Raw genomic sequence first — 111,843 nt, forward strand, 5'->3', positions numbered from 1 at the left:
GGCGGCCAGCAGCAAGCCGATCGACGGCGCGGCGGCGGCGAGCAGCAGCGCGAGAACGAGCGCCGCCGCCTTGTAGAGAATCACGCGGCGGCGGTCGAACCGGTCGCCGAGCGGCGCGAGCAACAGGATGCCGAGCGCGTAGCCGAGTTGCGTGAGCGTCGGCACCAGGCCCACGACGCGCGCCGAGGCGCCTGTGTCCGCGCTCAGCACGCCGAGCATCGGCTGACTGTAATAGAGGGGGGCGACGGAGAAAGCCGCGCCGGCGGCCAGCAGCAGCACCAGTTGCGGGGGAAGCGCCGGGGTTTCGGCGGGTATCGCGACTTCCGCGGCGACCGTTGCATCCGTATCGTGCATGGTAGACATCGAACGTATTCCTTTGATTTACTGACTGGTCAAGAGTGTGCTTGTTGACGCCACATAACGGTAGTAGCACGCTCCGAACATTTGCTATACGCTCGACGTATGACCAAACCACGCCCCTCCCCGCCGCTCGGCGGCGGCTTCGCAACGTCCGCGGCCGGCGATCGTCTCCAATTGATGGAGACCTTCGTGCGTATCGTGGAGGCCGGCAGTCTGTCGGCGGCTGCCGCCCAATTGAACGCGACACAGCCGACCATCAGCCGCCGTCTCCAGGCGCTCGAGCAATCGCTCGGCGTGCGGCTCTTGCAACGCACCACGCACGTGATGCGTCTCACCGTGGACGGCGAGCGCTGCTTCGAACGCGCCAAGGAGCTGCTCGCGAACTGGGCGTCGTTCGAAGCGGATGTGCGCGGCGCGCAGGAGGAACCGGAAGGCACGCTGCGCATCACGGCGCCGCATGCGTTCGGCCAGGAGCAGTTCGTCGTGCCGTTGGCCGACTTTCTGCACCGGTATCCGCGCGTCTCGGTGGAGTGGCTGCTGCGCGACGACATCCGCGACTTCATCGCCTCCGGGATCGATTGCGCGATCCTGGCAGGCGAACCGGCCGACCCGGGCGTCGTCGCGATCAAAATCGCGGCGGTGCCGCGCATCGTCATCGCCTCGCCGTTGCTCTTCGAGGGCACGGGCGTGCCGCAACACGCCGCCGAGCTCGCCGACTTCCCATGGCTCGCCTTGCGCACGTACTACCGCAACGAAGTGAAGCTGACGCATGAAGCGACGGGGGAAGTCGTGCGCTTCCCGATCCGTCCGCGCGTCAGCACCGACAATCTCTACGCGCTGCGAAGCTCCGCGCGTCTTGGGCTCGGTATCGGCATCGGCTCATCGTGGCTGCTGCACGACGATCTCGCGCAAGGCAAGCTGCTGCATCTCGTGCCGGATTGGCGGGCTCCGCCGCTGCCGCTTTACCTGACCTATCCTCACGCGCAGTTCTATCCGTCGCGGCTGGTGCGCTTCGTCGAGATGATGCGCGAGGTCGTGCCGGGCATCGTCGAGGGATGACGAAGGGACGCTTGCCGCGAGGATTGGGTCGCGGCAATCGGAGGGTCTACTCGGCGAGTTCGACGCCCTTCAGCTCGGGGATCAGGAACAGCGTCGCGATCATATCGAGCCCATAGAGGCCCGCGAGCAGCGCGATGGCGAATGGGAACGAATAGCGGCTTGCCAGCGAGCCGACCACGACCGGCCCGAAACCGCCGACCGCCCGCCCCAGATTCCACAGCACGTTCTGCGCGGTGGCGCGCGCGGCGGTCGGATAGCCTTCGGACATCAGCGTGCCATAGCCGCCCACCATGCCGTTGACGAACACGCCCATCAGCGCGCCGGCCCACAGCATGGCGGCTGGCGACGACAGATGCGCGTACGCCACCACCATCACGACCGCGCCGACTTGATAGAGCAAGAAGGTCGGCTTGCGGCCGATGCGATCGGCGAGCTGCCCGAACACCCAGATGCCGGCCATCATCCCGACGACAGTCGCCGCCGTCCACAAGCCTGACTTCGTGAGCGAAAAGCCCATCTGCTTCGAGAGAAACGTCGGCAGCCAGATCATGATCCCGTAGTAGCCGAAGTTCTGGACCGAGCACAGGATCACGATGCCGAGGCTCGTGCGCGCCGTGCGAGCATCGGCGACCAGCAGCTTGAACGCGTTGGCGCGCTTTTCCGGGGACTTCGCGCGACGCACGAACGCCTCGGGCTCATGCAGCCGGTTGCGCATCACCCAGGCGACCAGCGCCGGCAGCACGCCGACGAGGAACATGCCGCGCCAGCCGATATGGAGCAGTAGCAGCGGCGTCAGCAGCGCCGCCAGCAGCACGCCGCCCTGCCAGCCGAGCGCGACATAGGACGACACGCGCGCGCGCTTGCTCGCGGGCCACGCTTCCGCCGCGAGCGCCATGCCGATGCCGAACTCGCCGCCAAGCCCGATGCCGGCGATCGTGCGGTAGGCGAGCAGGTCCCAGAATCCGCGCGCAAATGCGCACATCCCCGTGAAGATCGCGAACAGCAGGATGGTCCAAGTCAGCACGCGCACGCGGCCGAAGCGGTCGGCGAGCGCGCCGAAGATGAGGCCGCCCGCGACCGCACCGATCAGCGTCCAGGTGACGAGCGCGCCGCCCTGCCCACTCGTCAGCTGCAAGCCGGCCGTAATGGCCGGCAACATGAATCCGAGGATGAGCAGGTCGAAGCCGTCCATCGCGTAGCCGATGGCGGAACCGGCGAGCGCTTTCCAGGCGTAGCCGCTGACCTGCTCGGAGCGCGGCGAGCCTGCCGTGCCGACTGTCGAAGAATCCATGTCCGCTTCCGTGCCGTTGGTTTTGAAGACTGGCGGCATTCTACGGAAATCAATATAGACCGACAGAAGCGGTGTCTTAGGGCACGGCAATTCCCGGTCGCGAATAATGCGCTCGATATAAAGCGCCCGATCAGGGCGTCCAGCGATAAACGGTGATGCTGGTGCCCTTGACGTTGTTCTTCGTCACGACGTACTCGCCATTCGATTGAAGGTAGGCCCGGAGGCCGTACATCGAATCCATGGCGCTGCTGGCGTCCACGACGCTGCTGTTGGTGTTGGTCAGCGTGGCGTCGAGGTGGCCTGTGGCGAGGTTGAAGGCGTCGACGTCCGGCAGGGCTTGCCCGCCGCTGCTGAACCAGTAGCTGACGAAGAGGTAGTTGCCGGCTGCGTCGATCGACTTGGCGTTGGCGTGGGGAAGCGTGATCACCGGATTGGGCGCGGTGGTGTTGCCCGCGCTCCAGCCGTGATACACCTCGATCCGCGTGCCGATCGACGTCCAGTCCGTGCTCCCGGCGATGCCCTGCGCGAGAATCATCGTGTCGCTGTCCGCGAGGTAGACGATGCGCGTCAGCGGCTGGATGCTCGCGGGAACGCGGATCGGGATGCCAGGTCCCCATGACGGCTTGCCGCTCGCGTCGAAGCCGGTCAGCGGGTAGTGGTAGATGTAACCGGTCCTGTCCAGGCCGGCCCACACGCCGCCTTTGCTATCGATGCTGAATCCGCTCGTGACCCGCAGGGTCGTATTGAACGCGGCGCCCGGAATCGATCCATCCGGAATGGCGATGTAGCCGTTCGCTGCGTTGAAGTGGAAGAAGTAGAAGACCGGCGGGTTCTGGCCGGACGCCACGAGGATCCGGTTCGCGCCAACGGAGACAAGTTGTCCGAAGTGCTCGTCGCGCTGGGTATCGCTCATGTCGATGCGCGGGTCCGACGGGTAGGTGAACGGATCGACGGTGTTCGCGACGAAGGTGCCTCCCGCGCTGCCGGTATAGAGGTTGGTGCCGCCATAGAACAACGCGCCATCGGTGACCGGGTCCGGAGCGGCGACGCCCTCGAAGTTGAGGGACTGAAGCGTCCAGCTCAGTTTGCCGTTGTGGTCGTACTTGTGAATGTCGGTGCCGCCGTTGCGGCCGAGGTCCCAACTGCCGCCCCACGGGTTGTTGAGCACGTAGAGATTGCCGGCGGTGTCCTTGCCGATGCCGGCGACGCGCGTGAAGCGCTTCGCGCCGACCTGACCTTTGATTCCCGTCGTGGTGTCGAGATAACCGCCCGGAATGCCGAATGTACCGGCCAGCGCCGGCGTGCCCGAGAGCTTGTAGAGCTTGATGTTCATGTCGGGGCCTTCGTCCCCGGCCATCAGTTGCCCCGACGACGCATCGAAATAGAGCGCCGAAGGTTGCGAGCCGCTGGGCATCTGGATGGTGTTCAGCAGCGCGCCGGTTGGACTGAACTCGTCGATCGCGCCCGCGCTCTTGCGTGCGACCCAAACGTTGCCTGCGCTATCCACGGCGAGGGCCCCCGGCCCTGCGACGTTTATGTCCCGCTGCCAGACACCGTCGGTGGTGTAGATCCGGACGCGATTGCCGTAGAAGTCGCTCGCATAGAGGAGCGAGCCCGCGGTGGCGAGTCCGGTGATGACGTCGACCAGCGGCTGGTTGGTCGACGCGCTGACCTGAATGAAAAGATCGCGCGCCTTGGTGGTGCGGTTGTATCGTCCCACCGCGCCGCTTCCGTTCGCGTTGTTGGATTGCAGCGCCACGAAAATCGAAGTGGCGTTGCCGGTAATCGCGCTGCCCTGAAACTCGTTGTGAATGCCGATGGAGCCGACGCTGTGGTGGTTCTGATAGATCGCGACGCCGCCCTCGTACTCGTCCCAGTTGGAGGCCGTATAGATGACGCCTTCGGGCGCGACCCACATGGAACGCGCGACGTTGCCCACGTGAGCGGCGAGCGTGCCGTAGGTGTTCGCCAGCCAGTCGGTGGTGTTTTGCGCATGGCAAGCCGGTGCAATCGTGGCGAGCGCTGCGATCGCAACGACGGGGAGTGCGGCGTGAAATCGTTTTTTTACGGCCATGACGAATGCTCTCCTGATGGTAGGGATTCATTCGTCCGACCTTATGCGGCCCGTTGCGCCTTTGCAAGCTCGCCGCGACGTTGCAGGCGGAATGCTTCGGGTGCGTTGCCGCGGGTTCGGTCGAGTCAAAACCGACTCCTGAAATCGGATTAAATCCGTACCGGAAACCATCAAGCAATCCGTACCGGTACTGTACCGGCATCGATCGATACACTAGCTCAACTGTGTAATCGACCGGACTTCCCGCCATGCCACTCGACCTCCTGAGCGCCCTGCCCGCCGGCATCCTGTTCGCGCTCGTCACGACGATCACGCCCGGCCCCAACAACACGATGCTGCTCGCCTCGGGCGTCAACTTCGGCTTTCGCCGCACGCTGCCGCATATCTGCGGAATCAGCGCGGGGGTGGCGGTGTTGATGCTGTCGGTCGGCTATGGCCTCGGCGAAGCGTTTCGTCTGTTCCCGGCGCTGTACACGGTGATGGAAACCGCGAGCGTGCTCTATCTGCTGTACCTCGCTTGGAAAATCGGCTCATCGGATCAAGTGCAAGTGAAGAAGGGCGATCCGCGTCCGATGACGTTCTTTCAAGCCGTCGCATTCCAATGGATCAACCCGAAAGCCTGGATGATGGTGCTCACCGCCGGGACCACGCTGCACCTCTCGAGCGACTTCGGCTTCAACGCGATCTTGATGGCGGCCGTGTTCATCGTGATCGGCTTTCCGAGCATCAGCCTGTGGGCAGCCGGCGGCCAAGCGCTGCGGCGTTTCCTGTCGAACCGGAAGCGGCTGCGCACGTTCAACATCACGATGGCGGTCCTGTTGGTGCTGTCGCTGTATCCGGTCGTCGCGCATTTCATCGCTTAACCGGGTAGCGAGCGGGGTGCTCCATAATCGTGGCATCGCCACGTTCGGAGGAGCCCCCGGACATGAATCTCCATCGCCTCGACCTGGTTTCGCTTTCGCTCTTCACGCTCGTCGTCCGCAGCGGAAGCATCAGCAAAGGCGCCGAGCTTGCGCATCTCGCGGTCGGGGCCGCGAGCAAGCGCATCGCCGATCTCGAAGCCGCCGTCGGCACCGAACTGTTCGAGCGCCATTCCCGAGGCATCACGCTGACCGCAGCCGGCGACGCCCTGCAGCGTCACGCCCAGCGCATCCTGAACGACGTCGACCAGCTCTCCGCCGATCTTTCCGATTACGCGGCGGGCGTCGTCGGCGTGGTGCGGCTGTGGGCGAACACGTCGGCGATCACGCAATTCCTGCCGGCCGAGATTGCCGCTTTCACGGCGGCGAATCCTGAAATCCGCATCGAGCTCGAAGAACAGAACAGCGAACAGGTCGCGCTGGCCGTCGTCGACGGGCAGGCCGATTTCGGCATCCTCGCCGACCAGATGCCGACGCTCGGCTTACAGACCACGTTCTACCGCCGCGATCAGCTCGTGCTGGTCGTGCCGAACTCCCATCCTTTGGCCCGCCGCAAGTCGATTTCCTTCGATGAAGCGCTGGACTTCGATTTCGTCAGCCTCTCGCGCGATACGTCGCTCGCCAAGCGTCTGCAACTGGCGACCGATGCTTCCGGCAAGCGCCTGAAATTGCGCATCCAGGTGCGCAGCTTCGACGCGATGTGCCTGATGGTCGCCGCGGGTCTCGGCATCGCGGTGCTGCCGGATGCGGCCGTGCGTCCGCATGTGCGCTCGATGGGCTTGCACAAGATCGCTTTGTCAGATGATTGGGCCGAGCGCCAGTTGCTCATTTGCGCGCGCGATCTCGGCGCGCTGCCCAAACCCGCGCGCTTGCTCGTCAACCATCTGATCGGCGCGGCGCCGGATACCACGAAGGCGGCCTGAGCCGCGTCTCCATCGTCTGGATCGCCGCACAGCAGCTTTCGCGTTTTGCGAAAGCTGGTTCTCCCACTGCCGCATTCCGCGCGCACGGGCTCGCGCGCAGAATCGTTTCCATGACATCGCGCCTCGCTCATTTCACTGACGCAGGCGCCTATGGAGACACCACCATGAGCGGCCAATCCCCCTTCCCCGCGTCGCCTGCCGCGCTCAAAGGCGTGCGCGTGATCGAAATGGGCCAGCTGATCGCGGGCCCCTTCGCCGGCAAGACGCTCGGCGATTTCGGCGCCGACGTCATCAAGATCGAGCCGCCCGGCTCCGGCGATCCGCTGCGCAACTGGCGCTTGATGAAGGAAGGCACCTCGGTCTGGTGGCAAGTCCAGTCGCGCAACAAGCGCTCGGTCGCGCTCGATCTTCGCAGCGCGGAAGGGCAAGACATCGCCCGCCAGCTGATCGCCGAGGCCGACGTCCTCATCGAAAACTTCCGCCCCGGCACGCTCGAAAGCTGGGGCATGAGCTACGAGCAACTGTCGGCGCTGAACCCGCGGCTCATCATGCTGCGCATCTCCGGCTACGGTCAGACCGGCCCCTATCGCGACCTGCCGGGCTTCGGCTCGATCGGCGAAGCGATGGGCGGGCTGCGGCACCTCACGGGCGAGCCCGGCCGCGTGCCCGTGCGTTGCGGCATCTCGATCGGCGACACGCTCGCCGCGCTGCACGGCGTGATCGGCGTGCTCACCGCGCTCTATCACCGCGACGCGAACGGCGGCAAAGGGCAAGTCATCGACGTCGCGCTTCACGAAGCCGTATTCAACGTGATGGAAAGCCTGATCCCCGAATACAGCGCGTTCGGCGCGGTGCGCGAAGCGGCCGGCAGCGCGCTGCCCGGCATCGCGCCGTCCAACGCCTACCGCTGCGCCGACGGCTACGTGCTGATCGCGGGCAACGGCGACAGCATCTTCAAGCGCTTGATGACGGCGATCGGCCGAGCCGATCTCGCCGCCGACCCGGCGCTCGCGAACAACGCGGGACGTGTCGTTCGCGTCGACGAGCTGGACCGGGCGATCGAACGCTGGAGCGTCGAACGATCCGTGAAGGACGTGCTCGCCGCGCTGTCGGACGCGGGCGTGCCCGCCGGCAAGATCTACACCGCCAAGGACATCGCCGAAGACCCGCACTACCGCGAGCGCGACATGATCCTTCGGCAAACCACGCGCGACGGCTACGAGGTCGACGTGCCGGGCGTCGTGCCGAAACTGATGTCGACGCCGGGCTCGATCCGCTCGTCGGCGCCGAAGCTCGGCGACGACACCACCGACGTGCTGCGCGAGATGGGTCTAACCGACGCGCGCATTGCCGAACTGCGAGAAAAAGGAGCGATTGCATGAGCACGAATGTCTGGAACGGAGAGCACCGCCGCATCCATATGCAAGAGGTCGGCACGCGCGATGGTCTGCAAGCCGAATGCGCGTTCGTCGACACGCAGGACAAGATCGCGCTCGTGAACGCGCTGTCGGATTCGGGCGTGGCCAAGATCGAAGTGACCGCGTTCGTGTCGCCGCAAGCTATCCCCGCGCTGCGCGACGCCGAGATCGTGATGCGCGAGATCGAGCGCAAAGCAGGCGTCGTCTATACGGCGCTCGTGCCTAACGTGCGCGGCGCCGAGCGCGCAATCGAAGCGCACGCGGACGAGCTGAACCTCGTGATGTCCGCGAGCGAAAGCCACAACCTCGCGAACCTGCGCATGACGCAAGACCAGTCGCTCGGCGCGCTCAAGCAAGTGTCGAGCCTCGCGCGCGATGCGAAGCTGCCCGTCAACATCTCGCTGTCTTGTGCGTTCGGCTGCCCGATGGAGGGTGACATGTCGGAGGCCACCGTGCTGCACTGGTCGCAGCGCCTCATCGAAGAAGCGGGCGCGCGCGGCATCACGCTTTGCGATACGACCGGCATGGCCTATCCGAGCCAAGTCGCACGGCTCACGGCGATGTTCATCGCGCGCTGGCCGGACACCGAATTGACGCTGCATTTCCACAATACGCGCGGCATGGGTCTCGCCAACGTGCTGGCCGCGATCGACGCGGGCGCGAATCGCTTCGACGCGTCGCTTGGCGGAATCGGCGGCTGTCCGTATGCGCCGGGCGCGAGCGGCAATGTCTGCAGCGAAGAGATCGTGCATGCGCTCGAATGCATGGGCTACGACACCGGCGTCGATCTCGCCGCGCTCATCGCGGTGTCGAAGCGCTTGCCGGCGTTGATCGGCCACGAGACGCCGAGCCAGATCGTCAAGGCGGGACGACGGCTCGATCTGCATCCGCTGCCCAAGGACTTCGCGGCGATTCGCGAGCGGGCTTTGCAACGCGACTCGGCTTCGGCAGAAACGCGAGGTTAAGCGCAAGATATAGCGCTATCAAATCGGGCGCCTGATTCGCAGACGATGAAAAATCGCTAAGGCCAGCCGACCACCGCACAGGAGACAGCAACATGCAAGAAACCCACATCGCGCAACCACCCAAAGCGCACTGGTACGACGGCCTCACGCCCACTCACTGGCGCGTGCTGCGCGGCAGCTTCCTCGGCTGGATTTTCGACGGCTTCGAAGCGCTCGCGCTCGTCGTCGTGCTCGCGCCGATGCTCAAGTCTGTGCTCACGCCCGCGCAAGCGCTGTCGACGCCCGTCTATGCGGGCGGCGTGATCGGCATCACGCTGCTCGGCTGGGGCGTCGGCGGTCTCGTCGGCGGCATCCTAGCGGACTATGTCGGCCGCAAACGCATGATGCTGTGGTCGGTGTTCCTCTATGCCATGTTCTCCGGGCTGACCGCGTTTTCCGGCTCGTTCTTCGTGCTGTGCTCGCTGCGCTTTCTGACGGGCCTCGCGATGGGCAGCGAATGGAGCACAGGCGTCGCGCTCGTTTCGGAAACGTGGCCCGAGCATGCTCGCGCCAAAGGCGCAGGCTTTCTGCAATCGGGATTCGGCTGGGGGACGCTGCTTGCGGCTGTCGTCTGGTATGCGCTGTCGTCGACGCACCCGCTGGGCTCCGAGACGTGGCGCCTGATGTTCGTCGCAGGCGCGTTGCCCGCATTGTTCGTGCTTTACCTGCGGCGCGGCTTGAGCGAATCAGAGAAGTGGCAACAGGCCGTCAAGGAGAAACGCTGGAGCGCGACGGCCAACGCGAGCGGCCGTGCTGCCGCTAAAGCAAGCAACGCAGATAAGCGCCCCTTCACGCTCACGCAATTGTTCAGCGAGCGCGAAGCGCTGCGCCGCACGCTGCTGACGATGCTCCTGTCGGTCATTTCGACCACGGGCTGGTGGGCCATTTCGAGCTGGCTGCCGACGTTCACGGTCTCGCTGGCGAAAGCAACGGGCGCCGCCGACGCCCTCGCGTGGGGTTCGCGCATTTCGATCGTCTACACCGTGGGCGCGATCGTCGCGTATCTGGCGGCGGGCTTCATCGTCGATTCGATCGGCCGGCGCGCGTTCCTGTGCATGACGTTCGTCGGCTCGCTCGTCACGACGATCATCACGTACCATTACACGGCGACGCTGAGCGGAATGCTGATCATCGCGCCGATCAACGGGTTCTTCACGCTCGGCTGCGCGTATGCGTGGATGGCGATCTATCCGTGCGAGCTGTTTACGCCGACGGTGCGCTCAACCGCGATCAGCTTCGTGTTCAACGCGGCGCGTTTGATCGCTTGGGTGTTTCCGATTCTGTCGGGGTCGATGATCAAGACGTTCGGCGGGGTGTCGCATGCCGCGCTGATCATGAGCTCGTGTTATGTGCTCGGGATCTTGATTCCGTGGTTCTTGCCGGAGACGCGCGGCAAGGGGATGCCGGAGTGAGCACCGGGCGGCCGGAAGCGATGCGTCAGACAACCGGCCGCACGAACCGCCACACGGCCAAGCCGTGCGGCGCGCACTATCGGGACATCAGTACCACTGACCGTAGCGGCGGATGTAGAGCGTCTTGACCGCCTGGGTCAGCAGCATGTATCCGACCATGGTCGCGACGAGCCACGGGAAGTAGCTAAGATCGAGCGGAATAAAGCCGAGTGCGCTTGCGAGCGGCGAGAAAGGCAGCCAGCAGGCCAGCAGAATCGCGACCGAGGTCGACAGCAGCACCGGCAGCGCCGCCGTGCTCTGCAAGAACGGAATCTTGCCCGTGCGCAGCATATGAACCACGAGCGTCTGCGACACGAGACCTTCGATGAACCAGCCGGAATTCATGATCGACTGACCGCCGCCGTTCAGGTGATAAGCCGCTCCCGCGCCGAACACGAACCACATCAGCGCATAGGTCGTCATGTCGAACACCGACGACGTCGGTCCGAGCCAGATCATGAAGCGCTTGATATTGCCCGCCTCCCACTTGCGAGGCCGCTTCAGGAAGTCGGGGTCCATCTTGTCCCACGGCAGGAACATCTGCGAGAGGTCGTAGATCAGGTTCTGGATCAGCAATTGCGTCGCCAGCATCGGCTCCCACGGCAGCAAGGCCGAAGCGACGAGCACCGAAAACACGTTGCCGAAGTTCGAACTGGCGGTCATGTTCAAGTACTTGAGGATGTTGCCGAACGTTTCGCGTCCCTTGATGACGCCTTCTTCGAGCACCATCAGGCTCTTTTCGAGCAGGATGATGTCGGCGGTCTCCTTCGCGATGTCAGCGCCGGTATCGACCGAGATGCCGACGTCCGCGTCCCGCAGGGCCGGGGCATCATTGATGCCGTCGCCAAGGAAGCCGACCGTATGTCCGTTCGCCTGCAAGGCCTTCACGACGCGCGCCTTTTGCATGGGCGTCAGCTTCGCGAAAATGGTCGTCCGCTCGACCGCCTCGACCAGTTGAGCATCGTCCATCGCATCGATCTCGCGCCCGAGCAGCGGCTCGTTCACCGCGAGTCCCACGTCGCGGCAGACTTTAGCCGTGACGATCGGGTTGTCGCCCGTCAACACCTTCACCGAGACGCCATACTCCTGCAATGCCCGAATCGCGGGCGCGGCGGAATCCTTGGGCGGATCGAGGAACGTCAGGAAGCCGCGCACCACGAGGTCCGCTTCATCGGTGGTCTTGTATTGCGATTTCGCCTGGGCACAGGCAATGTCCCGCGTGGCGACCACCAGGACGCGATAGCCCTCTTCGTTGTATTCCTCGGCGCGGGCCAGCAGCGCCTGGCGCTCCGGCGCGAGCAGCTCTCGTACGGTGTCGCCCTCCTGGATCCACTTCGACACGGCGAGCATTTCCTCCACCGCGCCCTTCGACACCATCATGTGGCTTCCATCGGCCCCTTCGACCACGACGGACAGCCGCCGGCGCACGAAGTCGAACGGCAGTTCGTCGACCTTGATGTAGAGCGCGGGCTTGGCGCGCTCGCCGAGCGCATTGGCATGATTGACGACCGCAATGTCGATCAGGTTCTTTTGCCCACTCTGGTGGAAGCTGTTCAGCCAGGCCAACTGCAGGATGCGTTCGTCCTTGTTGCCGTGAATGTCGAGGTGATGCTCCAGGATGATCTTGTCCTGCGTCAGCGTACCCGTCTTGTCGGTGCAGAGCACGTCCATCGCCCCGAAATTCTGCACGGAGTTCAGCCGCTTCACGACGACCTTGCGGCGCGCCATCGCGACCGCCCCCTTCGCGAGGTTGGCCGAGACGATCATCGGCAGCATCTCCGGCGTCAAGCCGACTGCCACGGCCAGCGAAAACGTCACGGCCGACATCCAGTCTCCCTTCAGAAGACCGTTGATGAGAAACACGATCGGCACCATCACCAGCATGAAGCGGATCAGCAGCCATGAAACACTGTTCACGCCCTTGTCAAAGCTGGTTTCGATGCGCTTGTGACTGACGACGCTCTGCGCCAGCGAACCGAAGTACGTGTTGGCGCCGGTGGCGACCACCACGGCTTTCGCGGTGCCGCTCACGACGTTGGTGCCCATGAAGCAGATATTCGGCAGATCCAGCATGTCCGCTTGCCGGCTGACACTGGCGCTCGCCGACTTCTCCATGACCGCGCCCAGCGTGTCGTACTTTTCGACCGGCAGCGCTTCGCCAGTCAGCACGGCTTGACTGATGAAGAGGTCGCGCGACTCGAGCAGGCGAATGTCGGCCGGAATCATGTCGCCGACCTGCAGCCAGACGATGTCGCCGACCACCACCTCGCTCATCGCGATTTCCAGTTTCTCCGGATGCGCCGCTTGCGTGGCGCGGCGAATCACGGTCGCCGTGGTGCGCACCATCGACTTGAGCTTTTCCGCCGCCTTGTTCGAGCGGTATTCCTGAACGAAGCGCAGCAGCGCGCTGACCGTCACCATGGTGAGAAGGATGGTGACGCCGGTCCAGTCGCGCTCGTCCGGGGCTGCCGTGTACACGTCGGTGATGAAGGAAATCACGGCAAGGCCGAGCAGCACCATCACAAACGGGTTCTTGAAGGCCTGCAGCAACTGGGTCATCGCGTGCGGCGGCTTGTCGTGCGCCACTTCGTTCGGACCGTCCAGGTGCAGGCGCTCCAGCGCGTCCGCCATGATCAGCCCGTCGGGCGAGCTTTTCATGCGCCGCAGCGTGGATTTGACGGAGTTGCAGGCTTCGCTGGCGACATCCGTCGAATGCGTGGATTCTGAAGCCGTCGACATGGACAGAAGTCCTTTCTGCTTATGCCTGGACTTGTATTGATTCGGTGGTGTTTGATGTGACATATCTGGCTACCTCGGGACAACACCATGCGAAGCGCGGCGGCGGGCTTTTCCCCATGCGGCGTACCGGCGCTTGCATGACGCGATCATTCATCGACAAATCAATTAGGACAATTGATTTTCTTGAGCTACGTAAAGGACAAGGTTCACTGTCGGGCACGGTTTCTCCTTCCCGTGCGCGATGCACGAGCGTGTCGAGTCAGCGCGAGCCGGACCAAGCGGCTTGCGCGGACGAAATGGCATCGCTGAACGCGACAAGGGTCGCGCGGGCAAGCGCAATGAAGCGCGCCAACGTGACGATGAATGAGATGCGCGAGGGGGTACTGCGAGAACGGCTTAGGTGCGCACCGGCTGCCTGCTGGCAGGACGGCGGCTGAGAAGCAGTAGCGACGTCCCGCCTGTTAGGCGGTCAAGTTGTTCAAAGGTCGACTACTGCTGGAGTCCATGGCATAGGCCAAATTACGAAAACGTGCGGATAGTAAACAGTCTGCAAGATTAGTGTCAAGAACAATCTCTTCGTAGAACGATTTGTCTTCCCGCATCAAACGATGCTCCGCACGAAGCTCCACAATGCGTCGTCAGTCGAATACGGCACGTTGAAGCGGAACCACTCGCTTGGCGCATCGTCGGGCCTGAAGTACGAGCCCGGCGCGAGCCAGATGCCGTCGCTAAGCGCCGCCCTCACCACTTCGCCCGCGCGTTCCGCTTCGATCGGCAGCCGCGCCCACAGGAACAGCCCCGCGCGCGGCCGATGAAACACCTCGAGCCCGAGCGCATCCATCCGCTCCTCGACGGCGAGGTGCGCTTCCTTGAGCTTCTCGCTGACCGTCTCGACATGCCGCGCGTAGCGCCCTTCGACCATCACCTTGTCGACGATGCGCTCGATCGTCTCCGACGACGTCAGCCCCACCGCCATCTTCGTGCGCGCCAGTTCGCGCAGCACGTCGCGCTCCGCGACGACATAGCCGCTTCGCAAGCCCGGCGTGATCGTCTTCGAAAACCCGCCCACGTACAGCACGCGCCGCAAGCCTTCCATCGCGGCGAGCATCGGCGCGCCGGGCGGCGCAAGCTCGCGGCTCACGTCGTCTTCGATGACCCACAGCCGGTGCCGCTCCGCGATCTGCAGCAGCCGGAACGCCGAGGCCATGGTGAACGTCGCGCCGGTCGGGTTTTGCAGCGTCGTGTTCACGAAGATCGCTTTCGGCCGGTGTTCGGTCACGAGCGCCTCCAGCGCGTCGGCGTCGATGCCGCTTGGCGTGCGCGGCACGCCGTGCACGACGAGCCCCGCGAGCTTCAGGATCTGCAGCAGGTTGCAATAGCCCGGGTCTTCGACGATCACCGCATCGCCCGCGCGCAAGAGCGTCCGCACGATCAGGTCGAGCGCCTGGGTCGCGCCCTGCGTGAGCAGCACGTTCGAAACGTCGACGGGCAGGCCGTGGCGGTCCAGTTGCTCCGCGATGCGCTCGCGCAGCGGCGCGAATCCGTACGGATGCCCGTAGTCGGCAAGCCGCGCCGCCGGCACGCGCGCGAGCGCGCGCAGCGCGTGATGCAGGCCGCCCTCGTTGATCCACTCGTTGGGCAGCGTCCCGCAGCCGGCTTTGATCGGCATCGAATGGTCGGCGAACACGTCGGATAGCAGCCAGGTCGCCGTCAGGCTCGGCGGCTGCCAGTCGAGCACCGCGGCGCGCGCCGCCGGCCCGCGTGCCGCGACCCGGTAGCCGGAGCCGCGCCGCGCCACGACGAGCCCCATCGAAACCAGACGGTTGTACGCCTCGGTCACGGTGAACGTGCTCAAGGCATGGGTCTGGGCAAGCTGCCGCACCGACGGCAGCAGCGCGCCCGCCCGCAGCGACTGCCCTTCGATCGCTTGCTCGAAGCCGCGCACGAGCTGCTCGACGAGCGTCGGCGCCTGGCTTCGGTCACGCTCCAGATTCAATTCGACCATGCTGTGAAACTCGCTTTCGACCAATACAGTTGACGGCAACTTACCAGCACAGTTAGCAGATCAGTCCACCAACTGTTTATGCCGCCATTAAACAGCGGACGCTAGAGTTTCGCTACCACTTCAATGAGAAACGGAGATCTCCCATGACATCGCGCCCCGTCATCGACGACCTGTCGAACTTCTGGATGCCGTTCACCGCGAACCGCCAATTCAAGGCGGCGCCGCGCCTCTTGGAATCGGCGAAAGGCATGTACTACCGCTCGACCGACGGCCGCGAAATCCTCGACGCCTGCGCGGGCCTGTGGTGCGTGAACGCCGGTCACTGCCGCGACGAGATCGTCGCCGCCGTGCAGCAGCAACTGAGCACGCTCGACTTCGCGCCGACCTTCCAGATGGGCCACCCGCTCGCCTTCGAAGCCGCGACCAAAGTGGCCGAGCTGATGCCCGAAGGGCTCGACCGCATCTTCTTCACGAACTCGGGTTCGGAATCGGTCGACACCGCTTTGAAAATCGCCCTCGCCTACCATCGCGCGCGCGGCGAAGCGCAGCGCACGCGGCTGATCGGGCGCGAGCGCGGCTATCACGGCGTCGGCTTCGGCGGGATCTCGGTCGGCGGCATCTCGCCGAATCGCAAGACGTTCTCGGGTTCGCTGCTCGGCAATGTCGATCATCTGCCGCACACGCATGACCTCGAACATAACGCGTACTCGAAAGGTCAGCCCGCATGGGGCGCGCATCTCGCCGACGAACTCGAGCGCATCGTCACGCTGCACGACGCGTCGACGATCGCCGCCGTCATCGTCGAGCCGGTCGCGGGCTCGACCGGCGTGCTGATTCCGCCGCAAGGCTATCTGCAGAAGCTGCGCGAGATCTGCACGAAGCACGGCATTCTCTTGATCTTCGACGAAGTCATCACGGGCTTTGGCCGGCTCGGCAAGGCGACGGCGAGCGAGTATTTCGGCGTGACGCCGGACCTCATCACGATGGCCAAGGCGATCAACAACGCGGCGATTCCGATGGGCGCGGTCGCGGCCCACCGCAACGTGCACGACACGGTCGTGAACAGCGGCGCAGCCAGCGCGATCGAGCTGTTCCATGGCTACACCTATTCGGCGCATCCGGCGGCGACCGCAGCCGCTGTTGCGACGCTCGATCTCTATCGCAAGGAAGCGCTCTTCGAGCGCGCAGCCAGCCTCGCACCGGCGTTCGAAACAGCAGCGCATGCGCTGCGCGGCGCGCCGCACGTGAAGGACGTGCGCAACCTCGGTTTGGTGGCGGGCATCGAGCTGGAATCGCGAGATGGTGCGCCGGGCGCGCGTGCCTACGAAGCGTTCGTCAAGTGCTTCGAAGCTGGCGTGCTCGTGCGCTACACGGGCGACATTCTTGCGTTCTCGCCGCCGCTGATCGTCGACGAAGAACAGATCGCGCGCATCTTCGGCACTGTGAGGGACGTGCTGGCGACCGTGAAGTGACGTAAAAAAAGCGGCACGCGGACAGTCATGCCGCGTGCCGCTCGATCGCTTTTGCTACACGCGGGCTACCAACAGCACCCGCGCACGGTACTTCAAATCGCCACCTCCGGCGGCGCACGCCGGAATCCGCGCGTCACCCACCCCAGATACGCCAGCCCCGCGACGAACCAGATCGCCCCCAGCACGAGCGCATCTTTGTCGAGACTGCACAGCAGCCAGATATCGGTAATCGCGCCGAGCAACGGAAACACCAACCCGCCGATCACCCCAAACCCGCGCGTCTTGTCGTCGCGGAGGAAGTACTGCCGCATCACGCACAGGTTCACGGCCGTGAAGGCGAGGAATGCGCCGAAGTTGATGAACGAGGTCGACGTCGCCACGTCGAGCTTCAACGCCAGCAAGCCCACGACCCCTGCTATCGCGATGTTGATCGCGGGCGTCTGAAAGCGCGGATGAATGAAGCCGAAGATGCCTTTGGGCAGCACTTCGTCACGTCCCATCGCATAGAGCAAGCGCCCGACGCTCGCCTGCGCCGAGATGCCCGACGCGAACTGCGCGAGAATCAGCCCCGCCAGGAACACCGACACAAACATATCGCCGCCGACTTTCTTCGCGATCTCGAACGCGGCCGAATCCGGGTCCTTGAACACAGCGCCGGGATGCGCAAGCTGCAGCGTGTAGGCCGCGATGACGAAGATCGCGCCGCCGACCAAAGCGATCAGCACGATCGCGCGCGGTATCGTCTTCTCGGGGGCAATGGTTTCCTCGGTCAACGTCGAGACGGCGTCGAAGCCGAGATACGAGTAAGCGGCGATCGCCGCGCCCGTCATCGTCGCCGAGAGCGGCACGTGCGGCTTGAAGAACGGCTCCGCCGAGAGGAGGCCGCCCGGGCTGGCCGCGGCCTGCGCATAGTGGCAGCACAGCACGACGAACAGCGCGACGATCACGAGTTGCACGATCATCAGCACGATGTTGAAGCGGTTCGCGAGTTCGATGCCGAGAATATTGAGCCCGCTCGTCAACACGATGAACGCGACGATCCATATCCACGCCGGCACGTGCGGAAACGCGGCGCCGAGATACGCGGCGCCGATCAGCCAGATCACCATCGGCAGGAAAAAGTAGTCGAGCAGCGTCGCCCAGCCGATCATGAAGCCGAGGTGCGGATTGAACGTCTTACGCGTGTACGTATAGGCGGAACCGGCCACGGGGAACATCCGCGCCAGCTTGCCGTAGCTGAGCGCCGTGAAGACGATCGCCACGAGCGCGATCAAATACGCGAGCGCGGCCGTGTCGTGGCTTGCGCCGGCGAGCACGCCGTAGGTGCCGTAGACGATCAGCGGCGCCATATAAGCCAGCCCGAACAGCAGGACCGACGGCAAGCCGAGCGTGCGCTTCAGCCGGGTCTCGTGCGCGGCCGCGGGGCGCGGGGTCGATAATGCACTCATAGGGGTGTCTCCAGATTGTGTTGTGCAATGGCGTCAAGGAACGCGCGCGAGCGCAGGCAACGCCTGCGTGAGCGGCGTTGCTTCGTGTCGTGCGCAATGGATTAAACGAGCGGGCGCGTCAGCGCTTTCGCGAGTCGCTGACGTGGATCATTCAGGGCGACTGAATCACGGAAAACCGGCCGCCTTGTGCATCGCTCTCGGTTGCAAGCTTCAAGCCGATGCGAGCGTCATGCAGATAGCTGTAGTGTTCGCGGCTCGCGGCGAGCAGCGTTTCGTCGAGATTCGCGAGCAGCACGGTGTCTTTTGCCGGCGCTTCGCAAATCACGTCGCCGAACGGGCTCACGAGCGCCGATTCGCCGGGGAACGTCAGCCCTTCGTCTCCGCTGCCGATCCGGTTCACGAGCGCGGCAAACATCTGGTTCTCCATCGCGCGCGCGACGATCGCGCGGCGATGCACGGGGCCGAACGGGTCCATGTTGCCGTTCGTGACGATCAGAAGATCGGCGCCGAGCGCGGCAACGGCGCGCGCGGTCTCCGGAAATTCGATGTCGTAGCAGATCAGAAAGCCGACCGTCATACCCTTGAATTCGCAGACGGCAAAACGGTCGCCGGGCTCGAACACGCCGACATCCGATGCCCATAGGTGCGTCTTGCGATAACGCAGCGCGATGTCGCCGCGCTCGTCGATCAGCACGGTCGTGTTGTAGAAGCGGTTCGCGTCTCGCTCGGCGAGACCCACGGCAACCGCCACGCCCGCCTCGCGCGCCGCATTGCGCACGGCGGTCAGCGACGGGCCATCGAGCGGCTCGGCGATGTCGCGCACATTCGTGCGGGTCGGGAACCCCGTGAGCGTCGCTTCGGGAAACACGACGACGTCGGTGCCGGCGCGCCGCTTGGCGATGACTTCCAGCACGCGCGCGAGGTTGGGGGCCACAGCGCCGTCGACAAGCGGAATCTGCGCGAGTTCAAGTTGCATCGATGTTTCTCCGGTAAGGCTGAATCGGCGTTCTCGACGGTGCGGGGCCAGATCTTGGTGAGCACAGCCGAGAACGTGGGGGCTATTATCACCACGTTATTTTTGGCGTGAAATTACCCACCTGGGTTACCCCGACCGGAGCTCGAATGGAACTCGATTGGCAAGATATGGCGTTCCATCACCATATCGCCACCTTGATCGACGCGCTCGACGGCGCTGAATTCTGGACACGCCTTACACGCGTGCTCGAGCGCTTCGTCGCTTTCGACAACTGGGTCGCGCTGCTGTTCTCGCGCGATCGCGCGCCGCTCGTCTGCGCGGAATCGCCCACGCCGGACGGCACCGTCGACCACTTGTTTCAAGCCTATCTGGCCGCGATGTATCAGCTCGACCCGTTCTATATCGCTGCTTGCGAGCGGAACGTGTCGGGGCTCGTCACGCTGGCTTCGGTCGCGCCCGACAACTTCCGCATGACCGACTACTACCAGCGCTACTTCAAGAACAACATCGTCGGCGATGAAGTGCAGTTCAATTACGCGATCGATGCGGGTCATACGCTCGTGTTTTCAATCGGCGCGACACGCCGCTACAGCGAGCGCGATCTCGCCTCGCTCGCGCTGTTCGCGCCGTGGGTGGTCGCGCTGATGCGGCAGCGCTTGCCCTATGAAACGTTCGCGGGCGCGAGCGATGAAGCCATCCATGCGGCCGCCGCCGATGCCGGCGTCAAGCCGGAAGAGGCGGGCTTTGCCGAACACTTCGCGCGCGTCGCGCAACAAAGCGGACGCACGCCGTTGACGGCGCGCGAAGGGGAAGTGGTGAGGCTCAGCCTGAGCGGCTTCTCGACACGCGCCATTGCGGAGAAACTCGAAATCTCATTCGAGACCGTGCGCGCGCACAAGAAGCATGTGTACGCGAAGCTTGGCGTGAATTCGCAATCGGAGTTGTTTGCGCTCTTTTACGAGCCGGGACAGAAGGGGGCCGGCGCCTGATCACCTTACAGCTTGCATTCATCAGCGCAAAGAGATCGACCGAGTCGTCGGTATTCGCACGCATTGTTGAGCGCATTAACCACGTGCGACATTAAGGGGCTGTATGGAGACCGCCAAATAACCGATCGCTACCGATAACCAAGAGGCAACAATGTCCCACCAGAAGTCGGCTGAAATAGCTGCGCGGTTCGACCGCCTGCCCCCCTCACGCACCGTCTGGACGATGGTGATCCTGATCTCGCTGGGCGGGGTATTCGAGTTCTACGATCTGTTCTTTACCGGCTACGTGGCGCCCGGCATGGTCGAATCGGGACTCTTCAAGCCCGAGTCTCTCGGCATCTTCGAATCGCTCGCCGGGCTCTCAGTGGCGGGTTTCGGCACCTTCGTGTTCTCGACGTTCGCGGGGCTGTGGATCGGCGCGCTGATCTTCGGTTCGGTCGCCGACCGCTTCGGGCGACGCTTCATCTTCACGTGGTCGCTCGTCTGGTACATGGTCTGCACGATCATCATGGCGTTCCAGACCACCGGCGAGTGGATCAACATCTGGCGCATCATCGCGGGCATCGGCATCGGCGTCGAGCTCGTCACGATCGATTCCTACATCTCCGAGCTGATTCCGAGCGCCGAGCGCGGCCGCGCCTACGCCGCGAATCAGTTCATCACGTTCTCCGTGGTGCCGGTGATCGCGTTCCTCGCATGGGCGCTGAAAGGCACGCATCCGTTCGGCCTCGAGTATTGGCGCGTGGTGATCCTGATCGGCTCGGTCGGCGCGCTCGCCGTGTGGATCATCCGCCGCAAGGTGCCGGAAAGCCCGCGCTGGCTCGCGCGTCACGGCCGTGTCGAGGAAGCCGAGCGCATCATCGCGGATATCGAAGCGCGCGTCGCCAAGGAAAAAGGCATCGCGCTGCCGCCGCTCGGGCAAATCGCCGAGGAAAAGGCAGGCCGCGGTTCGTACGCCGAGATCTTCGGTCCGCTGTATTTGAAGCGCACGATCATTCTGTCGATCTTCAACATGGCGCAAGTGATCGGCTTCTACGGCTTTGCCGCCTGGGTGCCGACGCTCTTGATCCATCGCGGCATCCATGTGACGGCGAGCCTCGGCTACGCGTTCGTCATTGCCATCGCGAACCCGTTCGGCCCGCTGATCGGCATGTGGTTCGCCGACAAGGTCGAGCGCAAGACGCAAATCTGCACCGCGCTCGCCGTGATGGGCATCGTGATCGCGCTCTTCTCGCAAGCCTCCGACCCGGCGATTCTGATCATCCTCGGCGTGCTGTTCACGCTCGCGTCGAACATCATGTCGTACGCGTATCACGGCTATCAAGCCGAGCTGTATCCGACGCGCGTGCGCGCCCGCGCAGTGGGTTTCGTCTACTCGTGGAGCCGGATTGCCGCGGCGTTCGCGGGCCTCGCGATCGGCATTCTGCTGCACGGCTATGGCGTGCCGGGGGTGGCGGTGTTCATCGCGGCGTCGATGGTGGTCGCGATCTGCATGATTCTGCTCGGGCCGTCCACGCGCGGACGTTCGCTCGAGTCGATCAATCATTGATGGGAATTCGGTGACGGGCCTGTGACAATCGTCTGGCGTTTCGCACCCGCCACAACGTGCGTAACGCCAGTGATCGGCGTAGGCTTGAAGGCAGCGCCGCTGTCGCGCTAGATCGCGCGGCCGGTGCTGACTGCGTTGCATGGGGGACACCGATGAAAACGCCCATCAGAACCGGCACCCATATCGAAGGCATTCACTGGGTGGCCGAATACTCGGAGACGGAGCACGAGATTCGCGTGCTGCGTGAAGGATTCGAGGTCGGCGTCTATAGCGCGCCGCCGACACTGTTCGGCGACGAAGCCAATGCGGGCTCGAAAAGCTGCGCCGACCATCGCGCCGCGGAAGCCGCCATTCGCGCGTTCCTGATGCGGTTTGTTGCCGATCACGACGCGGAGGAATAGGAGGGGCCGAGGCCCCTCTTTTGCTTGACGCTTATCGACGCTTATCGGCGCCGACTTACTTGGCTTCAGCCTGACCGCTTGCGTCTTCCTCGCGGAAAATCTTGTCCGCCAAGTGAAACGCCGAATTCGCCGCCGGCACGCCGCAGTAGATCGCCGTCTGCATCAGCACTTCCTTGATCTCGTCACGCGTCACGCCATTGTTCTTTGCCGCGCGCAAATGCAGCGCCAGTTCTTCGCCGCGGTTCAGCGCCACCATCATCGCAATCGTCAGCAAACTGCGCGTATGGCGCGGCAAGCCTTCGCGCGTCCAAATCTCGCCCCACGCATAGCGCGAAATGAAATTCTGGAACTCCGTCGTCAGCTCCGTGCGGTTCGCGAGCGAACGCTCGACGTGCGCGTCGCCTAGCACCGCGCGGCGCACCTTCATCCCGGCTTCATAGCGGTCTTCGTCGTTCATTACTGCCCCGTCAGGAATTCGAGCACGGCCGGCGTATATTCGCCGGCTCGTTCGATATTGGAAATGTGGAAAGCGTCCAATTCAACGTAGCGCGCGCCGGGAATGCCGCTCGCGAGCGCGCGGCCTTGCTCGGCGGTTGTCGAGACGTCGTGCGTGCCGGTGATCACGAGCGACGGCACCTTGATGCCCGCGAGTTCGGCGCGCAGATCGGCAGCGTCGATGGCCTCGCAATTCGACGCGTAGCCTTCGTTGTTCGTGTGCACGAACACGTCGCGGATCTGAGCGAAGACGAGCGGCTCGCTCTCGATGAACTTGGCGCTGAACCAGCGCGGCAGAACCGCATCCGCAATCGCGAGCATGCCCTCTTCGCGCGCCCGCTTCGCACGCGGCACCCAGACTTCCGGCGAACCGATGCGCGCCGCCGTATTCGATAGCACGACGCGATTCAAGCGCTGAGGATGCCGCGCGGCAAGCGCGATACCCGTCAGGCCGCCCATCGAAATGCCGCAGAAATTCGCGCGCTCGATCTTGAGCGCATCGAGCAGGCCGATCACGTCGCCGGTCAATTGCTCGATCGTGTACGGGCCCTTGGGCGCATCGGAATGACCGTGGCCACGCGTGTCGTAGCGCAGCACGCGGAAGTGCTTCGAGAACGCCTCGACTTGCGCGGTCCACATCGACAGATCCGCGCCGAGCGAATTCGACAGCACGAGCCACGGCGCGTCGGCGTTCTGAGCGCCATCGACCCGATAGTGAAGGTTGATGCCATTGACGGCGGCGAAGGGCATTGCGATTACTCCTGGTCGGTTGCGGTGGCGTGCAGCGAAAGCACGGCGTCGACGTACGCATGCGCCTGCCCGACGTACTGCGCCGGGTCGAGCAGCTGCTGCAAGCGTGCGAGGGGAAGATGGGTGGTGACGGCAGCGTCGGCGGCGAGGACGTCGAAGAGCGTTCGGCGCGTTTGCACGGCGGTCTTCGACGCGTGCTCGACGAGCTTGTGCGCGTCGAGCCGGCCGATCTTGTCGCCGAGCGCGAGCATCACTGACTCGCCGAGAATGAGTCCGTGCGTGACATCGAGATTGGCCGCGAGCCGCTCGACATCGACATTGAGGCCGGCCACGATCTGCGCGGTCTGCGCGAGCGCGCCGCCTGCGAGGCGCGCGAGATCGGGCAGGGCGTCCCACTCGGCCTGCCAGCCGCCGAGCGCGCGCTCGTGCTCCTGGACCATGCCCGCGAGCACGGTCGCGACGAGCCCGGGGGCGCGCGCCGCCGCGGTGAGCACCGCCGCGCAGCCGACCGGATTGCGCTTGTGCGGCATCGTCGACGAGCCGCCCTTGCCGGGCGCGGTGGGCTCCGCGAGCTCGCCGATTTCGGTCTGCATCTGCAGCGAGATATCGCGTGCGATCTTGCCGAGCGTGCCGATCAACATGCCGAACAGCGATGCCGTTTCGGCAATCCGGTCGCGCTGCGTGTGCCATGGCACGGCGGGCAGCGCGACGCCCAGCTCAAGCGCCAGCGACGCGGCGACGGCGGGCGCCGCCTCGCGCAAGCTCGCGAGCGTGCCGGCCGCGCCGCCGAATTGCAGCACGAGCACGCGCGCGCGCAATTCGGCGAGGCGCGCGCGGTGCCGCAACAGGGCGTCGAGCCACTGAGCGAACTTGAGGCCGAGCGTCATCGGCAGCGCCTGCTGCAGCCACGTGCGGCCGATCAGCGGCGTCGCGCGATGTCGCTTGGCAAGCGTGGCGAGCGCATCGCAGGTGGCGCGCAGATCGGCGTCGAGCAGCGCGAAGGCGTCGCGCAGTTGCAGCACGGTGGCCGTATCGATGATGTCCTGGCTCGTCGCGCCCCAGTGGACGAATTTCGACGCTTCGCCATCGATATCCTTCACGCGCGCCGTGAGCTGCTTGACGAGCGGAATCGCGAGATTGCCGCCAAGCGCCGCGTCGCGCGTCAACGCGTCGGCATCGAGCGTCTCGGCGTGACACGCGCTTTCGATCGCGGCGACCGCCGTCTGCGGAATCACGCCATGCGCCGCCGACGCGCGCGCCAGCGCCGCTTCGACATCGAGCATCCGCTGTAGCGTGGCGCGCGGCGACCACACGTCGTTCATCGGCTGCGTTCCGCAGATGAGGCTGGTGAGGCGTGCGCTGGCTTCGAGCATGGAATGGATGGAGATTGAAAACCGCGCCTTGCTGGCAAAGGCGAAAAACGAGCGGCGCGCGAGACTCGTGCGTTGCCATTGTCTCGCGAAGCCGCTTTGTTGGTATGCGCAAGTATGCGCGGCCGGCTTAGGCCCGGCCAGGTTAGGCCCGGCCTGCCTGGTATCAGGCCGAAGCCGCGGCGTGCGTCGCGTCGATGAGCGCGATGCCCGTCAGCTTCTGCAATTCGTCGAACGAGATGTCGGAGAAGATCTCGCGCACGGCGAGGCCTTCCTTGGTCACGTCGATCATCGCGAGATCGGTGTAGATGCGGTCGACGCAGCCGACGCCCGTCACCGGATACGAGCACTCGGCGACAAGCTTGCTTTCGCCCTGCTTCGTCAGGTGCTCCATCATCACGTACACCTGTTTCGCGCCGATCGCGAGATCCATCGCGCCGCCGACGGCCGGAATCGCATCGGGCGCACCCGTGTGCCAGTTCGCGAGATCGCCATTGGCGGAGACCTGGAACGCGCCGAGCACGCAGAAGTCCAGATGACCGCCGCGCATCATCGCGAACGAATCGGAGTGGTGGAAGTACGCGCCGCCCGTGAGCAGCGTCACGTGCTGCTTGCCGGCGTTGATCAGCTCGTCGTCTTCTTCGCCGGGCGCAGGCGCGGGGCCCATGCCGAGCAAGCCGTTTTCGCTGTGCAGGAAGATTTCGCGGTCGGCGGCGAGGTGATTCGCCACCAGCGTCGGCACGCCGATGCCGAGGTTCACGTAAGCGCCTTCAGGGATGTCCTGCGCGACACGCTTGGCCATTTCATCGCGGGTCAGTCGTTTCATCTTTCAGTCTCCTCAGCGCTTAAGCCGCTTGCTCGGCATGTTCGTCACGATGCACAGTCTGCGGCACTGCCACCACGCGCTGCACGAAGATGCCCGGCGTGACGATCACTTCCGGATCGAGTGCGCCAAGCGGCACGACTTCCGACACCTGGACGATCGCCGTCTTGGCGGCGCTCGCCATGATCGGGCCGAAGTTGCGCGCCGTCTTGCGATAGACGAGATTGCCCCAGCGGTCGCCCTTGTACGCCTTGATCAGCGCGAAGTCGGCATGGAGCGGCGCTTCGAGCACGTAATGCTTGCCGTCGATCAGACGCGTTTCCTTGCCCTCGGCGAGCTTCGTGCCGTAGCCGGTCGGCGTGAAAAAGCCGCCGATGCCTGCGCCCGCCGCGCGGATGCGCTCCGCGAGGTTGCCCTGCGGCACGAGTTCCAATTCGATCTCGCCCGCGCGATAGAGCGCGTCGAACACGTAGGAATCGGTCTGGCGCGGAAACGAGCAGATGATCTTGCGCACGCGCTTGGTCTTGAGCAGCGCGGCCAGGCCCACGTCGCCGTTGCCCGCGTTGTTGTTCACGATGGTCAGATCGCGCGCGCCCTGCTCGATCAGGGCGTCGATCAGCTCGGACGGCATCCCGGCCGTGCCGAAGCCGCCGATCATGATCGTCGCTCCGTCGTGGATGTCGGCCACCGCCGACTGGAGGGATTCGAAAATCTTGTTAACCATGCTGTCTCCTGTGTCGAGCAGAGTTAGCGCTTTAGGGCCTACTCTGGTCCCATGCAAAGCTGTACGTTTGTTCGTATTTCGAACATAGATTCGATTAGCGAACGTTCCAACGCATCATAGAGGCGGGGCGAACCGGTTGTCAAGGCGTCGCGATGCGACGGCACACGCGCAAAAAGCTCAAGGAAACCGCGCCCGCAGCCAATCGAGCTTGGTGGGAGGCAGGCTCATCCTGCCTTCATAGCCGTCGTCGTCGCCATGACCGTAATTCAGTTTCCCGGGGTCGGTCGTAACCAGGCGGTCATCCCAGAAAGTACCTGTTAAGGAGAAATCGAAAAAGCGCTCCGCCAGTAATTCGCCAGTCGCGGCAGAAAATAGCTGTAACCGGGTTCTTTGGTCAAAAGTCGGGGCCAATGAATTGACTTCGCATAGGCTTATTTCGTAGCGCCTTCCGCCATCTTCGAAGACGTTGCCGCCCATTGTCTCGGTCATCATGGCGGTGTACCTCTCGCAATAGCGAGGGCCGGAGTTCCACCACAGGTTCCAAAGGTTGAACACTAGTGCGACAATGCCGATCCGCAATGCCACGGTTGCGGACAATTTCAACGCGCGGTATACGCGGCCTGATGCCGAGTCGGCGAATACATAAGCCCAACTGCGTAGCAAGCAGATTGCGATGAAGGTGAACTTCATTGAGCGCCAGAGGAATTCTGGTACGAACATGCTGTCCAGCAGTGATCTCCGAAGGTCCGGGTCCGGCATGTTCCGATACGAATAGGAATCGCAGACAGCTTGAACCACCCATGCCGACATGATCAGAAACATGATGGTGTATTTCAACTGCGGCCGCCTGATGGATTGGGCTAAATTGGACATTCTGGCAGCTCCACAATAATCGGCTTTTCTAGTCGAATAAATTTTTTGTCTGAGTAAATTAGGAAATCACCGCCTTGCTGGTGTTTTTGCTGCCAAGCTCGGAAATCTCGATTGCGAATTGGGTAATAGACGCTACGCTCTGACAACGGTTTTTCGGTATAAACCGGGTTGTCGGTGCCATCCCATTGGTGGGGGCGTATTTGCGGCTGCGGTCCAAATTCCTTCTCCACATAATCTCCGGCCAACGATGCCGCCAGCCACAGCATGTCATACCTATTCCAATGTCCAAGATACTGTGAATAGCCATCACCACCGTCCGTAAAAGAGTAATTGTCCTTGGCGTAGACATAGATGTGCGTGATGTGTACGGTTCGACGAATGTAATAGCGCAGGTCAAGGTTTTCACGGCGCCGGTAGATTTGGCTTTCGACCCGTGCCACACCTACGGCGGCATAGAAATAGAAGTTGCCTAGCGCCGCGGAAATGTCGCGTGCAAATACGGAGCGCCAAACATGCACCTTGCTTAGTTGAAATTGAAACCGTGCGTGCAACTGCTCGATATCGTCCCCGCACAATGCCCGAGTATGTAGCCAACCGCTTTTCATACCCGTTTGATCGAAAAACCGCTGCAGCAAGCCCGGCCCCTTGCCAGGCTTGCCTTTGAGTTCCTGCATGGCCCCAGGGCTGTAGACCGCACTCCCGCTTAATTCGGTGTACTGCTCCTTTATAAACCGATACTGCAACAGCCACTCCATTTTCACGCTCTCCGTATCCACCATGCTTTTCGGATACGGTTGGCCGAATTGATTGATGCCATGGCTTTCATCGTGTTTGGTCCGCGAATAATTAAGCTGACCGGCAAACCAGCGGCGCATCAATTTCGCGGAGATTTTCAGCCCAAGTGCATCCATTGCACGGGGAATGTCTTGAATGTCAAACGGTGGCACGGTAGGTGCAGGCGGCGCGGGGGGCTTCGGCGCCGCCTGCACCTTGGGCACGGGCGGAGGCGGCCGGGTACGCACCCAATCGATGAAATCGAGAATGTCCGTCACCATTTTCACCATGCCATCGGTCTGAACCCGTGGCGTGGTCTTCACGGGCGGCGCGGACGGGGGTGGCGGGGCATGGATCAGCTTAGGCGGCGGCCGGTCCTGCTTTAAGCAAACGTCCTCGATCCAGACCGGCATGCAGCCTAGCCCGCCTTCACGTAATTGCCAGAGCGGCCTGAATGAGCCACCCAGCTTGTAGTACGGCAATGGGTCGCGTGTATTGTCCAATGCTTGTCTCCTCTCGTGAACACACGAGAGGAGATCGTAAGCACGTCGAAATCAACATGCCATGCGACACCACGCCTCTACGCCGCGAACGGCAGCCCCACATAGTTCTCCGCCAGCGCCTGCGCAGCCGCGTGCGAGCTCGTCACGTACTTCAGCTCCGACATCTTCATGCGATTGCCGAACGGCGTGTCATCGCTAGAGGGGTGCAGCATGTTGGTCATGAAATACGAAAAGTGCTCGGAGCGCCAAATGCGTTCAAGGCAGGTCTGCGAATAGGCGTCGAGCAAATCGGTGCGCGCGTCGCGATAGCGCGCCGCCAGCGCCTGCGACAGCACCCGCACGTCGGCCACCGCGAGATTCATCCCCTTCGCGCCGGTGGGCGGCACGATGTGCGCGGCGTCGCCCGCGAGGAAGAGACGCCCGTATTGCATCGGCTCGGTGACGAAGCTGCGCATCGGCGTCACGCTCTTTTGCGTAATGCGCCCCTCGTTCGGCAACCATCCACTCGTATTCTCGAAGCGCGTGCGCAGTTCCGCCCAGACGCGCTCGTCGGACCATTGCGCCAAGTCTTCGTCGGGCTGGCATTGCAGGTAAAGGCGCGTGACGCTCGGCGAGCGCATGCTGAAGAGCGCAAAGCCGCGCTCGTGATGCGCGTAGACGAGCTCGTCCTTGGACGGCGCCGCATCCGCGAGAATGCCGAGCCACGCGAACGGATAGACACGCTCGTAGGTGCGCAGCACGTCGGCCGGGATCGACGCGCGCGAGATGCCGTGAAAACCATCGCAGCCGGCCACGTAGTCGCAATCGATCCGCTGCTCCACGCCGCGATGCTTGAACGTGACATGCGGCGCGCCGCTTTGCAGATCGTGCAGCGACACATCTTCCACGTCGAAATAGAGCTTCTGTTCATGCTCGATCGCAGCAGCAATCAGATCGCGCACGACTTCATGCTGGCTATAGACGGTGATCGAGCGGCCGCCCGTGAGCGCCGTCATGTCGATTCGGTGCAGTTCGCGCCCGAACAGCAGCTCGATACCGTGATGCACGAGCCCCTCGCGCTGCATCCGCGCGCCGAGCCCGGCCTCGTTGAGCGTATCGACCGTGCTCTGCTCGAGCACGCCGGCGCGGATACGGTTCTCGCAATACTCGCGCGAACGCGCCTCGACGATCACCGAATCGATGCCTTGCAAGCGAAGCAGATGGGAAAGAAGCAGGCCGGCAGGCCCTGCGCCGATGATGGCGACTTGTGTGCGCATGTTCGTCTCCAGAACAATGGTTCGATTAGTGAAACGATTGTCGGCGCTTTCCCCAATATGCGGCAACGCGATTATGCAGATACGTTGTATACGGATTTGAGATAAAGGTAGGACAAGATGCCGATGCAAGAACTCGACTTGAACCTGATCCCGTACCTGGTCGCGATGGAGGACACGCGCAACGTAAGCCGCGCCGCCGAGCTGCTCGGCGTGAGCCAGCCGCGCGTGTCGACGGCGCTCGGCCGGTTGCGCGACTATTTCGCCGATCCGCTCTTCGTGCGCACGTCGCGCGGCATGGAGCCGACGCCGCGCGCACTCGCGCTCATTCCCGCGGCGCGCGAGGCGCTCGGGCACATCGAGCGCGGCGTGCTCGACGCCCAGCAGTTCGACCCGGCCACGACGACCCGCACGTTCTCGATCGCGCTCTCCGACGTCGGCGAGATCGTGTTCCTGCCGCGCCTCTTGCAGCTCTTCGCGAAACGCGCGCCGCATGCGAACCTGCGCTCGGTTTCATTGCCGCCCGCGCATGTCGAACGCGGGCTCGAATCCGGCGACGTGGACCTCGCGATTGGCTACTTCCCTGACCTCTCAGGGAGCAACTTCTTCCAGCAACGGCTGTTCACGCACCGCTTCATCTGCTTGATGAGAAGCAGCCACCCGCTGGCGGGCGCGCCGCTCACGCTCGACCAGTTCCTCGCGTGCGGACACGCCGTCGTGCGAGCCGAAGGGCGCAGCCAGGAAGTGCTCGAAAAGTTTCTGGAGAAAAAGCGCATCCGCCGCCGCGCGGTGCTCGAGACGCCGCACTTCATGAGCCTGCCCTTCATCCTCGCCCGCACCGATTTGATCGCGACCGTGCCGCACGCGATCGGCTTTGCCTATGTCGCCGAGCATGCGTCGATCACGCTCGTCGAGCCGCCTTTGCCGCTGCCGCATTTCGATCTCAAGCAGCATTGGCATCGCAAGTATCACAACGATCCGCGGATGTCGTGGCTGCGCGGCGTGGTCACCGAACTGTTCAACGATGCTGCCGACGAATGGCCTAAGTAACGACTGAAGTCAGCGGCACAAAACGAACGTGGCACACCCCGGGCAGCACCCCGAAAAACATGGAACAATGCAGAACACATGACGGATAGCGACTGCCCGGCCGCTTCGAAGTGGCACAAGTGACGCAAGCGGCACATTAGGAGCCAAGGATGTCGAAGGAATCTCGAGAAAAGAAAAACCACGGCGACGCTTTGAACCGGCCGACGCGCGAAGAAGCGGAAGCCGCGGTCCGCGTGCTGCTGCGCTGGGCCGGCGACGATCCCACACGCGAAGGCTTGCTCGAAACCCCGGCGCGCGTCGCGCGCGCGTATGAAGAGTTTTTCTCGGGCTATCAGCAAGACCCGCGCGAGATCCTCGCGCGCACCTTCTCCGAGGTCGACGGTTACGACGAAATGATCGTGCTGAAAGACATCCGCTTCGAAAGCTATTGCGAGCACCACATGGTGCCGATCATCGGCCGCGCGCACGTCGCGTATCTGCCGGAGCATCGCGTCGTCGGCATTTCGAAACTCGCGCGGCTCGTCGACGCGTTCGCGAAGCGTCTGCAGATCCAGGAGAAGATGACCGCGCAGATCGCCGATACGTTGAACGAGATCCTGCAGCCGAAGGGCGTCGGCGTGATCCTCGAGGCGGCGCATCAATGCATGTCGACGCGCGGCGTGCACAAGCCCGGCGTCGAGATGGTCACGTCGCGGATGCTCGGCACCTTCCGCACGGACCCGTCGACGCGGCGCGAATTTCTGTCGATCGTCTCGAACAGCACGGCGTACAACGTGCCGAATACCTGAGCGGCATTGATCGCGTTCGTGCGCGCATCGATGATCCCGCCCGTCTTCAGGAACGAACTCAGATGCGTATTGAGCGTCGCGCCCACAGCCCCGTCTTCGAATTGAACAGCGACGATAGCGTGTCGGGGTTGTTGGAGAGCGCGACCGTGAGCGCGCTGTCGTCGATCATTACGTAATTACTACAAGAATATTTCTATCCTTACAGACCTGTCCACAGAGGTATTGGGATCTTACGGGGCGCTCTTGGGGGCGACGCGGCAGGGAAAGCGCGGGTAAGGACGTACGCTGGCCTGCGGTGCGCGGACCTCGTAGCTGACGGGTGGGGAGCGAGAAAACAGCCGCAAATCGGAAACGCCGAGCGAAAACGCAGACGTTCGATCGCGGCCGGAGTGCAGACGGTCAATCCGGCGTCAGGCGGGACTCAAGCGGACTTCAAGCGGGATTCAAGATTTGGCTTCGTCGCGGCGATCGCCTTCGCGGATCTTGCCTTGCGACACGCTGCTGCCCGGCGGCACGCTATGCGTGAGCCAGACGTTGCCGCCGATCACCGAGCCCCGTCCGATCGTCACGCGCCCGAGGATCGTCGCACCCGCATAGATCACGACGTCGTCCTCGACCACCGGGTGCCGCGCATTGCCCTTGACGAGCGCACCGTCGCCATCGGCCGGGAAACTCTTCGCGCCGAGCGTCACCGCCTGATAGAGACGCACACGCTCGCCAATGATCGCCGTCTCGCCGATCACGACACCCGTGCCATGGTCGATGAAAAAGCTCGGGCCGATCTGCGCGCCGGGGTGGATGTCGATGCCAGTCGCCGAGTGCGCGATCTCGTTGATGAAACGCGCGAGCAACGGCACGCCGAGACGATGCAACGCATGCGCGAGCCGATGATGCATCATCGCCAACACGCCGGGATAGCACAGCAGGATCTCGGTGATGTGTTGCGCAGCAGGATCGCCCGCAAACGCGGCCTGGATGTCGCTCACGAGCAGCGCGCGAATCTGCGGCAGCTGCGCGCCGAAATCGCGGGCGATCGTGAATGCCTTCGTTTTCAGTTCGTCGTTTGGCGTCTCAGCGTGCTCGGGCAGAAAGCGCAGCGCGCGCCGGATCTGTTCGGCGAGCAGCCGCAGCGTGCTTTCGAGCGTGGTCCCGACGTAGTAGTCGACGCTTTCGTCGGTCAGATCAGGCGCACCGTAATGCGTCGGGAACAGCGCGGCGCGCAGGCCGGTGACGATGCCGCAGATCGCGTCGCGTGACGGCAATTCGCGAATGCCGCGCGGATGGCGCGTGCGATGCAGTTCTTCGCGCGAAGCGCGCAGTTCGGCGACGATGTGCTCAAGACCCCAGTTGTGGGACTGCGAATTCGACATGATGATGCGGTAGCCGTCGATATCGGCTGATGAGTGAAGTGTCCGCAAAGATTACCGCTTTTTCGCCGCCTTCGCGCAAGGCGGTAACGGACACCTCGTCAAACTCGGGGACGACGCGTGTTGCGCGCGCCCTCCCGATGTCGAGGCAATCAGATCGTCACGCTGCTCGCGTCGATCCAGCGCACGGCCCACTCGCGCGCGTGCGCAATCGCGGAGGCTTCATCGGTAAAGCGCAGCTCATTCGGAAAGAAACGATTGGCAACGAGTTCTCCGTCACTTGAACGGGAGATCACGACATACGGTTGGTAGGTGCCGTCGCCCGAGCGCGCCGGCGCGCAATTCAACAAGTAGCCGCGATGTGTGAATGCAGCATCGAAATGCATGAGTCACCTGCCCTGAGTGCCCTGCGTGGTTTATTCGAGTTGTACGCACAATTGGCGAGTTCGCCTCTGGTTTGAACGGCACGCGTGACGAACGTTTAATGATGGCGTGCAAGCTCTGAGGAAAGGATCATACTCTGTAGGAAGTGCGTGTTCTACGAAAAAAAATCGGACGCTAACCCTCCTTTACGGTTCCAGTGCGCGACCCTCATGTCTGAGCGGCGGAACGGCTTTTGCAGCGCTTTCATTGATTCTTTCTTTATGGGGATCATCATGAACGCGAAAATCGACAACCCGATGGTCTCGCGCGAATCCGACCGCGCGGCCGACGAGCCTGTATATCAACCTGGGCCGCTGGGCATGACGAGCCGGCGTCCGCACAGCATCGATATGAATAACGACGGCTCGCTCGACAGCACCGTCGATACCGACGGCAAGTATCGCGAAGCGGCGCGGCTCGCGAACGGCCAACCGATTTCGCCGGACGAACTGACGTGCAGCGACGCGACGCTCGACAACAACGTGCCGGAAGCCAAGGACGGCCTGGCCGGATTCGACAGCCGTGTTGGGTGCAGCAAGGTGCTGCTTGCGCTCAAGCCCGGTTACGACGTCGTCGACCGGGGCGTGCAGCTCACCCAAATTCCTTACCTGAAGATGCACGGCAAGATGCGCCGCGCTATCAACGATATCGATTGGGTATGGGAGTTGCAGCACACGCGCGCCACGCGACTCATCGAGATTTGCCCCTCGAAGCCGCATTGAGTTGAGTGTTTGAGGACTCGCCCATGAAGATCGTCGTCATCGGAGCCAGCGGCACGCTCGGACGCGCCGTTGCGGCCGAACTCAAGATCCGCCATCAAGTGATCGAAGTCGGCGCGACGCACGGCGATCATCACGTCGACGTGACGAACTTGCCGAGCGTCGAGCGGCTTTTTCACGAAATCGGCAAAGTCGACGCCGTGGTGACAGCCATCGGTAAAACGCACTTCGGTCCGTTTCACGAGATGACGGCCGATCAGTTTTGGATCGGCCTGCGCGACAAGCTCATGGGGCAAGTGAACGTGGTGCTCGCCGCGCAGCATCACGTGAGCGATGGCGGCTCGTTCACGCTGACGAGCGGCATTCTGGCCGACGAGCCGATACATGAAGGCGTCAATGCGACGACTGTCAATTTCGCAATCGAAGGGTTCGTGCGCGGCGCGGCGATCGAATTGCCGCGCGGGATTCGGATCAACACGGTGAGCCCGACGGTGCTCGAAGAATCGATGAGCGTGTACGGGCCGTATTTCCGTGGCTTCGAGCCCGTCACGGCGCAGCGTGCGGCGCTTGCGTATTGCCGCAGCGTGGAAGGCGCGCAGACGGGGCGCGTGTATCGCGTGGGGTATTAGGCTGCGCTATTCCGCTGTGACGCGGCAGAACCGATACGGCGCGCGCGAGCCGCCGATAAAAGCGTCGCGAATCGAGCACGACGACGGATCGAGTTGCACGCGATAGTTGTGCAGGATTTCGACGGTGTGTTCCATCAACGCGTTGTCTTGCGCCACGATCGATTGCTGATCCGACGTGCGCTGAGCCAGTTCGCAGTGCCTGCCATCCGGCGTCGCTGCAACGGTCGGGACCACCATCGCGTGCATGTGCAAGCGGTCGACTAGACGCGTAGCAAACGAACATATGCCTGCGCTTTGCAGAACGCCTAGGCCCGCAAGGCGATCATTTATCCGCTCGAGGCTCCTGGCTCGCCAGTTGTCCACGAACGGGACCAGCGCATAGGTCGGACCGCCACGCGCGTCGATGATCTGGCGCACACGCGCTGCATATCCGCTGCCCTCGGGAAAGCTGCCCGCCACGGACACGAACGTAATCGACGGAGGAAAAGCAGGTACGACCCACCCATACGCAGGCCGTTGATCCACGACTAGCACGGTGGAATGAATCGGATCATCGAAGTGCGGCACATCGACTTTGAACGCCCTGTTTGCCCAAGGTTCGTGACCCCACGTTTCCACACCGCCGAATACAGCTACGGCCGTCGCGGCGCAGATCACATAAGACGCCCAGCGACGCGCGGACGCCTCGGACAATACGCGATGCAACAGCAGCCATATCGCAAGCGGCGTTAGAACTTCAATCGCGACGATATAGCGGAAAATGCTGAACAGTTTCATCCAGACGACGAAGCCGATCGCGATGCACGCAAGCACGTAGACGCCAGGCGAGCGGCTCGGCGCCGAGCATTCTGCCCCACCCCGTCGCCCCATGGAGACCAACGCGTTGATCGCCCACCAAGCAAACAATACGTAGACGGCAGGCCACACGATCTGATGCAGCCGAACCTGTCCGGCGCGAAGCGAATTCAGCGAAATCACGAACGGCCAGAGCAGCGCCTCGCGCAGGCTCTTCGGCAACCAACTCGTATCGGCAACGCCACCCGCGCTTGCAAGCGGATTCGGAAACACCGAGCCAAATTGCGGAAAGAGTGGATTGCCGAACGTGTGCCACATCGTCCAGAACCAGTAGCCGCCCGTGATCGCAATGCCGAGCAGCACGCCCACACCGAACACGAAGGCGATCCGAATGCGTGTCCACAGCGATGCCGAGACCACGCAAAGACTCGCGCAAAGCGCGACGGCATACACCGCGTTGGTGAGCTTGAGCCCCGCACCGGCGCCGACGAGCACGCCGGCAACCGCCATCGCGCGAACGGCCCGCGACGACCCCACGCCAAGCTCCCCCCAATGCCGCACGACGGTCAGCATCGAAGCAAGGACCAATAGCGCGGTCGTATCGTCGCCCATCGAGTTGCCGAGGCCCGACAGAAAATTGACGGTCAGCACGCCGGCCGCGGCGAGAAGCAAAGGCACTCGATAGCGGTCTTCGTCCCGCAACTCGCTGCATGCCGCCTTCGCAATGCCGAGCAACAGCACGAACGTCAGACCGTGCACAACGCCCATGACGAAGCCCACTAACGGCGCGGGCCAGTATGTCGTCATCAGGTAGTACGGAACATCGAGTACCGGATTGAAATACGACTGCATGCCCGCCGGCGCCAGATCGACCCCGACCTTGCCGTTGAGCAGTGCGAACGCGTTGTAACGGTGGTAGTTGCCAAGGTCCCAGTTACTGTCTTGGCCAAGCCACAACGAGATCAAGCCAAACAACACAGGCACCACGATGCTCGCGCGACGATGCAGCTTCGCAGCGTTCCAATCGATCGATCTCATCCAGGCAGCAACTTTCGACATCTAAAAGAAACCTCGTGATGCAGGGTTGTTTAGTGAACGCCGCGCGTTTGCGTGGCTTAGCGATGTCGAAACACCCAGAACTTGGCGGACAGGAAATTCACGCCAAGACCGGCGACCGATCCCACGGCGACCGCTAAGAGCGGCAGGAAGCGCATCGGGTGAAGCAGGAAGACCGTGGCCGAATAGGCGGCATAGTTCACGGCTCCGCCGCCCGACATGGCGAGCAGATACTGCCACCACTCTTTCCAGAGCGAGGGACGGCGCGCCGTGGTTACCGCTTCGACATTTGCCCGAGGCGTAAATGTGTAGTGCCGATTGATTTGCCAAGTCGCGAACACGGCGCACAGGAATGACACGACGCGGCCGGCGTAATAACCAAGGCCAAGCGCGAGCATCAGATACAGGACGCCCGCGTCGACGAGAAAACCCGCCACTCCCGCGATGCCAAAACGTACGAGCTGCTTGCGCATGTCAGCAGGCGGGCGTGTCTGCGCCCGGCGCCGGGATGCCGAGATACGTCAACCGCTTGGCCTCTGCGCGGCCACGCGTGACGGTGTCGAGAATCAAGCCGCACGTGAGCAGCATGGCCCCGAGCAGCATGAGCGCGGCACACAGCAACGCCGTGGGAAGGCGCGGCACCGTTCCGGTTTGCACATAAGTTGCGGCAAGCGGCAACGCAAGCAGAATCGAACTCAGCGCACACACGAAAAAGCCTAGCGAGAAAAACATCAGCGGCTTTTCCAGCTTGAACAGCTTGAGGATGGTCAGCAAGATGCGCAGGCCATCACGGTAGGTATTGAGCTTGCTCTCCGAGCCGTCCGGCCGCGACTTGTACTGCGTTTGAACCTCGGCGACCGGCATGCGCAACTCGAGTGCGTGCACGGTCAACTCCGTTTCCGTTTCGAATCCGCTGGCGTGTGCCGGGAACGACTTCACATAACGGCGCGAGAAGACGCGATAACCCGACAGCATGTCCTTGAACGTTCGGCCGAAAATCCGGGCGACACATTGCGTCAGCAAGACGTTGCCGAATCGATGGCCTAGCCGATACGCCGCTTGCTCATCGGTCACACGGGAACCGACGACCATATCGAGCCCGTCTTCCTGAAGCCGGCGCACGAGATCGGGGGAAGCGGCGGCGTCGTACGTGTCGTCGCCGTCGACCAGCACGTAGACGTCGGCTTCGACGTCCGCGAACATCCGGCGAATCACCTCGCCCTTGCCCTGCAACGGAACCCGGCGCACGGTGGCGCCAGCGGCTTGGGCGAGCGCAACGGTGTCGTCCGACGAGTTGTTATCGAAGACATAGACGCTGGCCTCCGGAAGCGCCTTCCGGAAATCGCGGACCACGGCGCCAACCGTCGCGGCCTCGTTGTAACAGGGCACGAGTACCGCGACCCGTTGCGGGGGAATGCCGCGCGAAACTGTCATGAATTCGTAACTTTTAAATAGGCAGTAAAGCCAGACAAGGCCAGATAGAGCGTACCCATCTCAAAAAATGTCGCAAAAAAAAAGCGCCTTGTCATGGCGGCAAAACGCGCAGTGGAGAGCTTCCGGCACTAGCCGGCCCCGGCCTCCACTGGCCGCCGCATCCTAAAGGCCACGCGTGGCGCTGTCAACTTTGGCCCCTGCCGCTTCAGCTCACCCCCAAACCCGCTCAAACACCGCCCGGGCAAGCGGTATCACATGCTCTCCGCCCAGCATCCCGAACAGCCCGACGAGCGCGACTGTCGGCGGCGCCGGGGATTTCACGCCGAACACACTGTAAATCACGCCGACGAGCAAACCGAGCGCCAGCGAGATTAGATAAGGTTTCATCGCAGGCGCCCCTTACATGTTGATGACGACGCGTCCCGCGGTACCCGCTGCCACCGCTTCATACGCAGCGCGCGCCTCGCTCAGCGGATAGCGCTGCGCGATCACCGGCGCCGTCAGCTTGCCGCTGTCGAAACCGTCGGCGAGCGCCGTCATCAAGCGCGCCGATTCGGCAACACCAAGCTTCGCGCTGTCCGCGCCGAAAAGCTGCGTTTCGTTGTGATAGAAGTCGATCAGGTCGAATTCGACACGGCGCTTGCCCGTCGCGCTGATTTCCACGACGCGGCCGCGGCGCTTGGCGAGCTTCAACGCCGTCTCGAACGTGACGCCGCCGACCGCGTCGAACACCACATCCGCGCCGCCGCCCGTGAGCGCCTGGACGCGCTCGACAGCCGAGTCGTCGAGCAGCACGAATTCGTCCATCAGTTGCGCCGCGGGCGAGCCTTCCGCGGGCCGCTCGCGCGCCACACCGATCACGCGCGCGCCGCGCGCCTTGGCAATCTGCGTGACCGCGCCGCCCACCCCGCCGCTCACGCCAATCACAGCGATCGTTTCGCCGGCGGCCAGCTGCGCGTAGTCGACCGTACCGAGCCAGCCGACGACGAAGTTCACGCCGATCGCGGACGCTTCGTCGTGGCTGAGCTTCGCCGGCTTGCGCGAGAGCGCCACGACGGGAATCTCGATGAACTCGGCGTGCGTGCCGTCGCGTGTGAAGCCGATATCGCCGCCCGTCCCCCAGACCTCGGCGCCGAGCCACTCGGCAGGCCCCTCGACGACCACGCCGCTGAAATCGCGTCCGGGAATGCGCGGCAGCGTCGTATGGTGGAAATGGCCCGACACGTTCTTGACGTCGCTCGGATTGACCGACGCGCTCACGATCCGCACGATCGCGGAATCGCCGCCGCGCACCGGCGTCGGGACATCGACGGTTTCGAGGACTTCGGGATGGCCGAACGACTTGACTTGAATCGCTTTCATGACGAAACGCTCCTAGTGGGGGGTTGGCTGCCGAACGCAGCGCATGACCGAAGTCTAGGTGTCCGACATCCCGGTGTGCTGACAAGTGCTTTCGAATTCCGGACAGAGTTCGCGCAAGGGCGGTTGGCTATTCGTCGAGCGGATCGGCGAGATCCGCGGGACCGTCGGCTTCGGCGCCCGCAACCTTGAGCGTCTGATGCGGATAAAACTCAGTGGGCGGCGCACCGAGTTCGCGTCGAAACATATCGCTGAAGCTGCTCGGCAGATAGCCGAGCGAACGCGCGACGCTGCTGACCGAGCGCCCTTCCGCCAGACGCGATACCGCGACCGCCAGTTGAACCTGCCGCCGCCATTCGGCGAAGCCGACACCCAGCTCGCGCGTGAAGAGTCGCGCGAGCGTGCGCACGCTCGCGCCGACGGACTCGGCATGCTGCTCGAAACTGATGTCGATCGACGGATTGTCGATCACGGCGCGGCAGAGCGATTCGAGACGCCGGTCCGACGCGCTGGGCAGGGCAATCCGCAGCGAATAGCGCGTCGCATGCTCGAGTTCGAGAACCACCATTCGATACGCGGCGTCGAGATAAGCCCGATCGCGTTCGCCTTCATGCTCGGCAATCGTCGTGATCAGCTCTCTTAGCAGCCCGTTGATCTCGAACACGTCGCACTGCCGGCTCAGATGCCGCACAAATGGCGCGCGCAGATAGACGTTGCGCATCTCGACGGCGCTCATCATCCGGATCGAGTGCACAGTGCCCGCCGGCAGCCAGACGGCGCGCTGCGGCGGCACGACCAGCGCCTCCTGGCCGACCTCCACCCACATCACGCCCGCGACGGCGTACAGCACCTGGGCCCAATCGTGCGAATGCGGCTCGACGCGGTGCCCACGCGGATAGCGGCGTGCGAGCGCGCGTCCCTGTCCCGGGGCATCGTGAAGATCGGGGGGCGCAGCTTTGGGCATGATGGTTCGGTCGTTGACGGACAGCTTTCGGTGCAGCCGCGCGCGCTAGCGCAGTCGATGAAACATCATGCGCCAAATAGTTCGGCGCAAAGATGACGGCCCTCGTCGGTCAGGCCGGCGCTGCCGGTGCCGTCGTCGGCGATGGCCATCTCGACCAGGCCCGCCGCCTCCAGCTGCACGAGCAGCCGGCGCAGCGTGCTCATCGGCAGAGCGGAGCGCTTGCTCAGCTTGGCGAGCGACCACGCCTTCGCCGGCGCTGCCTGCGAGGCTTCGTGCAATTGCATCAGCAGCGCGGCGATGGCGGGGTCGAGGCCGCCTTCGTCGTCACCGTTTTCGTTATCGCTGCCGTTGCCGCTTTCGCTATCGAGCACGCCGCTCACCCGCCCTTTACGCCTTGCGTGTTCACATACAACGAATAGAGCCCGTGGCTTGCCGCCATGAAGAGACGATTGCGGTGGCGGCCGCCGAAGCAGACGTTGGCGCAGCGCTCCGGCAGCGCGATATGGCCGATCGCCTCGCCTTGCGGCGTAAAGATTCGCACGCCATCGAGCTCGTCGGTCCCCATGCCCCAGCCGCACCACAGGTTGCCGTGGACGTCCACGCGAAAGCCGTCCGGCGTCCCGGGACCGGCGTCGATCAGCACGCGGCCCTTCTCGATCGACGCGCCGTCCGCGCCAACGTCGTACGCGCGGATCTTGCGCGGTTCGCCGCGCGATTCGACGATGTACAGAATCGATTCGTCCGGCGAAAACGCAAGACCGTTGGGGCCCGCGAGATCGTCGACGACGACGGACAGCTCGCCCGTCTGCCCATCGATGCGATAGACGGCGGAAATCAGTTCGGACTCCTGCTGCTCGCCCTCGTAGAAGCTGTCGATGCCGAAGGTCGGGTCGCTGAACCAGATCGAGCCGTCAGACTTCACGATCACGTCGTTCGGCGAATTCAAGCGCTTGCCCTGGTAGCGGTCGGCGAGCACGGTGATCGAGCCGTCGTATTCGGTGCGCGTCACGCGCCGCGTCAAGTGCTCGCAGGTCACGAGCCGGCCCTCGCGGTCGCGCGTATTGCCGTTGGCGTTATTCGACGGCTTGCGATACTCGCTGACAGCTCCCGTCGCTTCATCCCAGCGCAGCATCCGGTTGTTCGGAATGTCGCTCCACAGCACATAGCGCCCGTCGCCGAACCACACCGGCCCTTCGGACCAGCGCGCGCCCTGATACAAGCACTCGACCGAAGCCGATGCGATGTGCAGCGCGCTAAAGCGCGGGTCGAGCACCCGGACGGCGGGGTCCGGATAGCGGCGGGAGTTGTCTGTCATGAGATGGCCTCTCGTTGATCGCAGGCGTCGATCTTCGCATGACGGCGAGCCGGCGTCGAACGACGGGGCGACCCAACGGGCCGGGTCAAATGAAATGACCTCGCGCTTGCAGTCAATATGAAAATCATTTTCATTTAATCCGCGATTATTGCGTCCGCTCTCCTTTATTAATCTTCCGGTCGAACGAAATCCTCAGACCAGCCATTTAATCTTTTCGAGAAACGGCCGCTATACGCAATCAACCGGCAAATTAGCCGCTCGAAAACTGGCAGTCATTATGTACAAGCGCATTTTCGTCGCCATCGACGACAGCAAACCTTCCCGACGCGCGTTCGACACCGCGCTCGATCTGGCGAAGTCGAACCGGGCCACGCTGCGCGCGTTCCACGCGCTCAAAGACTCCGCGATCGGCTACCAGGTGCCGAGCTACGACCCTTCGGTTCTGCGCGAAAAGCTCACGGAAGAAGGCGCCGTTCTCGCCCAAGAGTTCTCGCAGGCGATCCGCGAGGCGGGCGTCGACGGCGAGGTCGTCACAGGCCCGGCATCGACCATCGAAGACGTCGCCGTGCGCGTCCTGCAGGCCGCCACCGCGTTCGACGCCGATGTGCTCGTGATGGGCACACACGGACGCCGCGGCGTCCACCGGTTGATCATGGGCAGCGTCGCCGAGCGCTGCCTGCGTCAATCTGCCTTACCCGTGCTTTTGATTCCGTCCGCAGCCCCGCCCCGCTCAGTCGAATAAGTGCTCGCACCCTATATACGCGATGCGCTTTTTATGTCATGACACCGCGCAAGTATTCGTATCGGTCTAACGCGGCGTTATGTCGCTAAATGGACAGGGTTTGAGGTGGGACAATAACTTCATCGTAATTAGACATTGTTTCCACCGATCATGCTGACTCCTACCATCGCCCCCTTACGCAATCCGAGCAACCCGAATATTCCCGTCGACACAGTCGTTCCGGGTAACCGCGCGGCTACCCGCGCCACCCCCCCGGCAATGCGCCAAAACGCCAATTGCTCGAGCTGCGCGATGCGCCATTTGTGCATGCCGCAGGGTCTCTCGGCCGACGAAATGCCGAAGCTCGAAGCGCTCATCTGCACCGCGCAAACCGTCAAGCGCGGCTCCACGCTGTACCGTTCGGGCGAGGCGTTCAGCAATCTGTACGCGGTCCGCTCGGGCTCCCTGAAAACCGTCCTCACGCACCGCGACGGCCGCGAGCAGGTCACCGGCATCCACCTCGCCGGCGAAGCGCTCGGTCTCGACGGCATCAGCGACGACACGCACACCTGCAACGCGATCGCGCTGGAAGACAGCTCGGTCTGCATCATTCCTTACGACGCCCTGAAAGCCCTGTGCCGCGAAACCGGCGCGATGCAGCACCGCCTGCACAAGCTGATGGGCGAGCAAATCGTGCGCGAAACGTCGCAGATGATGCTGCTCGGCTCGCTGAACGCCGAAGAGCGCGTGGCCACGTTCCTGCTCGACGTCTCGGAGCGCCACGCGAAGCGCGGCTATTCGCCGAGCGAATTCCATCTGCGCATGACGCGCGAGGAAATGGGCAGCTATCTCGGCATGACGCTCGAAACCGTGAGCCGTATGCTGTCGCGCTTCCAAAAGCGCGGGATCATCGAAATGGAAGGCAAGCTGATCCGTATCGCCGATTTCACCGCACTGCGCAGCATGTAGATCCATTTGCTACAGTTGACCCGTTTGATTCGACCCACTCGACAAACGGATCGACCATGGCAACTCGCAAAAAGCACGGCATTCGCGTCGGCATCGGCGGCTGGACCTTCGAACCCTGGCGGGGCACGTTCTACCCGTCGGACCTCACGCAAAAGCGCGAGCTCGAATATGCAAGCCGGCAACTGACGTCGATCGAAATCAACGGCACGTTCTACGGCACGCAGCGCTCCGACAGCTTCGCGAAGTGGTACGACGAGACGCCTGAAAGCTTCGTCTTCGCCCTCAAGGCGCCGCGTTTCGCGACGAATCGCCGGGTGCTCGCCGAGGCCGGCGAATCGGTCGAGCGTTTCTTCGCGAGCGGCGTCATGAGGCTCAAGGAAAAGCTCGGGCCGATCAACTGGCAGTTCGCGACGACCAAGCAATTCAACGCCGAAGACTTCGAAGCCTTTCTCGCGCAGTTGCCGCAGGAAGTCGATGGGCAGGCGGTGCGGCATGCCGTGGAAGTCCGTCACGACAGCTTCAAGAACCCCGATTTCATTGCGCTCGCCCGCCGCTACGGCGTGGCCGTCGTCGTCGCCGGCGATTCTCAGTACCCGCAGATCGCCGATCACACCGCGCCCTTTGTCTATGCCCGCATCATGGGCACCGCCGAAACGGAAGCGCAGGGCTATTCCGATGCGGACCTCGATCTCTGGGCCGAACGCGCGCAGCAGTGGGCGGCCGGCAGCACGCCCGACGGACTCGAGACCGTCGCCGAGGCGCCTCGCAAAGCAAGCAAGCGCGATGTTTATCTCTACGTGATCAGCGGCTTCAAAGTGCGCAATCCGGCGGCAGGGATGGCGATCATCGAAAGGCTTGGGAAGGCCGGGTAGCGGCGCGCTTGCGCCTCAATCCAAAAACGCCCCCGCTCGCTTTTTCAGCTCGGCGCCGAAATCGTCGAGCCAGCCGATCGAAAGCCGCCAGCTCTGCCAGTACAGGTCGACATCGAGATACTTGCCCGGCGCGATGTCGACCAATTCGCCCGCCGCGAGGTGCGCGGAAATCATCGGCACCGGACACATCCCCCAGCCCATCCCCGTCATCGCCGCGCGCAAGAAACCGCCGACGTGCGGAATCCAATGCAACGGCGGATCGACCTCCGCGCGCGTGATGCGCCGTATAAAGCGCGTCTGCAACGCATCTTTCGGATTGAACACGACGCATGGCGCGCGACGCAGCGAATCGCGGCTCACGCCGTCCGCGAAATAGCGCGCCGCGAACGACGGCGACGCCACGGCCAAGTAGCGCATCCTGCCGAGCCGCGTCGAACGGCACCCCTGCACCGGCTCCGCCTGCGTCGTGACAGCGCCCTGCACGCTGCCGTCGCGAATGCGCTGCGCGGTGTGGTCCTGATCGTCGATGACGAGATCGAGCAGCGTTTCCCGCTCGACGCAGAACGGGGCGGCCGCATCGACGAACCAAGTGCCAACGCTGTCGTCGTTCACGGCCACCCGCAGAGTCGGCCACGATTCGGTAAGCGCACCGGGCATCGACGGCATCTGCCCCGTCAACTCCGATTCGAGCAGCTTCACGCGCTCGGTGTGGCGGCACAAGAGCGCGCCCGAGGTGGTCGCTGTGCAAGGCTGTCCGCGCTTCACGAGCACGCTGCCGACGCGCTCTTCGAGCAGTTTCACGCGCTGCGAAACCGCGGACGCCGTGACGTTCAGCGCGCTCGCCGCGCGATCGAACGAACCGTAGCGGATGACGGCGGCGAGCGCGTCGAGCAGGGCATAGTCGAGCATTAGCGTTCCTTAATCGGCTTTAGCTAAATTAGCTTTTCTTACGTGTGCAAAACACGCAGACTAGCCCCGTTGGCTTCTCTCGTCTACCCGTCTCGTCCCCTGAATCGAAATGAACTGGACCGCTTATTCGCACGGCGCGGCATTGTGCGCCTCGCTCATCGTCACCATCGGCGCACAGAACGCCTTCGTGCTGCGCCAAGGCATCATGCGCTCGCACGTCGGCAAGATCGTCCTGCTGTGCACGCTATCGGATCTCGTGTTGATCGCAGCGGGGGTGGGCGGTGCGTCGGTGCTCGTCGAGCGCTATCCGGTGTTTATTCATACGGTGCTGTACGCGGGGCTCGCCTATCTCGCGTGGTTCGGCATCAGCGCGTTGCGACGCGCACTGCGGCCGGGGCACGCGGTGATGGATGTCGGCGCGCAAGCGGCGAGCAGCGCCGGCGGCGCGACGGCCGCGCAACGCGCGTGGCCCGTCATCCTGATGACGCTCGCGTTCACCTGGCTCAATCCGCATGTGTATCTCGACGTGTTCCTGCTGATCGGCACGGCGGGCGCTCGCGAACCGGAAGGCGCACGCATGGCGTTCGCGCTCGGTGCGATGTCGGTCAGTCCGCTGTGGTTCGTGGGCCTCGGCTATGGCGCGCGTCTGCTCGCGCCCCTGTTCCGCCGTGCGAGCGCGTGGCGCGTGCTCGACGGCGCGATCGGCAGCATGGTGCTGCTGCTCGCGGCAACTCAATTGCGCTAGTTGCGCTGGATCTCATCCGCGCGGCGCTTGGCCGCGCAACGCTCCCCTCGCATCGTTCCGCCCGGCTCCCGCAGCCGGGCGTTCGCAAGTCGCATTTGCATGTCACACGGGCATGGTATATACCTGCAACGCGGCATTCGCGGCTTCACGTCGGAGAGGTATGCCAAATGCCGCTTATTTGGCGCTTGTCCCAGCGAACATACGAGTAGAGGACACGATGGGGTACTTGAGAATCCTCGGCTACGGCATCTTGGGCGTGATCGTCATCGCGCTCTTGGTCGTCATGTGCGCGATCCTGAAGGAAAGCGTCATCTCGCACGGCGCCGATCAACACGATCAGTCCGAAGGCGTGGTTATCCGCTCTTCAGTACCGGGCGGCGTGGCCAAGGTGTCGGCGTCGCAGTAGCGCGCAGCCGGCTATCAAAGCCGCGATAACGGAACGCCAGTGTCTGCCAAGCGTTCCACCAATACCTCGCGCTGGCTTTCGATCAAGCGTCGTGCAAATCGCAAATCCCGCGCCGCATCGACGCCGATGGCCGCCTTGACGCAATCCCCTTCAAGATAAAAGCGCACGAAGCTGCCGCCTTCGGATTGCCGGCGTTCGACAACCGTGTGCGTTGCGCTGGGAAAGCCGTAGATCTGCAGATTGACACCGTGCTGATCGGACCAGAACCACGGCAACGGTTGATACTGCACCGCCTGCCCGAGCGCCGCCTTCGCCGCGCAAATGCCCTGCTCCTGCGCGTTCTGCCACGACTCCAGGCGCAGCCGCCGTCCCGCCCATGCGTTGTGCGCGGCCGCGACATCGCCCGCCGCGTAGATGGACGGATCGGAAGTGCGGCATTGCTCGTCGACGATGATGCCCCCCTCGCACGCAATGCCTGCGGCCCGCGCGACGTCGTCGTTGGGAATGATCCCCACGCCGATCACCGCCGCATCGCAAACCAGCTCGCGCCCATCGCGCAACGCTACCGCGAGCTTGCCGCCGGCTTGCCGCGTAAAGCCCGTCACTTCCGCACTGAGCAGCACGGGCACGCCGTGCGAAGCATGAAGCTCGGCGAGGTAAGCGGAGACATCGGGCGGAACGGTGCGCTCGCAGAGCCGCTGAGCGCTTTCGACGACCGTCGCATGGCCGCCCATCTTGCGGCACGTCGCGGCCACCTCCAGACCGATCCAGCCGCCACCGATCACGACCAGCGACGCGTCCGGCTGCAACAGCGGGCGCAACGCGAGCGCGTCATCGAGCGTGCGCAGCCGGTAGATGCCTGGCAAATCCGCGCCAGGCACGTTCAGTTCGCGTGCGCGTCCACCCGTGCAAAAGATGAGCGCGTCGTAGTTCAGCGTTTCACCGCCGTTCAGCGTGACGCGCTTTGCCTCGGGTTGCAGCGCCGTGATCCGGACATTGCTCCGCCAATCCAGGGCAAGATCGACGAAGTCGCTTGCGCCGAAAATGTGCGTGCCCTCGATCGGCTTCTCGCCGGTCAACACCGCCTTGGAGAGCGGCGGACGCTCGTAAGGCGGATGAGACTCGTCGCCAATCAACACGACGCGTCCGCCAAAACCTTCCTTGCGCAGCGTGCGCGCCGCCCAGCCGCCGGCCTGCCCCGCGCCGGCCACGATGATCGTGGATTCGCTCATGTGCTCAACCTCGCCGAAGACGAACGTTCATTCAGCCAGCGCGATGCGCGGCAGAACCTGAACCGCCACACGCCCCGCTTCGATACGTACCGGGTACGTCTGCACGGCGTGCTCGCAAGGCGCTTTCCGAGCTTCGCCCGTGCGCAGATCGAAAAGCCCTTGATGAAGCGGACATTCGACGCAGCCGTCCTCGACGAAGCCCTCGGAGAGCGGCGCCGTTTCGTGCGTGCAGAGATCGTGCAGCGCAAACAATTCGTCGCCCACGCGGAAAATCGCGATCGATACGCCGTCAGCGTTCACAGCGCTCGGTTCGTCTTCGACGAAGTCGTCGAATGCGCCGATGTCATGCCAGGTGCTCATATGCATTACCTCTTCAGATCGGCGTGGCGAGCAGGGTCTGGACACGCGATGTGTCGTAGACCACGCGCTTTTCGCTAAACAGCCACACGCCATCGCGTTTGACGACGGTGTCCCGATAGCACCCGGCCTGGTAGACCACCGAGTCGCCCGCCGCGCCGGTGCTCACGACGATGTAGCTGGAGGTCGTCTTGACCTCGTCGTCGTTCATCTCGTCGATGACGAGACCGCCGAGCGCATGGCGATAGGTGTGCGCCTCGAAGATGTTCGCGTGACGCAGCGCGACGATGCGGTCGCGCATCATCTTTTGGTTGCGGCAGTAGATGATGGGTGCGGGCAGCCCGCGGTCCGCGTTCTCCTTCGAGACGATCGTGTAACTCGCGTCTTCGGTGAAGAACTCCGGCCACGTTTCGAGCTTGCCGCTATCGATCGCGTGGGCGTAACGGTGCTGAAGCGCGCTCAGTTCGAGCCAGCATTGCAGTTGCTTATCCATGTCAGTAGCCCATCGCCTTTTGGTATCCGGTCCAGAATCGGCGGATCAAGTTTTCGGTGATATTGCTGTTGGTCTGCTCGGGCGCATCGAGCCCCATGCCGATATACGACGTCTTGTCGCCATCGCGCACCGTGCCGCGCTGAACGAGTTCCGTCGCCTCGGTGTCTTCCATCGAGATGTAGCCGGCGGGACCCACGAGATTCGTCTGCAGCAGACGCAGATCGCGCAGTTCCTGTGTGTCGTCTTCATAGCCGAAGAAGTGGAAGATCAGCTCGAAATTGTTCGGGCCTTTAGGCAGCAATTGCCGCGCGACCAGCGTGTTGTGAATCTGCTGAATGACGAGCTGCGGGAAAATCGGCTGGATGTGATTCGTGCAGTCCTCGTCGAACTCGGAGATCTGCCCGAGCACCGCGGGATCCTCGAGCGCGAACCCTTCTTGCATCGAGCGGATTTTCTGGTCGGTGTACGCCGATGCCGTGTTCGTATCCGCGATCGGCTTGGTTACGGTAATCAAGCTGTGCAGGCCATCCGTCTCGTCGGGAATCGAGCGCGCGCTCATGCCGACGCGGAAAATGTTGAAGGTCGTATGGAACAGATGCAGCAGACTCGCGTGATACGGATCCTTCACGTTCTCCAGATAGAGCTTCCAGTTCGACTTCGAGTACTGGCGCGTGCACCCCAGGAACTGAATCGGCTTGTGGAATACGCGGTCAACCCACGGCAGCATCTGCGGACCGATGTAGTCGACGAGCGGCGGCGTCTCGTCGCTGAACGTCGCGAACACGAGCCCCTTGTATTCCTCGACGCGCAGCTTCTGCAGACCGTGTTCGGCTGTGTTGAATGCCTTGGCCATGCCGATCAGCATCGTGCCGCCCTGCTTCTGCCCGCGCTTGAACGGCACGCCCTGCAGGTCGCCTTCGCACGAGTAGTTCCACTGGTGATAGACGCACGTATGCGACGACGCATTGCCGTATTTCTCGCGGCACACCATCGCGCCGCGATGCGCGCAGCGGTTCACCCAGCAGGCAAAGCCGTTCGCGGTACGAGTGACGACGACGGGCGTGTCGCCGACGAACGTGCTCTTGAAATCGTTGACGTTCGGGATTTCGCATGCAAGCGCAACGAAATTCCAATGCGGGCCGCGATAGATGCGCTCCTGCTCACGCTCGTAGACTTCCTGCGAGCTGAACACGCTATAGGGAACGCACGAGCCATCCGGCTGGGGAAACGCGACGCGCCGCTCCGCTGCGCGCTGCATGACGTCTGAAAGTTCTGCCGCTTCTGACATTGACTGTCTCCGTATCAAGTCGTTGTGAGGCAAATCTTAAGAACGCCGTTTTTTCGCCGCTATCCGAAACCGGCGAATTGCTCGCCGGTTCTATCCGTTTTTTGCGAGCACGAAAGCCTTCATGGATTGCGGCGGCGCAGCGAGGCCGTATTCGTCGAATGAATAGGCGCACGCTGCAAAGCGCATTCGAATCCCGCCCTGACGCGAATAATTTTTTCTGACAGAATCGGGCCATCCTTACGTTCGCACCCTATTGCTTTCAGAAAACCTTCAGTCGCGGCGCGACGACTCGGAGAAAATCGATGTCGCTGTCCCCCAAAAGCGAGGCACTGTCGGGGCTCTACCGCAATTGCCTGTTTCGTTCAGACGTTCGCGTGAACGTCCACGATCAGGTTGCGCGCGAGCTTTCCGATCACGTCTTGCGTTGGAAGCGAGGCGCGCCTGATGCCGCTCTTTTCAAAGGCGAACTGAATCAGCTCACGGTGTACGCGTTGCAGTACGGGGCGGACGTCGAAGTCGCGCCGAGCCCGTTCGACGATTTCTCACTGGTCCATACCTCGCTGCAAGGCGGGGCTGAAATCGAAGCCGATGGGCGCACGCTCAACGTGTCCGAAGGGCGTACCGCGATACTCTCGCCGCGCGATCGCCTGCGGATGCGCTGGTATGCCGGCACACGGCAATTGATCATCAAGATTCCGAATGCGCTGCTGCGTGCCGCGACGGAGCCAGATGCGGCGCATGAAGCGAGGCTGATGCCCGGCTATCTCGTGCCGCGCGAACTGAATCTGCAATGGGACATGCTCGTGCAATCGCTGCTCGGGCTGCTATCGATCGAGCAGGCGTCCGCCGTGCATCCAGCGTGGCGCGATCATTTCGAGCGCAACATCGCTTTGTTCCTTCTGGCTCATCAGCCGACAGCGCTGCTTTCGCCACTCGGGCCGAGCGGTTCGGCGGTTGAGGCAGTCGATCACGGCCACGGAAGCTTCGACGGATACGCAGGCGCCTCACGTCAGACAGACGCGTTGCTGGAATACGCGAACGCGAAGCTCGCCGCTCCGGTGTCGCTCGAAGATCTCGCCAATGCCGTTGGGGTCAGCGTGCGTTCGTTGAACGCATTGTGTCAGCGGCACTTCGGCGTTGCGCCGATGACCTTGCTGCGCAATATGCGGCTCGATGCCGTGCGGGCGCATCTGATCCTCGCGCCCAATGCGAGCGTGACCGACACCGCGCTGGCTTACGGGTTCGGTCACTTGGGCCGCTTCTCGGCCTACTATCAGGCGCGTTTCAACGAATTGCCGCGAGAGACGCAAAGAAAATCCGGAGTCCTTTAAGAGAGCCGGCTAACTGCGCGTCAGCTTTGCCGCGCCAAAGCCGGCTCTGGGCGCGAATGCACCCACGCGGCGAGCGCCGCGAACAGGACGCCGACCACGCATACGCCGGTCCATCCGAAGTGCCGCCATGCCATGGCGCCCACTGCGGAACCGAAGGCACCGCCGATGAAATAGCCCACCAGGAACACCGTATTGATACGGCTGCGCGCATCGGGCCGCAACGCGTAGATGCGCGATTGGTTCGCGATCAATGCGGCCTGCACGCCGACATCGAGCACGATGACGCCGACCACCAGCCCCGCAATGCTTGCTCTCGCGAACATCAGCTCGACGAATGCGGCGGCCACGAGCCCGACCGCCAGCGTGATGATCGCGCCCGGTCCACGCCGGTCCGACAAGCGCCCCACCACCGGCGCGACCAGCGCGCCCGCCGCGCCGACGATGCCAAAGAGCCCCGCCGCTTGCGGCCCGAGATGAAACGGCGGGCCCGCGAGCAGGAACGTCAGCACCGACCAGAAGGCGCTGAACGCGGCAAAGATCGCACCGCCGGTCAGCGACGCGACCCGCAGACCGTGCAGCTCGACCGCCAGATGCCACATCGAGCCCAGCAGCTTGCCGTACGGCAGCGTGGAGGTCGGCTTGCTATCCGGCAGCCGCGTGGCGACGACCACGGCCAACGCGATGAGCGATAGCACCGACGCACCGAACACCGTGCGCCAGCCGAAGTACTCGGCCACGAAGCCCGCCGCGGTGCGCGCCAGCAAGATGCCCAGGAACATGCCGCTCATCACGGTGCCGACCGCATGCCCGCGCTCCGCGGACGGCGCCAGTTCGGCCGCGAAGGGCACGGCCTGCTGCACGATCGTGGCCAGCACGCCGATCGCGAGGCTCGCGCCGGCGAGCACGAAGAGCGACGGCGCCGCCGCAGCGAAAACGAGCGCGATCGACAATCCCACGATCTGCGCGAGGATGATGTGTTTTCGATTGATGCGGTCGCCAAGCGGCGCCAGCAAGAACATGCCGACGGCGTAGCCGAGCTGCGTGGCGGAGGGAACCGAGCCGATCCAATGCTCGCTTTGCGGAAACGACGCCCGGAAGCTTTCGAGCAGCGGCTGGTTGTAGTAGATGTTCGCCACCGAAACGCCGGCGATGATCGCAAGCAGCCGCAACATGCCACGTGAATAGTGGGCTGAGCCGTCGAAATGCGCGGTTTGTCCGGTGGACATGGGCGTTGACCCCAAGCGCGTGAACAAGCGGGAAAGACGTGATGCCGGCACATTGCGAGCTGCGCGTTTGCAGCTATTTGCTCACGCGATCATACCGGAGGCGAAGCGCGTCCGATTAGGTGCTTTGCCGCCAACAAATAGCCATCTTTTGCCATTAGCGTTCGAATTCGCTGATCATGATCGGAAGCAGAATCGGGAACCCGCGGTAAAGCGAGCCCCTGCAAGCTCCGGTAGCTGCTGATATGCTCGTCGTTCGCGTTCGACCCAGACGCCATCCGGCGTTCCGCCGGTCGAATCGAAGTGCAATGTCTCGAACCAAATGGAGGTTGCTGTGGCAAAAGGATATTGGGTTTCCGCTTATCGGAAGATTCTGGACACCGAGGGGTTGGCCGCTTATGCAAAGCTCGCCACGCCCGCGATTCAGGACGGAGGCGGACGGTTTCTCACTCGAAGCGTAGCCGTGTATGCGAGCGGCGCCGGCATTCAAGAGCGTACGGTCGTCATCGAATTCGACAGCCTCGATCGCGCACTCGCCACGTATAAAAGCGACGCGTATCAAGCGGCCCTGGCCGCGCTCGGCAATTCCGTCGAACGAGATTTCCGCATTATCGAAGGCACTGAATAAGCGCATTGCGCGCATCCGAGCCAGCCGCCGCTTTTGCGGCGGCGCCTTCAGCCGCGCGCCGCCGCAATCACCCGCGACGCCAGCGCATGATGCTGCCCGCGCCGCGAGCGGATCGCGTGGATCTCCTCGGCCACGTCTTCCGCGCGACCGAGCCAGCGCAGACCACGCAGCAGCGACAGGTCGTCCGCGCCCAGTTCGGCGAGCGGAAACACACCGAGTCCGCGCGCCGCGAAGACCGCCATCAACGCACTGTCCTCGAATTCGCCGGCAATCCGCGGCCGGATGCCCTCGGCCTCGAACCAGCGGTCCAGCCGGGCGCGCAGCGCGCCGTGCGCGGTGGGCAACAGCACGGGCACGTCGGCGAGGCATTGGGGAAAGTGATCGCGGGCCGACTTCCGCACGAGTTCCGCCGGACCGTACCAGTCGACCGGCGACGCAACAAGCCGCTCGCTGACGAGCCGCAGATCCGCGTCGTGCGGCGCCGGCCGGCACGCGAGCACGAGATCGAGCCGGTGCAGCGCGAGTTCCGACATCAGCTCCGCATGTTCGCCCTCGTGACACAGTAGCCGCAGCGACGGCGTGCCGAGCACCGGCTCGAGCAGGGCACGCGCGGCGAGCTTCGAAATGCCGTCGGACAGCCCAATCGCAAGGCGAGCCGTGCTCTCGCCGTCCGTGTCGCGCATCTCTTCGAGCAGCGCCTCGCCTAGATGGAAGATCTGCTCCGCGCGGCTGAAGGCCGTCTCGCCGGCCTCCGTCATCGTGACGCCGCGACCGGCCGGCTTCAGCAGTTGCCGCCCGATCGAGCGCTCCAGCTCCCGCACCTGCGCACTGATGGTCTGGACGGCCATGTCCAGGCGCTCAGCCGCGCGCGCAAAGCCGCCCTCTTTCACGACGATCCAGAAATAGTACAGATGGCGATAGTTCAGCATGGCGCGCTCATTTCGAAAAAACCGATATATCGCTTCGATTATCACTGATTTTTTCGAACCGCCAATTCCGCGATCATGACGGAACCGTTTGATTCGTTCCCATCTAACCGCGCTTGCCCACTTTCATGGACTATCTGCTCGCTCTCATTACCGATCCCGCCGCCTGGGCCGCGCTCGTCACGCTCGTCGTCATGGAAATCGTGCTCGGCGTCGACAATCTGTTGTTCATCGCGATCCTGAGCAAGAAGCTGCCGGAGGCTCAACGCGCCCGCATCCAGCGGATCGGCATTCTGCTCGCGCTCGTGCTTCGGCTGGCCCTGCTTAGCACCGTCGCGTGGATCGCGCAGCTCACGCAACCGGCCTTTGCGTTGTTCGGCCACGGGCTCTCCTGGCGCGACTTGATCCTGATCGGCGGCGGACTGTTCCTCGTCTGGAAGGCGACCAGCGAAATTCACCATCACGTGGCGCGGCCCGACGATGCATCGCCTACCGGCGGCGGCGTGGCTCAATTGACGGCCTGGGCCGCGATCGGCCAGATCCTGATGCTCGACCTCGTGTTCTCGGTCGACAGCATCATCACCGCAGTGGGCATGACGGAGCACGTGCCGATCATGGTGATCGCCGTGATTGCCGCCGTCGGCGCCATGCTGTTCGCCGCGCAGCCGCTCACACGCATCATCGACCGCAATCCGACCATCGTCATGCTGGCGCTCAGCTTCCTGCTGGTGATCGGTATGACGTTGATCGCCGAAGGCTTCGGCTCGCACGTGCCCAAGGGCTACATCTACGCGGCGATGGCGTTCTCCGCGTTCGTCGAGGGCATGAACATGCTGATGCGGCGTGCGAAATCGAAACGGCAGGGATCAGGCGCTGCGAACCACTCGTTTTAGTTCTCTCCAACGCCGCGCCATGTTCAGCAATGACCGCTTAGGCGGCTGAGCGCCTGCTTGTCGATGCGCCATCTGTTGCAGATCATGCCAGTCCTCCTCCAAGGAACTCGCATGACGATCAGGCGAGAACGGCCATTCGATTGCGACGGCGCGCACGCGCGCCGCTTCCCGGCCGTTCTCAAACCTCTCGAGGTAGGCGTTGATCGTCGACGCCTCGCGCACCGCCATGTCCCGGGAGCTCATGGCAATGAAGTCTTCAACGCCTTCGATATGGACGCACCACAACTGATCGCTCACTTCCCTCCTCCAACTCGTCACACCGATTTCAGCCGTTCCCACTTCAAATCGGAAAAGCAGGGCCCCTGAGTTGCCTCGCCGAATTTCACATCGTTGTGTTCGCCGTTCCACTCCATGACCTGCACGTTTTCGTCGACGTCGACAGTCAAGTCCCATCCGATGCAGCGCGCGAACGGGACTTTCCGATGCAGTTCGAGGACGGTACGAACACATTTGGAAAACGCGGGAATCTTCACGCCGAAGAACCCGACGCCGGAGTCCGGATGCGCAGCGGTAGCACACCAGTCGCTCAGGTAGCCCTCCCGAGAAAGCTCACCTGTCGACAAATCGACGGGCACGCAAATTTCGCTCGCAGTGTGAACGTGGGTATCGTTCGCGCGTCCCAGACGCAAGAAACAGGCTCGGATGGAGATGGCGCCGGTGTCGTCAACCACCGTCGTGAAGCGCAGCGTCGCCACTGGCTTAGCCGCAAAGCTATCGAGCAAGCCATGCTGACAGATGAATCGCTGCATGACGCCATTGCCGAGCGCCTTGATCGCGTCGGCACTGAACGTGTTCCTATCGAAGATGAACACGCCCTTGCCTTGCCCGCCTCCATCCAGCTTGAAGATGATCTTCTCGGATTGCCCAAAGACGACATCTTCGATCGCGCGCTCGGAAACCACTACGTTTTCAGTGGTGAAAAACAAGCCGTTAGCAAAGTAGGCAATATCCGGAAAGGCGTCGCTATTGAAGATCATCCGCGTCAACGGCTTCAGCGCCGATATCTTGCCGTACCACCCTTTCATGCTCGGCACCACCACGCCGCCGTAGTAGTTATCCGGAATCCAGCCTTCCTTGAACGTTCCGCTAAACGCCGCGTACACCCGCAGCCAGGGCGCGTAGAGCGCATCGCCAAAGACGTCGCGCGCATAGGCGTCGGCCAGATTCAGGATCGAAGGGTCGGCACGGCCGTAGTGCTTCTCCAATAGCTTGAGCACCTTGGCGGCCTGGACAGCATGGTCCCGGTGGAACTTGTACCGGGCCACCTTTTTCGCGGATTGTCTAAGCCTGCTCTCGATTTCGAATGCCATTGCCTGCAATCAGTACGCGTTGGGATGGTGCAGCCCTTTGAATATCGTCGCCACGATGATCTTGACGTCGAGGCCGAAGGACCAATTGCGCAAGTAATACAAATCGTGCGCGACGCGGCCCTCCATCTTCTCGATACGATCGGTCTCCCCGCGAAAGCCGTTGATCTGTGCCCATCCGGTAATGCCCGGCTTGATCCGATAGCGATGGATGTAGCCCGAGACGATGTTCTGGTAAAGATCGTCGTGCTCGAGCGCATGCGGGCGGGGCCCCACAACCGACATTTCGCCGCGCAGCACATTGAAGAATTGCGGCAATTCATCGAGGCTCGTGCGGCGCAGGAATCCACCCACAGCGGTGATGCGTGGATCGCCGCGTCTCGCTTGCTCGAGCACGCCTTGCTTTTGCTGATGCAAGCGCATGGTGCGGAATTTGTAAATCGTGAAGACCCGGCCATCGGCGCCTTTTCGGCGTTGCTTGAAGAACACCGGTCCGCGCGAACTGAGCTTCACCGCGATCGCGCAGGCGAGCAGGATCGGCGCAATGGCGATCAGCGCACCCAGCGCAAAGAGACGGTCAAAGAGTTCCTTCTTCAACATCGCATTGGGCGGCAATGGCGATGCGGCGAGGTTGATCGTCGGAAGACCCAGCAGATCCGTGACGCTCCCTTCGAAAAGCGCAAGCGCACGGACATCGGGCATGAAGCGGATATTGATCAAGTCGTTGCGAAACTCGTCGACGAGCCTGAGAATCGCGCGCTCCTCGGTCAGCGGCAAGGCCAGCCAGACCTCACCGATATGCTGTTCGCGAACGTACCGCGCGAAGGCCGCATGTTCGTCGAAAAGCGGCACGCGCGCGGTCGCGGTCGCACGTGTGCCCCGACTCGGGCTGAAGACAGCCTTGGCACGAAAGCCGGCTTCATGCGCCGCCTCCATCTTCTGGATGATTTCGTCGCAGTGTTCTCCGCTCGCTGCCACTGCGACCTGCTGCAGATTCAATCCGGCGTTGCGTACGCGTCCGAGCAAACTGTGTGTCACCAATCGGCCGGCCATCATCGCGGCACCGGAGATACCGGTCCAATACGCACACCAGAGACGCGAGACATAGTCGCTACGATGCAGCGAGAACATCAACGCCATGGCGCAGACCTGCACGGCGAGCCATGCGAGCGCGACATGCCCTGCCAGCGCCCGCTTCGAACGGCCGCGCCATGATGCATAGACGCCGAGCGCAGGAAAAACCGCCAGTGAAAGCGCCGCGGCAAACGCCACGAACGCCAGATAGACACTTCCCTGTGAGAGTTCATTGAAGCGGATGTGCGAAGCCGCGAAGGCACCGGCCACTATCATCGCAACATCGAACACTCTCGCTAGTACACCTGTAATCAAACGCATCGCGGCCTCCCAGAGCGTGCTTTCGCCATGGCCGATCAGCCGCATCGGCCATACTTGTCGTCGAACCTGACGATATCGTCCTCGCCAAGATAGGTACCCGACTGGACCTCGATGATCTGCAAGGGCACGCGCCCAGGATTCTCGAGACGATGACGCACCCCCAGTGGTATGTAAGTCGACTCGTTCTCGCCGAGCAGAAACTGTTCCTCCCCGCGCGTGACGAGCGCCGTTCCGCTCACGACGACCCAATGCTCCGCACGGTGGTGATGCATTTGCAACGACAAGCGAGCGCCAGGACTGACGACGATGCGCTTCACCTGGAAGCGATCGCCATGGTCGATGGAATCGTAAAAGCCCCATGGACGGCGCACCTTTCGGTGGGCGTCGGCTTCCGGCGCTTTATCGCGCTTGATGCGCGACACGAGGCCCTTGATGTCCTGCACGTGCGAGCGATCCGCAACCAGCACGGCGTCGTCGGTTTCGACGACCACCAAGTCGTTTGTACCGACACATGCCACCAGCCGTCCGCCCTCGGAACGCGCATACGTCGTGGCGGCTCCCTCGAACAGCACACGGCCGCTCGATGCATTGCCCAACTCGTCTTTGTCCATCGCTTGCCAGACCGCGTCCCACGAGCCGAGATCGGACCAGCCTGCATCGAGCGGCACCACCACGCCTTTGAACGGCGAATCCGCTTTGCCAAGCTGCTCCATTACCGCGTAATCGATCGAATCGGATGGCGAGCGTTGAAACTCCGCTGCGCCGGGAATAATGCAATCGTCCGACTTCGTGGCGCATTCATGCGCCTTAAGACACGCGCCGTGCATCTCGGGTTGAAACCGTGCGATGACGTCGAGCCACACCGACGCACGCACCACGAACATGCCGCTGTTCCACCAGTACGCGCCCGATTCGACATACTGTGCGGCAAGCTCCGCAGCGGGCTTCTCGACAAAACGCTCGATCTGATGGGCGCCATTCAGCAAGGCCCGGCCGAGACGGATGTAGCCGAAGCCCGTATCGGGCCTGTCAGGCGGCACACCGAGCGTCGCGATCGCGCCGGACTGCGCAAAACGCGCGGCGATATCGATGGCCCGATGCAGCGCATCGATATCGGCAATCGCGTGGTCCGCGGGCATGGCCACCAGGATCGCGTCCTGGCCATCCGCGCATGCGGTCAGCGCGGCGAGCGTCAATGCCGGCGCAGTATCACGGCGAGCCGGCTCCACCACGATGCGCGCGCTCACGCCGCTTTCGCGAGCCTGTTCGCTGGTCGCAAAGTAATGCTCCGCACCGCATACGATCACCGGTTCGGGCACAACCTCCCAGCCAGCAGCGAAGCCGCGCATTCTCGCCATGGTGGCCTGCAGCAAAGTCTGATCGCCTACAACGTCGATCAACTGCTTTGGAAACTGCTCGCGCGACACCGGCCAAAGACGAGTGCCGGACCCGCCCGCCAGAATCACCTGCACAAGCCGCGAACACTCCGGGTACCCGCGATCCATCGCGGCGACCTCAGCCTCTTCCACCCTCACCATGACATGACTCATTCGCTTTCCTCTTCGTTGCAATCAGACGCTAACTGCTAAGCCGATGCGTTGAATCATAGGAACGCTACGCTGCACCACAGCATTTTTGGCGCGATCAGTTGAGGTTTTGGCCCTGTTCGTCAGACCCGCTTTTCATCGCTTCGGACAAACTTGACCTGTGGACAATGAGACGCCGCAAGGCCGTGTCACATCTCTCCGGTATGTTTGTTGCGGCATGTGCTGCCGGCTTCAACGGAGCTAGATCCGTCTTTTGGAGTGGCAATGGCCTACATATCGTTATTTGCGTTATTCCTGACCGTTACCAATCTGGTCCCCGTTAGCGCCGCGGGATTTGTACCGATCGTCTTTTGCTCATGGCGCTTTTTCGGAAGAAGTTACCCCGCGTTCATGACTCCGCTTACGGCCTTCACGCTCGTTGCGGTGGTCTCGACCTTGCTGTACGACCCACGCTCATTTCTCGTATTCGACTTCTATCGGCGCGACGGAAATTTCTTCATCTCGTACGCGCCCGTTTTCGCGGGGTGCCTCTACGCGCACCGCTGGGATCTGAACAAAATCCTTCGAACGTTCTTCATCTTCGCGGTGATCATCAACATTCCGCCTTACGCTCAGTACATTCTGCACAACGGGTTGCTGAGCATCTTCCGGCATCCGGACGATAGCTTTGGCAGCTACTTCATCGCTCGCAATGCGGCCGGGGGCTTCTTGGCCATGTTGTTTTGTCTAGGCGCGGCGTGCTACTTGCAAAGGAGAAGCAAGTGGCTTCTCGCGCTGCTTGGCTTGAATTTACTGATGCTCTTCTCGACCTATAGCCGCGGTTCGTTGCTCGGTGCCGCCGCCATTTTTCCCTACCTGTACTTCGGCCGTAAGCGCTGGATGCTGGCCACGTTGATGGCGGGCCTTGTGGTCGCTTCTCTTGCGATGGCGATCTATCACACCGATCCGTCGGTCGATTACATGGGCTACCGCTTTTCCATTCACAACTCGGATGCCAAGGTCGCCAACCTGGACATCCGCTACGAATGGCTCTGGCCGCGGGCGCTCGCGTACTTCGAGCAAAGCCCGATCGTCGGCCTCGGCTTCGGTTCGTTCGACGATCACATCGGCAGCCTGACGTCTTACTTCCATCTTTTCGCGGTGCCTTCCGACGTCATCATCGAACACAGCGACTCTCACGCCCACAACTCTTACCTGAACATCCTCGCGGAACTCGGCATCGTCGGCCTTGTTCTGATGTTGAGTTTCTTTTGGAAACTGATCGAGTGGAGCCAGAACGGCGCAGCGGCCGCTGCGCTCGTAGCACGTGGGCAGAACTTCACAGCCTTCAGGTTCGTCGAGATCTCGTCCATTTGTTTGCTTGTGATGTCGGCGACCGAGCATCGGCTCGTTACGCCGTCGAATGTCCTGATCCTTTCGCTCGTCATCTCTCTGCTGCTCGCGTCGCGATCGGTTGTCGCGAGCGAGCCTTTGGAGAGTCAGTAGAAATTTATGTGGAACGTGTTCACCAACATCGGCGATGCCGCCGTTACGCTGCCTGTGGCGGCGATTTGCGCAGGCTGGATCGCCGTATTCGATGTCCGGCTGGCATGCCGATGGATTGCGGCGCTCGCCGCTGGCATGGTCGTGGTCGGCGCGACCAAGATCCTCTATTACGGCTGGGGTCTATCGCTGGCGGCATCGGGTTTGCGTGTCGTTAGCGGACACACCATGCTGTCGACTGCGGTCTGGATCGTCGCGATCGCGCTACAGTTGAAATGGTGGCGTCTGCCACCGCTCTTGGGCATCGTCGCCGGCATGGTCGTTGGCGTTCTGACGGGCATCGCCCGAGTCATGGACCACTCGCACTCGCTGCCCGAAGTGCTTTCCGGCTGGGTCTTGGGCGCGCTAGTGGCTGCGGTCTTTTTGCGCAGCGCGCTCAAGGTCGAATTCGAGCGTCCGTGGCCGATGGGGTCGGCCATCAGCCTGCTGTTGGTCTCAGCGCTCGCCTATGGGCACCAGGCGCCGCTTCAGGATCTGATCGAGACGCACGCGCCGGAGATCCACGAACGTGTCCCCTCTGTCGTCGCTCTCTTCCATCCGTTTTTGTATCGCATCCAGTCTCACGTCGTCGCGCCGGCAAGATGAAGCTCCTCTTCAGCCGACTGTTCGCTGGCGCGAGAGGGCACCTCCTCGAAGAATCCATGCGGAAACTGTTCGTCGATGAACGACATCAGCGCCGCCTTGAAATTCTCGGACGAGAAACGCTCCGCGTTCCGGCGGATTTGATGCGGATCGAACAGGTGTCCGCTGCGCTCAAACCGCCCGACCGCCGTCAGTAGCGACTCCGGTGTCTGCTCGCTGAAGAACACACCCGTGGGCCTTTCGAGCGGCAGCCCCACCACGGACTCGAGCGCGCCGCCCTTGCCGAATGCGATCACCGGCGTGCCACACGCCTGAGCCTCCACCACGGAGATACCGAAGTCCTCTTCAGCCGCAAACACGAACGCACGGGCTCGCCGCAAATGATCGACGAGAACGTCCGACGGCTGATGACCGAGAATGGCGACGTTGTGCCCCGCAATCGACTTGATCCTCTTCATCTCGGGACCATCTCCGATCACCACCAGCCGGCGCTCCGGCGTCTTCGAAAACGCCTGCACGATCAGGTCGATACGCTTATAAGGCACCATGCGCGACGCCGTCACGTAAAAGTCGTCCTTTCGCGTGCACATCGTCATGTTCTTGAGATCGACGGGCGGATAGATGACTGTTGCGTCACGGTGGTACGCCTTTTGGATTCGGCGCGCAATGAACTGCGAATTCGCGAGAAGGTGATCGACGCCATTCGCCGAGCGCGAATCCCAGCCACGGATGTAATGCAGCAGAAGACGCGCCATCGCAGACTTGATGCCGTCAGTCAGATGCGCTTCCCTGAGATATTGATGCTGTAAATCCCACGCGTAGCGAATGGGTGAATGAACATAGCTGACGTGAATCTGGTTCGGCCCGGTCAGCACGCCTTTCGCCACTGCATGCGAGCTGGAAATGACGAGATCGTAGGCGGAGAGGTCCACCTGCTCGATGGCAATCGGCATCAAAGGCAAATAGGCACGGTAGCGCCTTTTGGCAAACGGCAGCCTTTGAATGAAGGAGGTTTCGACCGGCTTGCCCTTCACCACCTCGCGGTCTTCCAAGAAATCCACTATCGCGAAGAGGTCTGCCGTCGGGAAGCACTCGATGATGTTCTTCAAAACCTTTTCGGCACCTCCCGATACCACCAGCCAATCGTGAACAATAGCGACTTTCACTGCGACCTCCTGTAAATTTGCGACCCAACCTATCGCGTTTAGCGAATACGACTCAATCGTCCTTTGCCTGCATCCGGCCATTCCATGCAAGCCGAAGCATCCCGACCGTCCGCGTGGCTCCGGGCACGAGGCCAATCAAATCCAAGCGGATCATGATGCCCATGAGCACGACGGACAGTGTCAACTCGCCAATCACGCGCGCGAATGCCATTCCGATCGCGCCAAATCGAGGCGCAAGAATCAGGGCCGCGGCGAGATTGGCGAGACCCGAGATGACTCCGGCTATGGCCATCGGCCGATCCTTCTTGCGCGGCACGAACACATAAAACGCAACGAACTCGTTGAACGCAACGAGCGGGAACATCCAGGCAAAGCACTGCAGAACGCGCGCGCTCGGTTCAAAGGCCGCGCCGAAAATCAAAGGCAGCACGAGAGGAGACAACGCCAGCGCGCCGCAGAAGACCAACAGTCCATAGCCCATCAGCAACATGGCGCCGCGCCGGGTCGTGGCGTGCGCGCCCTCCTTGTCTCCCTGCGCGAGTTGCCGGGAGATCGTCGGGACGAACACTTGCGCCGCCGGGCCCATCAGGCTGAGCCCGACAGTCGCGAAGCGTTCGGCGGCACCGAAATAACCCACCTGTGTCGGCGTGGACAACAACGTCAGCAGGTAGGTCGAAGACGCGGTGAGGATGGCGGAGGCCGACGAATAGCAGAACAGCATCGTCGAACCTCGCATGAGAGGAACGACGCCGGCCAGGCTGAGGCGCGGCCATCCGAGCTGCGCGGTGGCAAGACCATATGAAATCAGCAAAGACGCCACGCCCGCGATCAACAGGCTCGCCAGCACCCATACGGAATCCTGCGGCCCTCTTACCAGACTGAGAACCAGTACAAGGCTAAGCGCAAAGCCGAACACTTCGATCATGATGGGCGTGCGAAAGCGATGGCGCCCCTGGAACAGCCAACCGAGGTTCAACGCTGACACCACACCCAGCGCCGTAGCCAGTATCCCGATGAGCGGCCGCGCGGACAACGAAGGCGAGCACAGCGTGGCCACCACGCCGATCGCTCCGCCCACGAGCCCTAGCAATAGATGCGTACTGACGTGCAGCGAGTAGATGGCATTGCACTCTTCCACCGTTTTTGCTTTCGACACCTCGCGCATGCCGACGATCGTGCATCCGTAGCTCACCAGCATCCAGATCACATTCATCAGCGACATCGCCGCGAGCACGCGTCCGTACTCCGTGACGCCTAGGACTCTGCCGTAAAACGGCACGACGATAATGAGGTAGACGTACCTCATCAAATAGCCGCCGTAGACAAAGGCAATGACCTTGGCGTTCTCTCGTTTCTCCACACACTTCTCCTTCAATACGGTCGATGCCTTTAGTTCACGGCCCCGCGTCGCCGGGCGAGCGGATTGGCGATATAGCGAACCGCAAAGTCGGAAAGCGGCGCATACGGTACGAGGCACAGACTCGACAGCGCGAGCGTGCCGACTTTCTTTTTCAGGCCCCAGAACGGATTCGCCACGATCGTATGCAGGTAGCTCTGAGAATCGCGCATCATCCAGCGCCATCGGCTTGTAAGCGAGGCGCGATAAACACTCGAGCAGAAGCGCGCCTTCTCATGCGAGAAGTCATAGAACGCGGGCGGAAGCTCGATTTGCAGACGCGTTCGCACGATCTCCCGCAAGATCCTCCAACGCATGCCGACAGCTTCCGGGGCTTTGCTGAGTTTCTCGGAGTTTGCAAACGAGGCGCCCGCACTGTTTGCGTTATGCACGCGATATCCGCCGAGCGACTCGCGAACGGTCGCAACCGGTCCGGTCAACGCAGTCCCGTAGATCGCATAGAAGTCCGCCCCGTAGCGGTTTATCGCCTCTTCGGGAACCGGGAAAATCCGCTTGAGCGCGCTCACGCGATAAGCGTTGCCCGACGCAGGCGGAGACGGATAGAGCCAGCCGCCCTGCAGCAGCCGCCCACAATCGGCGGGAGGCGCGGTATGGGGCACGTGGGCGCCAGTCAGCTGGCCCAGCGTGTCCATGACATCGAGACTGAACTGCACCTTTGCCCACTCACCGCCTTCAAAGAACCGCATCACTTCAGAAGCGGCGTTCGGGTACAGGATGTCATCGGAATCGAGGAAGATCGCATAGTCCGTCTCCAGCATCCCGACGGCCTGGTTGTAAGCGGACACCTGACCGCCGTTCTCCTTGAAGATCGATGTGATGCGTGTCCCATACGCTTCGATGATCGCCCGCGAGCCGTCGGTCGAGCCGTCATCGATCACCATGACTTGCGTTTGCGCGTAGTCCTGGTGCAATGCCGAGTCGATCGCAGCAGCCAGATAGCGTTCGTAGTTGTAGTTGCAGATCACAATCGTGATGTGTTTCATGATTTCTCGACGCTCTTTAGAACGGTTGGCTCTCTGGATTCGCTAAGACCGAGGACTAACGACGATATAGGCGAGGTGCTTAGGCGGATTGTTGTCGGGTCCGTTGACTTGCGAGGGCACCTTGAACCGAATGTGCAGACTCTCGCCCTCCCATGTCAGTGCGGTGTCGTCACCGGAACTCGCCGCGCCCGTCAGGGCGTCAATGACCTCCACGTGCGGCTGCGCCGGCATCAGTGGTTTCACGCCAGCCGCCGTGACCGTTCGCCAGCCTGGATCCGCGCTGACCTGAATCACGATGTCCTTGCCGGAAAGCAATGCGCTTCCGGCGGCGCCCTGATCGAACCGCAGCGGCTTCGAAAAGCGTGCGAGCGAGCCCCGGACAGTCCGCCGAAGCACGATCAGGCTTTTGCCCGATACGTTGAACGTGCGGGCAGGTGGACCACGATGCGTCAGGCGGAACGACTCGTAGCCGTCCCAGTGATAGACCATCGACAGATACTGATTCGCATCGCTCCAGTCTCGATCGAGAGCCCAGACCGCAAAGTCGAAAAAGTAGCGCGGCAGATAGTGCGGATCCTTCATGTACGCATCGCCGATTTCGGTCTGCCAGATTCCGCGCGCGGGACCGTTCCTAACGTATTGCTCGTACAGCGGATCGAGATCGGATACGGGAAGGTAATGCGTGTCGATGTAGTCGACCCAATCGAGCATCCGCTCGTTCGCCACCGGGGTCCGGTACTCGAGCCATTGCCTGAAATTGTCGAGACCGCCTTGGTCCGGCCATCCGCCGTAAACGACGTACGCCCCGTACTTGCGAATGATCTTGGCCGCCGGAATATGGACGCGCTCGACGTAGTCTTGCATCGCGCGCGCGTACGGTTTCGAGTGCTGCTGGTCGTGGGCGTCGAAGCCTGGACCGTTCCAGAACGTCGCCTGCGGCAGTCCGCCGGACAGCCTGCCCGCCGCCTCGTTCCAGATCTGGAAGTAGCGCAAGTGATAAGGCGGCGCCGAGTACTTGCGGACGACCGCGTCGACATACCGCTTCCAGACATCCACGTCCAAAGGCGCCGAATTCGCGTCGCCCTGCACCGTCGCATTCCACGTTGGCGTGTAACCGAGCAGGAGCAGCGAACCGATGTGATTTCGATTGTTTCCGATGACGAGCGAAGGCAGGTCACTGTCAAATTGCGCACCGGTCCGGTCGACGCGCATCGGATCTTCAGGCCCATCGGGCTGCCCCGGCCCCACTGAGCCGCGCCCCCATGTAATGCCCATTTCGCGCCACATCTGAACATCGCTGACCGATCCTGCCCACCCGTTCGTCCCAATCAGATCCGTGATCCGGCGACCGCGAGGCTCGATCGAGTGCGAATCGCGCACGACCGCAAGCGAGCGCTTCATATACGTCAATTGAAAGGCCGCCCCCGCCAGCGCCGCCAGCGTGCGCAACGCCCGGCGCCTGTTCCCAACACCGCTATTCCGAACCACGCCCCTGCGCGCAAACATCCGCTAGCCCGCCGACGCGCTGGGCGCGAGGTCGTACTGCCGGCCGCTCGCCTGACCATACAGAATCTCGAGCAGTCTCCGAGCCGAGCGCTCCCAGCGGTACTCCCGCGCGTGAGCCAACCCCTTTGCCCGGTAATCACGGCGCAGTCCTTCGTCGGACATCATCTGCGAGACCTTTTCTGCAATGTCGCGAGCAGAGCTTGCGTCGCAATACATGGCGGCATCCCCGCATGCTTCCGGTATCGAGGTCCGCGACGACGCGATCACGGGGCAACCGCAGTACATCGCCTCGAGGGGCGGCAATCCAAAGCCTTCGTACAGCGAGGGAAACAAGAGGCAGCCGGCATTTTCATAAAGCGCTTTCAACTCGCCGTCGGAGACGAAGCCCGCCCACACCACTTGCTTCGAAACTGCTGCGGGCTCAAGCGAGTCATTGTTGAAGACACGAGGATTCCTGCCACCGACGATCACGAACTTGACGTGCTGCAGATGATCGAGCTGATCGATCGCTTCGAGCGCGCGTTGCAGATTCTTGCGCGGATCGAGGCTGCCCACGATGACGCAGTAGGCGTCCTTCTGGAGTTCCAACCGCTTCGTGATGGCAGGATCGGAGACGACCCGGTCGAGGTGATCCGCACCCGGCGTGACGACCGCGATGCGCGAATACTCGATCCCCAGGTGATGGCAGATGCGCTGCTTGGAGTAGGTCGAGACCGTGAGGACCATCGGCGCCATTCTCGGCAGTAGCGAAAAGCAGAGTCGATACCAGAGCCGGAATTTCTGCGAGAACCCCTGCGGCATGTCATAGACCGCCATGTCGTGCACCATCACGACCTGCTGCCGTTTGAAAATCGGATTGGTGTTGCACAAATTGAGGAGCGTCATTCCCCTGGCGGCGATCGGAAGCGTGATCTGCTCCCAAAGCGTGCCGCGCAGCCACGGAAAGCGCCGAAGATGCTTGAGTAGCGAACCTGGCTCAACGGCGTTTGGCGGCACGAAGATCTCCAGATCGTCGTCAGGATTCGCCAGCATCTGCATGGCTCGGATCAATTCATAAGCCACCCTTTGAACACCGGTGATGGGTTGCGATGTGAACTTTCCGTTGATTGCGAAGGCCATGGAGTTCTCCGTTTGACGACGTTACTGATCTTCTAATCGCAACGCGCTTACGACCTTGCGACCTTGCGACCCGGCGGCCAAGTCAGCCCGCCACTTCTTGCGTGCCGAGATCGCTGGCGTAATTCGTCTGGTACCGGTAGCTGCGAGTACTGCGGCGCAGCGGGATGCCGTTGAACACCGCGCCGGCGATACGTCCCTCCGCGCGTTGCATCTTCTTGACCGTGTCCGCGATTTCCTCTTCGCTCTGCATTCCGGAACGCAGAACCAGCAGCGAAGCGCCGGCTTCACCTGCGACGATGGAGGCGTCGGTGACGGCGAGAAACGGCGGCGTATCCACGATCACAAGATCGAACTGAGTCACGAGCCGGTCCAATAGCTCCTTGAAGCGCGGCCTCATGAGAAGCGCCGCGGGGTTCTCCGGACGCGTGCCGCACGCGAGCAGCGACAAGCCGGGGATGCCGGTATGCCGCAACGCGTTGCGCAGTGGAAGGCGATCGGCGAGTACCTCGGAGAGTCCGCCGCGGTTGGTCTGGTAGAAGAACGATGAGAGGTTGCCGCGGCGCATGTCGGCATCGATCAGGACGACCCGCGATCCAATCTCGGCATGCAGGATCGCCAGATTTGCGGCGACGAAGCTTTTTCCGGCCGCCAACGTGGGGCCGGTGACCATCAAGATGTTGTTGCGAGCGTGCGCGAGGTCGCGGGTCACCGCTGTGCGCACGTCACGCAGCGCCTCCACCGATTGGTCGTGCGGAAAACGCGCCGCGAGGACTCGGCTCAAGCCGGGCTGCATGGTCGCCGCCGAGGCCGCTCCGTCCACGACGTCGTGCATGTCGATCACGGGTTCGCATCGCTCGAAAGGCGGAGCCGTGCGCATCGAGCCAATCGACGCGGGTTTGCCGCGGGTCAGGCTCGGGGCGCTTCGGTCGAGCACCAGCTGTTGCTGACTAAATAGAATCTCCCCGAAAACCGGCACACTCAAGCGACGTTCCACGTACCTCGGGTCCGTCACGCCGATCATGACGTGACGGCGAAAGAAGACCAGCAGCACGCCCGAGACAAGGCCAAGGAGCATGCCGCCCGGTATGACGATCAGGGCCTTCGGCTTGACCGGATGAAGCGGCTCGATCGCCGTGTCGACGACGTGGGCTCCCCCTGTCGTGCTGGCACGCCGAACCTGCAATTGCGCGGCCTTCTGGACCATGCCCAGATAGATCGTTTCCGCGACTTTCTGGGCCCGCATGAGGTCGACGCTCTTGCGCTCGGACGCCGGCAGGCCGTCAAAGCGGCTATCGAATGCCGCCTTCGCGCTTTTCAACTGATCGAGCTGCGCATCGATGTTCTTCACCCACCGGCTGTCGGGTGTATAGCGATTCAGCAGTTCAGTACGTTGTATCTGCAGGCCCGCGATTTGCCGGTCAAAGTCGATGCCGCCTTGCAGATACGATTGCGCCTCGTTCATCGGCTGCATGGTCTGGGCAGTCGCTCGGTAGCGATTGAGCGCATCCTCCGCCTTCTTCAAATCCGAGAGCAAACGCGGAAGCTCGCCTTGAATGAATGCAAGCGTGGCCGTGTCGTTGGCCTGGCGGCTCGCCACCGCCGACGCCAGGTACTGCTGTCCTAGTGCATTGGCGACTTCGGCGGCCTTCTCAGGGCTCGAGTTCGAATAGGACATTTCAATCAGGCCGGATTCCTTGGCCTTGTCGGTAACGGTCACCTCGTTGCCGAAGCGCTTGATGGCATCAAGCGGGTTCCAGCGGACGACCGTAAATTTGGTTCCCGGCCGCGCAGTCAATTCCTTCACCAGCATGGTGACGTCATTCGCTTTGGCGACGGTTCCCACCGTGCCTTTGACCAACACCTCATCCGCCGGATCGCGCAACTCATACGCGCCGTTTCCGAGCGCAACCAAGGTCAGCTTCTCTTCCTCGAATACGTTCGGAACGTCGAGTGCGCCAATCTGAACGCGCTCGCCGCCCCATGCGAACGACTTCAATCCGAGCCATGGAGCAGACGGCTCTCCAGGGGTGGCGAACATCTCCGCGAGGTCGCCCAGTAAGGGAATCTTCTGCGGCGTCACGGTAACGTCGAACCGATATTTCTCGATCACCGGTTCGAGTACGGAACGGCTCTTCATTACGGCCATTTCCGTGACCGGAGACGGTGCGGCGGGAGGAAGCTCTTCCTGGTTCAACAGCGCGATGCCGAGCGCATTCGGCTCAGGCGGATCGACACGCACGAGCACATCCGCTGAATAGATCGGTGAGGCGATGAGCAGATAGGCCACTGCCAATATCAGCGCGAGCGCTGTCGTGGCGACAATCTCCCACACGTGATCCCGCATCAGGTTGAGCATCGCGCTCACGCTGAGCTGGCCGCGTTCCATGCTGGCAACGGGAGGTAGCGAATTCGGAGCGTAGTAATCCACCGGTGTGATCCTTCCGTGTTCGATGGGCAGACCGGCGAAGCGATACCCGCTGCGGCTGCGCTACCCGATCCAATCGCAAACTGGATGGCTAGCGCAGGCGCAGCGTTCGCCGCCGGCACCTCGGAGTGACATGCTGGTTTGCAATGCGCCTGCGAGCCGCGCTCAAAATCTCTTGAGCGGCCGCTGACGATTTAGGTTGTGGCCTACCGTGCAGTAGTTGCGGAAATCATCAAAAACCCACCGTTTCCGTAGTCCATGTATCCAACAGCATCTAATCAATTCGCAATCCACGCTTCTCGCTCGCCAATCGAGCGCCGCGAGATTTCATTAACGGACGAATTGCTCACCGCAATTGGCTTTTATGTTGCACCGAAGCATAGTCGCCGAAAAGCGGATTGAATCCACTTCGGCATATATTCGAGAATTATTGGCCGATTTCGCGGAAGGCATTACAGACGGCGAATTAATGGAAAGCGTTGTTGCCGGTTGCAATTTTTGTAACATGATGAAACAGTGGCAGCAGGTGCTCGTAACATCTCTTTAGTGACAGAATCCCCCCAAATTCATGCTCGCCCAAGCGGATCGCGCCCGAAAACCCTTTGTAAACATGGCAATCAGGCACATGATAATAGGGATCCCAATACCTGGGGCGCTCGTTATTTACGAATACGTCGCAGCGAAAATTACCGATATTGATTATCCCCACCATTATTAGCCGCAACATTTCCAGTAATAGCCCCTCCGGCTCTGACAATTCCGCCAATATAGCTGTTCGAAATGCCTAAGGTTAACCAGAATCCATTCTGCGCGCTAAGCTCCATTGGGCGATTGATACGCCTGTTCGGTATCACTCGTCATGTAGCCTCCTCACGAATTTTTCTCTGAGCGCATCACAGCGCGCCGGAATGGACTGAAAGGGTGATGAAGCACATCGGACTTCTGGTTTTTCATGAATGCTCCGTGGCAGCCGCTGGTGCCATCGGAGATGCCTTCCACCTCGCTAACGAGTTCGAAAAAGCGGGGGGCGTAGAACCTCCCTATCGGCTCTCCGTGCTGTCGGATGAAGGCGGCATGGTGCAAAGCGCGTCCAGTATTCCAATCTGGACGCAAAGATTGGAGCGATATAGCGTCGCGGACTTCCACGCGTTCTTTGTGGCTTGCCGCGACGCTGCCGCCTCGGTGGAATCCAATGATCGCCTTCTCGCATGGATCGCCCGTCAAGGCTCCATCGAATCGTTTCGCATCCAGCAAGGTGCGAATCTGGCGATCGTCTATAGGAACGCCTTCCAATCGACCGTACCGATTTTTGTCTTTGAAGACGGTTTCTCCGAGAGCCGGACAGGCAGCGCAACCCCCGCGGATTTCGCGCTTGGGCAGATCGAACGAGACCTGAGTCCGGACACCGCCCGAAAGATCGCGCGCGTCTTGCATCCAGGCTTCATCGAACACACGAGGACCGGATTCGACGATGTAGGAATCACGACAACGACCGACAAGATCAGGGAGTCCGCACGCTGGATCAAGGAGAACTACAGCAATGCGATTTCGGTCGCGCAGGCAGCGGAATCCGCGGCGATGAGCAAGCGCAATTTTCAGCGTTGCTTCAAGCGCGAGTTCGGCGTCACGCCGTTGGAGTACTTGCTGCGCACGCGCTTCGAAGTCATTTGCGACATGCTGAGAAATACCAATCTGCCCGTCGACAAGATTGCGAGGCGGTGCGGGATGGGTGACGGCAACCGGCTCGGGCGGCTCTTCAAGGAGCGATACGGCATGTCGGCCACGCAGTTCCGGGCGCAACAGCATCTGGATCACGTCGAGCGCCGCGCGTCTTCGGACAGAGCGTGGGGTTCCGCGGACTTGACCTTGCGATTGAGCCCCTGAGTTTCTGCGCAAAGCGTGGCCAGCCAACTCGAGATAGAGACATCAAGATGACTGGAAGAATCAAGGAAGCGGCGAAGTCCTTATTGCCGGATGCCGCCTTTCTGTATCTGCTGCACCATAAGTGCATCGGCCGATATCCCAATCTCATTCGTCCCGCGACCTTCAACGAAGGGATTCTGCAACGCAACCTTCGGCCCGATCCGCGCTATGCCGAGTTGACCGACAAGCTTGCTGTCCGTCCTTATGTGGACGCCAAGCTTGGCAGTCAGCATCTCATTCCGCTGATCGCGGCTCCGGACGCCTTCACGCAAGAGGTTTTCGACGCGCTCCCGAACGCCTTTGTCATGAAGGCAAACCACGGGAGCAATTTCGTTGAGATCGTCAGAGACAAGGCGCAGACGTCGTTCGAGACATTGCAGCATCTCGCCGCGCAATGGTTAGCCTCCGACTTCTATAAGGTCGCGCGAGAGAACCACTACCGGCAAATCAAGCCTCGCCTCTTCTTCGAGCATCTGCTTTTAGACGAACGCGGCGAGGTTCCCGCCGACTTCAAGATCCACTGCTTCGGCGGACGAACAGGGCACCCCATCCTCTACATACTGGTGATTTCGGACCGGTTCGGGAGCAACACGCACGGCGATGTCTACGATGCCGATTGGAACCATCTCGACATCGCCATCGGCGACTACAAGCGCAGCGCAAGGCCAGGCCCCCGTCCGGAGAACCTCGATTCGGTGTTGGCTGCCGCAGCCACGCTTTGCGAAGACTTCGACTATGTTCGCGTTGACTTATATGCGCTGAAAAGCGAGGTCTACTTTGGCGAGTTGACGTTCACGCCCGGAGCTGGCGTGCTGCCCTTTACGCCAGACCACATCGACTACGAGTGGGGGAAGCTGCTAAGCCGGAACTCCCGGCGCTAGCATCGGTACGCGCGACCTATTCCCCGCTGCCAAGGCAAGCAGGGAATAGGTCTACACCATCAGGCGTCCGCGTTGCTCGCCACGAAGCTGGTGAACGCGTTGTAAGACGGATTCAGCGTAGTGCCATTGAGCATGATGCCGTACGTCTGATCCCCGCTATCGAGCACGTAGTACATCACCGATTGGATATTGTGGGTCTTTCTGTTCTGATAGAACTGGCCCAGCATATTGGTGATGTAGTTCGCACGATAGGCTTCGGATTGCTCGGGGCCCGTGTTCCACTCGGTAATGATGAACGGCACACCGTACCTGGCCTTGCAATAAGTCGGCAGATCGAAGCCTGGGCCCGAACCGTCGATGCCGATGTCGAAGATGTCCCCGTACACCTCATAGTTGTGCCACGTGGTGATATCCCATCGCACCTGCGGATGGCCACTGCTGCCGTCCGGTTGCATGCCGTCCCACAAGGCGTCCGACGCGCCAACGTCCCCGACGCAGAAGTTGATGCCGCACTTCGCCGAGGATTGAACCGACTTCACGCCGGCCATCATGCCGCGCATGACGCCGCGCATGACCGGCCAATTCGCGTTGTTGAAATCAAGCGCCTTGGTGCCTGCGTTGGTGGAGTTCAGGATGATGGCGGGATCGCGCGTCAATTCATTGCCGCACTCGTACATCGTCACGCCGTACGGCTTCAGCGCATTGGCAACCGCTGCGCCGACGGTATAGCCCTGACTGTACGCCGCCGATTCACCGCTCAAGAGATTGCCGCTGGCGTCATGCAAGCCCTGATTGATGAGCACCAGCAATGTGATTCCGGCCGACTGGAAAGCTGCGGCGAGGCTGACCACGGCACTCAACTGCGTCGGATCGCTCGAGCAGCCGACACGGTAGCTCGTGCAGCCCATGCCCTTCAGGATCGAAACGAGTTGCGCGGGTGAGTAGGTGTAGTCGTAGTGCCCGTTCACGCCGTAGAAGCTGCCGGCGGCAAAGGAAGGCGCAACGCGCGGATCGGTACAGTGCAGCCAGTATGTCGCAACCTCCGCGTTCACGTAGAACTGGCCACTCGTATTGCAGCAGTAGATGTTGCCGCCGTACCAAAGCAACAGCGAAACGTTGAACGTGTTGCCGACAGTCGCACCGTTCTTATAGATGACGCCGCCGACGACCGTCCATACCGCGCCCGTCTTGTCGATAATCGACGACGCGGAAGGGATCGTCGTGCCGTCGGGTGAAGTACCGCCGCCCAAGCGCGGATCGGTGGTCGCCGCCCAGCCCGCGCCGGTCCACGAGTAGAACTGGCCGCTGGTGTTTTCAACGTAGATGACGCCGCCGTAGTACAACGTCAGCTCGACGTTGTAGTTGTTCCCGGCTTGTACGCCGTTTTGGTAGACCACCCCTTGTGATACGGTCCATACAGCGCCGTTGCTGTCCACGAGAGAGGTTGCCGACGGCATGGTGGTGCCGCTCGCGGACGGCGTGGCGGCCGCATGGGCCGTTGCATTGCCGACTACCCCGGAGGTACCGCCGCTACCGCTTTCGGAGCCCCCGCCACCGCAGGCAGTCAAAATATAGCTTCCACCGATTGCGGTCAGGCCGGTAAGAAATTGACGTCGTTTTATCATGGCGAATTGATTCCCCTGTCGAGAAAATTCCCGATAAAAATCCAAATATTGACTTTGGAGATTTGAATGATTGACTGCTGACAGACGAAGTGTTTTTATTTCGCATTCCTTACAAGAACGCGCAGACACATTCCTCGCGGCAGAGTGAGAAGGTTGATCAGGCTACCAGCGGCGGCGTTCGATTTGACGTGATGGTCCAGCAGGCGGGTAAGCGGAGCCGATCGGCGCGCAAAGACGATCTGCGCGTCGCGGTGTGCTCACGAGCCTCTGGGAGACCAGTCTGGGTGCGACCCCACTGCCGTTTCATGCGGTAGCCGCGCGCCACGCAAACGTTTCACCGAACGAGCGCTTGTAAGCGTTTGCTCGGCAAATTCTTCACGCCGCTGTCGCGACCGGGGGAAATCGTACCTGGAATGTGCGAATGATCACACACGAAATAGGCGCATTCGGACAAATAGCAGAATTTTTTCGGATAGTTCGTTGCTTGGCAAAAGAATTAGACATTCTCTCGATGATAAGAGGATTGGTTACGCGACACTTTTAAACTTCGACCCCATATAAAGACGATTTCTTAGTCAAAAATCGAGGTCACTTTTACACGTCGCTTGTTCTTGGCGCGCTGATTCGTTCCTAAGCGGTTCAATGCATCTGCTTTGAAAGGAACAAAGACACTAAGACGCGCTGCGTACACGCGCTTAGCGCACGCTTCATTCACGTGCTGACTACTTCCTTAAAGAAACCCTGATATTGCCGGCGGCATGCGAGCCATCCAAACTCGTCTCTCACGCTTGACGCCCCCTTCGCCGAGGTCACATCCGGCCAATCACGCACGATCGTCTGCACGATTCCCGGTAGCTCTTCGATTTCGCGAAAGAGAATGACGTTGTCGAACTTCTGCGCCGCCCATTGCATGAACGGCGTTGCACGCGAAATCACGATCGGCACCCGGCCGGAGGCCTGGAAAAACGCGCCACTGACGAGCATCGTTTCATCAGCATGCGGAAGAATCATGACGTCCGCTTGGCCGAGTCTGTGTTCGAACGCTTCGTCGGACAGGAAGCCTTCTTCGAGGCGAACGGTGCTCTCGAGTTCTCGTTGACGCATGATGTCTCGGAGCATAGCGACGTGCTCGGGACTCCCTTTTCCGGCAATGTCCAACTTGCACTCGTGCGGCCAGACATTGAGCACCGCATCGATTCTCTTATATGGCCTGAGCTCTCCGAGCACCGAGAACAACGGCGCCGCGTGCTCACCCTCTCGCGTTGCCTGGTGATGCCCCGGAACGTCCCAGTAAAGGGGATGAGGCAAGTAACGGGCGCGATACCTATTCTGAAATCCCGGTGCGTGCACGACCCGAAAGTCCGCCAGGCTGATCATCAGCGCGATCATTTTCTTCGACAACCACCTATGCAGACCGACGGAGTCGTGAACAGCATGGTCGTGCACGAAATACACGACTTTCGCTCGCCCCAGCGCGGCGACGAGGCAATAGAAGGCGAAGATGGCGCACCCTGTTGGAGACAACACCATATTGACGCCGCGCTGCTTGAAGGCCCGTAGTTCGAGCCAGTGAAAGACGACGACGTTCTTGGACCGGAAAAGTTGAAAGAAGGCGCCGCGAAGCAGATTTTTGAGCGACATCGGCGTCACGCTGTACCCGAGGTCTCGAAGCAGCGTTTTCTGTACCTCGACGTAGCTGTTACGTGCGAGTGTGTAGGGAGACATCAGGATATGCGTGCTTGCTTCCGGTGCGGACTTTACGTGCGACGTGAACTCGACGTCTTTTGCAAATTCCGTAGCTTCTGTCATGCACAACCCCCTAAACAATCAGCAAATCTGTGTAATCCCCGTTCCCGCCAATTCGCTCGAACAATGTGTCGAAAGCCTCTTCCGACACTTCAATCGGAGCAGCATTCTCGTTGAGATCGAAGAACATGCTGTACCCGACGCCGCATAGCGCCTGCTTGAGCTTCTGGTAGGAACCGGAACGCCTCATGTGATAGGGCGAAAACTCGATAACCAGCGGAGGACGCTTAGCCAAGGTTCTTTGGGCGCCCTTTAGGACGTAGCCTTCGAAGCCTTGCGTGTCCATCCAGATCAGCGTGCTGGCCGGATCGATATCGTCGATGATCTTGTCCAGCGGCTCCGATTTGATGTTGATGACTTTCCGTTGATCTTCGCCGTACAAGCCTCGCTCACCTGAAAACCTGATGCGGTGATCCCCGTAGTTTGTCTCGGAGAGTTCAAACGAAAGCTCTTCATCCTCGTTTTCCCCCAAGGCGATGTTGTATGACTCCACTTCGGTCGAAAGACCGTTGATGCTGATATTGGCCGCTAACAACGAGTAGTTGAATGGCTCCGGCTCGAACGCCAGCGCGCGTTCGAAGTATCGTCGCTTGACGGCGGGAATGCAGATCGTCCCGATGTTTGCGCCAATATCGATGAGCAACTTGCACTCGAACCCTTTATCAAGCCGCGCGAGCACCTTTTCAAACTTCTCGAAGTCGTACCCACCATACAAATAGACGTCCCTGCCGATGCTCTGATCGCTCGAGGAAACCAAGAATCGTTCCTGGCCTATCGTCGTCAGCAGCAAAGTGTTGGGGTCCGCCGAGTCAAAGAAAACCACTCTCCCGTACTTGCCGACAGACTTGATGGGTTTCCAATAGAAGCGCTTCGCACCGAATACCAGCGCATTCTTTATCAACGACTTCAGCAATCCACGTTTTGGCGCATTTTCGAAGATCGGTCCAGCATGGGGCGTGACGTGGGCATCGATGTCCATCCAGTTCTCCGACTACAGGAAGGCTAGCGGTATCTCGCTTGTGCGGCTTCCTTGGGCGTACAGGGAAGAGACTACTGTGGGTAGATTGAGAGGTATGCAACTTCGCAGGTCGATTCTAGCGGCCGAGCCGGTGGGCTAAGCGCTAGGCGGCGCAAACTCGTGTAATGTTGTCCGAAAACGTTGAAGTGCCTAACAGGAGATCGGATCAGTGAGCGAGCAATCCATTCGCGATGCCGCCGGCATCGGCGGCAAAGAGATATTCCATCACCAGGAAGTTGCGGCACTCCGCGGCGACCTTGCACTCGCCCTTCGCGCCGCCGCGCACTTCGGGCTTGGCGAGGGTGTTTGCAACCACTTCAGCGTGGCGCTTCCCGGCGAGCATGGCTTGTTTCTGCTCAACCCGCGCGGGCTCATGTGGAGCGAGGTCATGGCTGATGACATCGTCATCGTGGACGCAGCCGGAAACGTGGTCGCCGGGCGGCACGAAGTGGAACCCACCGCGATGTTCATTCACGCCGCCATTCACCGGATCGCCAGGAAAGCCTGCGTTTTACATACTCACATGCCATACGCAACGGCGTTGACGCTCACGGAGGACTGCGGACTGGATACCACGCTGTCGCAGAACGCGATGCGGTATCACGGCCGAGTGGCGTTGGACCGCAACTACAGCGGCCTCGCGCTGGACTCCTCGGAAGGCGAGCGCATCGCTCATGCGCTCGATGGGCGGGATATCGGTTTCCTTGGGAACCACGGTGTCGTGGTCTGCGGCGATCGGATCGACTACGCGTTCGATGACTTGTACTACCTCGAGCGCGCCTGCGCGACGCAGGTCATCGCGCTTTCCACCGGACGTTCGCTGCGCCCAGTGGCGGCGGACTTGGCGCAACAAGTGGCCACTCAAATTCAGGGTGAGCGATTGCAGTCGGAACTGTTCTTCGCCGCGTTGAGAAGAACTCTCCCTTCTCGCTAAGCGTATTTGTCGCTCACCCCAAGGCCGCCTCACATCCGCACGACATCGAGCAAGATCTTCTTGTCATCCTTATACGAGAACACCGAGATCACGCCGTGCTTCAAGTCCCCTTGAGCCGTGAAAGTGGTCTCGCCAATCACGCCCTTGTAGTCGGTTGACGGCATCGCCGCGAGCACTTTGGCTGCGTCCACGGAGTTTGCGCGCTTCATCGCGTCGACGATGATGTACACCGCGTCGTAAGCGAACGGCGCATACACTTGCAGCGGCTGATGAAAGCGAGCCTCGTACTTGCGCGCGAACTCGACGCCGCCCGGCATCTTTTCGAGCGCCATGCCTGCCTCCGAGCACACGATGTTGTCGGCTGCGGGACCGGCGAGTTTCATGACGTCGGTCGAGCAGACGCCGTCGCCGCCCAGTATCTTGGCTCGCACGCCCAATTGCCGGGCTTGTTTCGCGAACGGGCCGCCCGTGGCATCCATGCCGCCGTACAGGATCGCATCGGGATTTTCGCCCTTGATCTTCGTGAGGATGGCGCGGAAATCGACGGCCTTGTCGTTCGTCGCATCGTGCGACACCACCGTCATGCCCGCGGCTTTGGCGGCTTGCGCGAATTCGTTGGCTAAGCCCTGCCCATAAGCCGTCGAATCGTCGACGATAGCGACCGTCTTGACGGCAAGGCTTTTCGCCGCATACGCGGCGAGGGCCGGTCCCTGCTGCGCGTCCGTGGCGACGACGCGATACGTCGTATTGAAGCCTTGCTGCGTGTAGGCCGGGTTCGTCGCGGCTTGCGAGATCTCGACGATGCCCGCGTCGTGATAGATCCGCGATGCGGGAATCGACGTGCCGGAATTCAGATGACCGACAACGCCGGCCACTTTATCGTCAACCAGCTTCTGCGCGACCTGCGTGGCTGTGCGAGGATCTCCCGCATCGTCTTGCGGATCGAGTTGCAGGGTCACACGCTTTCCGCCAATCAGCAGGCCGCCGGCATTGATCTCTTCGACTGCGAGCCGTGCACCGTTCTCGCTATCCTTGCCCAGATGCGCAGTGCCTCCGGTAAGCGGTGCGACGTGACCAATTCGCACGACCTCTTGTGCATGTGCGCCAAACGAAAAAGCCACGGATGCTGCCGCAATCAGGGCGTTCTTGTAGATGTGTCTCACTTCATTGTCTCCTTGACGGGTGCGCGTAAGCACCCGTTCGTTCATTTATCGACGGACGACGGTTTACTTAGGCTTAGGCCCGCAGCATTGCAAGTGAGGGCCGCGCCAGCTCATGCTGAACTTTTCCCACCGCCAGCCCGAAAAGATCCTTCGGGTCTTGAGGAGCGGGAATGAGGTCCAGTTCGATGCCGATGCGCCGTTCACGCGCGACAGCATGCAGATAGCGCAGCGCCGAGAAATCTTCGAGCGCGAAGCCGACCGAATCGAACACGGTGACTTGCGAAGCGGACTCGCGCCCCTTCTTTTTCCCCGACACGATGCGATGAAATTCGACGACGGGAAATTCCGCGGAAAGCTGCTGGATATCGCCTTCGATGCGCGTCTGCGGTTCGTACTCGACGACCACGCTCGCGCGCCGCAGCACATCGGCGTGCAGCTCCGTCTTACCGGGGCAGTCGCCGCCGACGGCGTTGATATGCATCCCGTCTTCGATCATCTCCGGCGTCAGAATCGTGGCGTTCGTCTTGTCCGCCGTCACGGTCGTCACGATGTCCGCGCCGCGCACCGCCTCTGCCGTGGATTCAGCGCGAATGATTCGAAGACCCTTGTAGGGCTGCAGGTTGCGAAGGAGCTTGTCGGTCGCCGCCGGGTCGACGTCGAACACCCTGATCTCTTCGATTCCGAGCATCTCGTGAAACGCGATCGCCTGGAACTCGCTCTGCGCCCCGTTGCCGATCAAGGCCATGGAACGGGAGTCCGGGCGCGCCAGGAAGCGGGCAAACAGCGCGGACGTCGCAGCGGTGCGAATCGCCGTCGTCAGCGTCATCTCGCTGAGCAGCAACGGATAGCCCGTATCGACATCGGCCAGCACGCCGAAAGCCATCACGGTCAGCAGGTCCGCCTTCGTGTTCTTGGGATGCCCGTTGACGTACTTGAACGAGTAGAGCTTGTCGTCGGAGGTCGGCATCAGCTCGATCACGCCGTCGGTCGAGTGGCTTGCGAGCCGCGCCGTCTTTTCGAACGTATGCCACCGGCGATAGTCCTGCTCGATGTAGCTCGCCATCGAGGCAAGCACCCGTGTCACGCCAACTTCCTGAACGAGTTTTGAAACGTCATTCACATCGATATATCGAGTCATGCTTCATACTCCTTATCATGCAACTAGCGACGGCCGGATAGCGGCCAGGCGCATCGGAAAGCGCTTCAGGTGCGTCCTTCGAATCCCAACAAGACGTTGACTGCATTGATGCCGATCTCGTCGACCATGTACCCCCCCTCCATCACGAACAGCGTGGGGACGTCGAAACCGGCGATGACTTCACCGATGCGCAAGTAGTCCGGCGTGCGCAGCCGGAAGTGACTGATGGGATCGTGTTCGAATGTGTCGACCCCGAGAGAAATGACCAGCGCATCGGGCGCATGCCGCGTGATCGCCGTGCCGGCGTGATGCAGCGCGGCCTCGTATTCGCTCATTGCCGTGCCTTTGGGCAGGGGCATGTTCAGATTGAATCCCACTCCCGCACCCACGCCTTGCTCCCTCGCATAACCGGCGAAGTACGGATACGAAACACTGGGCTCGCCGTGTATCGAGACGAACAGCACGTCGGAGCGATCGTAGAAGATGTCCTGTGTGCCGTTTCCATGATGGAAGTCGATGTCGAGAATCGCTACGCGTGCTGCGCCGCGGTTGAGGCAATGCTGGGCTGCGATCGCTGCGTTGTTCAGATAGCAGTAGCCGCCCATGTATTCACGCCCGGCGTGATGTCCAGGCGGGCGGCAAAGTGCAAATGCGGCGCGCACGCTTTCGCCAAGCACATCCATTCCCGTCAGGGCGGTGTTCGCGCTCGAACACACCGCCGTCCAGGTCCCCTCGTTGATCGGCGACCCGGCATCCATCGAGAAGAAACCCAACTTGCCGTCGATGGTTTGCGGCACGTCGGCAGACGGCAAGCCGCGCACGGGCCACACGAGCGGAAGGGCCTGGCAGCTGCGGCCGGTCGCCGTCCATTCGTCCCACGCGCTAGCGAGGAAGTCGACATACCGCTCGCTGTGAGCACCGATATAGCTGTTGCGATCGTAGGATTTCGGACGAACCACATCGCCCAACCCGGTGGACTTGACGCGCGCGAGGACGGTCTCCGCGCGCTGAGGTTTTTCGAATGAGTCGGAGATCGCGCCGTCTTTGAGTTCGACGCCGTGGTGCAGGCTGTGATCGCTGCTGTAGATGGTAAGCATGGTTGACTGCTGCGTTGACGATAACGAACAGTCTACTGAGTGAGCGGTAGAACGATTTTGCTTTCGATTGCGCCGGAGCCTACACTATTGGACAAATCGCCTAACGACTATCGAATATGAGCACAAATCGCCCAACCATCGCCATGGATGCCATCGACCGCTCGATGCTGCGACTCCTTCAGGACGACGGCGCGCTGTCGAATGCGGCGCTGGGCGAGCAGCTTTCGCTCAGCGTGACGCCCTGCTGGCGACGTCGCAAGCATCTCGAAGATCAGGGTGTGATTACCGGGTATCAGGCGAACATCGACCGGCGCGCGGTCGGACTGAGCCTGCTCGCGTTCGTGCATATCACGTTCAACAGTCACTCGGACAAGACGGCCGACAATTTCGAAGCGGTCATGCGCGGCCGGCCGGAGGTGCTCTCCTGCCACAAGATCACCGGCGTCGCGGACTACCTCTTGCAAGTCGTCGCGGCCGATCTGGACGCTTATGGCGAATTCATCGAGCGCGTGTTGAGGCGGCAGGCCGGCGTCGCTTCCATACAGTCGAGTCTCGCGCTGCGCGAAGTGAAGTATTCGTCGCGTGTGCCGATTCTGGAAGGAGAGTGAGTCTGCGCTCGCAACAGTTATGCCGGCAGCCGCCGATCCCGCGCGGGCGTGCCGCGCGCCGCGGCACGCAGCTCGGCCAGTAACGCATCCCCTGTCCATGAAGGACGCACCTCGCTTCGCTCAGCTTGTCGCACGAGCTCGCAAAGGCGCTCATTCACAGGCGCCCGGTGTCCGACGCGCCGGGCAAGCGTGACCACTTCGCCGTTGATCCAATCGATTTCCGTCGCGCGTCCCGCTGCCAGATCGTCGGACATCGACGAGCGCGCCAACGGATCGATCGTCAGCATCGCGCGCGCGAGCCGCTCGAACCACGCATCGGGCATGCTGAGGAAGCGCGGCATCCACGCGGGCGGGATCGGTGTCAGCCGGGCCGGCTGAATGCCAGCCCGCGCCAACAGCGCGAGCGCTTCTTTCTGCGCCATGCCGAGGCAACGCCGGTAAGCGCGTTGCGAAAGCTCTTCCTTTAGCGGCCGGTTCGCGAGCGCGTTGATCGCGTTGTTGAGGTTGAGCAGCAATTTGGCCCACTGCACGGGCAACATGTCGTCGTGCTGAGTCAGCGGCAATCCCGCCTTGTCGAAGTCGCCGGCGAACGCCTGCAAGCTCGGCGCGCGCTTGATCTCCAGTTCGCCCGCCGAGCCCTGATGAAAGGCGCCTGGGCCGCGTTCGATCACGTTGAACGGCACCATGCCCTCCAGCACGGTGTTGTGCGGCAACGCGGCGCGCAACACGTCGGCGTTGCCGACTCCGTTCTGGAAGCTGACCACGATCGTGTCAGGGCGCAGGACGCTTGCCAGCTCGGCCGCGACCGCCGCTGTCGCCGCGGACTTGACCGTGACGAGCACGAGATCCGCAGCGGCGGCGGCGGCGCAGCTCGTCGACGCGTCGATGCAGTCGGGGGAAACGTTCCAGCGTCGCTCGCCAAACTGCGTCAGCGTGAGCCCGTGGGTGCGCAACGTGTCGCCAACGCGCGCACGCGCGACGAACACGACATTGCTTCCACCGGCAAGCAGCCGACCGCCGAGGTAGCAGCCGATAGAACCGGCGCCGTAGATACAGATCTTTGCCATGTGCTTACACGCGCGTTAGTCGGCGTAGCCCGGGCTGCGGCGGTCAAGCCGGCGCAGCAGCCCCGGCCATGCGAGCGCCCCGGCGCCGGCGCCCTTCGTCGCCTGAGGGATCTGCTGCGTGATGCCGTCGAGGATGGGTTGCGCGATCGGCAAGAGCTTCGAGCCGCCGGCCTGCGCGCGGACCTGGATCATGCACGACGCTTCGAAGAAGTACATCGCAACGAATGCGTCGGCGGGCGACGCGCCGGCGGTCAACAGACCATGGTTGCGAAGCATCAGGAACGTGTTGCGGCCGAGATCGCTCACGAGGCGCGGTTTCTCGTCTTCGTTGAGCGCGATGCCTTCGTAGTTGTGATACCCGAGCGACGCGAGCACGACGAGCGACTGCTGGGAAAGCGGCAACAAGCCCGCTTCCTGAGCCGACACGGCGACGCCGTTGACCGAGTGCGTATGCATCACGCAGTGCGCATCCTCGCGCGCCGCATGCACGGCGCTGTGGATATTGAAGCCAGCCGGATTGACCTCATAGGGCGAGTCGGACACCTTGCGGCCGTCGAGATCGACCTTGACCAGCGATGAGGCCGTGATCTCGTCGAACATCATTCCATAGGGGTTGATCAGGAAATGATGCTCCGGGCCGGGCACGCGCGCGGAAATATGCGTGAATATCAGGTCATCCCAGCCGAACAGCGCGGTGAGCCGGTAGGCTGCCGCAAGGTTGACGCGCGCCTCCCATTCTTCAGGGGAAACGGTGTGCTTCAGGTTGAGGTCGGATGAGGCCACGTCGATGCTCCTTATTCAAGGGTTCCGGCAGGTCAGAAAACTGAGCTGTCGGCGCATGATGTCGGGAATCTCATGTGAAATCTGTCGGATAGCCGACAGGTCGCGAGACCCGTGTTATCCGGCTTGCATCGCCCGAACTCTCGTTCGGATGCCTTACCGATCCACCTTCCGCGGCGCCATGTACGCAAGATAGGCGACGATCAGATCGATCTCGCGATCGCTCAATTGGTCCGGCGCAAAACCAGGCATGGTCCGGCCGGGCCAATTCCGAACCGATGCGGGATCGCGAATGTAGCGGTGTAACGCAGCGGGCTTGAAGTACTCGACAGGATTCATCGGCACGTTGAGGTCGGGGCCGGTGTCCGCGCTGCCCGCGTGGTTGAGCCTATGACAGGCGAGACACTGCGTGATGAACAGGCTCTGGCCTGCGCGTATCGGATCGGTTGCGGGTAGCGCAGGATCGACGGCGAGCGCCGGCCAACGCGCCGATGGAGAAGGTTGCGTCTTCAGTTTCGCGATCTGGTAAGGCCACTGCTCGCTGCGCACGGATGCCGCTTCCTGGCCGACCCACACCAAATAGAACGGTCCCGCGCTGACCGGCTTGCCCGGCAGCTTCGGCCACGGCTTCGCAGGGTCTTCGATCGCAAGCCAAGCGACGGCTTTTGCAGGGTCACGGTTGCGCACGAGGTCCATTGGCAGTTGCGCGGCGAAGCCATCGGTCGCGAGTGCCTCGAGCACGTTGTCCGCAGGGATCGCCGCAGCGTCGAGCAGGTCGGCGAGCGGCACTGCGCGGTAGGTCGTCGACGTGCCGTAGGCGACATCTTTCGGGACATGAATTTCGGCCGCGTCGGGACGGGCCAGCAACGCCCCTTGGCTAAACGATTGGGTCTTGCCGCCGATCGTGAGTTCGACGGTGGGCTGCGCGACCGCAGGATTGGCGATCACGCCGAGTGTCAGCAGCAAAACCGCAAACCACACGTGTTTCAACATATCTCCTCCCTGAGTTGTTGTTCCCGGCCACCGATTCCCACCGGTTCATTTGGCGCGAAGTAAGGATTATGTCAGCGACGGTAAAACGACGATAGCCCGCGCGCCAGCTCCGATTTCTGTAGATCAAAACAGCGATGTCGAACATCTTTGACGTCGAGTCGCGCATGGCAATATGCAACTGTCAGCACGCTGTTCAGGCGGGGCTTCAAACCAATGCAAGAGGAAGGTTGTCCATGGACGACGACGCACTTACGTTTAACGGGCTTCGCCCTCGATTGCAGAAGATCGCCTACCGAATGATGGGTTCCGTGGCGGAAGCCGAAGACATCGTGCAGGACGTCTGGCTGCGTTGGCATGCTGCCGCCCGCGAGAGCATCGACAACGCGGAAGCGTGGCTGGTCTCGGTCACGACACGGATGTCCATCGACCGTCTGCGGGCCGCGAAGATTCAGCGTGAACACTACACGGGCATCTGGTTGCCCGAGCCGCAGATGACCGAGTCACCCGTTACGCCCGAGGAGTGCGCGGAGCGCGCAGACGACGTGTCCGTGGCGTTTCTGCTTTTGCTCGAGCGGCTCACGCCGGAAGCACGGGCAGCCTTTCTGCTGCGCGAGGTCTTCGACGCGGACTACTGCGAAGTCGCCGATGCAATCGGCAAAACAGAGGCCGCGTGCCGCCAACTGGTCAGCCGCGCAAAAGCGCATCTAAAAGTCGATCGCCCGCGATACGAAGTGTCGCGCGAGACGCATCTTCGTCTGCTACAGGGCTTCACGCACGCACTGGAGCGCGGCGACTTCCATGCGATCAACGCATTGCTGGCCGAAGACGCCACGTTGATCGGCGACGGTGGCGGAAAGGTCCAAAGCTTCCCGAAACCGATGGTGGGCGGACGGCGCATCGCTCAACTCTTCTACGCGTCGTTTCTGCGTTATCACAGCGAACTCAGCGTCAAGCTCGTGGTGCTCAATGGTCAGTGGGCGCTGCTGCGCTTTATCGAAGGCAAGCTCGAATCGGCACAATCGTTCGAAACGGACAACGATCGCATCGTCCGCGTCCTCGTGCAGCGCAACCCCGACAAGCTGGCGCGCATCGCGGCGGCATACGCCAACGGTTGAACGATTATTCCCGACGCTCAAGCGTGCGCTCGGGTCGCGTCGATTGGTGCGGCACGAGCAACGCGGTGAGTCCGCTCGCATGTCTACCGTGACATGCCGCCCCCACTTACGATGACATCATCTATTTGGGGAGCACACCACCATGCTTCGCTTGAAAACCGCCGCACTGACTGCGGCCGCCGTCATCTGCGCATTCATGGGCGAAGCCAGCGCCGCGCCGCCCTCGGCCATCGTCACGCCATTGATGACGAAGGCGCTCGACGACTATCCGGGCAAGGAAGCCACGATGATCACCGTCGAATATCCGCCCGGCGCCGCCGATCCTGTCCATCGGCACAACGCGCATGGATTCATCTACGTGCTCGAAGGAGCGATCGTGATGCAAGTGAAGGGCGGCAAGGAAGTGACACTGACGCCGGGACAGACCTTCTACGAAGGCCCGAACGATATTCATACCGTCGGGCGCAACGCAAGCCAGACCCAGCCGGCAAAGTTCATCGTGTTTCTATTAAAGAACAAAGGTGCGCCCATTCTCGTGCCGGAAAACTAAGCCCGACCCCACGGCCACGCTCAAGCCCTTAAAAAATTCGACGGCCGATGTCACAAATCCCAGCGCTGGTACGTCTAGTCATGCAAGGACTCCACGAATCGCGCTCCCATGTCAGATTACTCATCACGCCGCTCCATCGCCGGCGCCGACGATCCGTTCGCGAGCAGCTTTGCGACCAGCTACGCCGGCGTCGTTTCATTTCTGGCCGTCGCCAGTGAAGGCAGTTTTACGCGTGCGGGCGATCGCCTTGGCATCGGCCGTTCCTCGGTCAGCCGCAACGTCCAGAAACTCGAGGCCCAGCTCGATGCGCGTCTGTTCCAGCGCACGACGCGCAGCACGTCGCTGACGCGCGAGGGCGAACTGTTCTACGAGAACTGCCGGCCGGGCATCGAGCGCATCGTCCAGGCGCTCGAAGACATGCGCGAGCTGCGCAGCGGACCGCCTCGCGGCCATCTGCGCATCGGCTCCACGCCCGGCTTCGGCCGCAAGATCGTCGCGCCGCTGCTGCGCGGCTTTCACACGCAATATCCCGAGATCACGCTGGAGCTGCTGCTGAACGATCGTCCTGCCGATTTCACCGCCGACCGCATCGACGTTTCGTTTCGCGAGGGGCGCATGGAAGACAGTGGAATCGTGGCGCGGCAACTGATTCCGATGCAGATGATCGTCTGCGCATCGCCCGCCTATGCGCGAATTCACGGTTTGCCGCGTTGCGTCGACGAACTGGCGAATCATCGCTGCATCAACTTCCGAACGGCGTCGGGCCGAGTGAGGGAGTGGGAGTTCAAGATCGACGGGCTTGCGCAGCGCCGGCAGCCCGTCGCGCAGCACACGTTCAACGACCCCGATTTGATCTTGCAGTCGGTGCTTCACGGGCTAGGTATCGCGCAGTTGCCGACCTATCAGGTGAGCGATTTGCTTAGCAACGGGCAGTTGATCAGTTGTCTCGCACAAAACGCACCCGACGATTGCGGCCACTACCTCTGCTATCTCAGCCGCAAGCATCTTCCTGCCCGCATTCGTGTGTTCATCGACTATGTGACCGAGCACGCGAGAGCGCTCGATTTGCATTGCCTGACAACGATAGCGACGTTATCGACAGCCATGACGGTGGTGGACTGACGCTCGATTCGATTGGTGCCAAAGGCACAACACCGTGACCCCGTTTGTATGCCTACCGCGACACGCCACACCGGCATACGATGAATTCGTGCGGCGCATTGCCGTAAGCAAAATATGGAGAGTGAATCATGAAGATCGTTGTCATCGGCGGCACCGGCCTGATCGGCTCGAAGACCGTCGCCATTCTGCGCCAGGGCGGCCACGAAGTTATCGCCGCCTCGCCCAGCAACGGCGTCAACAGCATCACGGGAGAGGGGCTCGAAGCGGCCATGACCGGCGCGCAGGTGGTGATCGACCTCGCCAATTCCCCGTCGTTCGAAGACAAGGCCGTGCTGGAATTCTTCGAGACCTCCGGCCGCAACGTTCACGCAGCGGAGGCCGCGACCGGCGTCCGGCACCATGTCGCACTTTCGATCGTCGGAACCGACAGGACACCCGAGAATGGGTATTTCCGCGGCAAGGTCGCCCAAGAGAAATTGATCGCGGCCTCCGGCATTCCCTACACCATCGTCCGCTCGACCCAGTTCATGGAATTCCTCCGCGGCATCGCCGATGCGGGTACCGATGGAAACGTCGTGAGGCTTTCGCCGGGCATGTTCCAGCCCATCGCGTCGGACGACGTCGCCGCCAGTGTTGCCGACGTGGCCCTCGCGGCGCCGCGCAACGGCATCGTCGAGATCGCAGGCCCGGAACGCGCGCCGTTCAACGAAATCGTCGCTCGCTATCTCAAGGCGGTCGGTGACCCGCGTGAGGTCGTGCGCGACCCCAAGGCCCGATACTTCGGCGGCCTGGTCGAAGAGCATTCGCTCGTGCCGTTGGGCGAAGCGCGCTTAGGCCGTATCGGTCTCGACGAATGGCTCCGCCACTCAAAAGCAGCAGCTTGATGCGTGCATCACGATGCAAGCATCCGCGCCAGCATCGCCTTGAACAACGCGACCTCGTCATCACTGAAACCGGCCAGTAACTCGCCATAGACATCGGCGACTATCGCGGGCATCCGGTCGGCGACGCTTTTTCCTTGTTGCGTCAGCACCAGGCGGCTCACGCGCCGATCCACCGTGCTCTGCACGCGCGTGAGCAAGCCGTCCCGGACCAGCCGATCGATCAGGCGCGTCACCGCGGCAAGGTCGACGCAACATTCGCGCGCGATCTGCGCGGCATGCCACAGCCCGTGCCGGTCGACGAGATACAGCACACGCCCTTGCCCGGCGGTCACGTTCAGCTCCTGAAGCGAGCGATGCGTGATCGAGTGCTTGACATGGGAATGGACGCGGAAGACGAGGTAGCCGAAATCGTCGTCGAGCAAAGTCTCGTCGTTACCCACAGACGACATCGCATAGGGTGACGTCATGGCTGACACTCGCTCGGGACGGTACAACGCCAAGAAGAACCAGCGCGACGACACGCCCGGCCACTTGCCCCGGCGCCGGAGACACCGGCTCGCCGAGACTTCTGAAAAAGAAGCCCATCAGACACGAGTGAATGTATGCGGCCATGACTTCCGCGTCGATGCCATCACGAAGCAAGCCGTCCGCATGCGCTTCCCTCAACGCGTTCGCGATACGCCGCTCCGCCAGTTTGCGTTCCTCACGCACGCGGCTCCAGATATGACGCGTTTCTCTCGTGATTTCGCACCGGGAGTAAATGACGCTGTAGAGCCGTCGCGCCGCGCCTTTCGACAGCGCCTGCGCGAGCAGCCGCATCAATTCCGATTTGAGGTGATCGAGAGGATCACGTGGACCGCGAGACCATTCGATAAGAAACGGGTCCGCCGGAAGCGCCGTCTCTTCGAGCAACGCGTCGAACAAGGCGGACTTGTTCCTGAAGTGTCCATAGACGGCGCCACGCGTCACGCCGGCCACACCCGCAATCTCCTCCAGCGAAGCTCGCGAGAGCCCACGCCGCAGAAAAATTCGCGCCGCCGAATTCAGGATCTTCGCGCGAGTGAGCAGCGCGTCTTGAGGGGATCGTTTCATCGTGCGGTCAATCTATCGAAGCGCGCCCGACCCGACTAGCCGCTCAATTTGGACGACTCACTTCCACGAAACGAGGTAATGCGAATTTGGCGATCTACGTCTCATACATTTCCGCGAACTTCGTCTGGATCGCCTCGATGAAAATCGTCGTGACTCGTCTGATGTGACGATGATTGGGAAAGACGGCGCAGAAATTCGACGGGTCAGACCGATACTGATCGAGCACCGGCACGAGACGACCTTCCTTGATGTCCTTCCTCACGAAGGTGTCGGAGAGCAAAGCGATGCCAAGACCTTCAATCGCCGCCTGTTTGACTGGGCTGGAAGTGCTCGCGAGAAAGCGGCTGCGCACCTGGACCTCGACACGTCCTTCGGGGCCGTTCAGATACCACGTGTCGGGACCGGAATTCCGCGAGACGAACAGACAGTCGCGCTGGCTGAGCTCGTCGAGATTCGCCGGCACTCCGTAGGCATCGAGGTATTTCGGCGACGCCACGAGCTGCCAAACCGAACTCTTCAGTACGCGGCGCGTCGCGTTTTCGTTCAGCATCCATTCGGGACGCAGTGCGAGGTCGACTCCGCTCGCCGTCAGATCGAGATACGCGTTGTCGACGACGAGCTCCAGGTTGATCCCGGGATAGCGCGCGAGAAACGTAGTGGCCCACGAAACCGGAAAGATCTCGAAGAAATCGGGGGACAACGAAACGCGCAGCGGGCCGCTCGGTTCCGGGTCCGTGTCGGCGGCTTGCTGACCCGCGAGCACGAGCTCTTCGATGTTCCTCGCGCATTGCTCGTAGAACGTCTGCCCGATCGCGGTCAGCGACAACTTTCTTGTGGTACGAAGAATCAGCCGGCTTTTCAGCTCGCTTTCAAGCTGCTGAACGCGACGGCTGATCGTATTCGGCGGCATCCCCAGACGCCGTGCCGCTTCAGCGAAACTTCCGGCCCTGACGACCTCGACGAACAAATGGATTTCGTTCAGGTCGAGCATGCATTCCTCGCGAATCTGGATGGGTTCCCGCCATCCTGACCGTCTAGTGGCCGGCGAATGTGCGGTCTAAGCTACTGCGAAATAGTTGATTAGACCACTTTTTCCGGGCGTTCGTATCACCCCCCTCGAAAGCCCGCTTTCATCCTCAGGATTGTGAATGACCCTCTCTCGCAAGCTCGGGAGCGATGCCGCTCGTCCCTACATTAGTCGAAGCATGCTGCACTGCTGCTACGCCGCCACGATGGCTTTCATGATCGCAGGCTGTGCGGTCGGCCCCGATTACAAGAAGCCGGCGATCGACGTTCCCGACAGCTTCAAGGAAGGCGTCGACTGGCAACGCGCGAACGCAAATCCGCAAGCGTCGCTGTCGAGCACGTGGTGGCGCGACTATCACGACGACACGCTGACCAACCTGATTGAAGAGGCGCAGAAGGCGAATCTGTCGATTGCGCAGGCCGAAGCCGCCTATCGGCTCGCGCAGGCCGACGTCGCCGCGAACGTGGCGAGCTTCTATCCCGTGGTCGGCGCCGGCTTGTCGGGCAATCGCTCCGGCGCGGGCACGAACGGCGCGCACAGCGGGTCCGGCGCATCGTTGCAGCCCGGCGTGCACAACTTCGTTTCGGCGGACTTGTCCGCAAGCTGGGAGCTCGACCTGTGGGGCAGCATTCGCCGGCAGGTCGAATCGAGCAAGGCCAGCGCGCAAGCCAGCGATGCGCAGCTCGCGGGCGCTCGTCTGTCCATCGCGGCCAGCGTCGCGACCGACTACTTCGAACTGCGCCAGAGCGATGTCGATATCGGCCTGCTCGAACAACAGCAGCAGATCGACGAGCGCATTCTGGAGATGACGCACGCGGCCTACACGCAGGGCGAAGCGTCGAACGACAGCGTGCTCGCCGCGCAGGACAACCTCGAATTGGTGATCGCCGACCTGCAGGCCACGAAGACGTCGCGCGAGCAGTACGAGCATGCGCTCGCGGTGCTGACCGGCGTGCCGCCCGCCAAGTTCTCGATCGCGCCGGTGTCGAACTACGCGTTCGTCGCGCCCTCCGTACCGCTCGCCTTGCCGTCGCAACTGCTCGAGCGGCGTTACGACGTCGTCAGCGCGGAACGCAACGCGGCGGCGGCGAACGCGAAAATCGGCGTCGCCGAGGCGGCGTTCTTCCCGACGCTCACGCTGTCCGCGCAGGGCGGATTCCAGCACAACACGTTCGCGAACCTCTTCTCGGTGCCCAACCGCTTCTGGACGCTCGGCCCCGATCTCGCGGCGACGATCTTCGACGGCGGCGCGAGATCGGCCGCCGTCCGCGAGGCGCGCGCGACCTACGACGAAAACGCCGCGGCCTATCGGCAAGCGGTTCTGACGGCGTTCCAGAACGTCGAGGACAACCTGTCGTCGTGGAATCACCTGACCCAGCAGGCCCACGCCTACACCGACATCTATCAGCGCAACAAGCAGCTCTTCGACAGCTCGCACGCGCAGTACGAGATCGGCACCGCCAGCGAGCAGAGCCAGCTGACTCAGCAACTCACGCTGCTGCTCGCTCAACAGAATCTGTCCGACACCCAGGCGGCGCTGACTGTTTCCAGCGTCACGCTGATCCGAAACCTGGGCGGCGGCTGGCAGTGGGATGACGCACACGAGGCTCCCGCAAGCCTCGCATCGTCGTCTGACAACGGTCGCTAAGACGGTCGCTAAAGCGGTCAATAAGCGCGTACCCGTCCACCCGCTTCTCCTCATCCTTCCTTCGTTCCTGCAGGCCCTCTTTCCCATGAAGTCAATGCTCCTTCGCACCACTCTTATATCCATCGGCGTCGCGGCACTCTTCGGCTGCGGCAAGAGCGCCCCGCCACCGGCTCCGCCGCCGCCTCAGGTCGGCGTGCTCGATGCCGAACCGCAAAACGTGCCGCTCACTCGCAGCCTCGTCGGGCGCCTGTCCGCGTACTACAGCGCGAACGTGACCGCCCGCGTCTCCGGCGTGCTGATGAAGCGTCTCTATACGGAAGGCAGCGAGGTGACGGCCGGCCAGACGCTGTTCGAGATCGATCCGTCCTGGTACCAGACGGTGCTGAACAACGACATCGCGACGCTCGCGCAGGACCAGGCGACCTACACCAACGACCGAGTGACGGCCGAGCGCTTGCACAAGCTGCTCCCCATAGGATCGGTGTCGCAGCAAAGTGTCGACGACGCCGACGCCGCCGAACGCAGCGCCGCGGCGAAAGTGGAGGCGGACAAAGCCGCGGTCGATGGCGCGCGCGTGAATCTCGGCTACACGAAGGTGATCTCGCCGATCACAGGTATCGCCGGACAACAGCAGGTGACCGCGGGCGCAGTGGTCGGCAACGGCACGACCGACGCAGGCTCGGGCGGCACGCTGCTCACCTCGGTCTCGCAGATCGATCCGGTCTACGTGAACTTCACGATCAGCGCCGCCGACTTGATCGCGCTGCGCGAGGCGCAGCGCACCGGAAACGTGGATCTTGCGGCTCAGAACAAGACCACGGTTCAGGTCGTGCTGCCCGGCGGCAAGCCCTACGATCGGCTCGGCACGCTGGACTTCTCGGATGTGGTTGTGAACGCAACCACCGGCGCGGTCAATCTGCGCGCGCAGGTGCCGAACCCGCAGCATCAACTGCTGCCGGGCATGTACGTGTCGCTCAATGTCGATCTCGGTCAACGCAACGGCGTCTTCGCGATTCCGCAGCAGGCGATCCAGCGCGATACGGCCGGCGCGTATGCGATGGTCGTCGCCCAAGACGGCAAGGTGGTCCGCAAGTCCGTCGACGCCAACGACAGCTACGAGAACGATTGGATCGTCACCAATGGCCTCGCGGCCGGTGACCGTGTGGTCGTCTCGAATGCGCAGGGCTTGCATGAGGGAATGCTCGTCGCTGCCAAGCCCTGGTCGGCCCCCGACCAAGGCACACGTTTGTCGCAAACCGGCGCCGCCCATGCACCGTCCAATTCGCCTGCGGGCAACAAGTCGTAAGGGGTCCGCTCATGCCACGTTTCTTTATTGACCGGCCCGTTTTCGCGTGGGTGATTCCGATCCTGATCTGCCTGTTCGGCGCGATCTCGCTGACGCGCCTCGGTGTCGATTCGTATCCAGATATCGCGCCGCCACAGGTGACCGTGAACGCGACCTATCCGGGCGCGAGCTCGGACACGATGGAATCGACCGTCACGCAGGTGATCGAGCAACAGCTCACCGGCATCGACAATCTGCTGTACTTCAGCTCGGTCTCGAACTCGAACGGCACGGCGACGATCACGCTGACCTTCGCGACCGGCACGAACGCGGACATCGCCGAAGTGCAGGTGCAGAACAAGGTGGCGCTCGCGCAGCCGCTGCTGCCGGCCGCGGTTGTCCAGCAGGGTGTCGTGGTCGCGAAAGCGAGTCCCGACATCCTGATGTTCGTCGGGCTGCAATCGAGCAACGCATCCGTCGATACCGGGCGGTTGAGCGACATCATCGCGTCGCAGATCCAGCCGGTTGTCGGCCGCATCAACGGCGTCGGCAATACGTTCATGCTCGGCTCCGAATACGCCGTGCGCATCTGGCTCGACCCCGACAAGCTGCAGGGCTACGGCATGTCGACGACACAGGTGATGAACGCGATCCAGGCGCAGAACGCCGAGTTCGCGACCGGCTCGGTCGGCGCGGACCCGGCCGTCAACGGGCAGGTCTTCACCGCGACGGTGTCCGGCGACACGCTGTTCTCGTCGATCAAGCAATTCCACGACATCATCCTGCGGACGAACAATGACGGCAGCGTGGTGCGTCTCGGCGACGTCGCGCGCATCGACTTCGGCGCGCAAGCCTACGGCACCGCGGCCAGGTATAACGGCCAGCCGGCGGGCGGCCTCGGCGTGTATCTGTTGCCGGGCGCGAACGCGCTCGAAGTCGCGAAGGCCGTCAAGGCCAAGATGGCCGAGCTCGCGCGCGACTTCCCGCCGGGCGTCACGTGGACCGTGCCCTACGACACGACGCCGTTCATCTCCGCCTCGATCGAAGACGTCGTGCATACGCTGGCCGCCGCGATCTTCGTCGTGTTCATCGTGATGCTGCTGTTCCTGCAGAACATCCGCGCGACGATCATTCCGACGCTGGTGATTCCGGTGGCCCTGCTCGGCACGTTCCTCGGCTTGTCGGCGATGCACTTCACGCTGAATCAGCTCGATCTGTTCGGCATGGTGCTGGCGATCGGGATCGTCGTCGACGATGCGATCGTCGTGATCGAGAACGTCGAGCGCATCATGCGCGAGGAAGGACTCAGTCCGAAGCAGGCGACGCGCAAGGCGATGAAACAGATATCAGGCGCGATCGTCGCGATCACCGTGGTGCTCGCCGCCGTGTTCGTGCCGTCCGCGCTGCAACCGGGCGCGACCGGCATCATCTATTCGCAGTTCGCGCTGACGATCGCGGTCTCGATGGTGTTTTCCGCGTTCCTCGCGCTGTCGTTCACGCCGTCGCTGTGCGCATCGCTTTTGAAGCCGTCGCATCACGCGAGCAACAACGTCGTGTTCCGCTGGTTCAATCGCGCTTTCGACCGGCTCGGCGAGACCTACGTCGGCCAAGTCGGCCGCGCGGTGCGGCGCGTGCCGCGCTGGATGGTCGTGTTCCTCACGCTCACCGCGCTCGCCGGCGTGCTCTATATGCACCTGCCGACGTCGTTCGTTCCGGACGAGGATCAGGGCTTCATGCTCGCGATCGTGAATCTGCCGTCGGGGAGCCCGCTGTCGCGAACGGACGCGGTCATGACGAAGATCAGCGATAAGCTCACGCACAGCCCGCTCGGCAAGAACATCGCGGGCATGTTCGCCGTCGAAGGCTACAGCTTCGTTGGCCATAGCGAGAACGTCGGCATGGTCTTCATCAAGCTCACCGACTGGGGCAAGCGCTCGCAGAGCGCGATGCAGCTGATCCCGCAGGCGAACAAGGTGCTTCACGGTATCGGCGACGCGCAGATTTTCGTGACCAACCTGCCGACGATCCGAGGCTTAAGCCAGTTCTCCGGCGTCGACATGTACTTGCAAGCGCAAGCCGGGCAACCGCGTGACCAGCTCACGCGGGCGCAGGCGACGCTGCTGGCGGAGGCGAATCACGACCCGAGGCTCTTCGGCATCCGGCCGAACTCGCTGCCGCAGGCGCAGGAGCTCAAGCTCGCCGTCGATCGCGTTCAAGCGCAGACGATGGGCCTCTCGCTGACCGACGTGTACAACACGATCGGCATGGACCTCGCACCGGTCTACGTGAACGAATTCACGTACGGCGGGCGCGTGAAACGCGTCTACGTGCAGGCCGACGCGCCATTCCGCATGGGACTCGACGCGCTGCAGCACATGTATACCCCGAGCGGCGTGCCGAGCACGGCCGAGAGCACGAACGGCAGCAGCGTCGCGGGGATCTCGGCCTCCGGCGCACCGAGCCCGGTGCAGCCTTCCGTCGGCAACAACGCGATCAGCCCGTACAACATGGTGCCGCTATCGAGCGTCGTGAAGGCGGACTGGGGCGTCGGTCCTCAAGCGCTGCCTCGCTACAACGGCTACTCGGCGGTGGAAATCGTCGGCATGCCGGCGGCCGGATATTCGACCGGCCAGGCGATGCAGATCCTACAAGGCATCGTCGACAAGCTGCCGGCCGGCTTTGCATCCGACTGGACCGGACAGTCGTATCAGGAAGTGCTCGCCGGGGACTCGGCGACGGTGCTGATGGCGCTGTCGATCGTCGTGGTGTTTCTGTGTCTCGCCGCGTTGTACGAAAGCTGGTCGGTGCCGGTCGCGGTGCTGCTGGCCGTGCCGCTCGGGTTGCTCGGCATGGCCGCGTTCTGTCATGTATTCCATGTGCCGAACGACATCTACTTCAAGATCGGCATGGTCACGGTGATCGGGCTCGCGGCGAAAAACGCGATTCTGATCGTCGAGTTCGCGATCGAGGGGCAGGCACAGGGGATGACGCTTTACGAAGCGGTCATGAGCGCGGCCCGGCAGCGGTTCCGGCCGATCCTGATGACCTCGCTTGCGTTCATCGTCGGCGCCGTGCCGCTGGTGACCTCGAGCGGCGCGGGCGCGGCATCGCGGCACGAGATCGGCACTGGCGTGATCGGCGGAATGCTGTTCGCGACGGTCTTCGGGCTGCTGCTGATACCGGTGTTCTATGTGACGGTGCGGCGCTTGCTTGGCGACAAGCTTGACGAGATTGCGCTCAAGCGCGTGCATGACGACGACGCCGAGCCGCAGCTCGACGCTTGATCATGGTTGGCGATGACGCCGTCATCGCCACTACACAGGAGAACGGAGGGTGACAGTCGACCTTGAACAACTCATAGCGCTCGCGGACGCGCTAACCGGGGATGCCGCCAGCATCGTCCGGCACGCCGCGATGGAAATCGAGCTGCTGCGCAGGCATCTGTTCGAGGCGCATGCCGGCATCGCGGACAGCGAGCGACTCGACTGGCTCAGTGAACAGGCGCATGACCAGTACTGCGATCCCGCGCGCCGCGCCTACTTCACGCTGCCGCGCATCCTCGCGAGAAAGGATGGCGTAGCCGCAACGACGTTGAGGGGCGCGATCGATCTGGTTCGCAAGCCGACGGATCAGGATTACTAGCGGAGTTCGAGATGCAGATGAACGATGAAGGGATGTTGACCGCGGGGCGCGATTTTCCGCTGCGGCTGCGGTTGAGCCGGATCGACACAGAGGTCTTGGTGCTTGATTACGACGATCGGTACGTGTGGTTGCGCTGGGTGCAGCCCGGGCGCTGTCACTTCGGCGAGCAACGCTGGGTGCTCGCCGCAGCGAAACGCAGTGGATATTGCATCGTGTCCGGATTGCCCATCCACCGCGGTGAACTGGTCTTCCGTCCCGGGGATCGACCCGCGCCGTCGAACGCGGACAAGATGATTCTGCCTGACCAACTGGAATTGATCTTGGGTCGGAACCGTGAGGCTATGGCGTAGTCGGTTACGGCGACTGGTGATTTATAAAAGTATCCGTATTTCGTGGTTGATCTTTTGCTGGGCGACGTAGCAAAGAGATGAATCGCGGAGGGGTGTCGGTGGGTTTCGGAACAGTCACACATGTAAGAGCCACCTCGACCCATACCTTCGCATCACAATGCGCTACCAGAATAAATACCGCGGGAGTCATTCACCCAAGAATGACTCCCGCGGTTTTATCAGAACGGCTTGGTCGGCAGATACTTGCCGTCCAGCGTGATGACGGCTCGTTTGCCGCCTTCGGGATCATCGACGGCTTGGATGTCCAACTTGAAGTTGATCGCGCTGATGATCCCGTCGCCGAGTTTTTCGTGCACCAGCGCCTTAAGCGTCGAGCCGTAGACTTGGATCATTTCGTAGAAGCGATACATCGTCGGATCGGTCGGCACGCCGTTCGGAATGCTGCCGCGTAGCGGGATGGCCTGCAGCAGGCGAATCGCTTCGGCATCGAGGTCGAGCTTGGCGGCCACGACCTTCGCGGCATTCTCAGGCAGCGGATGCTGGCCGAGCAGCGCGGCGGTCACGAACGCGAGACTCAGTCCGGTGCCTTCGTTGATCTGTTCGAACGTCAGGTTCTTGCGAAGCTTGGCGTCCATGATGATGTCGGTCAGCGCTTGACGGGGCGCTTGGCTATGCAGGGATTGCGTCATGTCGATGCTCCTTCAATGAATTGAACAACAGCTGAATCAGGCGGCGAGATCGAGTCGCGCCGGGGTTGCACACGCTTGCGGGTGTGCAGCGAGAGAAACGAAGCGGCCGCTCGCGCCGTCGAGCGCGTCGATCGAGCCGGTTTCGATGTCGTAGACCCAGCCGTGCAGCGCGAGACTGCCACGGTCGAGCGCGAGCCGTACGGAGGGATGAGTCTTGATGTTGGCGAGCTGGGCGATCACGTTTTCGCGGACCATCGAGTCGACGCGGTCACGTTCGCTCTTGTGTTCTCGCGCCTCGTTGACGACTTTTGCTGAATCCGCGTACTGCAGCCAATTGCGCACGGCCGGCATGTGGTCCAGGCACTTACAGGTGGCAATGGCCGTCATCGCACCACAATTAGAGTGGCCGCAAATCACCACGTCGGTAACGGCGAGCGCGGCGACCGCATATTCGATCGTGGCACTCACGCCGCCGGGCTCCGGACCGTACGACGGGACGATGTTGCCCGCGTTGCGGATCACGAACATATCGCCCGGATCGCTCTGCGTGACGAGTTCCGGTACGAGCCGGCTGTCCGAGCACGAGATGAACAAGGTGCGCGGGTGCTGGCTCGCGGCCAGCTGCTTGAAAAGCTCGGAGCGCTGCGGAAACGCGTCGCGCTGGAACTTCAGGAAGCCATCGATGATGTCTTGCATGTTTCGCTCCATCTGGGTCTTGGTTGAGAACCGATGGACGAAGAATGCGTCGCTCAGACTATAGTGTCCAAGACCGGTTTATTATTCTGTCCATAGGCAACGCCAATAGTTTGGAGAGGTTCATGCTGCTCCGGCACATTCGGTACTTTCTGGCAGTCGCGGAGCACCTTAATTTCACGCGTGCGGCCGAGGCGCTGCATGTGTCGCAGCCGACGCTGTCGCAACAGATCAGGCAACTCGAGGAAACGCTGCGCGTGCAACTGCTCGACCGGTCCGGCCGTACGATCCAGCTGACCGATGCCGGCACGGCCTATATGCGCTATGCACAGCGTGCGTTACAGGACCTCAAGGCGGGCGAACGGGCGATCCATGACGTGCAGGATTTGAGCCGCGGTTCGCTGCGCCTCGCGATGACCCCGACGTTCACCGCTTACCTGATCGGTCCACTGCTGGAGAAGTACAACCGCCGCTATCCGAACATCACGCTGAATATCGTCGAAATGCCGCAGGACCGGATGGAAGCGTTGTTGAACGAAGATGCGCTCGATGTCGGCATCGCATTCAAGGATGCTCGGTCCCCGGACATCGAGATCGAGGTGCTGTTCGTCGAAGCTCTGGCGATGGTCGTCGGCAAGTCGCATCCGTACGCGAAGAGGCGCACGGCGTTGAAGCTTCGCGAGTTCGAGAGCGAAACGTTGGTGCTGCTCAACGAAGCGTTTGCAACCCGCCACTACATCGATCGATATTGCAGGCAGCACGGCGTCGCGCCGCGCATTGCCATGGAGGCCAATTCGATCAGCGCGGTGATCGAGATCGTGCTCAGAAGCAAACTTGCAACGCTGCTGCCAGCCTCGATTGCACGCGAGCACAGCGAATTGCGCCTGGTGAAACTGGAGCCGGCGCTGCCGCAGCGAACAGCTGCGTTGCTGCTGCGCAAAGGTGCTTATCGAAGCGCGGCAACACGGGCATTCGTTGCGCTTGCGCTTGAGGAAAGTGCGGCTGAGCCGGGTGGCCGACGGGCAAAGGCGGCTTCGTAAAACGCTAACATTCCGAACTGCCTCGACTGCTGGCGGCGAACAAACCGCGAATGATGGTTACACTGGACACCCCATCCTCATATGCCAGGAGACTTCTATGAGCAAGCATACCCTTGCATCGACTGCCGCCACGTTGCTGTGCGTGGGTGCCCTGACGGGCTTGACCGCCACCCCGGCTCAGGCAGGCGCGCCGGTGAAATGCCATCTGACCTTCAGCATGTCCGGATGGTCGGCACTTTATCAGCATGCCGAAGGACGCGGCAGAGTCACTTGCAACAATGGGCAAAAGTCCGCTGTCAGGATCAGCGTGCACGGCGGCGGCCTGACGGCCGGCAAGTTCCACGTCAGCGGTCACGGCGATATCACCAATGTCTACAGCATCAAGGATGTGTACGGAAGTTATGCGCAGGCCGGTGCTTCGGCCGGCGCGGGGAGTAGCGGTACTGCCCAGGTGCTGACCAACGGAACGACGTCGATGGCGTTGAGCGCCAGCGGTGAAGGCGTGGACCTTGGCGTCGCGGTCGATGCCTTCAAAATCGAACCGGTGCGCTGAGACATCAGAGATGCTCTGATGTATTCCCTACGCCGGGCGCCATAGCAGTGGCGCCCGAGGAAGCCAGGGATCACCGATATGTGGTCTGACGCTTGATAAATGAACGGCGCACTACGGCGTCGGGTGGTACACTGATTGCATCGCTTCCCGTCTTCTCTCATACCTGTCGTCCACCGGAGTTCGCGTTCACGGGCGACGCCCGATTCCCGTCTACTGCCTGGTTAGCTTTCTCGCCCTTCCAGGGAAAGCGATATTCCGTCTCCGGACGCCGATTCCGCTAGCTGCGCCGCTGCGATAGTTGCTCCGTCCCGGCCTGTGCGACGCGCTGTGCATCGCCATTTCGTCTGCGGCAATCGCCCATTTGCCACACGCTGGGCGGTTCCCGGTTACTTCTCGTCATGGCCCACACCTTTGGACTACATCATGCAAGACCGTGCAATCGACGAGGAGAAACGAATGCTGCAATTCAAGCCTGAGGCCGAGAACTATGAGGTTGCCGCATCGTTTCGTCGGACGATGAGTGGCGTTGTTCCGACCTTGAAGGTGATCCGTCTTTCCGACAAGCGGGTCATCTATCCGTTTCGCGGCTGCGCAGACATGCCCCTATGCGAGGATCCAGAGAGCGCGAAGAACTTCGCCGAGGTCTATGGCTGGCAACTCGTGAACGGCGATATTGCGGTTCCAGAGTAACTGACGGCCCACGGAGCGGCGACATGCCCGAAATTCCTTACTATCTGGTTCTTCGCGCCGGACACGAGTCGTACGTTTTGAACCGGGAACTCGTATTGATTCGGCGCCAGGCGAGTCGCATGATGAACTTGTTCGCGCGCGCGCACGGCAAACCAATGTCGATCGAAGACGCGCGCTGGGATGCCTTTTCCCGGGAGTGCGGGTTCTCGTCCGACGAACGGAAGCGTTTGTGCACTTACGCATTGGTGGAAGGCGGGGAGACCGGACATCAACTTGCGTTGCTCGCCGACCTTTAGCGTTCTGAGTTGGCCGGACGAGGTCGTTCTCAACGCTTTTTTTGCGTATCCACGGATTTCGGCTGCACGCTGGGTGCGATCAATCTGGACGGTGACAAACCGGACGGCGGCTTTTTCGGCTGCTTCGGTTTCTTTGCTTCGCGATTGCTGCGCATCTGACCTTTTGCCATCACACGACTCCGGTGGTATCTGTGCTCGCCAAAAAGCTCGAGTATTCACGCAGTGTGCACTGATTTCAGCTCGCTGTCGCGAAGCGTTTTCAGCGATCTGCCCGTAGCGGAGAACTCTCTTCGAAAGACACGAATCGCTGTACATTCGGCGGGAAAGGTATACAGTGGGTGCAGCGCAGCATTGGCAGTGCTAGTTGCTTCGACCTGCTGATCTTTTAGCAAGACACTCGCCTCCGAAATCCCTTGGACGCACGTGCCGGGTTGACTCGGGAGAATTCAATGTACGCCACTGCTGTTGAGCAGTCCGCTGATATCGGCCTATCGCAGATCGCATAGGCGATAGCGACGCGCGGCTTGCGCGCAAGCACGAAAACGACGCCCTGCACGAGCAGGTCGTTGGGCGGTCTCACCGCCTGATGGGAAAGCCGGCAAGACGCCGGCTTCCGCCTTTTGTTCCGTTAAGATTTGGACTGCTTTGCAATTGCATATCCACTTTACGTTCACCGCGATGGCGACACCGGCTTTTCCGCTGGCGAACCAGTTTATCTCACAGTAGGAGTGCATCATGATTGATGAGAAAGCGAATGTGGAAGAACTAGCGGAAAGCAGGAGCCTGAGAGAGGCCGCGGAGAATGCTACGGACGATGGCATGCCTGTGGCTCAGGAACATAAAGCGAAAGACGTTGAACAAATTCTCTATAAGATGCCGAAGCAATGGGTAAGGCGCACGAGGAAATGGCCGGGTTCACGTCATAGATTTATGCACTCTTGAACGTCGTATCCCGCTGTTACAACTCAGCGCTGAACGTAGCGACGTTTTCTATGTCTGATTCATAGGATTTCGAATTAGTTGAAGTTGCCATACATTTGAAACGCCCAACGCGCCTTGAGCCACGGAACAGCGCGTCTGACAAGCGTCAGTCGCGAGACTGCCGAAAAGCAGTCAGCAGAAGCCGGCCAAACGCCGGCTTTTCTTGTCTGACCAAATCTCGGAGCAGTACCATGGCCGACGCTACCCCCCAAAACACTTTTCGCGGTCTTCCCTTGACGCCTGAGCAGGACGCAGAAGTCAGGCATTACATAAAGAAGAACAAGCAGCGTGGAATGCCGTGGGACACGCCGGAGTTGACGGCAATGCTTAAGGACATGCTGGAGCCCCCGCGCGACGAAGATGGAGAACCCGGAGCCACCGTCGACGAAACCAGGTCGGCCACCGAGCGCGCCGCGGCTTCCATCGACGAAACCATGGAACCCATAGAGGCAAACGAGGAGCGGAATGCGGCCATGGAAACCGAAGGTATGAGGGGACCCAAACGTTGAATCCCGGACGATGCGCTCGATAGCGCTTGCATGGCTGCGGTATCGGGCGCATTCTCGAAATATTCGATGTGAGCGACCAGTGGTGTTTTGCGTCGACTCCTTGCGATTCCCCCGGTCAGCACGGCTCCGCAGAAAGCATAGGGCGGACGACGATGAAAATCGGTCGCCGCGACGATCCTGACATTTGAAACTCTTTTTTTGGGGGAACCGGCATGCCAAAGCAAACCGAGCGGAAGTTAGCCACGCCAGTCAGGCAAAGCGACTTCGTTGATGTGCAAAAGGCGCGCTCCTCGGCACTGAAGCGCGCGGATATCGAGCGCGCCCAGAAGCGGCTCGAAAATGACGCCCGCATCGATGTCAATGCGAGCAAGTGGCGTTATATCTGTCCAGAGGGTTAGATGGGGAAAAGTGGCGTAACACTCAACTTTCCTAATCCCAGTCGCACCTACGATGTTTCCAGACACTGTGTGTGCTTCTGGGGCTACGACAATTCTCGCGAGATTACCTTTCTGGTCGACGACGCGATGCTGGCGAAACTGAACTCCGACATGGGTTCAGGCGAGCCGGCCTTGCTTGCGGCCTTCGACCGCAACCGCGAGCGGATTCTGGCACTCGCCAGAGACCTCTATACGGGTGGTCCCCAGAACAGATACACGATCTCGTGAGAGGGGCCGCAATTTGCGCCCCCCACCGTGCACCTTCTTTCTGACCTGCGCTAGCCGAATGATGAGTTACGCAGCCTTGCGCGCATCAGCGATACGCTGCGGCGCCTCGGGGCGCGCATACAAGCGTTCGAGATACGCCTGCAAACGCGGGAACGCATCGATCATGTGGAATTCATTGGCCCAATCGATCAGATAGGCCGTCACGCAGTCAGCAACCGTAAGCCTGTCGCCGACAATGAATTCACGCGCTTCGAGATGCTTTTCGAGGATCGCAGCCATGGCCATGAAATCGTCTCGCGCGAGTTCGATATCGGCCGGGAGGCGCTTGTCCGGCGGATAAAGAAACGTGTGCCGGGTGATTCTCCAGAGCGGTTGTTCGAGTTCGGTAACCGCAAACATGGTCCAACGATAAGCCTGTGCCCGCTCATCGAGATCGACGGGCAACAATGTTTTCTCCGGATACTTATCCGCGAGGTACAGCACGATCGCAGCCGACTCGGGAATGATTAGGTCGCCGTCGACCAGCACAGGAACCTTCCCCGCAGGATTAAGGCGCAGGAATTCGGGCCGCTTATGCTCGCCTTCGAGCAAATTGACCGACACGAATTCGAAATCGGCGTCGACTTCCTTGAGTCCCCAAAGCGCGCGTTGCGAACGGGTCCCAGCAAATCCGTATAGCTTCATCACGATCCTCCAATCAGGCGAATTGCCGTTCGAGGCCGTCGAGCGCCTGGTTCCAGCCGGCCTGGTGGTTTTCGCGCGCGGCTTCGTCGAAGAACTGCTCGTGCTTGAGTGTGAGCAGCGTCACCTCGCCGTCGAGCCGCAGCGTGAGCGTGACGAGTGACTCCCGCTCGGGTGTGCTGCGCCACGCCCACGTATAGACGAGCTTTTCGTCGCGCACCACTTCGCGGAAGGTGCCGCTCACATCGTGCTCCTCGCCATCTGGCGCGCGCATGACGATGCGAAAGCGCCCGCCCTCGCGCACGTCCATCTCCACATGGATCACTTCGGCGTCGTTGGGATGCATCCACTTCACGATTTGCGACGGTTCCGTCCAGGCGCTGTAGATTTTCGCGGGCGGGGCGTTGATGCGACGCTGGAGCGTGAGGCTGGGTCCGGTGGGCATGAATCTTCCTCCACGAATGCGGTAAGGCGATCGAGTGTCTCGGCCCAGAAGCGCTGATAGCGGGTGAGCCATTCCATCGCTTCCTCCATCGGCTCTGCAGAGAGCCGGCACGCGACGGTGCGGCCGGTCTTCACGCGCGTGATCAGGCCGGCTTCAGCGAGTACATCGAGATGCTTCATCACGGCCGGCAGCGACATCGCGAACGGCTGTGCGATGTCGCTCACGGACAGATCCGCGCGCGCGGACAGACGCGCCAGGACCGCGCGCCGAGTCGGGTCGGCCAACGCGGCGAAGATGCGGTCTAATGCGGCTTCCTCAAACTTAACCATGCGGTTGAGTATAGAAACTCGTCCGGCAATGTCAAGCAGGCTTGTAAAGCGCACGACAAAACAAGCAAATGAGTGCCCGATCTTCAGGGGTGTCGCGTGTCGACTAAAATAGTGTCAACGGGTTACGTAACCCGGGTATGCCGCCAATGGCAACTTTTGGATACCTCAAGAACCACGTCTCATTGACTGACGGGTGGCCTATGGTGCTATCACTTCGCTATTTGGGAGTCTTGGCAATCTGTGCGTTGTTCACTGCTTGCGGACAGATTCCGTCCAAGTATGGTGCGTGCAGATCGGATTCCTGTCGCCCTCGGCACGAGCACGAGATGTCGCAATCCGGCGAGGCGTCATGGTATGCGGCAACGTTCCAGGGACATCTGACCGCAAACGGAGAACGCTACGATGGCGGCGCCTTGACCGCCGCCCATCGAACCTTGCCGCTCGGTACCTATGTGCGCGTCCGATCGCTGGCCACCGGAAAGTCGGTTGTCGTTCGCATCAACGATCGCGGACCCTACGTCAAAGGCCGGATTATCGATCTCTCGTACGCAGCGGCTGAAGCCCTGGGTTTGACAGACGCGCGGTCGATGCGCGTGCAGATTGAACGCGTGGAGAAGACACAGACGGGCTCGGACGAAGCCGAACCCTTGACGACAGAGCAATGAAGTCCTAGTCCGCCTCACACCGCGCCCAGCAACGCCTTCGGCTCGAGAAACGCTTCAAGCCCGAACGTGCCGTACTCGCGGCCGATGCCCGATTGCTTGAACCCGCCGAAGGGCGCCGCCGGTTCGTGCGCGAGCGTGTTGACCAGTACGCGTCCCGCTTCGATCCGCGAGGCCACCGCGCTGGCCCGCGCGGCATTGGACGAACACACGTAGGCTTGCAGGCCGTAGGGCGTATCGTTGGCGATCGCGATCGCGTCTTCCGTATCGCGGTATCCGATGATCGAGAGCACCGGACCGAAGATCTCCTCTCGCGCGATCGTCATGTCGTTCGTCACGTCGCTGAAAACGCTTGGGCGTACGAACCATCCCGCGTCGACGCCGTGTGGCCGCCCTTCGCCGCCGGCGATCAGGCGCGCGCCTTCGTCGATGCCGATGCGGATATAGCGCTGCACGCGCTCCCACTGTTTTTGGCTGACCATCGGACCGATGCTCGTGCGAGGATCGCGCGGATCGCCGGACTGAATGTCAGCCAACGCTTCCACGATTCTCGCTTCGAACTCCCGCAGCCGCGCCTGCGGCACCAGAATTCGCGTGCCGGCAATGCACGCCTGCCCGCTGTTCATGAAGCCTGCCTGAAGGGCGAGCGGCACGGCATCGTCGAAATTGGCATCGTCGAGCACGATCATCGGCGACTTGCCGCCGAGTTCGAGCGTCACGCGCTTGAGCGTCTCCGCCGCGGTCCGCAATATCGTCTTGCCGACTGCCGTTGAACCCGTGAACGACAGCTTGGCGACATCGGGATGCGAACTGATCCGCGCACCCACGATTTCGCCGCGTCCCGTGACGATGTTGAACACCCCCGGTGGGAGCCCTGCTTCATGCAGCGCCTCCGTGACGACTCGCGTCTGGATGGCGCTCATTTCGCTGGGCTTGATCACGGCCGTGCAGCCCGCGGCGAGCGCCGCCGCGAGCTTGCCGCAGATAAAGCCCGCGTCGCTGTTCCATGGCGTAATGAGCCCCGCGACGCCGAGCGGCTGCATCACCACTTCGGCCGTTCCGACGCGACGGCTGAACGCGTAGTCCTCGAGCACCTTGGCGGCTTCGAGCAAGGTGCTGCTCGCGTGCTGGGCCATCCAGCGTCCCCGCGACACCGGCGCGCCGTACTCCTCGACGATCGCCTCGAACAGTTCGCTCTCTTTCGCGGCCACAGCCGCGTGCATGCGCCTCAGCATCTCGACGCGCTCGCGCTTGTCCGTGCGCGAGAACGCCGGGAAGGCCCGCTTCGCCGCCGCGACGGCGTCGTCCACGTCCTTGGCATCGGCGAGACGCACGCGGCCGATCACCTTCTCGGTCGAGGGATTGAAGAGATCGAAGTATTCGTCGCCGTGTGGTGTGACGAATTCGCCATTGATGTAGATCTGGTCGATGGTCTGCATGTTGGGTCCGGAAAAGCGTTGTCGATGACCCAGGATAGAGCGTCGCGATTGCGTCGACTAGCCGTACAATTGAGGATGACGTGTTGAAGGATTTAGGACAATGAAAACATCCGGTTTGAGCGAACTGGAAGCCGTTCTGGCCGTCGCGCGCCATCGGAATTTCCGGGCCGCCGCGAACGAAATGAGCGTGTCGACTTCCGCGCTCAGTCATGCGGTCGCCGCGCTCGAAGCGCGCATCGGCGTGAGGCTCTTCAATCGAACGACGCGCAGCGTGGCGCTGACGGAAGCCGGCGCGCAATTCGTCGATAGCGTCGCGCCCGCGCTTTCGACCATTCGCGACGCGATCGAGCAGGCGGGCAGCTTCCGCGACACGCCGTCGGGCACCTTGCGCATCAACACGTCGGCGGGCGCGATACGGCAGGTGATGCCGGTCTTCGTCGCGTTCCTGAAGCGCTATCCCGAGATGAAACTCGACATCGTCACGGAAGGACGGTTGATTGATATCGTGGTTGAAGGATTCGACGCGGGCATCCGCCTCGCGGAAATCGTGCCGCAGGACATGATCGCCGTGCCTTTCGGCGACAGGCAGCGGTTCGCCGTCGTGGGCAGCCCGGCGTATTTCGCGCAGCACAAGCCGCCGCGCTCGCCAGCCGACCTCAATGCGCACCGATGCATTCGCAGCCGCATGCCGAGCGGCTCGATCTATCAGTGGGAGTTCGAACGGCGCGGCGAGACGGTGCGCATCGACGGCGACGGTGCGCTGACGCTCGACAACCCGGAATTGATGCTGGAAGCCGCGCGTGCCGGCCTCGGTCTCACGTACTTGACCGAATGGAATGTCGACGCGGATCTGGCGGCCGGTACCTTAGTGCGAGTGCTGGAAGACTGGACGCCGCCGCTGGATGGGTTGTGCTTGTACTATCCGGGCCGGCGTCATGTGCCTGCGGGGTTGCGCGCACTGATCGAGATGATTCGCGAGAGCTCGGCGCAATAAACATCACCTTGCGGAATGTCGCGAACGACCTGGCCTCAGGAAAGCTCGTCCGCTACTTCGAGGCATCTTCAATCGCGTGCTGCACCACCAGGAGAAGCTTCTTATCGAGGTCGCGTGCTGTCGCGTCGATTTCCGCACTTTCGCAAACATCGAGAAGCGACGAAGGTTGGTCATACTCGATGCGAAGACGATTCTCCTCGACCTCGTAAGCCATGAGCGTTAGAGGAACATACTGTCCAGCACGTATGTCGTGCTGGGTCATTTGTATCGCTACCAGCGGGTTGCCCAATATGAAGCGGATGGCCTTCTGACTTTTCCCGACCATCCTGAGCGCAGCACCGTGGTCAAGGGTAAAGAAGATCATCAACCCCTGATCCCCCTCCATGCCTTGAATCGCAGCTGCCGCTTCGCGTGGCTGTCCCATCAAAGCGGCAATGGCTGCTTGATCGAATCTACCGAGTCCTTTCTGAAAGCTTTTCACGAAGCTCTCAAAACTGACGTCGGCATTGATCGTTACACGAACAACTTGCCGTTGGGTTTCGGATGTCATCACTTTAAGCTCCTTCGAATTCGGACTTGGCTAAAACCGAGCGATAACTAGTGCATATGCATCCAATAGCGCTCAGTCTTCGCGTGTTCATTTGAGTGCATAAGCACATCATAACGAATCGACCGCTTGGATTCGATGGCGCCCGCAGCGTCAATGTGTTGTCGTTTCGAGCAACAATCGCCCAAGGAATACCTAATCGATGAGAAGCGCGCCCGACGTGCGCCATCGAGCTTGCTGGCGCACGTCATCAGCGGGAACCCTGCCGTTCCTCGTACCTTTCGAAGGGCCCTCTCGTTCGGAGAGGCGTGTTTTCAAGTCGCTGCCGAAATCGCGAAGTTTGCCTTGGCCCAGGCGGCAAACTTCGTCGGCTGCTGGCCGGAGACTTTGTTGGCGAGTGCGATCGCGTCGCGCGAATCCGAGCCGAGATACGTGTGCGCTTCGAAGTAGGCGAGCATCGCTGCGATACCCTCGGCGTGCGGGAACCAGCTGGCAAAAACCTCGCGCGGAACTTGCTTGAACGAAAGCGTGTTTCCTTGTTGATTCAGCGTGCCGATGATCTCGTTGAAGCTCAGGAAATCGCCGACCAGCGGCAGATGTTCACCGTGCCCCACGAGTTCCGGTTGCGCGAAAGCGCCAGCCACGAGGCGGCCCAGTTCACTGATATCGCCCATATGGATGACGCGCCGCTCGGGATCAAGCGGCAACGCCCAACCCAACGAACCATCCGGTTGCTTCTGCGGAGCCATCAGGCCGATCAGGTTTTGGTAATAGAACGGCGCGATCACGAACGTGTGGTGCGCAAATCCGGCTTCGCTCACGATGGGTTCGAATTTCGCCTTCACCGTGAAGTGCGGAACATTGATCTTGCCGCCGCTGATCTTCTCCACATTGGGAAGCGTCGACCAGATGAAGTGCTGCACGCCGGCGTCTTTCGCCGCTTTGACAGCCGCGAGCGCCTGCTTGGGCTCGTCTTCTTGTGCCTCCCAGGAATTGGTCACCAGGAAGACGCCGTGTGCTCCGGCAAACGCCGCGTTGAGCGTTTCTGGACGATTGAAATCCGCCAGCACGACTTCATCACCGAGCTTCGGATGCTTGGCCGGATTGCGCGTCAACGCGCGCACTTTGAATTGACCGCTCGCCTGCAAGGCGCGCACAACGGCGCCGCCTTGCTGACCGGTTGCGCCGACGACGGCGACGACTTTCTGAGTGTTCGACATGGTTGTTCTCCAGCGAGTATTTCGTCGCGTCGACGCTGCCTCACGCAGCGAGCGCAGCGGTGTCTTTCTTCGCCGAGGCCATGGCCCCATCGCGCGCATCCGGACCCATCGCCACACCTTCCGCGCGGATGAACGTGATATCCGTGATACCCAGAAAGTCGAACGCTGCCTTCAGATAGGTTTCCTGATGATCGAAGAAGGCTGCGGGCGAGCCTTCGCTGTAAACGCCGCCGCGCGACGAGGCGATGACCAGCTTCTTGCCGCCGCACAGTCCGACCGGGCCCTGCTCGCCGTAGCGGAACGTCTTCCCGGCGACCGAGATGCGATCGATCCAGGCCTTCAGTTGCGAGGGAATGCCAAGGTTGTACATCGGCGCACCGATGACCACGATGTCGGCGGCGAGGAACGCCTCGAGCGCGACCTGGCCGATGGCAACGTCGGCCTTCAACGCATCGTCGACCGGAGCGCCTTGCGCGGCCGCTAGGTGTGCGGCCGTCAAATGGCCGATCGGCGTGGCGGCAAGGTCGAGACGCGTGACCTCGAGGCCGGCATGGCGGCCCAGGAAAGTCTCGACGACATCCGCCGAAAGATCGCGGCTGACGGAGCCTTGCCCGAGGATGCTGGAATCTACGTGTAAGAGTTTCATGAGATTGATCTCCGAACGGGATTACTGCTTGAGGGCTTCGGCCGAGATGAGCAGCTTGGTCTTCATGTTGAAGCCATACGTCTTGCCAAAGTCGACGCCGAAGTCGCTGCGATCGAATTCGCCGACTGCGTCGACGCCACACACTTCGCGCTTGAGCATCGGGTGCTGCATACATTTGAACGAGTCGATCGTCAGCGTCAGCGGCTTGGTCACGCCGTGCATCGTCAGATTGCCGACGACTGAGGCGGGCTTGTCGCCCTTGAACTGGATCGTGCCTTTGTAGGTCGCCTCGGGGAACTTCGACGAGTCGAAGAACTGATCCGACTGCAGCATTTGGTCGAGCTTCCCGTTACCCGTGTGGACCGACACAATCTCGGTCGTCACGTCGACGGTGCCGGTCTTTGCCGCGCGATCGAGCGTCACCGTGCCCTGCGACTTGTCGAACTTGCCGCGCCAGACCGACACGCCGCCCATGTGGTCGGCCTCGAAGCTCGGGTAGGTGTGGTCCGGGTCAAACTGGTACGAGGTCGCGTCCGCGAATGCCGACACCGACAGGGTGGCGGCCAGCGCACCAGCCGCAAACATCAGATGCTTCTTCAATTCAAACTCCTTGAAACGTTAAGTTGCCGCGCTCGTGCGCGGTATGGGGTGATGTCTCGCTGCCGCGCTTACTTCGTGGCAACGATATGAAACTTGATCTGCACGTCGTCGGCGACGATCGACGTGTCCTTCCACTCGCCTGTGCCGATGTTGAACACCGAACGCTTGATCGGCAGCACGCCGTCGAACGCCTGCGTCGCGCCGCTCTGCACAAACGTGACCGGCACGGTGACTGTTTCGGCATGGCCCTTGATCGTCAGCTTGCCGGTCACGTTGTACTTGTTGCCGCCCGCAGGCGCGATCGCCGACGACACGAAGGTCGCCTGCGGATATGTCTTCGCGTCGAACCAGTCGCGGCCGGCGACCTGGTCGTTGTATGCCTTGTCGCCGAGGTCGAAGCTCGCGATGTCGATCGACATCTGCGCGCTGCCTTGCGCGGCATTCGCGGGGTCGAACTTGACCTGTGCCGAGAACTTCTTGAACACGCCCTCGGTCGGCACGTTCATCTGCTTCGAGATCGCAGACACCTTGCTCTTCGACAGGTCGACGTCGGCAAGCGCCGCGCTCGACGCTACGAGCGACACCGCCGCAAGCACGGCCGCCATGGGCCGGAAAAATGACGTTTTCATCGGGTCCTTCATTTGGTAAAGGGAAGCATGCGTGACAGCACACCGTCACGGTCGAACACTTGATGCTTGACCACCGCAAGCACGTGCAGCACGACAGAGGAAAGCAAGACGTAGTTCAAGGTCACATGGAGCGTCTTGAAGGTTTCCTTCAGCACGGGATCAGGATCGATCAGGCGCGGCAGCGGCACGATGCCGAGATACA

The 111,843-nt window shown here is 61.9% G+C and carries 114 protein-coding genes (2 of these 114 only partly in view); 47 read left to right on the forward strand and 67 right to left on the reverse strand.

The genetic code is table 11. The annotated features are described in order from the left end of the window. A protein-coding gene (locus AAHK20_RS04730) for an MFS transporter (protein ID WP_449180286.1) crosses the window boundary here: on the reverse strand, nt 1–363 show its start. It extends 900 nt beyond the left edge of the window; 363 of the gene's 1,263 nt are visible here — the first part of the coding sequence; the start codon lies at nt 361–363; its stop codon lies off the left edge, out of view. A gap of 99 nt (nt 364–462) precedes the next feature. On the opposite strand from AAHK20_RS04730, the gene AAHK20_RS04735 reads away from it, so the two are divergent. Next, a complete protein-coding gene (locus tag AAHK20_RS04735; RefSeq protein WP_449180287.1) occupies nt 463–1,419 on the forward strand; it encodes a LysR family transcriptional regulator in 957 nt (318 codons plus the stop codon). Between the two features lie 46 nt (nt 1,420–1,465). On the opposite strand, the gene AAHK20_RS04740 is transcribed toward AAHK20_RS04735, so the two are convergent. Continuing rightward, a complete protein-coding gene (locus AAHK20_RS04740; RefSeq protein ID WP_449180288.1) occupies nt 1,466–2,710 on the reverse strand; it encodes an MFS transporter in 1,245 nt (414 codons plus the stop codon). A 130-nt stretch (nt 2,711–2,840) separates the two neighbouring features. Beyond that, nucleotides 2,841–4,784 (reverse strand): SMP-30/gluconolactonase/LRE family protein, encoded by a 1,944-nt coding sequence (locus AAHK20_RS04745; protein ID WP_449180289.1) that lies wholly within the window; start codon nt 4,782–4,784, stop codon nt 2,841–2,843. Nucleotides 4,785–5,032: 248 nt separating this feature from the next. On the opposite strand from AAHK20_RS04745, the gene AAHK20_RS04750 reads away from it, so the two are divergent. From AAHK20_RS04750 to AAHK20_RS04770, 5 genes are all read left to right on the forward strand, one after another. Next, nucleotides 5,033–5,647 (forward strand): LysE family translocator, encoded by a 615-nt coding sequence (locus AAHK20_RS04750; RefSeq protein ID WP_449180290.1) that lies wholly within the window; start codon nt 5,033–5,035, stop codon nt 5,645–5,647. 62 nt (nt 5,648–5,709) lie between these two features. Continuing rightward, complete coding sequence (locus AAHK20_RS04755) at nt 5,710–6,627, forward strand: LysR substrate-binding domain-containing protein (protein WP_449180291.1); 918 nt, start codon at nt 5,710–5,712, stop codon at nt 6,625–6,627. A gap of 164 nt (nt 6,628–6,791) precedes the next feature. Beyond that, entirely contained in the window at nt 6,792–8,009 is a 1,218-nt protein-coding gene (locus AAHK20_RS04760) for a CaiB/BaiF CoA transferase family protein (protein ID WP_449180292.1), read from the forward strand. Next, nucleotides 8,006–9,010, forward strand: a complete 1,005-nt coding sequence (locus AAHK20_RS04765; RefSeq protein ID WP_449180293.1) for a hydroxymethylglutaryl-CoA lyase — start codon at nt 8,006–8,008, stop codon at nt 9,008–9,010. Before AAHK20_RS04760 ends, AAHK20_RS04765 begins: the two co-directional genes overlap by 4 nt. Nucleotides 9,011–9,102: 92 nt before the next feature. After that, nucleotides 9,103–10,461, forward strand: coding sequence for an MFS transporter (locus tag AAHK20_RS04770; protein ID WP_449180294.1), 1,359 nt, complete (start codon nt 9,103–9,105; stop codon nt 10,459–10,461). A gap of 87 nt (nt 10,462–10,548) precedes the next feature. Here the strand turns inward: AAHK20_RS04770 and mgtA are convergent, their stop codons facing one another. Continuing rightward, nucleotides 10,549–13,302: a magnesium-translocating P-type ATPase gene (gene mgtA / locus AAHK20_RS04775; protein WP_449180295.1), complete on the reverse strand. Its 2,754-nt coding sequence runs from the start codon at nt 13,300–13,302 to the stop codon at nt 10,549–10,551. Between the two features lie 538 nt (nt 13,303–13,840). Further along, nucleotides 13,841–15,244, reverse strand: coding sequence for an aminotransferase-like domain-containing protein (locus tag AAHK20_RS04780; RefSeq protein ID WP_449180296.1), 1,404 nt, complete (start codon nt 15,242–15,244; stop codon nt 13,841–13,843). A 143-nt stretch (nt 15,245–15,387) separates the two neighbouring features. Between AAHK20_RS04780 and aptA the strand changes: the two genes are divergently transcribed. Then, a complete protein-coding gene (aptA, locus tag AAHK20_RS04785) occupies nt 15,388–16,716 on the forward strand; it encodes an omega-aminotransferase AptA (protein WP_449180297.1) in 1,329 nt (442 codons plus the stop codon). A 92-nt stretch (nt 16,717–16,808) separates the two neighbouring features. Here the strand turns inward: aptA and AAHK20_RS04790 are convergent, their stop codons facing one another. Then, nucleotides 16,809–18,164: an APC family permease gene (locus AAHK20_RS04790; RefSeq protein ID WP_449180298.1), complete on the reverse strand. Its 1,356-nt coding sequence runs from the start codon at nt 18,162–18,164 to the stop codon at nt 16,809–16,811. Between the two features lie 151 nt (nt 18,165–18,315). After that, nucleotides 18,316–19,140 (reverse strand): carbon-nitrogen hydrolase family protein, encoded by an 825-nt coding sequence (locus AAHK20_RS04795; protein WP_449180299.1) that lies wholly within the window; start codon nt 19,138–19,140, stop codon nt 18,316–18,318. Between the two features lie 146 nt (nt 19,141–19,286). Here AAHK20_RS04795 and AAHK20_RS04800 point away from each other — a divergent pair, with 146 nt between their 5' ends. The 3 genes from AAHK20_RS04800 (at nt 19,287) to AAHK20_RS04810 (ending at nt 22,079) form a co-directional block, all read left to right on the forward strand. Continuing rightward, the gene (locus AAHK20_RS04800) at nt 19,287–20,129 is read left to right on the forward strand and encodes a response regulator transcription factor (RefSeq protein ID WP_449180300.1); all 843 of its coding nucleotides are present in this window, start codon (nt 19,287–19,289) and stop codon (nt 20,127–20,129) included. A gap of 223 nt (nt 20,130–20,352) precedes the next feature. Then, nucleotides 20,353–21,678 (forward strand): MFS transporter, encoded by a 1,326-nt coding sequence (locus AAHK20_RS04805; protein WP_449180585.1) that lies wholly within the window; start codon nt 20,353–20,355, stop codon nt 21,676–21,678. A 152-nt stretch (nt 21,679–21,830) separates the two neighbouring features. After that, nucleotides 21,831–22,079, forward strand: coding sequence for a hypothetical protein (locus tag AAHK20_RS04810; protein ID WP_449180301.1), 249 nt, complete (start codon nt 21,831–21,833; stop codon nt 22,077–22,079). A gap of 55 nt (nt 22,080–22,134) precedes the next feature. On the opposite strand, the gene pcaC is transcribed toward AAHK20_RS04810, so the two are convergent. The 8 genes from pcaC to pobA all read right to left on the reverse strand — a co-directional run bounded on the left by pcaC (nt 22,135) and on the right by pobA (nt 29,647). Further along, on the reverse strand, nt 22,135–22,536 hold the full coding sequence (gene pcaC / locus AAHK20_RS04815; RefSeq protein ID WP_449180302.1) for a 4-carboxymuconolactone decarboxylase: 402 nt from the start codon (nt 22,534–22,536) through the stop codon (nt 22,135–22,137). Further along, nucleotides 22,536–23,324, reverse strand: coding sequence for a 3-oxoadipate enol-lactonase (gene pcaD, locus AAHK20_RS04820; RefSeq protein ID WP_449180303.1), 789 nt, complete (start codon nt 23,322–23,324; stop codon nt 22,536–22,538). The genes pcaC and pcaD overlap by 1 nt, the downstream gene beginning before the upstream one ends. A 5-nt stretch (nt 23,325–23,329) precedes the next feature. Beyond that, nucleotides 23,330–24,697 (reverse strand): 3-carboxy-cis,cis-muconate cycloisomerase, encoded by a 1,368-nt coding sequence (locus AAHK20_RS04825; protein WP_449180304.1) that lies wholly within the window; start codon nt 24,695–24,697, stop codon nt 23,330–23,332. 163 nt (nt 24,698–24,860) lie between these two features. Next, the gene (locus AAHK20_RS04830; protein ID WP_449180305.1) at nt 24,861–25,520 is read right to left on the reverse strand and encodes a CoA transferase subunit B; all 660 of its coding nucleotides are present in this window, start codon (nt 25,518–25,520) and stop codon (nt 24,861–24,863) included. 19 nt (nt 25,521–25,539) lie between these two features. Next, nucleotides 25,540–26,241: a 3-oxoacid CoA-transferase subunit A gene (locus AAHK20_RS04835; protein WP_449180306.1), complete on the reverse strand. Its 702-nt coding sequence runs from the start codon at nt 26,239–26,241 to the stop codon at nt 25,540–25,542. 177 nt (nt 26,242–26,418) lie between these two features. Further along, entirely contained in the window at nt 26,419–27,114 is a 696-nt protein-coding gene (locus AAHK20_RS04840; protein WP_449180307.1) for a hypothetical protein, read from the reverse strand. Continuing rightward, nucleotides 27,102–28,391: a DUF6402 family protein gene (locus AAHK20_RS04845; RefSeq protein ID WP_449180308.1), complete on the reverse strand. Its 1,290-nt coding sequence runs from the start codon at nt 28,389–28,391 to the stop codon at nt 27,102–27,104. The genes AAHK20_RS04840 and AAHK20_RS04845 overlap by 13 nt, the downstream gene beginning before the upstream one ends. Before the next feature lie 77 nt (nt 28,392–28,468). Continuing rightward, nucleotides 28,469–29,647: a 4-hydroxybenzoate 3-monooxygenase gene (pobA, locus tag AAHK20_RS04850; RefSeq protein ID WP_449180309.1), complete on the reverse strand. Its 1,179-nt coding sequence runs from the start codon at nt 29,645–29,647 to the stop codon at nt 28,469–28,471. A 123-nt stretch (nt 29,648–29,770) separates the two neighbouring features. Between pobA and AAHK20_RS04855 the strand changes: the two genes are divergently transcribed. Both AAHK20_RS04855 and folE read left to right on the forward strand, forming a co-directional pair. Next, the gene (locus AAHK20_RS04855; protein ID WP_449180310.1) at nt 29,771–30,694 is read left to right on the forward strand and encodes a LysR family transcriptional regulator; all 924 of its coding nucleotides are present in this window, start codon (nt 29,771–29,773) and stop codon (nt 30,692–30,694) included. A 149-nt stretch (nt 30,695–30,843) separates the two neighbouring features. Further along, entirely contained in the window at nt 30,844–31,482 is a 639-nt protein-coding gene (gene folE, locus AAHK20_RS04860; RefSeq protein WP_449180311.1) for a GTP cyclohydrolase I FolE, read from the forward strand. Nucleotides 31,483–31,925: 443 nt separating this feature from the next. Here folE and epsC read toward each other — a convergent pair whose 3' ends face one another. Next, nucleotides 31,926–32,852: a serine O-acetyltransferase EpsC gene (gene epsC, locus AAHK20_RS04865; RefSeq protein WP_449180586.1), complete on the reverse strand. Its 927-nt coding sequence runs from the start codon at nt 32,850–32,852 to the stop codon at nt 31,926–31,928. A 149-nt stretch (nt 32,853–33,001) separates the two neighbouring features. Further along, nucleotides 33,002–33,235, reverse strand: a complete 234-nt coding sequence (locus tag AAHK20_RS04870) for a hypothetical protein (protein WP_137334708.1) — start codon at nt 33,233–33,235, stop codon at nt 33,002–33,004. Nucleotides 33,236–33,505: 270 nt separating this feature from the next. Between AAHK20_RS04870 and AAHK20_RS04875 the strand changes: the two genes are divergently transcribed. Continuing rightward, on the forward strand, nt 33,506–33,994 hold the full coding sequence (locus AAHK20_RS04875) for a DUF3005 domain-containing protein (protein WP_449180312.1): 489 nt from the start codon (nt 33,506–33,508) through the stop codon (nt 33,992–33,994). 23 nt (nt 33,995–34,017) lie between these two features. Continuing rightward, a complete protein-coding gene (locus AAHK20_RS04880; RefSeq protein WP_449180313.1) occupies nt 34,018–34,620 on the forward strand; it encodes a short chain dehydrogenase in 603 nt (200 codons plus the stop codon). A 6-nt stretch (nt 34,621–34,626) separates the two neighbouring features. Here AAHK20_RS04880 and AAHK20_RS04885 read toward each other — a convergent pair whose 3' ends face one another. The 8 genes from AAHK20_RS04885 to AAHK20_RS04920 all read right to left on the reverse strand — a co-directional run bounded on the left by AAHK20_RS04885 (nt 34,627) and on the right by AAHK20_RS04920 (nt 41,543). Then, complete coding sequence (locus AAHK20_RS04885) at nt 34,627–36,474, reverse strand: hypothetical protein (protein WP_449180314.1); 1,848 nt, start codon at nt 36,472–36,474, stop codon at nt 34,627–34,629. Between the two features lie 56 nt (nt 36,475–36,530). Beyond that, nucleotides 36,531–36,944, reverse strand: a complete 414-nt coding sequence (locus AAHK20_RS04890) for a GtrA family protein (protein WP_449180315.1) — start codon at nt 36,942–36,944, stop codon at nt 36,531–36,533. Nucleotide 36,945: 1 nt separating this feature from the next. Then, nucleotides 36,946–37,905 (reverse strand): glycosyltransferase family 2 protein, encoded by a 960-nt coding sequence (locus AAHK20_RS04895; protein ID WP_449180316.1) that lies wholly within the window; start codon nt 37,903–37,905, stop codon nt 36,946–36,948. 210 nt (nt 37,906–38,115) lie between these two features. Next, a complete protein-coding gene (locus AAHK20_RS04900) occupies nt 38,116–38,292 on the reverse strand; it encodes a DUF1427 family protein (protein ID WP_449180317.1) in 177 nt (58 codons plus the stop codon). A 12-nt stretch (nt 38,293–38,304) separates the two neighbouring features. Then, complete coding sequence (locus AAHK20_RS04905; protein WP_449180318.1) at nt 38,305–39,267, reverse strand: quinone oxidoreductase family protein; 963 nt, start codon at nt 39,265–39,267, stop codon at nt 38,305–38,307. Between the two features lie 127 nt (nt 39,268–39,394). Next, nucleotides 39,395–40,228 carry an AraC family transcriptional regulator gene (locus tag AAHK20_RS04910; protein ID WP_449180319.1) on the reverse strand — a complete coding sequence of 278 codons (834 nt, stop codon included), beginning with the start codon at nt 40,226–40,228 and terminating at the stop codon, nt 39,395–39,397. 65 nt (nt 40,229–40,293) lie between these two features. After that, nucleotides 40,294–40,608 (reverse strand): helix-turn-helix domain-containing protein, encoded by a 315-nt coding sequence (locus AAHK20_RS04915; protein WP_449180320.1) that lies wholly within the window; start codon nt 40,606–40,608, stop codon nt 40,294–40,296. Next, a complete protein-coding gene (locus AAHK20_RS04920; protein ID WP_449180321.1) occupies nt 40,605–41,543 on the reverse strand; it encodes an SMP-30/gluconolactonase/LRE family protein in 939 nt (312 codons plus the stop codon). Before AAHK20_RS04920 ends, AAHK20_RS04915 begins: the two co-directional genes overlap by 4 nt. Nucleotides 41,544–41,820: 277 nt before the next feature. Here AAHK20_RS04920 and AAHK20_RS04925 point away from each other — a divergent pair, with 277 nt between their 5' ends. The 3 genes from AAHK20_RS04925 to AAHK20_RS04935 all read left to right on the forward strand — a co-directional run bounded on the left by AAHK20_RS04925 (nt 41,821) and on the right by AAHK20_RS04935 (nt 44,105). Continuing rightward, nucleotides 41,821–42,285 (forward strand): universal stress protein, encoded by a 465-nt coding sequence (locus AAHK20_RS04925; protein ID WP_449180587.1) that lies wholly within the window; start codon nt 41,821–41,823, stop codon nt 42,283–42,285. 150 nt (nt 42,286–42,435) lie between these two features. Further along, complete coding sequence (fnr, locus tag AAHK20_RS04930; protein WP_449180322.1) at nt 42,436–43,233, forward strand: fumarate/nitrate reduction transcriptional regulator Fnr; 798 nt, start codon at nt 42,436–42,438, stop codon at nt 43,231–43,233. A gap of 56 nt (nt 43,234–43,289) precedes the next feature. Further along, nucleotides 43,290–44,105, forward strand: a complete 816-nt coding sequence (locus tag AAHK20_RS04935; RefSeq protein ID WP_449180323.1) for a DUF72 domain-containing protein — start codon at nt 43,290–43,292, stop codon at nt 44,103–44,105. Nucleotides 44,106–44,120: 15 nt separating this feature from the next. On the opposite strand, the gene AAHK20_RS04940 is transcribed toward AAHK20_RS04935, so the two are convergent. Continuing rightward, nucleotides 44,121–45,014 carry a LysR family transcriptional regulator ArgP gene (locus AAHK20_RS04940; RefSeq protein WP_449180324.1) on the reverse strand — a complete coding sequence of 298 codons (894 nt, stop codon included), beginning with the start codon at nt 45,012–45,014 and terminating at the stop codon, nt 44,121–44,123. A 109-nt stretch (nt 45,015–45,123) separates the two neighbouring features. Between AAHK20_RS04940 and AAHK20_RS04945 the strand changes: the two genes are divergently transcribed. Then, nucleotides 45,124–45,759 (forward strand): LysE/ArgO family amino acid transporter, encoded by a 636-nt coding sequence (locus AAHK20_RS04945; RefSeq protein WP_449180325.1) that lies wholly within the window; start codon nt 45,124–45,126, stop codon nt 45,757–45,759. A 217-nt stretch (nt 45,760–45,976) separates the two neighbouring features. After that, nucleotides 45,977–46,165 carry a hypothetical protein gene (locus tag AAHK20_RS04950; RefSeq protein WP_449180326.1) on the forward strand — a complete coding sequence of 63 codons (189 nt, stop codon included), beginning with the start codon at nt 45,977–45,979 and terminating at the stop codon, nt 46,163–46,165. A gap of 14 nt (nt 46,166–46,179) precedes the next feature. On the opposite strand, the gene AAHK20_RS04955 is transcribed toward AAHK20_RS04950, so the two are convergent. Genes AAHK20_RS04955 through andAc form a run of 4 tightly spaced genes read right to left on the reverse strand, consistent with a single transcriptional unit; the run spans nt 46,180 to nt 49,535 of the window. Beyond that, nucleotides 46,180–47,397, reverse strand: coding sequence for an NAD(P)/FAD-dependent oxidoreductase (locus tag AAHK20_RS04955; protein WP_449180327.1), 1,218 nt, complete (start codon nt 47,395–47,397; stop codon nt 46,180–46,182). 27 nt (nt 47,398–47,424) lie between these two features. Beyond that, nucleotides 47,425–47,757, reverse strand: a complete 333-nt coding sequence (gene andAb, locus AAHK20_RS04960) for an anthranilate 1,2-dioxygenase ferredoxin subunit AndAb (RefSeq protein WP_449180328.1) — start codon at nt 47,755–47,757, stop codon at nt 47,425–47,427. A 13-nt stretch (nt 47,758–47,770) separates the two neighbouring features. Beyond that, nucleotides 47,771–48,247, reverse strand: a complete 477-nt coding sequence (andAd, locus tag AAHK20_RS04965; protein WP_449180329.1) for an anthranilate 1,2-dioxygenase small subunit AndAd — start codon at nt 48,245–48,247, stop codon at nt 47,771–47,773. Nucleotide 48,248: 1 nt separating this feature from the next. After that, nucleotides 48,249–49,535, reverse strand: coding sequence for an anthranilate 1,2-dioxygenase large subunit AndAc (gene andAc / locus AAHK20_RS04970; protein ID WP_449180330.1), 1,287 nt, complete (start codon nt 49,533–49,535; stop codon nt 48,249–48,251). 302 nt (nt 49,536–49,837) lie between these two features. On the opposite strand from andAc, the gene AAHK20_RS04975 reads away from it, so the two are divergent. Further along, nucleotides 49,838–50,866 (forward strand): AraC family transcriptional regulator, encoded by a 1,029-nt coding sequence (locus AAHK20_RS04975; protein WP_449180331.1) that lies wholly within the window; start codon nt 49,838–49,840, stop codon nt 50,864–50,866. Nucleotides 50,867–50,886: 20 nt separating this feature from the next. Here the strand turns inward: AAHK20_RS04975 and AAHK20_RS04980 are convergent, their stop codons facing one another. Further along, the gene (locus tag AAHK20_RS04980) at nt 50,887–52,092 is read right to left on the reverse strand and encodes an MFS transporter (protein ID WP_449180332.1); all 1,206 of its coding nucleotides are present in this window, start codon (nt 52,090–52,092) and stop codon (nt 50,887–50,889) included. A 331-nt stretch (nt 52,093–52,423) separates the two neighbouring features. Between AAHK20_RS04980 and AAHK20_RS04985 the strand changes: the two genes are divergently transcribed. Continuing rightward, nucleotides 52,424–52,717, forward strand: coding sequence for a DUF1330 domain-containing protein (locus tag AAHK20_RS04985; protein ID WP_449180333.1), 294 nt, complete (start codon nt 52,424–52,426; stop codon nt 52,715–52,717). Between the two features lie 47 nt (nt 52,718–52,764). Here the strand turns inward: AAHK20_RS04985 and AAHK20_RS04990 are convergent, their stop codons facing one another. Next, nucleotides 52,765–53,646, reverse strand: coding sequence for a LysR family transcriptional regulator (locus AAHK20_RS04990; protein ID WP_449180334.1), 882 nt, complete (start codon nt 53,644–53,646; stop codon nt 52,765–52,767). A 125-nt stretch (nt 53,647–53,771) separates the two neighbouring features. Between AAHK20_RS04990 and AAHK20_RS04995 the strand changes: the two genes are divergently transcribed. Beyond that, nucleotides 53,772–54,536, forward strand: a complete 765-nt coding sequence (locus tag AAHK20_RS04995; RefSeq protein WP_449180335.1) for a TerC family protein — start codon at nt 53,772–53,774, stop codon at nt 54,534–54,536. On the opposite strand, the gene AAHK20_RS05000 is transcribed toward AAHK20_RS04995, so the two are convergent. Genes AAHK20_RS05000 through AAHK20_RS05015 form a run of 4 tightly spaced genes read right to left on the reverse strand, consistent with a single transcriptional unit; the run spans nt 54,510 to nt 58,836 of the window. Next, nucleotides 54,510–54,833, reverse strand: a complete 324-nt coding sequence (locus AAHK20_RS05000) for a hypothetical protein (RefSeq protein WP_449180336.1) — start codon at nt 54,831–54,833, stop codon at nt 54,510–54,512. The two genes, AAHK20_RS04995 and AAHK20_RS05000, sit on opposite strands and share 27 nt — an antisense overlap. Nucleotides 54,834–54,850: 17 nt before the next feature. After that, the gene (locus tag AAHK20_RS05005) at nt 54,851–55,906 is read right to left on the reverse strand and encodes a sugar-transfer associated ATP-grasp domain-containing protein (RefSeq protein ID WP_449180337.1); all 1,056 of its coding nucleotides are present in this window, start codon (nt 55,904–55,906) and stop codon (nt 54,851–54,853) included. A gap of 9 nt (nt 55,907–55,915) precedes the next feature. Beyond that, a complete protein-coding gene (locus tag AAHK20_RS05010) occupies nt 55,916–57,298 on the reverse strand; it encodes an undecaprenyl-phosphate glucose phosphotransferase (protein ID WP_449180588.1) in 1,383 nt (460 codons plus the stop codon). 35 nt (nt 57,299–57,333) lie between these two features. Continuing rightward, complete coding sequence (locus AAHK20_RS05015) at nt 57,334–58,836, reverse strand: mannose-1-phosphate guanylyltransferase/mannose-6-phosphate isomerase (RefSeq protein WP_449180589.1); 1,503 nt, start codon at nt 58,834–58,836, stop codon at nt 57,334–57,336. A 273-nt stretch (nt 58,837–59,109) separates the two neighbouring features. On the opposite strand from AAHK20_RS05015, the gene AAHK20_RS05020 reads away from it, so the two are divergent. Together AAHK20_RS05020 and AAHK20_RS05025 are read left to right on the forward strand one after the other, a co-directional pair. Then, complete coding sequence (locus AAHK20_RS05020; RefSeq protein WP_449180338.1) at nt 59,110–60,330, forward strand: O-antigen ligase family protein; 1,221 nt, start codon at nt 59,110–59,112, stop codon at nt 60,328–60,330. Nucleotides 60,331–60,336: 6 nt separating this feature from the next. Continuing rightward, entirely contained in the window at nt 60,337–60,972 is a 636-nt protein-coding gene (locus AAHK20_RS05025) for a phosphatase PAP2 family protein (protein ID WP_449180339.1), read from the forward strand. Here the strand turns inward: AAHK20_RS05025 and AAHK20_RS05030 are convergent. The 6 genes from AAHK20_RS05030 to AAHK20_RS05055 all read right to left on the reverse strand — a co-directional run bounded on the left by AAHK20_RS05030 (nt 60,948) and on the right by AAHK20_RS05055 (nt 69,588). Further along, entirely contained in the window at nt 60,948–62,135 is a 1,188-nt protein-coding gene (locus AAHK20_RS05030) for a glycosyltransferase family 4 protein (RefSeq protein WP_449180590.1), read from the reverse strand. The two genes, AAHK20_RS05025 and AAHK20_RS05030, sit on opposite strands and share 25 nt — an antisense overlap. A 52-nt stretch (nt 62,136–62,187) precedes the next feature. Continuing rightward, nucleotides 62,188–63,495: a lipopolysaccharide biosynthesis protein gene (locus AAHK20_RS05035; RefSeq protein WP_449180340.1), complete on the reverse strand. Its 1,308-nt coding sequence runs from the start codon at nt 63,493–63,495 to the stop codon at nt 62,188–62,190. Nucleotides 63,496–63,524: 29 nt separating this feature from the next. Continuing rightward, entirely contained in the window at nt 63,525–64,535 is a 1,011-nt protein-coding gene (locus AAHK20_RS05040; RefSeq protein ID WP_449180341.1) for a glycosyltransferase family 2 protein, read from the reverse strand. 42 nt (nt 64,536–64,577) lie between these two features. After that, nucleotides 64,578–66,041: a hypothetical protein gene (locus AAHK20_RS05045; RefSeq protein WP_449180342.1), complete on the reverse strand. Its 1,464-nt coding sequence runs from the start codon at nt 66,039–66,041 to the stop codon at nt 64,578–64,580. 3 nt (nt 66,042–66,044) lie between these two features. Then, complete coding sequence (locus AAHK20_RS05050; RefSeq protein ID WP_449180343.1) at nt 66,045–67,160, reverse strand: glycosyltransferase family 4 protein; 1,116 nt, start codon at nt 67,158–67,160, stop codon at nt 66,045–66,047. 82 nt (nt 67,161–67,242) lie between these two features. Next, complete coding sequence (locus tag AAHK20_RS05055; RefSeq protein ID WP_449180344.1) at nt 67,243–69,588, reverse strand: polysaccharide biosynthesis tyrosine autokinase; 2,346 nt, start codon at nt 69,586–69,588, stop codon at nt 67,243–67,245. 1,575 nt (nt 69,589–71,163) lie between these two features. Here AAHK20_RS05055 and AAHK20_RS05060 point away from each other — a divergent pair. Both AAHK20_RS05060 and AAHK20_RS05065 read left to right on the forward strand, forming a co-directional pair. Continuing rightward, complete coding sequence (locus tag AAHK20_RS05060) at nt 71,164–71,469, forward strand: helix-turn-helix domain-containing protein (RefSeq protein ID WP_449180591.1); 306 nt, start codon at nt 71,164–71,166, stop codon at nt 71,467–71,469. 47 nt (nt 71,470–71,516) lie between these two features. After that, nucleotides 71,517–72,389 (forward strand): ATP-grasp fold amidoligase family protein, encoded by an 873-nt coding sequence (locus tag AAHK20_RS05065; protein ID WP_449180345.1) that lies wholly within the window; start codon nt 71,517–71,519, stop codon nt 72,387–72,389. Between the two features lie 59 nt (nt 72,390–72,448). Here the strand turns inward: AAHK20_RS05065 and AAHK20_RS05070 are convergent, their stop codons facing one another. The 3 genes from AAHK20_RS05070 to AAHK20_RS05080 form a co-directional block, all read right to left on the reverse strand. Further along, nucleotides 72,449–74,014, reverse strand: coding sequence for a hypothetical protein (locus AAHK20_RS05070; protein ID WP_449180592.1), 1,566 nt, complete (start codon nt 74,012–74,014; stop codon nt 72,449–72,451). Between the two features lie 711 nt (nt 74,015–74,725). Next, the gene (locus tag AAHK20_RS05075; protein ID WP_449180346.1) at nt 74,726–75,823 is read right to left on the reverse strand and encodes a glycosyltransferase family protein; all 1,098 of its coding nucleotides are present in this window, start codon (nt 75,821–75,823) and stop codon (nt 74,726–74,728) included. A gap of 10 nt (nt 75,824–75,833) precedes the next feature. Beyond that, nucleotides 75,834–76,799: an FkbM family methyltransferase gene (locus AAHK20_RS05080; RefSeq protein WP_449180347.1), complete on the reverse strand. Its 966-nt coding sequence runs from the start codon at nt 76,797–76,799 to the stop codon at nt 75,834–75,836. A 223-nt stretch (nt 76,800–77,022) separates the two neighbouring features. On the opposite strand from AAHK20_RS05080, the gene AAHK20_RS05085 reads away from it, so the two are divergent. After that, complete coding sequence (locus AAHK20_RS05085) at nt 77,023–77,772, forward strand: aldolase (protein ID WP_449180593.1); 750 nt, start codon at nt 77,023–77,025, stop codon at nt 77,770–77,772. Nucleotides 77,773–77,801: 29 nt separating this feature from the next. Here the strand turns inward: AAHK20_RS05085 and AAHK20_RS05090 are convergent, their stop codons facing one another. The 3 genes from AAHK20_RS05090 to AAHK20_RS05100 form a co-directional block, all read right to left on the reverse strand. Continuing rightward, complete coding sequence (locus AAHK20_RS05090) at nt 77,802–78,926, reverse strand: branched-chain amino acid ABC transporter substrate-binding protein (RefSeq protein WP_449180594.1); 1,125 nt, start codon at nt 78,924–78,926, stop codon at nt 77,802–77,804. 82 nt (nt 78,927–79,008) lie between these two features. Then, entirely contained in the window at nt 79,009–80,073 is a 1,065-nt protein-coding gene (gene ocd / locus AAHK20_RS05095; protein ID WP_449180348.1) for an ornithine cyclodeaminase, read from the reverse strand. 65 nt (nt 80,074–80,138) lie between these two features. Then, the gene (locus AAHK20_RS05100; protein ID WP_449180349.1) at nt 80,139–81,170 is read right to left on the reverse strand and encodes a histone deacetylase family protein; all 1,032 of its coding nucleotides are present in this window, start codon (nt 81,168–81,170) and stop codon (nt 80,139–80,141) included. Between the two features lie 116 nt (nt 81,171–81,286). Here AAHK20_RS05100 and AAHK20_RS05105 point away from each other — a divergent pair, with 116 nt between their 5' ends. Next, entirely contained in the window at nt 81,287–81,778 is a 492-nt protein-coding gene (locus AAHK20_RS05105; protein ID WP_449180350.1) for an Lrp/AsnC family transcriptional regulator, read from the forward strand. A 17-nt stretch (nt 81,779–81,795) separates the two neighbouring features. Here the strand turns inward: AAHK20_RS05105 and AAHK20_RS05110 are convergent, their stop codons facing one another. The 3 genes from AAHK20_RS05110 to AAHK20_RS05120 form a co-directional block, all read right to left on the reverse strand. Then, nucleotides 81,796–82,845 carry a 2-dehydropantoate 2-reductase gene (locus AAHK20_RS05110; protein ID WP_449180351.1) on the reverse strand — a complete coding sequence of 350 codons (1,050 nt, stop codon included), beginning with the start codon at nt 82,843–82,845 and terminating at the stop codon, nt 81,796–81,798. A gap of 15 nt (nt 82,846–82,860) precedes the next feature. Then, nucleotides 82,861–83,628 (reverse strand): class II aldolase/adducin family protein, encoded by a 768-nt coding sequence (locus AAHK20_RS05115; protein ID WP_449180352.1) that lies wholly within the window; start codon nt 83,626–83,628, stop codon nt 82,861–82,863. 153 nt (nt 83,629–83,781) lie between these two features. Then, entirely contained in the window at nt 83,782–84,618 is an 837-nt protein-coding gene (locus AAHK20_RS05120; protein WP_449180353.1) for a c-type cytochrome, read from the reverse strand. A gap of 233 nt (nt 84,619–84,851) precedes the next feature. Here AAHK20_RS05120 and AAHK20_RS05125 point away from each other — a divergent pair, with 233 nt between their 5' ends. From AAHK20_RS05125 to AAHK20_RS05140, 4 genes are all read left to right on the forward strand, one after another. Beyond that, nucleotides 84,852–85,733, forward strand: coding sequence for an RNA polymerase sigma-70 factor (locus tag AAHK20_RS05125; protein ID WP_449180354.1), 882 nt, complete (start codon nt 84,852–84,854; stop codon nt 85,731–85,733). 142 nt (nt 85,734–85,875) lie between these two features. Next, nucleotides 85,876–86,283, forward strand: coding sequence for a cupin domain-containing protein (locus tag AAHK20_RS05130; RefSeq protein WP_449180355.1), 408 nt, complete (start codon nt 85,876–85,878; stop codon nt 86,281–86,283). Nucleotides 86,284–86,391: 108 nt separating this feature from the next. Then, entirely contained in the window at nt 86,392–87,405 is a 1,014-nt protein-coding gene (locus AAHK20_RS05135) for a LysR family transcriptional regulator (RefSeq protein ID WP_449180356.1), read from the forward strand. 128 nt (nt 87,406–87,533) lie between these two features. Further along, nucleotides 87,534–88,289 carry an SDR family oxidoreductase gene (locus AAHK20_RS05140; protein WP_449180357.1) on the forward strand — a complete coding sequence of 252 codons (756 nt, stop codon included), beginning with the start codon at nt 87,534–87,536 and terminating at the stop codon, nt 88,287–88,289. A gap of 8 nt (nt 88,290–88,297) precedes the next feature. Here AAHK20_RS05140 and AAHK20_RS05145 read toward each other — a convergent pair whose 3' ends face one another. From AAHK20_RS05145 to AAHK20_RS05155, 3 genes are all read right to left on the reverse strand, one after another. Then, nucleotides 88,298–88,711, reverse strand: a complete 414-nt coding sequence (locus tag AAHK20_RS05145; protein ID WP_449180358.1) for a MarR family winged helix-turn-helix transcriptional regulator — start codon at nt 88,709–88,711, stop codon at nt 88,298–88,300. Between the two features lie 10 nt (nt 88,712–88,721). Then, entirely contained in the window at nt 88,722–89,381 is a 660-nt protein-coding gene (locus AAHK20_RS05150) for a TetR family transcriptional regulator (protein ID WP_449180359.1), read from the reverse strand. 94 nt (nt 89,382–89,475) lie between these two features. After that, nucleotides 89,476–90,372: a LysR family transcriptional regulator gene (locus AAHK20_RS05155; protein ID WP_449180360.1), complete on the reverse strand. Its 897-nt coding sequence runs from the start codon at nt 90,370–90,372 to the stop codon at nt 89,476–89,478. Between the two features lie 250 nt (nt 90,373–90,622). Between AAHK20_RS05155 and AAHK20_RS05160 the strand changes: the two genes are divergently transcribed. The 5 genes from AAHK20_RS05160 (at nt 90,623) to AAHK20_RS05180 (ending at nt 97,333) form a co-directional block, all read left to right on the forward strand. After that, nucleotides 90,623–92,056, forward strand: a complete 1,434-nt coding sequence (locus AAHK20_RS05160) for an efflux transporter outer membrane subunit (protein ID WP_449180361.1) — start codon at nt 90,623–90,625, stop codon at nt 92,054–92,056. Between the two features lie 85 nt (nt 92,057–92,141). After that, a complete protein-coding gene (locus tag AAHK20_RS05165) occupies nt 92,142–93,362 on the forward strand; it encodes an efflux RND transporter periplasmic adaptor subunit (RefSeq protein WP_449180362.1) in 1,221 nt (406 codons plus the stop codon). An 11-nt stretch (nt 93,363–93,373) separates the two neighbouring features. Continuing rightward, nucleotides 93,374–96,625, forward strand: coding sequence for an efflux RND transporter permease subunit (locus tag AAHK20_RS05170; RefSeq protein WP_449180363.1), 3,252 nt, complete (start codon nt 93,374–93,376; stop codon nt 96,623–96,625). Nucleotides 96,626–96,674: 49 nt separating this feature from the next. After that, nucleotides 96,675–96,983 carry a hypothetical protein gene (locus AAHK20_RS05175; RefSeq protein ID WP_449180364.1) on the forward strand — a complete coding sequence of 103 codons (309 nt, stop codon included), beginning with the start codon at nt 96,675–96,677 and terminating at the stop codon, nt 96,981–96,983. 11 nt (nt 96,984–96,994) lie between these two features. Further along, nucleotides 96,995–97,333: a DUF3331 domain-containing protein gene (locus tag AAHK20_RS05180; protein WP_449180365.1), complete on the forward strand. Its 339-nt coding sequence runs from the start codon at nt 96,995–96,997 to the stop codon at nt 97,331–97,333. A gap of 218 nt (nt 97,334–97,551) precedes the next feature. On the opposite strand, the gene cynS is transcribed toward AAHK20_RS05180, so the two are convergent. Together cynS and AAHK20_RS05190 are read right to left on the reverse strand one after the other, a co-directional pair. Further along, nucleotides 97,552–98,022 (reverse strand): cyanase, encoded by a 471-nt coding sequence (gene cynS / locus AAHK20_RS05185; RefSeq protein ID WP_449180366.1) that lies wholly within the window; start codon nt 98,020–98,022, stop codon nt 97,552–97,554. A gap of 36 nt (nt 98,023–98,058) precedes the next feature. Continuing rightward, nucleotides 98,059–98,718, reverse strand: a complete 660-nt coding sequence (locus AAHK20_RS05190; RefSeq protein ID WP_449180367.1) for a carbonic anhydrase — start codon at nt 98,716–98,718, stop codon at nt 98,059–98,061. A 122-nt stretch (nt 98,719–98,840) separates the two neighbouring features. Here AAHK20_RS05190 and cynR point away from each other — a divergent pair, with 122 nt between their 5' ends. The 4 genes from cynR to AAHK20_RS05210 all read left to right on the forward strand — a co-directional run bounded on the left by cynR (nt 98,841) and on the right by AAHK20_RS05210 (nt 101,294). Then, on the forward strand, nt 98,841–99,755 hold the full coding sequence (gene cynR / locus AAHK20_RS05195; protein ID WP_449180595.1) for a transcriptional regulator CynR: 915 nt from the start codon (nt 98,841–98,843) through the stop codon (nt 99,753–99,755). A gap of 97 nt (nt 99,756–99,852) precedes the next feature. Further along, nucleotides 99,853–100,308, forward strand: coding sequence for a hypothetical protein (locus AAHK20_RS05200; protein ID WP_449180368.1), 456 nt, complete (start codon nt 99,853–99,855; stop codon nt 100,306–100,308). A gap of 456 nt (nt 100,309–100,764) precedes the next feature. After that, nucleotides 100,765–100,998 carry a DUF6723 family protein gene (locus AAHK20_RS05205; protein WP_449180369.1) on the forward strand — a complete coding sequence of 78 codons (234 nt, stop codon included), beginning with the start codon at nt 100,765–100,767 and terminating at the stop codon, nt 100,996–100,998. 23 nt (nt 100,999–101,021) lie between these two features. After that, nucleotides 101,022–101,294, forward strand: a complete 273-nt coding sequence (locus AAHK20_RS05210) for a hypothetical protein (RefSeq protein ID WP_449180370.1) — start codon at nt 101,022–101,024, stop codon at nt 101,292–101,294. Nucleotides 101,295–101,323: 29 nt separating this feature from the next. On the opposite strand, the gene AAHK20_RS05215 is transcribed toward AAHK20_RS05210, so the two are convergent. After that, the gene (locus AAHK20_RS05215; RefSeq protein WP_449180371.1) at nt 101,324–101,464 is read right to left on the reverse strand and encodes a hypothetical protein; all 141 of its coding nucleotides are present in this window, start codon (nt 101,462–101,464) and stop codon (nt 101,324–101,326) included. Between the two features lie 565 nt (nt 101,465–102,029). On the opposite strand from AAHK20_RS05215, the gene AAHK20_RS05220 reads away from it, so the two are divergent. The 4 genes from AAHK20_RS05220 (at nt 102,030) to AAHK20_RS05235 (ending at nt 103,449) form a co-directional block, all read left to right on the forward strand. Continuing rightward, on the forward strand, nt 102,030–102,236 hold the full coding sequence (locus AAHK20_RS05220) for a hypothetical protein (protein ID WP_449180372.1): 207 nt from the start codon (nt 102,030–102,032) through the stop codon (nt 102,234–102,236). A 230-nt stretch (nt 102,237–102,466) separates the two neighbouring features. Next, the gene (locus AAHK20_RS05225; RefSeq protein WP_449180373.1) at nt 102,467–102,784 is read left to right on the forward strand and encodes a hypothetical protein; all 318 of its coding nucleotides are present in this window, start codon (nt 102,467–102,469) and stop codon (nt 102,782–102,784) included. Nucleotides 102,785–102,996: 212 nt separating this feature from the next. Beyond that, nucleotides 102,997–103,182: a hypothetical protein gene (locus AAHK20_RS05230; RefSeq protein WP_449180374.1), complete on the forward strand. Its 186-nt coding sequence runs from the start codon at nt 102,997–102,999 to the stop codon at nt 103,180–103,182. Continuing rightward, nucleotides 103,183–103,449 carry a DUF1488 family protein gene (locus AAHK20_RS05235; RefSeq protein ID WP_449180375.1) on the forward strand — a complete coding sequence of 89 codons (267 nt, stop codon included), beginning with the start codon at nt 103,183–103,185 and terminating at the stop codon, nt 103,447–103,449. 66 nt (nt 103,450–103,515) lie between these two features. Here the strand turns inward: AAHK20_RS05235 and AAHK20_RS05240 are convergent, their stop codons facing one another. Genes AAHK20_RS05240 through AAHK20_RS05250 form a run of 3 tightly spaced genes read right to left on the reverse strand, consistent with a single transcriptional unit; the run spans nt 103,516 to nt 104,904 of the window. Beyond that, on the reverse strand, nt 103,516–104,133 hold the full coding sequence (locus AAHK20_RS05240) for a glutathione S-transferase family protein (RefSeq protein WP_449180376.1): 618 nt from the start codon (nt 104,131–104,133) through the stop codon (nt 103,516–103,518). Nucleotides 104,134–104,146: 13 nt separating this feature from the next. Then, complete coding sequence (locus tag AAHK20_RS05245) at nt 104,147–104,575, reverse strand: SRPBCC family protein (RefSeq protein WP_449180377.1); 429 nt, start codon at nt 104,573–104,575, stop codon at nt 104,147–104,149. Further along, nucleotides 104,482–104,904: an ArsR/SmtB family transcription factor gene (locus AAHK20_RS05250; protein ID WP_449180378.1), complete on the reverse strand. Its 423-nt coding sequence runs from the start codon at nt 104,902–104,904 to the stop codon at nt 104,482–104,484. Before AAHK20_RS05250 ends, AAHK20_RS05245 begins: the two co-directional genes overlap by 94 nt. Nucleotides 104,905–105,230: 326 nt before the next feature. On the opposite strand from AAHK20_RS05250, the gene AAHK20_RS05255 reads away from it, so the two are divergent. Next, a complete protein-coding gene (locus AAHK20_RS05255; protein WP_449180379.1) occupies nt 105,231–105,569 on the forward strand; it encodes a septal ring lytic transglycosylase RlpA family protein in 339 nt (112 codons plus the stop codon). Nucleotides 105,570–105,583: 14 nt separating this feature from the next. Here AAHK20_RS05255 and AAHK20_RS05260 read toward each other — a convergent pair whose 3' ends face one another. Next, nucleotides 105,584–107,005, reverse strand: coding sequence for an aldehyde dehydrogenase family protein (locus AAHK20_RS05260; RefSeq protein ID WP_449180380.1), 1,422 nt, complete (start codon nt 107,003–107,005; stop codon nt 105,584–105,586). A 100-nt stretch (nt 107,006–107,105) separates the two neighbouring features. On the opposite strand from AAHK20_RS05260, the gene AAHK20_RS05265 reads away from it, so the two are divergent. After that, nucleotides 107,106–107,999, forward strand: a complete 894-nt coding sequence (locus AAHK20_RS05265) for a LysR family transcriptional regulator (RefSeq protein WP_449180381.1) — start codon at nt 107,106–107,108, stop codon at nt 107,997–107,999. Nucleotides 108,000–108,051: 52 nt separating this feature from the next. Here the strand turns inward: AAHK20_RS05265 and AAHK20_RS05270 are convergent, their stop codons facing one another. The 6 genes from AAHK20_RS05270 to AAHK20_RS05295 all read right to left on the reverse strand — a co-directional run. Further along, nucleotides 108,052–108,549 (reverse strand): DUF302 domain-containing protein, encoded by a 498-nt coding sequence (locus AAHK20_RS05270; protein ID WP_449180382.1) that lies wholly within the window; start codon nt 108,547–108,549, stop codon nt 108,052–108,054. A 311-nt stretch (nt 108,550–108,860) separates the two neighbouring features. After that, nucleotides 108,861–109,766 (reverse strand): NmrA/HSCARG family protein, encoded by a 906-nt coding sequence (locus tag AAHK20_RS05275; RefSeq protein ID WP_449180383.1) that lies wholly within the window; start codon nt 109,764–109,766, stop codon nt 108,861–108,863. 40 nt (nt 109,767–109,806) lie between these two features. Next, nucleotides 109,807–110,412, reverse strand: a complete 606-nt coding sequence (locus AAHK20_RS05280; protein ID WP_449180384.1) for an FMN-dependent NADH-azoreductase — start codon at nt 110,410–110,412, stop codon at nt 109,807–109,809. 21 nt (nt 110,413–110,433) lie between these two features. Beyond that, on the reverse strand, nt 110,434–111,012 hold the full coding sequence (locus AAHK20_RS05285) for a YceI family protein (protein ID WP_449180385.1): 579 nt from the start codon (nt 111,010–111,012) through the stop codon (nt 110,434–110,436). 68 nt (nt 111,013–111,080) lie between these two features. Then, nucleotides 111,081–111,641, reverse strand: coding sequence for a YceI family protein (locus AAHK20_RS05290; protein WP_449180386.1), 561 nt, complete (start codon nt 111,639–111,641; stop codon nt 111,081–111,083). 8 nt (nt 111,642–111,649) lie between these two features. Beyond that, a protein-coding gene (locus tag AAHK20_RS05295; protein ID WP_449180387.1) for a cytochrome b crosses the window boundary here: on the reverse strand, nt 111,650–111,843 show its 3' portion. It continues 367 nt past the right edge of the window; the window shows 194 of its 561 coding nt (coding positions 368–561); its start codon lies beyond the right edge, outside the window; its stop codon occupies nt 111,650–111,652.

Source organism: Trinickia camelliae (assembly GCF_053525655.1).

Excerpts from the sequence above, each read along its gene's own strand:
- ocd (WP_449180348.1), bottom strand. The coding sequence starts at position 80,073 with ATGACTCGATATATCGATGTGAATGACGTTTCAAAACTCGTTCAGGAA.
- AAHK20_RS04770 (WP_449180294.1), top strand. The coding sequence starts at position 9,103 with ATGCAAGAAACCCACATCGCGCAACCACCCAAAGCGCACTGGTACGAC.
- pobA (WP_449180309.1), bottom strand. The coding sequence starts at position 29,647 with ATGCGCACACAAGTCGCCATCATCGGCGCAGGGCCTGCCGGCCTGCTT.
- AAHK20_RS05010 (WP_449180588.1), bottom strand. The coding sequence starts at position 57,298 with ATGCGTTTGATTACAGGTGTACTAGCGAGAGTGTTCGATGTTGCGATG.
- andAc (WP_449180330.1), bottom strand. The coding sequence starts at position 49,535 with ATGTCAGAAGCGGCAGAACTTTCAGACGTCATGCAGCGCGCAGCGGAG.
- AAHK20_RS05050 (WP_449180343.1), bottom strand. The coding sequence starts at position 67,160 with ATGGCCTTCGCAATCAACGGAAAGTTCACATCGCAACCCATCACCGGT.
- AAHK20_RS05255 (WP_449180379.1), top strand. The coding sequence starts at position 105,231 with ATGTCGCAATCCGGCGAGGCGTCATGGTATGCGGCAACGTTCCAGGGA.
- AAHK20_RS04940 (WP_449180324.1), bottom strand. The coding sequence starts at position 45,014 with ATGCTCGACTATGCCCTGCTCGACGCGCTCGCCGCCGTCATCCGCTAC.
- AAHK20_RS04805 (WP_449180585.1), top strand. The coding sequence starts at position 20,353 with ATGGTGATCCTGATCTCGCTGGGCGGGGTATTCGAGTTCTACGATCTG.
- AAHK20_RS04790 (WP_449180298.1), bottom strand. The coding sequence starts at position 18,164 with ATGAGTGCATTATCGACCCCGCGCCCCGCGGCCGCGCACGAGACCCGG.
- AAHK20_RS05245 (WP_449180377.1), bottom strand. The coding sequence starts at position 104,575 with ATGCCCACCGGACCCAGCCTCACGCTCCAGCGTCGCATCAACGCCCCG.
- AAHK20_RS04895 (WP_449180316.1), bottom strand. The coding sequence starts at position 37,905 with ATGACAGTTTCGCGCGGCATTCCCCCGCAACGGGTCGCGGTACTCGTG.
- AAHK20_RS04950 (WP_449180326.1), top strand. The coding sequence starts at position 45,977 with ATGGGGTACTTGAGAATCCTCGGCTACGGCATCTTGGGCGTGATCGTC.
- AAHK20_RS05235 (WP_449180375.1), top strand. The coding sequence starts at position 103,183 with ATGGGGAAAAGTGGCGTAACACTCAACTTTCCTAATCCCAGTCGCACC.
- AAHK20_RS05005 (WP_449180337.1), bottom strand. The coding sequence starts at position 55,906 with ATGGCATTCGAAATCGAGAGCAGGCTTAGACAATCCGCGAAAAAGGTG.
- epsC (WP_449180586.1), bottom strand. The coding sequence starts at position 32,852 with ATGTCGAATTCGCAGTCCCACAACTGGGGTCTTGAGCACATCGTCGCC.
- AAHK20_RS05135 (WP_449180356.1), top strand. The coding sequence starts at position 86,392 with ATGTCAGATTACTCATCACGCCGCTCCATCGCCGGCGCCGACGATCCG.
- cynS (WP_449180366.1), bottom strand. The coding sequence starts at position 98,022 with ATGACGCAATCCCTGCATAGCCAAGCGCCCCGTCAAGCGCTGACCGAC.
- AAHK20_RS05100 (WP_449180349.1), bottom strand. The coding sequence starts at position 81,170 with ATGCTTACCATCTACAGCAGCGATCACAGCCTGCACCACGGCGTCGAA.
- AAHK20_RS04745 (WP_449180289.1), bottom strand. The coding sequence starts at position 4,784 with ATGGCCGTAAAAAAACGATTTCACGCCGCACTCCCCGTCGTTGCGATC.
- AAHK20_RS04835 (WP_449180306.1), bottom strand. The coding sequence starts at position 26,241 with ATGGTTAACAAGATTTTCGAATCCCTCCAGTCGGCGGTGGCCGACATC.
- AAHK20_RS05120 (WP_449180353.1), bottom strand. The coding sequence starts at position 84,618 with ATGTTGAAACACGTGTGGTTTGCGGTTTTGCTGCTGACACTCGGCGTG.
- AAHK20_RS04870 (WP_137334708.1), bottom strand. The coding sequence starts at position 33,235 with ATGCATTTCGATGCTGCATTCACACATCGCGGCTACTTGTTGAATTGC.
- AAHK20_RS04995 (WP_449180335.1), top strand. The coding sequence starts at position 53,772 with ATGGACTATCTGCTCGCTCTCATTACCGATCCCGCCGCCTGGGCCGCG.
- AAHK20_RS04740 (WP_449180288.1), bottom strand. The coding sequence starts at position 2,710 with ATGGATTCTTCGACAGTCGGCACGGCAGGCTCGCCGCGCTCCGAGCAG.
- AAHK20_RS04980 (WP_449180332.1), bottom strand. The coding sequence starts at position 52,092 with ATGTCCACCGGACAAACCGCGCATTTCGACGGCTCAGCCCACTATTCA.
- AAHK20_RS05250 (WP_449180378.1), bottom strand. The coding sequence starts at position 104,904 with ATGGTTAAGTTTGAGGAAGCCGCATTAGACCGCATCTTCGCCGCGTTG.
- AAHK20_RS05070 (WP_449180592.1), bottom strand. The coding sequence starts at position 74,014 with ATGATAAAACGACGTCAATTTCTTACCGGCCTGACCGCAATCGGTGGA.
- AAHK20_RS05080 (WP_449180347.1), bottom strand. The coding sequence starts at position 76,799 with ATGGACATCGATGCCCACGTCACGCCCCATGCTGGACCGATCTTCGAA.
- AAHK20_RS05015 (WP_449180589.1), bottom strand. The coding sequence starts at position 58,836 with ATGGTGAGGGTGGAAGAGGCTGAGGTCGCCGCGATGGATCGCGGGTAC.
- AAHK20_RS05215 (WP_449180371.1), bottom strand. The coding sequence starts at position 101,464 with ATGGCAAAAGGTCAGATGCGCAGCAATCGCGAAGCAAAGAAACCGAAG.
- AAHK20_RS04735 (WP_449180287.1), top strand. The coding sequence starts at position 463 with ATGACCAAACCACGCCCCTCCCCGCCGCTCGGCGGCGGCTTCGCAACG.
- mgtA (WP_449180295.1), bottom strand. The coding sequence starts at position 13,302 with ATGTCACATCAAACACCACCGAATCAATACAAGTCCAGGCATAAGCAG.
- AAHK20_RS05040 (WP_449180341.1), bottom strand. The coding sequence starts at position 64,535 with ATGAAACACATCACGATTGTGATCTGCAACTACAACTACGAACGCTAT.
- AAHK20_RS05125 (WP_449180354.1), top strand. The coding sequence starts at position 84,852 with ATGGACGACGACGCACTTACGTTTAACGGGCTTCGCCCTCGATTGCAG.
- AAHK20_RS05045 (WP_449180342.1), bottom strand. The coding sequence starts at position 66,041 with ATGTTTGCGCGCAGGGGCGTGGTTCGGAATAGCGGTGTTGGGAACAGG.
- AAHK20_RS04880 (WP_449180313.1), top strand. The coding sequence starts at position 34,018 with ATGAAGATCGTCGTCATCGGAGCCAGCGGCACGCTCGGACGCGCCGTT.
- AAHK20_RS05200 (WP_449180368.1), top strand. The coding sequence starts at position 99,853 with ATGAGCAAGCATACCCTTGCATCGACTGCCGCCACGTTGCTGTGCGTG.
- AAHK20_RS04975 (WP_449180331.1), top strand. The coding sequence starts at position 49,838 with ATGTCGCTGTCCCCCAAAAGCGAGGCACTGTCGGGGCTCTACCGCAAT.
- AAHK20_RS04755 (WP_449180291.1), top strand. The coding sequence starts at position 5,710 with ATGAATCTCCATCGCCTCGACCTGGTTTCGCTTTCGCTCTTCACGCTC.
- AAHK20_RS05275 (WP_449180383.1), bottom strand. The coding sequence starts at position 109,766 with ATGTCGAACACTCAGAAAGTCGTCGCCGTCGTCGGCGCAACCGGTCAG.
- AAHK20_RS05075 (WP_449180346.1), bottom strand. The coding sequence starts at position 75,823 with ATGACAGAAGCTACGGAATTTGCAAAAGACGTCGAGTTCACGTCGCAC.
- AAHK20_RS05280 (WP_449180384.1), bottom strand. The coding sequence starts at position 110,412 with ATGAAACTCTTACACGTAGATTCCAGCATCCTCGGGCAAGGCTCCGTC.
- pcaC (WP_449180302.1), bottom strand. The coding sequence starts at position 22,536 with ATGAACGACGAAGACCGCTATGAAGCCGGGATGAAGGTGCGCCGCGCG.
- AAHK20_RS04830 (WP_449180305.1), bottom strand. The coding sequence starts at position 25,520 with ATGAAACGACTGACCCGCGATGAAATGGCCAAGCGTGTCGCGCAGGAC.
- AAHK20_RS05060 (WP_449180591.1), top strand. The coding sequence starts at position 71,164 with ATGAGCAAGCGCAATTTTCAGCGTTGCTTCAAGCGCGAGTTCGGCGTC.
- AAHK20_RS05160 (WP_449180361.1), top strand. The coding sequence starts at position 90,623 with ATGATCGCAGGCTGTGCGGTCGGCCCCGATTACAAGAAGCCGGCGATC.
- AAHK20_RS04925 (WP_449180587.1), top strand. The coding sequence starts at position 41,821 with ATGTACAAGCGCATTTTCGTCGCCATCGACGACAGCAAACCTTCCCGA.
- AAHK20_RS04780 (WP_449180296.1), bottom strand. The coding sequence starts at position 15,244 with ATGGTCGAATTGAATCTGGAGCGTGACCGAAGCCAGGCGCCGACGCTC.
- fnr (WP_449180322.1), top strand. The coding sequence starts at position 42,436 with ATGCTGACTCCTACCATCGCCCCCTTACGCAATCCGAGCAACCCGAAT.
- AAHK20_RS05230 (WP_449180374.1), top strand. The coding sequence starts at position 102,997 with ATGCCAAAGCAAACCGAGCGGAAGTTAGCCACGCCAGTCAGGCAAAGC.
- AAHK20_RS04955 (WP_449180327.1), bottom strand. The coding sequence starts at position 47,397 with ATGAGCGAATCCACGATCATCGTGGCCGGCGCGGGGCAGGCCGGCGGC.
- aptA (WP_449180297.1), top strand. The coding sequence starts at position 15,388 with ATGACATCGCGCCCCGTCATCGACGACCTGTCGAACTTCTGGATGCCG.
- folE (WP_449180311.1), top strand. The coding sequence starts at position 30,844 with ATGTCGAAGGAATCTCGAGAAAAGAAAAACCACGGCGACGCTTTGAAC.
- AAHK20_RS04885 (WP_449180314.1), bottom strand. The coding sequence starts at position 36,474 with ATGTCGAAAGTTGCTGCCTGGATGAGATCGATCGATTGGAACGCTGCG.
- AAHK20_RS04890 (WP_449180315.1), bottom strand. The coding sequence starts at position 36,944 with ATGCGCAAGCAGCTCGTACGTTTTGGCATCGCGGGAGTGGCGGGTTTT.
- AAHK20_RS05180 (WP_449180365.1), top strand. The coding sequence starts at position 96,995 with ATGCAGATGAACGATGAAGGGATGTTGACCGCGGGGCGCGATTTTCCG.
- pcaD (WP_449180303.1), bottom strand. The coding sequence starts at position 23,324 with ATGCCCTTCGCCGCCGTCAATGGCATCAACCTTCACTATCGGGTCGAT.
- AAHK20_RS05020 (WP_449180338.1), top strand. The coding sequence starts at position 59,110 with ATGGCCTACATATCGTTATTTGCGTTATTCCTGACCGTTACCAATCTG.
- AAHK20_RS05170 (WP_449180363.1), top strand. The coding sequence starts at position 93,374 with ATGCCACGTTTCTTTATTGACCGGCCCGTTTTCGCGTGGGTGATTCCG.
- AAHK20_RS05130 (WP_449180355.1), top strand. The coding sequence starts at position 85,876 with ATGCTTCGCTTGAAAACCGCCGCACTGACTGCGGCCGCCGTCATCTGC.
- AAHK20_RS05265 (WP_449180381.1), top strand. The coding sequence starts at position 107,106 with ATGAAAACATCCGGTTTGAGCGAACTGGAAGCCGTTCTGGCCGTCGCG.
- AAHK20_RS05240 (WP_449180376.1), bottom strand. The coding sequence starts at position 104,133 with ATGAAGCTATACGGATTTGCTGGGACCCGTTCGCAACGCGCGCTTTGG.
- AAHK20_RS05025 (WP_449180339.1), top strand. The coding sequence starts at position 60,337 with ATGTGGAACGTGTTCACCAACATCGGCGATGCCGCCGTTACGCTGCCT.
- AAHK20_RS05260 (WP_449180380.1), bottom strand. The coding sequence starts at position 107,005 with ATGCAGACCATCGACCAGATCTACATCAATGGCGAATTCGTCACACCA.
- AAHK20_RS05205 (WP_449180369.1), top strand. The coding sequence starts at position 100,765 with ATGCTGCAATTCAAGCCTGAGGCCGAGAACTATGAGGTTGCCGCATCG.
- AAHK20_RS05270 (WP_449180382.1), bottom strand. The coding sequence starts at position 108,549 with ATGACATCCGAAACCCAACGGCAAGTTGTTCGTGTAACGATCAATGCC.
- AAHK20_RS05140 (WP_449180357.1), top strand. The coding sequence starts at position 87,534 with ATGAAGATCGTTGTCATCGGCGGCACCGGCCTGATCGGCTCGAAGACC.
- AAHK20_RS04990 (WP_449180334.1), bottom strand. The coding sequence starts at position 53,646 with ATGCTGAACTATCGCCATCTGTACTATTTCTGGATCGTCGTGAAAGAG.
- AAHK20_RS04825 (WP_449180304.1), bottom strand. The coding sequence starts at position 24,697 with ATGCTCGAAGCCAGCGCACGCCTCACCAGCCTCATCTGCGGAACGCAG.
- AAHK20_RS04855 (WP_449180310.1), top strand. The coding sequence starts at position 29,771 with ATGCAAGAACTCGACTTGAACCTGATCCCGTACCTGGTCGCGATGGAG.
- AAHK20_RS05165 (WP_449180362.1), top strand. The coding sequence starts at position 92,142 with ATGAAGTCAATGCTCCTTCGCACCACTCTTATATCCATCGGCGTCGCG.
- AAHK20_RS04795 (WP_449180299.1), bottom strand. The coding sequence starts at position 19,140 with ATGCAACTTGAACTCGCGCAGATTCCGCTTGTCGACGGCGCTGTGGCC.
- cynR (WP_449180595.1), top strand. The coding sequence starts at position 98,841 with ATGCTGCTCCGGCACATTCGGTACTTTCTGGCAGTCGCGGAGCACCTT.
- AAHK20_RS05065 (WP_449180345.1), top strand. The coding sequence starts at position 71,517 with ATGACTGGAAGAATCAAGGAAGCGGCGAAGTCCTTATTGCCGGATGCC.
- AAHK20_RS05105 (WP_449180350.1), top strand. The coding sequence starts at position 81,287 with ATGAGCACAAATCGCCCAACCATCGCCATGGATGCCATCGACCGCTCG.
- AAHK20_RS05220 (WP_449180372.1), top strand. The coding sequence starts at position 102,030 with ATGATTGATGAGAAAGCGAATGTGGAAGAACTAGCGGAAAGCAGGAGC.
- AAHK20_RS04760 (WP_449180292.1), top strand. The coding sequence starts at position 6,792 with ATGAGCGGCCAATCCCCCTTCCCCGCGTCGCCTGCCGCGCTCAAAGGC.
- AAHK20_RS04910 (WP_449180319.1), bottom strand. The coding sequence starts at position 40,228 with ATGCCCAAAGCTGCGCCCCCCGATCTTCACGATGCCCCGGGACAGGGA.
- AAHK20_RS04920 (WP_449180321.1), bottom strand. The coding sequence starts at position 41,543 with ATGACAGACAACTCCCGCCGCTATCCGGACCCCGCCGTCCGGGTGCTC.
- AAHK20_RS05210 (WP_449180370.1), top strand. The coding sequence starts at position 101,022 with ATGCCCGAAATTCCTTACTATCTGGTTCTTCGCGCCGGACACGAGTCG.
- AAHK20_RS05290 (WP_449180386.1), bottom strand. The coding sequence starts at position 111,641 with ATGAAAACGTCATTTTTCCGGCCCATGGCGGCCGTGCTTGCGGCGGTG.
- AAHK20_RS05150 (WP_449180359.1), bottom strand. The coding sequence starts at position 89,381 with ATGAAACGATCCCCTCAAGACGCGCTGCTCACTCGCGCGAAGATCCTG.
- AAHK20_RS04935 (WP_449180323.1), top strand. The coding sequence starts at position 43,290 with ATGGCAACTCGCAAAAAGCACGGCATTCGCGTCGGCATCGGCGGCTGG.
- AAHK20_RS04945 (WP_449180325.1), top strand. The coding sequence starts at position 45,124 with ATGAACTGGACCGCTTATTCGCACGGCGCGGCATTGTGCGCCTCGCTC.
- AAHK20_RS04905 (WP_449180318.1), bottom strand. The coding sequence starts at position 39,267 with ATGAAAGCGATTCAAGTCAAGTCGTTCGGCCATCCCGAAGTCCTCGAA.
- AAHK20_RS04765 (WP_449180293.1), top strand. The coding sequence starts at position 8,006 with ATGAGCACGAATGTCTGGAACGGAGAGCACCGCCGCATCCATATGCAA.
- andAb (WP_449180328.1), bottom strand. The coding sequence starts at position 47,757 with ATGAGCACCTGGCATGACATCGGCGCATTCGACGACTTCGTCGAAGAC.
- AAHK20_RS04800 (WP_449180300.1), top strand. The coding sequence starts at position 19,287 with ATGGAACTCGATTGGCAAGATATGGCGTTCCATCACCATATCGCCACC.
- AAHK20_RS04875 (WP_449180312.1), top strand. The coding sequence starts at position 33,506 with ATGAACGCGAAAATCGACAACCCGATGGTCTCGCGCGAATCCGACCGC.
- andAd (WP_449180329.1), bottom strand. The coding sequence starts at position 48,247 with ATGGATAAGCAACTGCAATGCTGGCTCGAACTGAGCGCGCTTCAGCAC.
- AAHK20_RS05155 (WP_449180360.1), bottom strand. The coding sequence starts at position 90,372 with ATGCTCGACCTGAACGAAATCCATTTGTTCGTCGAGGTCGTCAGGGCC.
- AAHK20_RS05225 (WP_449180373.1), top strand. The coding sequence starts at position 102,467 with ATGGCCGACGCTACCCCCCAAAACACTTTTCGCGGTCTTCCCTTGACG.
- AAHK20_RS05190 (WP_449180367.1), bottom strand. The coding sequence starts at position 98,718 with ATGCAAGACATCATCGATGGCTTCCTGAAGTTCCAGCGCGACGCGTTT.
- AAHK20_RS04900 (WP_449180317.1), bottom strand. The coding sequence starts at position 38,292 with ATGAAACCTTATCTAATCTCGCTGGCGCTCGGTTTGCTCGTCGGCGTG.
- AAHK20_RS05110 (WP_449180351.1), bottom strand. The coding sequence starts at position 82,845 with ATGGCAAAGATCTGTATCTACGGCGCCGGTTCTATCGGCTGCTACCTC.
- AAHK20_RS04840 (WP_449180307.1), bottom strand. The coding sequence starts at position 27,114 with ATGTCCAATTTAGCCCAATCCATCAGGCGGCCGCAGTTGAAATACACC.
- AAHK20_RS04750 (WP_449180290.1), top strand. The coding sequence starts at position 5,033 with ATGCCACTCGACCTCCTGAGCGCCCTGCCCGCCGGCATCCTGTTCGCG.
- AAHK20_RS04810 (WP_449180301.1), top strand. The coding sequence starts at position 21,831 with ATGAAAACGCCCATCAGAACCGGCACCCATATCGAAGGCATTCACTGG.